This window comes from uncultured Lawsonella sp., from assembly GCF_947252745.1.
Taxonomy (GTDB): Bacteria; Actinomycetota; Actinomycetes; order Mycobacteriales; family Mycobacteriaceae; genus Lawsonella.
Window position 1 is genome coordinate 230,127 of record NZ_CAMXWW010000001.1, and the last position, 115,343, is coordinate 345,469.

94 protein-coding genes, 2 tRNA genes and 2 pseudogenes (2 of these 98 cut by a window edge) are annotated in these 115,343 nt (G+C 60.7%); 38 read left to right on the forward strand and 60 right to left on the reverse strand.

What is annotated here, in order from left to right; translation table 11 throughout:
• Positions 1-954 carry the start of an ATP-dependent Clp protease ATP-binding subunit gene (locus Q0X28_RS01020; protein ID WP_298575560.1) on the reverse strand. It extends 1,737 nt beyond the left edge of the window, so the window shows 954 of its 2,691 coding nt (coding positions 1-954); its start codon is at positions 952-954; its stop codon lies beyond the left edge, outside the window.
• Between the two features lie 247 nt (positions 955-1,201).
• On the opposite strand from Q0X28_RS01020, the gene Q0X28_RS01025 reads away from it, so the two are divergent.
• A complete protein-coding gene (locus tag Q0X28_RS01025) occupies positions 1,202-3,472 on the forward strand; it encodes an FAD-dependent oxidoreductase (RefSeq protein ID WP_298575564.1) in 2,271 nt (756 codons plus the stop codon).
• A 48-nt stretch (positions 3,473-3,520) separates the two neighbouring features.
• Here Q0X28_RS01025 and lysS read toward each other — a convergent pair whose 3' ends face one another.
• Positions 3,521-5,071 carry a lysine--tRNA ligase gene (lysS, locus tag Q0X28_RS01030; RefSeq protein WP_296238646.1) on the reverse strand — a complete coding sequence of 517 codons (1,551 nt, stop codon included), beginning with the start codon at positions 5,069-5,071 and terminating at the stop codon, positions 3,521-3,523.
• Between the two features lie 269 nt (positions 5,072-5,340).
• Between lysS and Q0X28_RS01035 the strand changes: the two genes are divergently transcribed.
• Complete coding sequence (locus Q0X28_RS01035) at positions 5,341-6,810, forward strand: MFS transporter (RefSeq protein ID WP_298575567.1); 1,470 nt, start codon at positions 5,341-5,343, stop codon at positions 6,808-6,810.
• Between the two features lie 100 nt (positions 6,811-6,910).
• On the opposite strand, the gene Q0X28_RS01040 is transcribed toward Q0X28_RS01035, so the two are convergent.
• The 13 genes from Q0X28_RS01040 to dacB (Q0X28_RS01100) all read right to left on the reverse strand — a co-directional run bounded on the left by Q0X28_RS01040 (position 6,911) and on the right by dacB (Q0X28_RS01100) (position 21,084).
• Entirely contained in the window at positions 6,911-7,996 is a 1,086-nt protein-coding gene (locus Q0X28_RS01040; protein ID WP_296238565.1) for an alpha/beta hydrolase family protein, read from the reverse strand.
• A gap of 21 nt (positions 7,997-8,017) precedes the next feature.
• Positions 8,018-8,866 carry a pantoate--beta-alanine ligase gene (locus Q0X28_RS01045; RefSeq protein ID WP_296238563.1) on the reverse strand — a complete coding sequence of 283 codons (849 nt, stop codon included), beginning with the start codon at positions 8,864-8,866 and terminating at the stop codon, positions 8,018-8,020.
• Complete coding sequence (locus Q0X28_RS01050) at positions 8,867-10,807, reverse strand: DUF6779 domain-containing protein (protein ID WP_298575571.1); 1,941 nt, start codon at positions 10,805-10,807, stop codon at positions 8,867-8,869.
• Between the two features lie 95 nt (positions 10,808-10,902).
• Positions 10,903-11,442 (reverse strand): DUF3180 domain-containing protein, encoded by a 540-nt coding sequence (locus Q0X28_RS01055; protein ID WP_296238560.1) that lies wholly within the window; start codon positions 11,440-11,442, stop codon positions 10,903-10,905.
• Positions 11,442-11,987: a 2-amino-4-hydroxy-6-hydroxymethyldihydropteridine diphosphokinase gene (gene folK / locus Q0X28_RS01060; RefSeq protein WP_296238559.1), complete on the reverse strand. Its 546-nt coding sequence runs from the start codon at positions 11,985-11,987 to the stop codon at positions 11,442-11,444. Before folK ends, Q0X28_RS01055 begins: the two co-directional genes overlap by 1 nt.
• Positions 11,984-12,376 carry a dihydroneopterin aldolase gene (gene folB, locus Q0X28_RS01065; protein WP_298575998.1) on the reverse strand — a complete coding sequence of 131 codons (393 nt, stop codon included), beginning with the start codon at positions 12,374-12,376 and terminating at the stop codon, positions 11,984-11,986. The genes folK and folB overlap by 4 nt, the downstream gene beginning before the upstream one ends.
• A gap of 42 nt (positions 12,377-12,418) precedes the next feature.
• Positions 12,419-13,258: a dihydropteroate synthase gene (gene folP, locus Q0X28_RS01070; RefSeq protein ID WP_296238643.1), complete on the reverse strand. Its 840-nt coding sequence runs from the start codon at positions 13,256-13,258 to the stop codon at positions 12,419-12,421.
• Positions 13,259-13,359: 101 nt separating this feature from the next.
• Positions 13,360-13,947: a GTP cyclohydrolase I FolE gene (gene folE / locus Q0X28_RS01075; protein WP_296238554.1), complete on the reverse strand. Its 588-nt coding sequence runs from the start codon at positions 13,945-13,947 to the stop codon at positions 13,360-13,362.
• A 90-nt stretch (positions 13,948-14,037) separates the two neighbouring features.
• Positions 14,038-16,356, reverse strand: coding sequence for an ATP-dependent zinc metalloprotease FtsH (ftsH, locus tag Q0X28_RS01080; protein WP_296238552.1), 2,319 nt, complete (start codon positions 16,354-16,356; stop codon positions 14,038-14,040).
• A 142-nt stretch (positions 16,357-16,498) separates the two neighbouring features.
• Entirely contained in the window at positions 16,499-17,077 is a 579-nt protein-coding gene (gene hpt, locus Q0X28_RS01085) for a hypoxanthine phosphoribosyltransferase (protein WP_296238549.1), read from the reverse strand.
• Positions 17,078-17,171: 94 nt separating this feature from the next.
• A complete protein-coding gene (gene tilS, locus Q0X28_RS01090; protein ID WP_298575576.1) occupies positions 17,172-18,287 on the reverse strand; it encodes a tRNA lysidine(34) synthetase TilS in 1,116 nt (371 codons plus the stop codon).
• A gap of 2 nt (positions 18,288-18,289) precedes the next feature.
• On the reverse strand, positions 18,290-19,678 hold the full coding sequence (gene dacB / locus Q0X28_RS01095; protein ID WP_296238544.1) for a D-alanyl-D-alanine carboxypeptidase/D-alanyl-D-alanine-endopeptidase: 1,389 nt from the start codon (positions 19,676-19,678) through the stop codon (positions 18,290-18,292).
• Positions 19,679-19,695: 17 nt separating this feature from the next.
• On the reverse strand, positions 19,696-21,084 hold the full coding sequence (dacB, locus tag Q0X28_RS01100) for a D-alanyl-D-alanine carboxypeptidase/D-alanyl-D-alanine-endopeptidase (RefSeq protein ID WP_296238542.1): 1,389 nt from the start codon (positions 21,082-21,084) through the stop codon (positions 19,696-19,698).
• A gap of 127 nt (positions 21,085-21,211) precedes the next feature.
• Here dacB (Q0X28_RS01100) and Q0X28_RS01105 point away from each other — a divergent pair, with 127 nt between their 5' ends.
• From Q0X28_RS01105 to Q0X28_RS01120, 4 genes are all read left to right on the forward strand, one after another.
• Positions 21,212-21,688, forward strand: coding sequence for an inorganic diphosphatase (locus Q0X28_RS01105; protein WP_296238540.1), 477 nt, complete (start codon positions 21,212-21,214; stop codon positions 21,686-21,688).
• A 111-nt stretch (positions 21,689-21,799) separates the two neighbouring features.
• The gene (locus Q0X28_RS01110) at positions 21,800-21,925 is read left to right on the forward strand and encodes a hypothetical protein (RefSeq protein ID WP_298575581.1); all 126 of its coding nucleotides are present in this window, start codon (positions 21,800-21,802) and stop codon (positions 21,923-21,925) included.
• Positions 21,926-22,245: 320 nt separating this feature from the next.
• Complete coding sequence (locus Q0X28_RS01115) at positions 22,246-23,652, forward strand: lipase family protein (RefSeq protein ID WP_296238536.1); 1,407 nt, start codon at positions 22,246-22,248, stop codon at positions 23,650-23,652.
• A 151-nt stretch (positions 23,653-23,803) separates the two neighbouring features.
• Positions 23,804-25,162: a lipase family protein gene (locus Q0X28_RS01120; RefSeq protein WP_296238533.1), complete on the forward strand. Its 1,359-nt coding sequence runs from the start codon at positions 23,804-23,806 to the stop codon at positions 25,160-25,162.
• A gap of 250 nt (positions 25,163-25,412) precedes the next feature.
• On the opposite strand, the gene Q0X28_RS01125 is transcribed toward Q0X28_RS01120, so the two are convergent.
• Positions 25,413-25,622: a hypothetical protein gene (locus Q0X28_RS01125; RefSeq protein ID WP_296238532.1), complete on the reverse strand. Its 210-nt coding sequence runs from the start codon at positions 25,620-25,622 to the stop codon at positions 25,413-25,415.
• A gap of 43 nt (positions 25,623-25,665) precedes the next feature.
• Positions 25,666-26,484, reverse strand: a complete 819-nt coding sequence (locus Q0X28_RS01130; protein WP_298576002.1) for an SPFH domain-containing protein — start codon at positions 26,482-26,484, stop codon at positions 25,666-25,668.
• A 434-nt stretch (positions 26,485-26,918) separates the two neighbouring features.
• Between Q0X28_RS01130 and Q0X28_RS01135 the strand changes: the two genes are divergently transcribed.
• Positions 26,919-27,989, forward strand: a complete 1,071-nt coding sequence (locus Q0X28_RS01135) for a triacylglycerol lipase (protein ID WP_298575586.1) — start codon at positions 26,919-26,921, stop codon at positions 27,987-27,989.
• A 16-nt stretch (positions 27,990-28,005) separates the two neighbouring features.
• Positions 28,006-28,983 carry a triacylglycerol lipase gene (locus Q0X28_RS01140; protein ID WP_296238528.1) on the forward strand — a complete coding sequence of 326 codons (978 nt, stop codon included), beginning with the start codon at positions 28,006-28,008 and terminating at the stop codon, positions 28,981-28,983.
• Between the two features lie 104 nt (positions 28,984-29,087).
• Here Q0X28_RS01140 and Q0X28_RS01145 read toward each other — a convergent pair whose 3' ends face one another.
• Entirely contained in the window at positions 29,088-29,351 is a 264-nt protein-coding gene (locus tag Q0X28_RS01145) for a GlsB/YeaQ/YmgE family stress response membrane protein (RefSeq protein WP_296238525.1), read from the reverse strand.
• A gap of 314 nt (positions 29,352-29,665) precedes the next feature.
• Between Q0X28_RS01145 and Q0X28_RS01150 the strand changes: the two genes are divergently transcribed.
• Complete coding sequence (locus Q0X28_RS01150; protein WP_296238522.1) at positions 29,666-30,898, forward strand: S9 family peptidase; 1,233 nt, start codon at positions 29,666-29,668, stop codon at positions 30,896-30,898.
• Between the two features lie 142 nt (positions 30,899-31,040).
• On the opposite strand, the gene Q0X28_RS01155 is transcribed toward Q0X28_RS01150, so the two are convergent.
• Positions 31,041-31,943, reverse strand: coding sequence for a Dyp-type peroxidase (locus Q0X28_RS01155; RefSeq protein WP_298575591.1), 903 nt, complete (start codon positions 31,941-31,943; stop codon positions 31,041-31,043).
• 69 nt (positions 31,944-32,012) lie between these two features.
• Between Q0X28_RS01155 and Q0X28_RS01160 the strand changes: the two genes are divergently transcribed.
• Complete coding sequence (locus tag Q0X28_RS01160; protein ID WP_298575597.1) at positions 32,013-33,179, forward strand: serpin family protein; 1,167 nt, start codon at positions 32,013-32,015, stop codon at positions 33,177-33,179.
• Between the two features lie 190 nt (positions 33,180-33,369).
• Here Q0X28_RS01160 and Q0X28_RS01165 read toward each other — a convergent pair.
• Positions 33,370-33,442 (reverse strand) — tRNA-Thr (locus Q0X28_RS01165).
• An 84-nt stretch (positions 33,443-33,526) separates the two neighbouring features.
• Complete coding sequence (locus Q0X28_RS01170) at positions 33,527-34,786, reverse strand: DNA polymerase III subunit delta' (protein WP_296238516.1); 1,260 nt, start codon at positions 34,784-34,786, stop codon at positions 33,527-33,529.
• 135 nt (positions 34,787-34,921) lie between these two features.
• Here Q0X28_RS01170 and Q0X28_RS01175 point away from each other — a divergent pair, with 135 nt between their 5' ends.
• The gene (locus tag Q0X28_RS01175; protein WP_296238514.1) at positions 34,922-35,734 is read left to right on the forward strand and encodes a hypothetical protein; all 813 of its coding nucleotides are present in this window, start codon (positions 34,922-34,924) and stop codon (positions 35,732-35,734) included.
• Here the strand turns inward: Q0X28_RS01175 and topA are convergent.
• Together topA and Q0X28_RS01185 are read right to left on the reverse strand one after the other, a co-directional pair.
• Positions 35,718-38,588: a type I DNA topoisomerase gene (gene topA / locus Q0X28_RS01180; RefSeq protein WP_296238512.1), complete on the reverse strand. Its 2,871-nt coding sequence runs from the start codon at positions 38,586-38,588 to the stop codon at positions 35,718-35,720. The two genes, Q0X28_RS01175 and topA, sit on opposite strands and share 17 nt — an antisense overlap.
• Before the next feature lie 169 nt (positions 38,589-38,757).
• Entirely contained in the window at positions 38,758-39,372 is a 615-nt protein-coding gene (locus Q0X28_RS01185; RefSeq protein WP_298575604.1) for a hypothetical protein, read from the reverse strand.
• Positions 39,373-39,411: 39 nt separating this feature from the next.
• Between Q0X28_RS01185 and Q0X28_RS01190 the strand changes: the two genes are divergently transcribed.
• The 3 genes from Q0X28_RS01190 to Q0X28_RS01200 all read left to right on the forward strand — a co-directional run bounded on the left by Q0X28_RS01190 (position 39,412) and on the right by Q0X28_RS01200 (position 43,897).
• Complete coding sequence (locus Q0X28_RS01190; RefSeq protein WP_298575607.1) at positions 39,412-40,836, forward strand: dicarboxylate/amino acid:cation symporter; 1,425 nt, start codon at positions 39,412-39,414, stop codon at positions 40,834-40,836.
• Between the two features lie 108 nt (positions 40,837-40,944).
• Positions 40,945-41,262, forward strand: coding sequence for a rhodanese-like domain-containing protein (locus Q0X28_RS01195; RefSeq protein WP_298575610.1), 318 nt, complete (start codon positions 40,945-40,947; stop codon positions 41,260-41,262).
• A gap of 79 nt (positions 41,263-41,341) precedes the next feature.
• Positions 41,342-43,897, forward strand: a complete 2,556-nt coding sequence (locus Q0X28_RS01200) for a DEAD/DEAH box helicase (protein WP_298575614.1) — start codon at positions 41,342-41,344, stop codon at positions 43,895-43,897.
• Between the two features lie 10 nt (positions 43,898-43,907).
• Here Q0X28_RS01200 and Q0X28_RS01205 read toward each other — a convergent pair whose 3' ends face one another.
• The 5 genes from Q0X28_RS01205 to Q0X28_RS01225 all read right to left on the reverse strand — a co-directional run bounded on the left by Q0X28_RS01205 (position 43,908) and on the right by Q0X28_RS01225 (position 47,134).
• Complete coding sequence (locus Q0X28_RS01205; protein WP_296238501.1) at positions 43,908-44,363, reverse strand: hypothetical protein; 456 nt, start codon at positions 44,361-44,363, stop codon at positions 43,908-43,910.
• Positions 44,360-44,755: a TadE family type IV pilus minor pilin gene (locus Q0X28_RS01210; RefSeq protein WP_296238499.1), complete on the reverse strand. Its 396-nt coding sequence runs from the start codon at positions 44,753-44,755 to the stop codon at positions 44,360-44,362. Before Q0X28_RS01210 ends, Q0X28_RS01205 begins: the two co-directional genes overlap by 4 nt.
• A gap of 198 nt (positions 44,756-44,953) precedes the next feature.
• Entirely contained in the window at positions 44,954-45,103 is a 150-nt protein-coding gene (locus tag Q0X28_RS01215) for a DUF4244 domain-containing protein (RefSeq protein WP_296238639.1), read from the reverse strand.
• 239 nt (positions 45,104-45,342) lie between these two features.
• Positions 45,343-46,197, reverse strand: coding sequence for a hypothetical protein (locus Q0X28_RS01220; protein WP_298575618.1), 855 nt, complete (start codon positions 46,195-46,197; stop codon positions 45,343-45,345).
• The gene (locus Q0X28_RS01225; RefSeq protein WP_296238495.1) at positions 46,190-47,134 is read right to left on the reverse strand and encodes a CpaF family protein; all 945 of its coding nucleotides are present in this window, start codon (positions 47,132-47,134) and stop codon (positions 46,190-46,192) included. Before Q0X28_RS01225 ends, Q0X28_RS01220 begins: the two co-directional genes overlap by 8 nt.
• Positions 47,135-48,206: 1,072 nt before the next feature.
• Between Q0X28_RS01225 and Q0X28_RS01230 the strand changes: the two genes are divergently transcribed.
• The 3 genes from Q0X28_RS01230 to Q0X28_RS01240 all read left to right on the forward strand — a co-directional run bounded on the left by Q0X28_RS01230 (position 48,207) and on the right by Q0X28_RS01240 (position 50,818).
• On the forward strand, positions 48,207-49,115 hold the full coding sequence (locus tag Q0X28_RS01230; RefSeq protein WP_320616634.1) for a glycoside hydrolase family 25 protein: 909 nt from the start codon (positions 48,207-48,209) through the stop codon (positions 49,113-49,115).
• A 128-nt stretch (positions 49,116-49,243) separates the two neighbouring features.
• Positions 49,244-49,759 carry a phage holin family protein gene (locus Q0X28_RS01235; RefSeq protein WP_296238492.1) on the forward strand — a complete coding sequence of 172 codons (516 nt, stop codon included), beginning with the start codon at positions 49,244-49,246 and terminating at the stop codon, positions 49,757-49,759.
• Positions 49,760-49,816: 57 nt separating this feature from the next.
• Entirely contained in the window at positions 49,817-50,818 is a 1,002-nt protein-coding gene (locus Q0X28_RS01240; protein ID WP_298575623.1) for an alpha/beta fold hydrolase, read from the forward strand.
• Here the strand turns inward: Q0X28_RS01240 and Q0X28_RS01245 are convergent.
• Positions 50,815-52,050: a MarP family serine protease gene (locus Q0X28_RS01245; RefSeq protein WP_298575626.1), complete on the reverse strand. Its 1,236-nt coding sequence runs from the start codon at positions 52,048-52,050 to the stop codon at positions 50,815-50,817. The genes Q0X28_RS01240 and Q0X28_RS01245 overlap by 4 nt on opposite strands.
• Before the next feature lie 224 nt (positions 52,051-52,274).
• Positions 52,275-52,970 (reverse strand): endonuclease III, encoded by a 696-nt coding sequence (gene nth / locus Q0X28_RS01250; protein ID WP_296238636.1) that lies wholly within the window; start codon positions 52,968-52,970, stop codon positions 52,275-52,277.
• A 161-nt stretch (positions 52,971-53,131) separates the two neighbouring features.
• On the opposite strand from nth, the gene Q0X28_RS01255 reads away from it, so the two are divergent.
• Together Q0X28_RS01255 and Q0X28_RS01260 are read left to right on the forward strand one after the other, a co-directional pair.
• Complete coding sequence (locus Q0X28_RS01255) at positions 53,132-53,398, forward strand: hypothetical protein (protein WP_298575629.1); 267 nt, start codon at positions 53,132-53,134, stop codon at positions 53,396-53,398.
• Between the two features lie 201 nt (positions 53,399-53,599).
• Positions 53,600-54,235: a Crp/Fnr family transcriptional regulator gene (locus tag Q0X28_RS01260; protein ID WP_296238634.1), complete on the forward strand. Its 636-nt coding sequence runs from the start codon at positions 53,600-53,602 to the stop codon at positions 54,233-54,235.
• Between the two features lie 122 nt (positions 54,236-54,357).
• On the opposite strand, the gene Q0X28_RS01265 is transcribed toward Q0X28_RS01260, so the two are convergent.
• From Q0X28_RS01265 to Q0X28_RS01275, 3 genes and pseudogenes are all read right to left on the reverse strand, one after another.
• Positions 54,358-54,816 carry a RidA family protein gene (locus tag Q0X28_RS01265; RefSeq protein WP_296238482.1) on the reverse strand — a complete coding sequence of 153 codons (459 nt, stop codon included), beginning with the start codon at positions 54,814-54,816 and terminating at the stop codon, positions 54,358-54,360.
• Positions 54,817-54,972, reverse strand: a complete 156-nt coding sequence (locus tag Q0X28_RS01270) for a hypothetical protein (protein ID WP_296238481.1) — start codon at positions 54,970-54,972, stop codon at positions 54,817-54,819.
• A gap of 321 nt (positions 54,973-55,293) precedes the next feature.
• A pseudogene (locus Q0X28_RS01275) lies at positions 55,294-55,593 on the reverse strand (WhiB family transcriptional regulator); the annotation flags it as partial.
• Positions 55,594-55,867: 274 nt separating this feature from the next.
• Between Q0X28_RS01275 and Q0X28_RS01280 the strand changes: the two are divergent.
• The 3 genes from Q0X28_RS01280 to Q0X28_RS01290 all read left to right on the forward strand — a co-directional run bounded on the left by Q0X28_RS01280 (position 55,868) and on the right by Q0X28_RS01290 (position 58,370).
• Positions 55,868-56,773: a metallophosphoesterase gene (locus tag Q0X28_RS01280; protein ID WP_296238480.1), complete on the forward strand. Its 906-nt coding sequence runs from the start codon at positions 55,868-55,870 to the stop codon at positions 56,771-56,773.
• Positions 56,774-56,829: 56 nt separating this feature from the next.
• A tRNA-Pro gene (locus Q0X28_RS01285) sits at positions 56,830-56,906 on the forward strand.
• Between the two features lie 144 nt (positions 56,907-57,050).
• On the forward strand, positions 57,051-58,370 hold the full coding sequence (locus Q0X28_RS01290) for a DUF4185 domain-containing protein (RefSeq protein WP_296238478.1): 1,320 nt from the start codon (positions 57,051-57,053) through the stop codon (positions 58,368-58,370).
• 87 nt (positions 58,371-58,457) lie between these two features.
• Here Q0X28_RS01290 and Q0X28_RS01295 read toward each other — a convergent pair whose 3' ends face one another.
• Positions 58,458-60,248, reverse strand: coding sequence for a hypothetical protein (locus Q0X28_RS01295; protein ID WP_296238476.1), 1,791 nt, complete (start codon positions 60,246-60,248; stop codon positions 58,458-58,460).
• A gap of 113 nt (positions 60,249-60,361) precedes the next feature.
• Between Q0X28_RS01295 and Q0X28_RS01300 the strand changes: the two genes are divergently transcribed.
• From Q0X28_RS01300 to Q0X28_RS01325, 6 genes are read left to right on the forward strand one after another with little or no spacing between them, the layout of a single operon-like run.
• Positions 60,362-63,562, forward strand: coding sequence for a DUF4040 family protein (locus Q0X28_RS01300; protein WP_298575634.1), 3,201 nt, complete (start codon positions 60,362-60,364; stop codon positions 63,560-63,562).
• Complete coding sequence (locus Q0X28_RS01305) at positions 63,559-63,894, forward strand: sodium:proton antiporter (protein ID WP_296238471.1); 336 nt, start codon at positions 63,559-63,561, stop codon at positions 63,892-63,894. Before Q0X28_RS01300 ends, Q0X28_RS01305 begins: the two co-directional genes overlap by 4 nt.
• Positions 63,891-65,426, forward strand: coding sequence for a monovalent cation/H+ antiporter subunit D family protein (locus Q0X28_RS01310; protein WP_298575639.1), 1,536 nt, complete (start codon positions 63,891-63,893; stop codon positions 65,424-65,426). Before Q0X28_RS01305 ends, Q0X28_RS01310 begins: the two co-directional genes overlap by 4 nt.
• Positions 65,423-66,070: a Na+/H+ antiporter subunit E gene (locus Q0X28_RS01315; RefSeq protein ID WP_298575642.1), complete on the forward strand. Its 648-nt coding sequence runs from the start codon at positions 65,423-65,425 to the stop codon at positions 66,068-66,070. The genes Q0X28_RS01310 and Q0X28_RS01315 overlap by 4 nt, the downstream gene beginning before the upstream one ends.
• Entirely contained in the window at positions 66,067-66,336 is a 270-nt protein-coding gene (locus Q0X28_RS01320) for a monovalent cation/H+ antiporter complex subunit F (protein WP_298575645.1), read from the forward strand. Before Q0X28_RS01315 ends, Q0X28_RS01320 begins: the two co-directional genes overlap by 4 nt.
• A complete protein-coding gene (locus tag Q0X28_RS01325) occupies positions 66,333-66,845 on the forward strand; it encodes a monovalent cation/H(+) antiporter subunit G (RefSeq protein ID WP_298575648.1) in 513 nt (170 codons plus the stop codon). The genes Q0X28_RS01320 and Q0X28_RS01325 overlap by 4 nt, the downstream gene beginning before the upstream one ends.
• Positions 66,846-67,019: 174 nt before the next feature.
• Here the strand turns inward: Q0X28_RS01325 and Q0X28_RS01330 are convergent, their stop codons facing one another.
• The 4 genes from Q0X28_RS01330 to Q0X28_RS01345 all read right to left on the reverse strand — a co-directional run bounded on the left by Q0X28_RS01330 (position 67,020) and on the right by Q0X28_RS01345 (position 72,407).
• Complete coding sequence (locus Q0X28_RS01330) at positions 67,020-68,519, reverse strand: catalase (RefSeq protein WP_298575651.1); 1,500 nt, start codon at positions 68,517-68,519, stop codon at positions 67,020-67,022.
• 273 nt (positions 68,520-68,792) lie between these two features.
• On the reverse strand, positions 68,793-69,845 hold the full coding sequence (locus tag Q0X28_RS01335; RefSeq protein WP_296238458.1) for an aspartate-semialdehyde dehydrogenase: 1,053 nt from the start codon (positions 69,843-69,845) through the stop codon (positions 68,793-68,795).
• Positions 69,846-69,927: 82 nt separating this feature from the next.
• Positions 69,928-71,193: an aspartate kinase gene (locus Q0X28_RS01340; protein ID WP_298575655.1), complete on the reverse strand. Its 1,266-nt coding sequence runs from the start codon at positions 71,191-71,193 to the stop codon at positions 69,928-69,930.
• A 188-nt stretch (positions 71,194-71,381) separates the two neighbouring features.
• Positions 71,382-72,407: a hypothetical protein gene (locus Q0X28_RS01345; protein ID WP_296238454.1), complete on the reverse strand. Its 1,026-nt coding sequence runs from the start codon at positions 72,405-72,407 to the stop codon at positions 71,382-71,384.
• Between the two features lie 185 nt (positions 72,408-72,592).
• Between Q0X28_RS01345 and Q0X28_RS01350 the strand changes: the two genes are divergently transcribed.
• Complete coding sequence (locus tag Q0X28_RS01350; RefSeq protein ID WP_296238452.1) at positions 72,593-73,459, forward strand: DMT family transporter; 867 nt, start codon at positions 72,593-72,595, stop codon at positions 73,457-73,459.
• Here Q0X28_RS01350 and Q0X28_RS01355 read toward each other — a convergent pair.
• Entirely contained in the window at positions 73,456-74,478 is a 1,023-nt protein-coding gene (locus tag Q0X28_RS01355; protein WP_298576007.1) for a cation diffusion facilitator family transporter, read from the reverse strand. The genes Q0X28_RS01350 and Q0X28_RS01355 overlap by 4 nt on opposite strands.
• A gap of 361 nt (positions 74,479-74,839) precedes the next feature.
• Between Q0X28_RS01355 and leuA the strand changes: the two genes are divergently transcribed.
• The 4 genes from leuA to Q0X28_RS01375 all read left to right on the forward strand — a co-directional run bounded on the left by leuA (position 74,840) and on the right by Q0X28_RS01375 (position 79,251).
• Entirely contained in the window at positions 74,840-76,657 is a 1,818-nt protein-coding gene (leuA, locus tag Q0X28_RS01360) for a 2-isopropylmalate synthase (RefSeq protein ID WP_296238450.1), read from the forward strand.
• A 21-nt stretch (positions 76,658-76,678) separates the two neighbouring features.
• Complete coding sequence (locus Q0X28_RS01365; protein WP_296238447.1) at positions 76,679-77,380, forward strand: trypsin-like serine protease; 702 nt, start codon at positions 76,679-76,681, stop codon at positions 77,378-77,380.
• 9 nt (positions 77,381-77,389) lie between these two features.
• Positions 77,390-77,869 (forward strand): CAP domain-containing protein, encoded by a 480-nt coding sequence (locus Q0X28_RS01370; RefSeq protein ID WP_296238445.1) that lies wholly within the window; start codon positions 77,390-77,392, stop codon positions 77,867-77,869.
• Positions 77,870-78,045: 176 nt separating this feature from the next.
• Positions 78,046-79,251, forward strand: a complete 1,206-nt coding sequence (locus Q0X28_RS01375; protein ID WP_298575661.1) for an alpha/beta hydrolase-fold protein — start codon at positions 78,046-78,048, stop codon at positions 79,249-79,251.
• Here the strand turns inward: Q0X28_RS01375 and Q0X28_RS01380 are convergent.
• Complete coding sequence (locus Q0X28_RS01380; RefSeq protein WP_298575664.1) at positions 79,248-80,999, reverse strand: aspartate:alanine exchanger family transporter; 1,752 nt, start codon at positions 80,997-80,999, stop codon at positions 79,248-79,250. The genes Q0X28_RS01375 and Q0X28_RS01380 overlap by 4 nt on opposite strands.
• Positions 81,000-81,144: 145 nt before the next feature.
• Here Q0X28_RS01380 and Q0X28_RS01385 point away from each other — a divergent pair, with 145 nt between their 5' ends.
• Both Q0X28_RS01385 and Q0X28_RS01390 read left to right on the forward strand, forming a co-directional pair.
• Positions 81,145-82,446, forward strand: a complete 1,302-nt coding sequence (locus Q0X28_RS01385) for a MurT ligase domain-containing protein (protein WP_298575667.1) — start codon at positions 81,145-81,147, stop codon at positions 82,444-82,446.
• Between the two features lie 10 nt (positions 82,447-82,456).
• Positions 82,457-83,251: a type 1 glutamine amidotransferase gene (locus Q0X28_RS01390; RefSeq protein ID WP_298575670.1), complete on the forward strand. Its 795-nt coding sequence runs from the start codon at positions 82,457-82,459 to the stop codon at positions 83,249-83,251.
• 201 nt (positions 83,252-83,452) lie between these two features.
• Here the strand turns inward: Q0X28_RS01390 and Q0X28_RS01395 are convergent, their stop codons facing one another.
• From Q0X28_RS01395 to Q0X28_RS01435, 9 genes are all read right to left on the reverse strand, one after another.
• A complete protein-coding gene (locus tag Q0X28_RS01395) occupies positions 83,453-84,499 on the reverse strand; it encodes a triacylglycerol lipase (RefSeq protein ID WP_298575673.1) in 1,047 nt (348 codons plus the stop codon).
• Positions 84,500-84,860: 361 nt separating this feature from the next.
• A complete protein-coding gene (locus Q0X28_RS01400) occupies positions 84,861-85,904 on the reverse strand; it encodes a triacylglycerol lipase (protein WP_298575676.1) in 1,044 nt (347 codons plus the stop codon).
• Between the two features lie 312 nt (positions 85,905-86,216).
• On the reverse strand, positions 86,217-87,263 hold the full coding sequence (locus Q0X28_RS01405) for a triacylglycerol lipase (RefSeq protein ID WP_298575679.1): 1,047 nt from the start codon (positions 87,261-87,263) through the stop codon (positions 86,217-86,219).
• Between the two features lie 359 nt (positions 87,264-87,622).
• Positions 87,623-89,092, reverse strand: coding sequence for an NAD(P)(+) transhydrogenase (Re/Si-specific) subunit beta (locus tag Q0X28_RS01410; RefSeq protein ID WP_298575682.1), 1,470 nt, complete (start codon positions 89,090-89,092; stop codon positions 87,623-87,625).
• On the reverse strand, positions 89,092-89,430 hold the full coding sequence (locus tag Q0X28_RS01415; protein ID WP_298575685.1) for an NAD(P) transhydrogenase subunit alpha: 339 nt from the start codon (positions 89,428-89,430) through the stop codon (positions 89,092-89,094). The genes Q0X28_RS01410 and Q0X28_RS01415 overlap by 1 nt, the downstream gene beginning before the upstream one ends.
• A gap of 3 nt (positions 89,431-89,433) precedes the next feature.
• On the reverse strand, positions 89,434-90,531 hold the full coding sequence (locus Q0X28_RS01420) for a Re/Si-specific NAD(P)(+) transhydrogenase subunit alpha (protein WP_298575688.1): 1,098 nt from the start codon (positions 90,529-90,531) through the stop codon (positions 89,434-89,436).
• Between the two features lie 321 nt (positions 90,532-90,852).
• Entirely contained in the window at positions 90,853-92,070 is a 1,218-nt protein-coding gene (gene purT, locus Q0X28_RS01425; protein ID WP_296238427.1) for a formate-dependent phosphoribosylglycinamide formyltransferase, read from the reverse strand.
• A gap of 55 nt (positions 92,071-92,125) precedes the next feature.
• Positions 92,126-94,576, reverse strand: coding sequence for a TIM-barrel domain-containing protein (locus tag Q0X28_RS01430; RefSeq protein WP_298575691.1), 2,451 nt, complete (start codon positions 94,574-94,576; stop codon positions 92,126-92,128).
• Positions 94,577-94,777: 201 nt separating this feature from the next.
• Entirely contained in the window at positions 94,778-96,331 is a 1,554-nt protein-coding gene (locus Q0X28_RS01435) for a sodium:alanine symporter family protein (protein WP_298575694.1), read from the reverse strand.
• Here Q0X28_RS01435 and Q0X28_RS01440 point away from each other — a divergent pair.
• Positions 96,300-97,727, forward strand: coding sequence for a sodium:alanine symporter family protein (locus Q0X28_RS01440; protein ID WP_298575698.1), 1,428 nt, complete (start codon positions 96,300-96,302; stop codon positions 97,725-97,727). The two genes, Q0X28_RS01435 and Q0X28_RS01440, sit on opposite strands and share 32 nt — an antisense overlap.
• Positions 97,728-97,837: 110 nt before the next feature.
• On the opposite strand, the gene Q0X28_RS01445 is transcribed toward Q0X28_RS01440, so the two are convergent.
• The 3 genes and pseudogenes from Q0X28_RS01445 to Q0X28_RS01455 all read right to left on the reverse strand — a co-directional run.
• Positions 97,838-99,139, reverse strand: coding sequence for an adenylosuccinate synthase (locus Q0X28_RS01445; protein ID WP_296238629.1), 1,302 nt, complete (start codon positions 99,137-99,139; stop codon positions 97,838-97,840).
• 185 nt (positions 99,140-99,324) lie between these two features.
• Positions 99,325-100,464 (reverse strand): aromatic acid exporter family protein, encoded by a 1,140-nt coding sequence (locus Q0X28_RS01450; protein WP_298575701.1) that lies wholly within the window; start codon positions 100,462-100,464, stop codon positions 99,325-99,327.
• Between the two features lie 244 nt (positions 100,465-100,708).
• Positions 100,709-101,353 (reverse strand): annotated as a pseudogene (locus tag Q0X28_RS01455) (DedA family protein); the annotation flags it as partial.
• 335 nt (positions 101,354-101,688) lie between these two features.
• On the opposite strand from Q0X28_RS01455, the gene fbaA reads away from it, so the two are divergent.
• Positions 101,689-102,723: a class II fructose-bisphosphate aldolase gene (gene fbaA / locus Q0X28_RS01460; protein WP_296239660.1), complete on the forward strand. Its 1,035-nt coding sequence runs from the start codon at positions 101,689-101,691 to the stop codon at positions 102,721-102,723.
• A 162-nt stretch (positions 102,724-102,885) separates the two neighbouring features.
• On the opposite strand, the gene Q0X28_RS01465 is transcribed toward fbaA, so the two are convergent.
• The 7 genes from Q0X28_RS01465 to Q0X28_RS01495 all read right to left on the reverse strand — a co-directional run bounded on the left by Q0X28_RS01465 (position 102,886) and on the right by Q0X28_RS01495 (position 113,219).
• A complete protein-coding gene (locus Q0X28_RS01465) occupies positions 102,886-104,322 on the reverse strand; it encodes a lipase family protein (protein ID WP_296239661.1) in 1,437 nt (478 codons plus the stop codon).
• Between the two features lie 539 nt (positions 104,323-104,861).
• Positions 104,862-106,295, reverse strand: coding sequence for a lipase family protein (locus tag Q0X28_RS01470; RefSeq protein WP_298575705.1), 1,434 nt, complete (start codon positions 106,293-106,295; stop codon positions 104,862-104,864).
• A 186-nt stretch (positions 106,296-106,481) separates the two neighbouring features.
• Positions 106,482-107,726 carry a glycoside hydrolase family 76 protein gene (locus tag Q0X28_RS01475; protein ID WP_298575708.1) on the reverse strand — a complete coding sequence of 415 codons (1,245 nt, stop codon included), beginning with the start codon at positions 107,724-107,726 and terminating at the stop codon, positions 106,482-106,484.
• A gap of 29 nt (positions 107,727-107,755) precedes the next feature.
• On the reverse strand, positions 107,756-108,460 hold the full coding sequence (locus Q0X28_RS01480; protein ID WP_298575711.1) for an RNA methyltransferase: 705 nt from the start codon (positions 108,458-108,460) through the stop codon (positions 107,756-107,758).
• Positions 108,444-109,016 carry an orotate phosphoribosyltransferase gene (gene pyrE / locus Q0X28_RS01485; protein WP_298575714.1) on the reverse strand — a complete coding sequence of 191 codons (573 nt, stop codon included), beginning with the start codon at positions 109,014-109,016 and terminating at the stop codon, positions 108,444-108,446. The genes Q0X28_RS01480 and pyrE overlap by 17 nt, the downstream gene beginning before the upstream one ends.
• Positions 109,017-109,094: 78 nt before the next feature.
• A complete protein-coding gene (locus Q0X28_RS01490) occupies positions 109,095-112,217 on the reverse strand; it encodes a hypothetical protein (RefSeq protein ID WP_298575717.1) in 3,123 nt (1,040 codons plus the stop codon).
• 156 nt (positions 112,218-112,373) lie between these two features.
• Positions 112,374-113,219 (reverse strand): sulfurtransferase, encoded by an 846-nt coding sequence (locus tag Q0X28_RS01495; protein WP_298575720.1) that lies wholly within the window; start codon positions 113,217-113,219, stop codon positions 112,374-112,376.
• 226 nt (positions 113,220-113,445) lie between these two features.
• On the opposite strand from Q0X28_RS01495, the gene Q0X28_RS01500 reads away from it, so the two are divergent.
• Positions 113,446-114,501, forward strand: coding sequence for a hypothetical protein (locus Q0X28_RS01500; protein WP_298575723.1), 1,056 nt, complete (start codon positions 113,446-113,448; stop codon positions 114,499-114,501).
• Between the two features lie 85 nt (positions 114,502-114,586).
• Here Q0X28_RS01500 and clpB read toward each other — a convergent pair whose 3' ends face one another.
• Positions 114,587-115,343: the 3' portion of an ATP-dependent chaperone ClpB gene (gene clpB, locus Q0X28_RS01505; RefSeq protein ID WP_298575725.1), read on the reverse strand. The gene runs 1,820 nt beyond the window's last position; 757 of the gene's 2,577 nt are visible here — the last part of the coding sequence; the start codon falls outside the window, past its right edge; its stop codon occupies positions 114,587-114,589.

Here is a 115,343-nt window from a genome sequence, read left to right on the forward strand (position 1 = left end):
GTTGGCGGCGTCAATGGAACCCTCGGCGGCACCCGCACCCACCAGGGTGTGGATTTCGTCAATGAAGATGATGATGTCACCGCGCTGGGTGATCTCCTTCAGCACCTTCTTCATGCGCTCTTCGAAGTCACCACGGTAGCGGGAGCCCGCCACCATGCTGGAGAGGTCAAGGCTATAGAGCTGCTTGTTGGCGAGGATGTCTGGCACGTCGTCGTGGGCGATAGCCAGTGCGAGACCTTCCACCACGGCAGTCTTACCAACACCCGGCTCGCCAATAAGGCAGGGGTTGTTCTTGGTGCGGCGGCACAGCACCTGCATGATGCGTTCGATTTCCTTCTCACGCCCAATGACGGGGTCAAGCTTGCCTTCGCGGGCAGCCGCCGTGAGGTTACGGCCGAACTGGTCGAGCACCAGGGACGTAGAGGGGGTGCCTCCGCGGCCACGGGACGGGGAGGAGGAGGGTACTGCGGCGGCAGCTGCCGGTTCCGGGGTTCCCTCCGGGGAGCTAGAGCCTCCCTGGTAGCCGTTGAGCAGCTGAATGACTTGCTGGCGCACGCGCGGCAGATCCGCACCGAGGTTGGTGAGCACCTGGGCGGCGACGCCCTCACCCTCGCGGATGAGGCCGAGCAGGATGTGCTCAGTCCCGATGTAATTGTGGCCCAGCTGCAGTGCCTCGCGGAGGGAATACTCCAGAACCTTCTTGGCGCGAGGGGTGAAAGGAATATGGCCGGAAGGGGCTTGCGTGCCCTGCCCGATGATCTCCTCGACCTGCTCGCGCACAGATTCGAGGGAGATGTCCATGGCCTCAAGGGCCTTGGCGGCAACGCCTTCGCCCTCATGGATAAGTCCTAGCAGGATGTGCTCAGTTCCGATGTAATTGTGGTTGAGCATGCGAGCCTCTTCTTGAGCCAGCACAACCACGCGGCGAGCGCGATCCGTAAACCGTTCGAACATTGGTCTCCCTACTTGTCTCTACATTCTCATTCTATAGAACGCGCGAGCAGGCTAAATTGTTGCATCCGCATCAGGGTGCTTTTTAAATGCTCACTCCACAGCCTACGGGGCTGAGAAATGCGTCACAAACCACCTTAGAAATTCCTGATCATACCTAGTTTTTGCGGCATACCACCTCGTCAATTCCACGAATTGAGACGCCTACGCTACTAGCGTAAAAGGCACGTACTGACACAAGGAGCGCGCCATGCCCGCACTGCACAAAGATCCTCTCATCCAAGAACTCGTCGATAGTTTCGCCGACTGGTTCCTGCCCGGAAAATGGCCCTACTCCGGAGAGATGACACGCGACCTGTGGCCCTACACCCACCTCTTCACCCCCATCCAGGTGAACTCCGTTTTTATCAAAAATCGCATCGTCATGGCCCCCATGGGCAACATCACCATGTGCGATGAATCCGGCCGGCCCAACGAACAGATGGTGGACTACCTCGTTGAGCGCGCAAAAGGCGGAGTGGGACTCATCACCACCGGCCTCATCCCCTTCACCTTCGGCGTCGACCCCTCTCTCATCGAACCCGGAGACCTCACCTACTTCCCCCGCATCGACAACTCCCGCACCAACTTCGCCGGGTGGCGCGACCTCGCCCAAGGAGTCCACGCCTACGGCTCCAAAGTGTTCATTCAGCTGACGGCAGGGCTCGGACGCGTCGGCAACCCCCAATGCCTCCTCAATGACCACAAACTGCCCGTCTCCGCCTCCTGGAACCCCAACTTCTACATGGGCACCGTCCCCTGCCGTCGCCTCACCAATCACGAAATAAGAAAGATGGTGAAACTGGGCGGGCAGGCCGCCGCCAACGCGCAAGAGTGTGGACTGGACGGCGTCTACCTCCACGGCCACGAAGGCTATCTGCTGGACCAGCTCACCAGCGGCGCCTGGAACCGCCGCAAACTCGGCCGATACCGCGATCCACAGCGCTTCGGGCTAGATCTCATCAAAGAAATTCGACGCAGAGTGGGGCCCAAGTACCCCATCATGTACCGCATCGACCTCTCCCATGCCCTCAACGAAACCTACGGGCAGACCATGTTCGAGACGGACATGAAAAAGTTTGTCAACGGCCGTACCGTGGAACAAACCCTCGACTACATGAAGAACCTGGTGAAAGCCGGCGTCGACATGTTCGACGTGGACCTGGGCTGCTACGACAACTGGTGGCTCGCCCACATGCCGAACGCCATGCCACCCGCCTGCTTCGCCGCCGTCTCCCGCTACGTTAAAGAGGCCTTCGCCCGCGACGGCGTACTCTCCAACGCGGGGATGCCCGTCCCCATTGTGGAAGTCGGAAAACTGAACTACCCCGACACCGCCGAACAAGTGCTGCGGGACGGCTCCGCCGACATGGTGATGCTCGGCCGCCCGCTGCTGGCCGACGCAGAATGGGCCAACAAAGCCTACCGGGGAGACGTCGACGACATCCGACCCTGCATCGGCTGCCAAGAAGGCTGCGTGCACGAGTTTGTGGCAGGTGGCCACCCGCTCTGTGCCGTCAACGCGCGCACCGCCTTCGAATACGACATGCCAAAGGACCCCATCCCCGCAGAACAGCCCAAGAACGTGTACGTGATTGGGGGTGGCCCCGCCGGCTGTCTCACCGCTATCACCGCTGCGAAACGCGGCCACCACGTCACTCTGGTAGAAAAAACCGACCAGCTGGGTGGCCAAATTGTGCCCGGTTGCCAACCCGCGATTAAGTTCGACATCCAGCTCTACCTGGACTGGCTGCGTCGCAAAGTCGCCGAGGCAGAACGCGACAACAACCTCACCGTAATCATGAACACCACTGCCACCAGCGAGTGGGTACTCGCCCAGCAGCCCGACTCCGTCGTGGTCGCTGTCGGTAGTAACCCCGTAACCCTGCCCATCCCCGGGCAGAACACCAACCGCACCATGCTGGCCACCGATCTTCTCGTCCACCCCGAAGAACTAGCGGGCGTGCAGCGCGTCATCGTGGTGGGTGGCGGCGATGTGGGCTGCGAAGTGGCCTACTGGCTACGCATGGAACATGCGAAAGAGGTGACGGTGATCGAGATGGAGCCGCGTTTTATGGGGCACACCGTCACCTCCAACCGGGGCATGCTCATCCACTATCTGGGCCGGGCAGGTGTACCGCTGCTCAACTGCACCAAGGCTGTGGAGATCACGCCCCGCGGGCTGCGGGTAGAGCGCAATCTGCACCCCTCCGTCCCCAATCCGTATGAGACATGGCATCCCATTCTGCCAGCTAACATCGAGAACCCACTCGCACCAAAAATCAAGGAGCAGAATGAGATTCAGGAACTTCCGGGAGACCTTATCGTCTTCGCCTCCGGCTTGGCAGCAGACCACCAGCTCTTCGCGGATCTCCAGCGCGCCCACCGCATTCCCGAAGTGAATGTCATCGCGGACGCAGTGAAACCCGGCCGCGTCATGGAAGCAGTACAGGCGGCGGAACGCCTGGGACGTGCCCTCTAATACAGCTGCCCGTAAAACGGCTGAGCATGGCTGCGGAAGCTACCGAGTCTACTTGGACTGCTGGGGCTTCACCATCGGATAGAGCACCGTCTCGCGGATACCCAGGCCGGTAAGTGCCATCAGCAGGCGGTCAATACCCATACCGGTACCACAGGCCGGGGGCATACCCTGCTCCATAGCCTCCAGGAAGTCCTCATCGAGCACCATGGCCTCGTCGTCACCGGCGGCGGCCAAACGCGCCTGATCCTCGAAACGCTGCCGCTGAATCACCGGGTCCACCAGCTCGGAGTAGGCGGTGGCCAGCTCGAAGCCGCGCACGTAGAGATCCCACTTCTCCGTCACACCCCGCTTGGAGCGGTGGTCGCGGGTCAGCGGGGAGGTTTCCACCGGGAAGTCCCGCACAAAAATGGGGCCCTCCAGCTGGTCCTCACAAAGGTTCTCCCAAATCTCTTCTACCAGCTTGCCGTGCAGCCAGCCAGCATCCTGGGGTACTTCTAGGCCGATGACGCTGGCAATGTCTTGCAGCTCCTCCACGGACGTATCCACCGTCACCTCCAGCCCGATCGTCTCCGGGAATTTGCGGTGCAGCGCCTCGTTAAGAGACGGGTACATCTCGATGGTCTTCCAGCTGTCGCCGCCAAAGTCGTACTCACTGCCATCTGCCAGGGTGACGGTGGTGGAGCCAAACACCTCCAGGGCAATCTCCTGGATCATTTCTCGCATCATCACAGCGGCATCGTCATAAGTGCCGTAGGCCTGGTAGGTCTCCAGCATGGCGAACTCGGGACTGTGCGAGGAGTCCACGCCCTCATTACGGAAGTTACGGTTGATCTCAAACACCCGGTCCAAACCGCCCACAATACAGCGCTTCAGATACAGTTCCGGAGCAATACGCAGGTAAAGGTCAATGTCCAGTGCATTGGAGTGGGTGACGAACGGGCGGGCGGCAGCACCACCATGCAGCGTCTGCAGCATCGGAGTCTCCACCTCCAGGAAGCCGCGACGCTCCAGTGCGTGCCGCAGCGCACGCACCACCTTAATACGCACGATGGCGTTCTTCCGGGCCTCTTCGCGCATGATGAGGTCGGTATACCGGTGACGAATCCGGGTGTCCTCACTCATCTCCTTGTGCGCCACCGGCAGCGGGCGCAGTGCCTTCGACGCCATCGCCCAATGAGTGGCCATCACAGAAAGCTCGCCACGTTTCGAGCGGCAGACACGACCCGTCACATAGACGAAATCGCCCAAGTCCACATCGGCCTTCCACGCGGCCAGTGCATCCTCCCCCACCTCAGACAGTGACAGCATCACCTGCAACTGGGCAGCCTCTCCCAGCGCAGTGGTGGCGGCGGTGTCGTTCGTGACACCTTCCTGCAGGCGGGCAAAGCACAGCTTGCCAGTATTGCGAACAAAGAGCACTCGACCCGCGATCGTGACGATATCAGTGGACTCGTCACCATTACCGAGGGTGTCATAGTCAGTATTGTCGATGATCTCGCGCAGCGTGTGGGTCCGCGGCACCACTACTGGGTAGGGGTGGCGGTCCTCATGACCCTGGGCGGCCTCTTCCAACAAACGCAGCCGCTTGTCCTTGCGGATGCGGACTTGTTCGGGGGACTTGTCGTCATCGGAAGCGGAGGAGGCTGCAGCAGCGGCGGTTGCGCCCTGCGAGGTTTTCTTGAGATCAGTCACGTTCTCTAGAATAGTGCCTTTTTGCAGCTAGACGAATCTGGAGATGCTGCGGTGGTTACCGCCTGTATAACCTGTACAAAAGCTTAGGCAATTCCTGTTAATAGGGTTATAGAAAGATGGTGCTCATACGGTAGACATAAGGGGTGACTACTTCCGAATGTGATAAGAATGCTGCCGTGGATTCCACCGCAGCCGAAATGAAAGGTGAGCCCAAGTCCCGGCTCCCACGCTGGCTGCGGGCACCCCAGCCCAAGCAGCTGCTACCCAAGGAAGAAATCGATAAACTCTACCCGCGCCTGCGCTTCCAAGTGTTCATCGGTATCTTCATTGGCTACGCCTCCTTCTATCTGATCCGCAACAACGTCAGCCTCGTCTCCAACATTCTGTACGAGAATGGCCTCTCCAAGACCGATATCGGCATTATCGCCAACTGCCTCCTCGTGGCCTACGGTCTTTCCAAGTTCTTCGCCGCCACCATCAGTGACCGCGCGAACGCTCGCTACTTCATGCCGCTCGGCCTCATCCTGTCGGGCCTCACCAACGTTCTCATCAGCCTCTCCGCTGGTGCCACCATCTCGGTGAGTATCTTCGCCATTCTCATGACAGTGAACGGCATCTTCCAGGGCATGGGCTGGCCGCCTTCCGGCCGCGTCATGGTCCACTGGTTCTCCACCTCCGAGCGTGGTGGAAAGATGGCAATTTGGAATGTAGCCCACAACGTTGGTGGCGCCCTCTCCGGTGTGCTTGTAGCCTTCGCCCTCGACCACTTCGGTCATAACAACTGGGCATCCGCCTTCTGGTTCCCCGCCGTCATCTGCTTTGTGCTCGCCATCATCACCTTCTTCCTGGTGCGCGACAACCCGCAGTCAATGGGCCTCCCCTCCATTGAGGAGTACCACAACGACCCCGCCCCGGTGGAGATCGACGAGACTGACCGTTCCGAGTCCACCTGGCAAACGATCCGCCGCCACATCCTTCGCAACCCCACCATGGTGTTCCTGGCGCTAGCGAACGTTTTCGTCTACACACTCCGCTACGGCATCGTCTCCTGGGCGCCGCTCTACCTCGTGCAAGTGCGCGGCGGCTCCGTGGGTGAAGGCATCGCCGGCTTCTCCATCTTCGAGATCGCTGGCATCGTGGGCACCCTGATCTGTGGTTGGGTCTCCGACCGCGTCTTCAAGGGTCACCGCTCCATCACTGGCATTGTCTTCATGGCCGGCGTTATCCTCGCTGTCCTGTTGTACTGGCTGCCCCCCACCGACACCCCAATGTGGGTCTCCTGGACCGCCCTGGCTCTCGCCGGCGGCCTCATCTACGGCCCCGTCATGCTGATTGGTCTGCAGGCACTGGATCTTTCCCCCACTCACATTGCCGGCACCGCCGCAGGCTTCACCGGCCTCTTCGGCTACGTGCTGGGTGCTACCATGGCCTCCACCGGTGTTGGCGCCATCGCCCAGCACCTCGGCTGGCACGCCGCCTTCGTGTTCCTGGTGGTTTGTGCAGTGCTGTCCATTGTCCTGTTGGCGCTGGTGCACCGTAAGGAGAAGGTCATTCTGGCTAACTCCCATGCCAAGCGTGACGCGGCCCGTGCCGCCAAGCTCGAGGCTGCTACCGAAGACCTCGGCACCCCGCCGAGCAACCTGTAACACTACAGAACTGAGCACCTGCTCAGACCGTCAAACACCACACTAAAGGCGGCCTGCCCCACCCTTGCTGATGGCAGGCCGCTTTTAGTGTTAGTGACGACTATCGGAGCAGCCCCAAACTCCGCAGCAGGAACGTAAAACCACCGTGGTGGTACAGGTCATCCTCCCAGAACGCCCAGTTGTGGGCCCCTTTGTTTGCAATACGGAAAGTGAAGTTCTTCCGGTTCGGCGCAAACGCCACCATCTTCTGGAAGTCCTCTGTATCCACGTGCGAGGCTACCTCGGCGACCACTGCGAAAGGTGGTGGCTCCACCCCCGTCAGAGACGTGCCATTACCGCACGACGCACGCACGGGCATGGTGTACCTCGTGATGTTAAGAGACGGGTCGTGCGCCCTCCACTGGCCAGTGGGCCAGGGACCCCACATGCGGCGCGGCTGGTAGCCCACCATCTGGCTGCCAACCGCCAGCACCCCCGCCCGCAAAGGCCGCGACAAGGTATAGAAGCCACTCATGGCATTCACCGCGGTGTAGCGCTGCGGGAACCGCTGGGCAAGGTTCAAAATTCCCACCGACCCCATCGACAGCCCTACCAGTGCCGTCGACTTACGCCGGTTTGGAACCTGGAAGTTCCACTCCAGGTAGGCGGGTAGTTCTCGCACCAGGAAGGTCTCCCAGCGGAGGTTCTTTCCGCTATCCATCGGTGCCACATAATCCGTGTAGTAGGTTCCCGCCGCATAATCCCCCGAGATCGGGGCAACCAAGGTGACGTCGTAGTTCACCAAGCGGGCCTGCATATTGCCGGCGAAAACAAAGCCATTGTGTTTGTTATTGTCATTCAGCCCATCCAACGCCATGATGATGCGCGGGTTACCGGCCGTCTTGGCGGGAAGAATCTCCACCGGGATCGACTGTTTCATCGCCCGCGAATACACCTGGCAGTGCTGCAGGCCACGGCCGAACACATCCCAACGGCAGCCGGGGCGGAGGTAGCTGCGGTGAGCGGTGTACTGGTTCCCCACCAACGGCACCCCCACGGGCACTTTCGGGTAGGGTTCGTTCACTGAGCCATTCGGCTCATGCTCCACTGCAGTAGCAGACGGCACTGCAGAGGGGATAAGGACACCAGAGGCGAGCAACAGTGCTGCTAGTGTGCCGCTCAGCAGCCGGGGAGAAGGCGTCGTCATTGTCGTTACTCCTGTGAGTCGTTACTCCTGTGAAGTGGCGAGTAAGAGACCAATATTGTCATGACAGAAGGTACCATCCGCCAGATAGGCAGACACCAGCAGCCGGGCGTCCCCTTCGGCGGGAGCCGGGCCAAGATCGTAGTCCGTGAGCGCCACCTGCGGATGAGACAACCCAGGTTCGGCCGCCAACACGGCTTCAGCCGCTGCCAGCACGCCGGCTGTCCCCTCCCGCACCGCATGAGCGCCAGCCACTAGTGCGGCAGAGAGGGCCAGGGCCGGGGCCATCCGCGGGTCTTTATTCTCGCGGCTGATCGCCATGCCGTTGCTGTCGCGCAGCGTATTGACACCGGTGACGGCGGTGGGGAGGGAGAGGTCTTTGACAAGATGGCGGAGGGTGACCAGCTGGTAGAAGTCCCGCTCCCCCACAAACATGCGAGCTGGCCGCAGCAAGGAGAGGAGCGCTGCGTGCACAGTGAGGGACTCCGCCAGCCCGGGTGGGGCGGGTACTGTCACCGTCGGATCCTGGGGGGTGACGAGAGTGCGGAGGCCGTGTGGAAAGAGGGCTTCCCAGGCAGGAGCAAAGAAGAGGGGTGCCGGGCAGCCAGGAAGATTCTGCAGCACCTCTCCATCGTGCTCGATCTGGCCCAAGTGGCTGTTGTCCGAGCATACGGAGGTGACGACGAGGATGCTTCCGGGGACGCGGGCAGCCGTATCAATGATGCCGATATGCCCGCGGTGTAGTCCTCCACGGGTGGGGACGAGGATGAGCTGACGGCTGGTGGCGTGGAGCGCCCGGGCCACCTGGGCAATGGTGTCGGGGCTGGTGTGGCGGGTGACGGAGCCTGGGTGGTATCCGGGGTTAGAGCGCATCTACTTGTTCTGCTCCAGTCGTTTCATAATATCTGCCAAGCTGAGGCCCGAGGTGTGCGACCCCTGCTCTTCGGTGGCACGGCGGCCACCGCCAGCAGTGGGGGCGGAATGCCCGGACGTACGCGTCCCCTGCCCGGCGGAGGTGTGCCCGGCAGAACTCTGTGCGCCGGTGTTGCTGGTGGCACTGGTTTGCTTCGCGGCGAAGGGATCCACCGTCAAAGCAGACCAGTCGATATCTGGAGCTTCCGGGGCTTCGAATTGGGTGGAGAAGTCCGGCCACCCATCGCGCTTCCGGCGGGCGGGCTGAGCCGATTCAGTTGCTGGGGCGGCAGCGGCTGGAGTGGCGGCGTCGGCAGCGCGGCGACCAGAGGCAGCCCGGCTGGACGTGAGACCAGTGGAGGCTGCGCCACTCTCCGCCGCATGGCTACTACGCGTTGTGGGAGGCGTATAGGAGGCGTTGCCGGCCAACCGGCGGGGGGTGTGGGAGTCACTGCTGTGGGAGCTGTGGGAGCCGGTGCCCGTAGAGGCAGCAGCGGCAGCTGCGCCACCAGTAGCACCCAGCCCGAAGCTGGGGAAGACAGCATTTGAGGAGGATTCCTCGGCTGCCCGGCGCGCCCGGCGCGGGGTGTATTCGGTAGTGCTGGTATTCGCATCCCGAGAGCTGGCCGCAGCATGGGAGGAAGCGGCAGTATGGGAGGAGCCACCACTGGGGTATGAGGCGGCAGTGCCACTAGCCCGGAAGGCCTGCTCGGCACGCTCCCGGTAGAGGGCCTGACGGCGTTCTTCCTCCGCCTGGCGGGCAGCCAATGCACGCTGCTCTTCCTCCGCCCGGCGGGCAGCCTCGGCAGCTTGGGCACGACGAGCGGCCGCCGCCTTTTCCACGGCGGCACGTTCTGCCGCCTGCTTGGCCTCTTCGGCTTGGCGGGCAGCGGCGAGGCGCTCCTCTTCCTGTCGGCGACGCAGTTCCGCAGCCTGGCGGGCTTCCTCGGCCTTACGGGCCTCTTCCGCCCGACGCTTCTCGGCTGCCAGGCGGGCTTCCTCTGCGCGGCGGGCCTCGGCGGCCTTCTGCTCCTCGGCGGCTTTCCGCTCGGCTTCCCGCCGCCGTTCTTCCGCATCCCGGCGAGCAACCTCGGCCTGTTCCGCCTTACGGGCTTCCTCTGCGCGGCGGGCTTCGGACGCAATGCGGGCTTCTTCCTCCTGGCGGAGTTGCTCAACGCGGCGTTCTTCCGCCGCAGCACGGGCAGCTGCGGCGGCAGCCTGGCTATCCCGCTGCTGCTCGCGGACCATGGCAGAGCTGGCGGCGGGGTCGGTGGCGGCTTCGCGCGTTTCGGACACTACCTGGGCATCGTGAACGACCTCGGCTTCCGTCACCCCATCGTCGCGGTACCCGCGGTCGTTGTAGTCCCCGTATTCAAAGTCGGCGTCATAGCCGTAGTCCGGGTAGTCGTAGTAGCCGTCGAAGTAGTAGCCCTCTTGGCCGTCCCCAATGGCCAGTTGGTCTTCAAAGTCGGGGCCGAAGAGCTGCGCCAGAGAGATGCGGAGTGCCGTGAGTTCCTGACGGAGTTGCTCGAGTTCTTCCCGCGCGGACTCTTCACTTTCTGCGCGACGCTTCTTCTCCAGCTCATCGTGTTTGTCCAGTTCACGCTGTAGCGCCCGCTGATAGTCCTCGGCGAGAAGACCGTTGCGGGAGGTGAACTGGTTAGCGCGACGCTGGTAGTACATGATGAGAAAGGCACCCAACACGGCTGCCCACAGGGCAACGCCGATAGCGACCCGCAGCCACACGCTAGAGTCCGTCACCAGCATGACGATGGTGGCGAAGGCAGCCAAAACGACCAACACGATGAGGGCCACAGTGGGCCACGTGTTGTGAGCTTGCGGGAGGCGGTTCGCACGGCCGCCGTTACGCTCTTCTGGGTCTGCTGATATGGGTGCACTCATACCGTCGAGGATACCGGTTTTTGGAAAGGAACTGGAGCATGGCCGGTACCTAGCCGGCGGATTACCAAAGAAGTTTCTCTCCCCCGGGAGTGTCCTTAGGTGCGCGCTTCCGCCGCATCCTTTTCGATCTTATCTGGTGGGACCTGGCAGGCCCTCTCCAGCGCCAACCCTGCTACCGCCAGCAGGAAACCTGCCACTGTGAACACGATGACACCGGGCGAATCTGCCTGCGCCGCCGCCAAAATATGGACCCGCGGCCACACGTAGATACCGGAACCGACGCCCACGCCGAAAAAGATCGCACCGGCAAATGCAGACGACCGTCCCAATACAAATGCCCGGGCAGCCCGCACCGGGTGGAGTTGGTGGCGGTCCTGGCCCACCCGGTTTCGATCAATGGCCCGGCGAATGTAGATCGCCAGAGCGCCGTCCACAATAGCGAGGAGCATGACGGGGATACTGACCCAAACGGTGAAGTCTGCCAAGTTGGAGTAGAAGGTGGAGACCATCAGCCAGGCGCAGAAGGCGGCCACGGCAGCCCACACGAGGAGGGAACTGACCGCGGTGAGATGCAGTTTGTTGTCCGGCTTCCCCGCTTCCTTCTGGGGGGAATCTGGCTGAGAGTGGTGCTCCATTACAGCGCTCCTTCGGGGGTGAGATGAAGGGTGGCGTCGCGTTGAATGCTAGTCGCCGCCGCCGGATCGCGTGCCAACAATGCGGCGAGAGCCCGCCGGAATTCTCTCGTCAGAGGCAAATCTGGGTGGTGGGCGGAGAGCATTTCTAGCGCTGGCACCAGCACAAAACTGCGTTCGGTGGCGTGCGGATGTGGGAGCAGCAGGTGTGGGTCCGTGGAAACAATGGGGGTGCTGGCGACGTCATCTTGCCAGCAGGCGATGATGTCAACATCGAGAGTGCGAGGACCCCAGTGATGGTCACGGGTACGGCCAGCCGCGTGTTCGGCAGCCTGAGCGCGGGCGAGCCAATCCTCGGCGGTGGCAGTGGGGTCGCGTACCAGCAAAGCAGTGTTGAGAAATTCTGGCTGGTCGGTAACACCCCAGGGGGCGGTGTGGTAGATACTGGCGTGGGCGTAGGCCCACGATGCGAAGCTACGGGCGGCATCCTGTAGTTGCGCGAGGGGGTCGCCAATATTGGCGCCGAGGGAGAGCAGCGCAGTGGTCATCGGCGGGGGCGCTCCTGGTTGAGATCGGCACGAGTACGGCGGATGGTGACGGTGACGTCCTGGAAGGGCACCGGAATGGGCGCCTCCGGCTTATGCACGGTGACCTCCACTTGCTGCATCAGGGGGTAGTCGTGGAGGAGACGGTGGGCGATCTGCTGGGCGAGTGTTTCCACCAGATCGCGGCTGGGACCCGTCACCTCCTGGTGGACGGCCGCAGCGACCTCCGCATAGTTGATGGTGTGGGTGAGATTGTCGGTGGCTCCTGCCTGCCGGGTATTGAGCCAAAACGAGACATCGACGGAAAACAGCTGCCCTGCTTTCTTTTCAAAATCTTCCACACCGTGATAGCCGTGCGCAGAGAGACCCGTCAGACTAATGCGGTCGAGCACCTCAGCGGTTTCTGAAAAAGAGCTACCGATTCCTGCCATCGTCTACTGCTCCCTGCCAAAAGGATTGTGGCCCAACTGCCATGCCCGTTGCACCACGAGTGCCTGCACAGTACTGGGGACGTCATGGACTCGCACACACCACACCCCGTTGTAGCCGCAGATCGCTGAAACGACCGCAGTAGCCAGATCCCGCTCCACGGGTTCCGGTGGGGTGGCGGGGGTATAGCGAGGGTCGGCATGCGCCAACAACTCCCCCAGGAACCGTTTCCTGCTCGCCCCTACCAGCACCGGGAAACCACTGTTGACAAAGTAAGGCAGGCCGCGCAACAGTTCCCAGTCCTGATTGCGGGTTTTGGCGAACCCCAGCCCCGGATCGAGCACAATATTGCGCTCCTCCACCCCCACGGCAAGCGCCCGCTCCACCAGCACCTGCAAATCGCCCACAACCTTGCCAATAATGTCCGAGTCGCTATAGCTGGCGCCGGCCGCATCGCCAAAGGTGTCGGTCTGCCAGTGCATCACACAGTAGGGCAGATGTGCGTCGGCCATCACGCGCCGCATATCCGGGTCAGCCTCCCCACCGGAAACATCGTTAATAAGATCGGCCCCCGCATCCACTGCAGCGGCGGCAACGCTGGCTCGCATGGTGTCGACGGAGACCGTCACTCCCTCCGCATGGAGTGCGGTGACGACGGGGACGACACGGGCTGCCTCTTCTTCGGCGGTAACGCGGGTGGCACCGGGGCGGGTGGATTCGCCACCAATATCAATGATGTGGGCGCCTTGGGCAACCATCTCGCGGGCATGAGCGAGGGCAGTGTCCAGGGTGTTCCAGCGGCCACCGTCGGAGAAGGAATCCGGGGTGATGTTGAGGATACCCATCACCTGGCAGGGGGTACTACCGAAGTCACTGCCCTCCCCCAAGGTGGGGAGGGTAAGGCGAGTGGTGGAGTGGGGCATAGGGGTACTCCTCCTTGAGACGATTAGCGACGCGGGTCACGGATGAGGGCAAGCGCTTCGGCGCGAGAAGTTGCGTTGGTGCGCAGGCTGCCCCGCACCGCGCTGGTGGTAGTGATAGAACCGGGTTTGCGGATCCCCCGCATTGCCATGCACAAGTGCTCGCATTCGATGACAACGACGGCGCCGCGGGCATCCAGGCGCTCCATGATGGCATCGGCGACCTGCCCGGTAAGACGCTCCTGTACTTGGGGGCGTTTCGCGTAGAGGTCGACCAGGCGGGCCAGTTTGGAAAGCCCAGTAATACGGCCAGTTTTCTTATTGGGTAGGTAGCCGATGTGGGCGACGCCGTGGAAGGGCAGCAGGTGGTGCTCGCACATGCTATAGACCGGAATGTCGCGGACGAGGACGAGTTCGTCGTAGCCTTCGGCGAAGGAAGTGGCGAGGACGTCTGCGGGTTCACAGTGGAGGCCGCCGAAGATTTCGGTGTAGGCGCGGGCAACCCGGTTGGGGGTGTCGCGGAGTCCTTCCCGGTCGGGGTCTTCGCCAATGCCGATGAGCAGTTCGCGGATGGCGTGTTCTACCCGCTCGGCGTCGTATTCTCCATAGCTCATGATGGTGTCGATTCTTGTGCTGTGAGGGGTCAGTTGGGCACTGCGTCGAGGCGAGTGCCGCCGTGGAGGTTAACGCACCCCGGGCGGAGGCTAGTGCCGGCGCTGTCCGGGGCGCCAGCCGCCGAAGAGGCCACCCAGGCCGTTACGGCCACTGCTTCCGTCACCCCGCCCGTTGCCGGTGCCATTGTTCTGTCCGGTGCCGCTGGTGGAGCCGCCCGAACTGCCGGCCTGGTTGTCCCCCACACCATCCCCACGCTTGCTGCCGGAGCGGGGGCCGTGTGGGATCGGGCGGAATACCGGCTTGGGGCGGCCCGGCTGGGCGGGCTTATCCGGACTCGGGTAGTGGACGATATCGTCTTCGCTGATTTCCGGAAGGGTGGGTTTTTCCATCTTTGGGGGCCACTCTTCTCCCCGCTCCTTAGCCAGTTCGCCCGGGGTCTTCACCGGTGGCAGGCTGGACGGAGTGCGCTCACCGAAGTCATCGAACTCGGTGATACGCGGGCGGGTATCGATACTCCCCAGGATCTCCTCTAGTTCAGGACGGCGGAGGGTTTCCTTCTCCAGGAGGGCGAAGGCCAGTGTGTCCAGCAGGTGCCGGTACTGCGAGAGGGTAGCCCAGGCCTCAGTGTGGCAGGCATCAATGATGCGGTGCACTTCTTCGTCGATGTCGCGGGCGACTTCGTGCGAGTAGGTGGATTTGGTGCCGAGGGTACGACCCAGGAACGGGTCGCCTTCCTCTTCGCCATATTTGACGGGTCCGAGTTTGGCGCTCATACCCCATTCGCTCACCATGGCACGGGCGATCTTAGTGGCCTGCTCAATGTCGTTGGAGGCTCCGGTGGTGGGTTCTGCGAACACCAGCTCTTCGGCGGTGCGGCCGCCCATAGCGAAAACGATCTGGCTGAGCAGTTGGGTGCGGGTGCGCAGGCCGGAGTCATCCTCGCCAGCCACCATGGAGTAGCCGCCGGTGCGGCCACGCGGCAGGATGGTGACCTTGTAGACGGGGTCCATTTGCGGCATTGCCCAGGCGCAGATGGTGTGGCCTGCCTCGTGGTAAGCCGTCACCTTCTTCTCCTTTTCGGAGATGATGCGGCCGGTACGGCGCGGGCCGCCGATCACCCGGTCGGTGGCCTCTTCGAGGTTATCGGGGGTGATGGCTTTCTGGTTTTGGCGGGCTGTCAGCAGTGCTGCCTCGTTGAGGACGTTGGCCAGGTCTGCGCCGGAGAAACCGACGGTGCGCTTAGCCAATGCGTCGAGGTCGCAGTCCTTGGTGAAGGGCTTGCCTTTGGCGTGCACCTTAAGGATGGCTTGGCGCCCCTTAAGGTCGGGGTTGGTGACGGGGATCTGCCGGTCGAAGCGGCCGGGGCGCAGTAGGGCGGGGTCGAGGACGTCGACGCGGTTGGTGGCGGCGATAAGGATGACGCCTTGGCGGTCGTCAAAGCCGTCCATCTCGACCAGAAGCTGGTTGAGAGTTTGTTCGCGTTCGTCGTGGCCACCGCCAATGCCGGCGCCACGCTGGCGGCCCACTGCGTCGATCTCGTCAATGAAGATGATGCAGGGGTTGTTCTTCTTCGCTTGGTCGAAGAGGTCACGGACGCGGGAGGCTCCCACACCGGCAAACATTTCGACGAAGTCGGAGCCGGAGATGGAGAAGAAGGGCACGCCGGCTTCCCCTGCGACGGCGCGTGCCAGCAGGGTTTTACCGGTGCCAGGCGGGCCGTAGAGAAGCACGCCGCGGGGGATCTTGGCACCGAGTTTCTCGTACCGGTCCGGGTGCTGGAGAAAGTCTTTGATCTCGTTGAGTTCTTCCACAGCTTCGTCTTCGCCAGCCACATCGTTGAACGTGGTGGTGGGGCGGTCTTTGTTGACGCCGCTGGCGGTAGATTTACCGAAGCCCATGGGGCCGTTCTTCTGCATGCGCCCGAAGAACCACACCATGAGGAGGATAAGGAGCAGAGTGGGGCCTAGGTAGATGAGGGCTTGGGTGAACCAGCTGGACTGGTGGACCTCGGTGGTGAAGGCGTCTACCTTGGAGCTTTCCAGGAGGGTGAAGATGTCATCGGCGGAGGCAGCCGGGAACTGCGCGGTGAGGGCTTTTGCCTCGACCTTCTTCGCCTTCTTATCTCCCGTAGGGGTGCCGGGTTGGCTGGGGGGCGCGAAGAGGCTCTGTTTCTGGGGAGCGGCGGGCTCGACCTTCACCTTCTTTTTGAGGGTGAGTTTGAGAACCTGCTCACGGTCTTCCAGCACCGCCTTTTGTACGTTGCCCTCTTTGATTTGCTGGAGGGCAACGGAGGTGTTGACGGACTGGTAGTCGACGGAGTTGTTGGCTCCGAAGAACGACAGGCCGACAAACAGCAGCACGATAAAGGCAATGATGCCGATGTTGCGGAATAGCTTCTTACGATCCATGCACATGCGGGCCGTGGGGAATGGCCCATCCCTTCTCTATTATGTCTACGTACACACTACCGGTTAGACGCTAACGATGCAGGCGAGAGCGCTCTTCGCGAACGTCTGGGGGAGGAAAGCAAGGGGTGCGGGGAGCCAGCTGCTACTGGAATACTTCGGGCTTCAGCTTGGCGACGAAGGGGAGGGAACGGAACTGTTCATTGAAGTCGAGGCCGTAGCCCACCACGAACTCGTCAGCGATGTCGAATCCCACGTCGGCGCACTCCACATTGATGCTTTGGCGTGCTTCCGGCTTGCGTAGGAGGGTGACGACCTCAAGCGAGCGGGGGTTACGGGAGGAAAGATTGCGGATCAACCAGGAGAGGGTGAGACCGGAGTCAAGGATGTCTTCGACGATGACGACGTCGCGGCCAGTGATGTCACGTTCAAGATCCTTGAGGATGCGCACTACGCCGGAGGAGCTGGTGCCAGCTCCGTAGGAGGAGACGGCCATGAATTCCATCTGACTGGGGATGGGGAGGGCGCGGGAGAAGTCGGTGAGGAACATGACGGCGCCTTTAAGGACGCAGATGAGGATGAGGTCTTCGGGGTCGTTGGCATGCCGGGCGGCTGTTGCTTCGGCGAGCTCCTTCACACGCTGGGCGAGAGTTTCTTCGTCAATGAGAATCTCTTCGATCGCATCTGCATAATAGGAGGCTGCTGATTCCGGCACAGTACTCATCGGTGTCCTCTGACGTGGCTGATCCGTTGGTGTGGGCGGGCCGCACGAGGTGCGTCCTTCTCCTTCGAGGATAGTTTCTTGGGGGGCAAATCACCTAAAAATGTGCGATGGGGTGCGGAGCGTGAGGGTGCTCGCAGCAGTGTCCTCCGCTGGTGGGCACTTGCAGGCTCAGCTGCTGGTGGTGGCGTCGCACGGTGGCACCTCCGGGGAGGGTGACGGGCCCTTGGCCATGCCAATCAGTGAGAAGCCGGGCGATGTCGGTGAGGTGCGAATAGCCCACCTGGGTTTGTCCGCTTCGGTGTAGCCAGAGGCGGAGTATCCGCCGGAGGGTGGGGTCGGGCAGGTCACACAGCTCAGTGACGGGCAGACGCGGGAGCTCAGGCATGCGAATGCTGCCGGATTCAGGCAGGGGCTGGCCGGTTGATTCAGGCGTGGGCTGTTCTGCAGCGAGGCGGTCGAGGAAGGTAGCTGCCTGTGCATCCAGCTGTATCGTGTCCTCCCGCACCAGCTGGGCGGTGCGAGCTAGCCCAGGTACCACGTCCCCTCCTCTGATGTCGCGCAGCAGCGGCAGCAGTTCGTGGCGCACTCGCACGCGGGTGAAGGCGGGGTCGCTGTTCTGCGGGTCCTCCCACACGTCTATAGAGTGTTCGGCGCAGGCTGCCTGGGTGTCGGTGCGGCGCAGACTGAGCAGCGGGCGTCCCCACGGTTCGTCCCAGGGCAGCATGCCGGCGATGGCTCGTGGGCCGGAGCCGCGGAGCAGGCCCAAAAGTAGGGTTTCTGCTTGGTCATCCTGGGTATGTCCCAGCAGTACGGGCTGTCCGGCGCGCAGCATGTCGAGGGCGGCGTAGCGGGCTTCACGGGCGGCGGCTTCCATCCCTACGCTTTCTTCATCGGTGACGATGATGGGGATGACGAGGGCGTCGGCGCAGCCGAGTTGGCGGGCTTGGTCGGCTGCGTGGTGGGCCACCTGGGTGGACCCCTTCTGCAGCTGGTGGTCGACGATGAGTGCCGTCACCTGTGCACCTGTGCGGATTGCCCCGGCGGTGAGGGCGAGCGAATCCGCCCCACCGGAAAGTGCGACGCAGATCCGACCGGGTCGTCCGTAGGCATCCCACCATGTGCGGACAGCTGTGGTGACTGCCCACATGTGGGGGTCACCAGTGCCGCCGAAGGTGTCGGCGTGGGGTAGCGGGTGGGTGGAGTTAGACATGGTTAGCAGCCTGTGCGGTAGAGAGCGGCGGCCAGGTTATCGACCAGGCTGGTGGCGGGCCAGTAGGCGGTGTTGTTGACGAGGAAGGCGAAGTAGTAGGGGGTGTTTGTACGGGCGCTGTAGACAATTCCTGCCAAGGTGCTGACGTTGTTGAGGGAGCCAGTTTTGGCGCGGATGTGGCCGCGGGCGGCGGCGTTCTGCCCGCCGAAGCGGTAGCGGAGGGTACCGCTCTGCCCTGCAACTGGCAGGTTGGCCGCGATGATGTCCGTTACCTGTGCTTTGTCCACACGCGTGTGGGGTCGCAGGGTTTCAGCCACAGTACTGGCGGTCAGCCGGTCGTAGGTGGAGAGACCGGAGGTGTCGTGCAGGACTGCACCGGTGGTGGGGATACCGTTGGCTGCCACGGCGGCGAGGACGGCGGAGGCTGCACCCTGGAAGCTGGCGGGTTTCGCTCTCGCTTTTGCCACTTCCCGGCCGATTGACTCTGCCAGCACATTGTCGGAGTACAGCAGCATGTCGTGCACACGGTCGGTGAGGGGGGCGGAATAGACCTTGCCGAGGGGCAAGAGGGCCAGCGGGGTACTGTCCGCTACTTCTACCGTGAGGCCTCTGACGTTGAGGTATTGGGCCAGAGTGGCGCCCAGTTGGAGGGAGGGGGTGGCGGTACGGGAGTTGTACCAGCCGGTGTCGTAGATGCGCGCGCCGTCCAGCATGGCGGGAGCCATGGGGGCGATGCTGCCACCGCCAATATCCCAGCGGTCCCACCCGTAGGCCATGGTGGGGCCAGTGTAGTAGGAGGTGTCGACGATGAGCCGCTTGGGTTTGATGGGCAGCAGCTTTACTTTGTCGGAGACCTGCCGGGCTAGGTCGGAGAGGCGGGCGGCGTTGCGGTAGAGGGTTGGGCCGGTGGCGCGCCGGGAGAGGGTGACGTCGCCAGTTCCACGTACCACCAGGCTGCCATCAATGGCGAGGTAGACGCCGGTTTCTTGACGCCGGTTGGGGCTGAGGGCGTGAAGGGCTGCGGATGCAGTGAGGAGTTTGGTAACGGAGGCGGGGGCGAGGGGGCGGTTGGCGCCGCTCTGCCACAGCTCGATGCTGCTGGAGACCATACCTCCGAAGGAGGTGATGCCACTGGTCTGCAGGGTCGAGGTGAGGGCTTTCCGCATGGTGACGGCGCAGAGGCCGGCCGGAGCAGGTTGTGCGGGGAGGGCGGCTTGTCCGGGTTCCGGGGAGCCCACTGGGAGAGTTGCGGTGGGCGCTAGGCTGTCAGCGGGCGCGAGGGCGGCTTGTGCGTCAGCCGGAAAGGCTACCGCGGTGGCGCACAGCAGCAGGCTTGCCAGGAGGCCTGCGGTGGCGGAACGGTGGCGGAACGGGGAGTGGGGTGTGCGCATACCCTCATGCTACTGGGCTACTTAGGCTGGCACCCACAAGCCTGGAGCGTGGCGGCCAGGGCATCGAGGACCGGGCGGGCGGTCGAGGGACCTTCCCCGTTGATGATGAACGCGAATACCAGTACCCGGCCGTTCTGGGTGACGGCGATGCCGGCCAGGCTGCTGGCGGTACTCAACGTGCCGGTCTTGGCTCGGATCCAGCCGCGTGCGAGGGACCCGTCATAGAACCGATTGGAGAGTGTGCCGGAGCCACCCGAGACGGGCAGATCGTCGAGCAGCGCCCGGCTTTGGCTCTTTTTTGCGGACAGTCGCAGCACGTCAACGAGGGTGTGGGAAGACACTCGGTTGCGCAGCGACAGGCCCGAGGCGTCGAACATTTTGAGGCCGGAGGTGTTGATGTCGTTCTTCTCCAGGATGTGCCGGATAGCGGTGGTGACTCCCTGGAAGGTGGCAGGCTGGCCTTCTTTCACTGCGATTTCCCGGCCGATGGCCTCCGCCAGCACATTGTCGGAGTGGATGAGGACGTCGTGGAGGCGGGTGAGGAGCGGCGCAGACCACACCGTGCCTAACACGGTGGAGGTCTTGGTGCGGGTACTGGTGACGGTAACGGTGTCCACTCCCAGGTAGTGGGCGAGGGCGTTGCCCGCTTGGGTGGCGGGGCTCTCTGCGCGAGGGGAATCTTCCCAGCCTGCGTTGAGTCGGGCACCGTCCACCATCACCGGAGACATGGGGGCAATGAACCCGCCGCCAATGTCAGCGGAATTCCAGCCTTGAGCCATGGCGGATTCCCGGTAGAGGGAGGTATCAACGACCACTTTGGTGGCGGTGATACCACGCTTCTTCAGGGCCGCTTTGGTGCGCTTCGCTAACTCCGAGAGGCGTGCCGCACCATGGTAGAAGCTGTCCTCGCCTTTGCCGGCAGTGGAGAGGGTGACGTCTCCGTATCCGCGCAGCACGACGGTGCCGTTACCGAGCAAGAGGGTTTCCGTTTTGACCCGCTGCTCATCCGGCAGCACCAGGAGGGCCGCCTGGGCGGTGAGCAGCTTCATCACACTGGCCGACTGCAGGGCTTTGTTGGGCTGGTGTTCCCACAGGGTTTTCCCGCTCATGGCGTCGTGGACCGAGCCGGTGAGGTTCGCCATGGTGGGGTCGCCAAGCAGCGTGTTCAGGCGAGCGGAGAGGATATCGGCGTCGGGGATGGGGGCGTCTTGGGATACTGGCTGGAATACGTCGTCGCGTTCTTCCATGGTGGGGGGCAGGGCAACACCTTTCACCCAGGCGGAGGCGTCGGTGGCGTTCACACCCCGCATCCGTGGCACGGCGTAAAAGGCAAGCGCGCCACCGACCGCGAGCAGAATAACCATCAACACGGAGAGGGCGATGGTGAGACGCTTACGGTCTTTCATAGACGGTCCTTTGCCAAGTGAGTGGGCGTCATTGCTGCTTCATTCTTTCATGAATCGCCGGCTCGGTGCGAGCCTGGTCTATCCTTATAAGAAACCGTTAGTTTCCGCTGTAAAGGTAGGTTACTTGATGAGCCTCGACGTCATCATTGAGATCCCCAAGGGTTCCCGCAATAAGTACGAAGTTGACCACGAGACTGGTCGCGTATGCCTGGACCGGTACCTCTTCACCCCCATGGCCTACCCGGCCGACTATGGCTTCGTTGACCACACCCTGGGTGAGGATGGCGACCCACTGGATGTTCTCGTCATTCTGCCCGAACCCGTGTTCCCCGGCTGTGTTGTGCCTGCCCGCGTGGTCGGCGTCTTCAACATGACTGACGAAGCCGGCGGCGACGATAAGCTGATCGCCGTGCTGGACGATGTGCGCTGGAACCACATCCAGGACATCGACGACGTGCCGCAGGATCTCCGTAACGAGATCGAGCACTTCTTCGTCCACTACAAGGACCTGGAGCCCAACAAGGAAGTGTCTGGCACCGGATGGGGCGACAAGGCCGCCGCCGAGAAGATTCTGGAAGAAGCCAAGGAACGGTACCTGGGCTAACCCCTGTCACTGCCGCAAAAAGAGTTCATACACCATACGGTTAGAGGGATAACGGCAACTTCGCACACCTTCTATCCACATCTCCAGACATATGTTGGATAAAATAACCGTATGGAAAAAGAAAAAAAGGAAAAGAAAGAGTTCGATAAGGCCAAGGCCGGCAAGATCGTCCGACGTGTTCTCAAGATTGTTGGCATCATTGTCGTGCTCCCCCTTATCGCCCTCATCCACTCCTAAAAAAGCATTACCAATCGGTAACACAAAAGGCACCCGTAGGTTTCCTATGGGTGTCTTTTCGTTATCAACAAGGTGTCTTCCACGATGTCATCAGTAACCGAGCGTAATACGACATACCCCTACCAGAATCGGCCGTAATGTCATGCTGAATTCTCCAGTTGGACAGGCGACGATACTCCTTCACCACACCTCGTACCACCCTAAAGACACATAAAATTTTTTTTAAAATATAAATATTTTTACTTTGAAAAACCACTGCTAGGGAACTAAAGTTCCTATTAATGCGTTATTCATCCCTCGCGCAATAGAAGCTGACTCCCATGAAAAAATCGCTCCTAGTACTCGGTGGTGCCGCGCTGCTCGGCTTTACAGCAATCACTCCTCCTGCTAGTGCCCAAACACTGCCATCAAACGATGGTCGCTCATCCTCTCCCTCACTGGACAACCCAGGGATTACTGCGACAATCACCGATCCGATCTATCGCACTCCCTACCCGCGGAACACCCCTCCCGGCCGGCTGGTAGCGGTGGAAAAGGCTGACTGGAAGCTCATCTACCCCTTTGTGGCCGAGTACCCCTCCTTCGTGTGGTGGCAAGACACCTACAAAATAGCTTTCACCACCGAAGATTCCCTCGGAAAACCTGTGATCGGCACGGCACTCCTCACCCAGCCGTACCGTGCCAAGGGAGCGAAATACCTGGCTGCAGGAAATAAGATTTGGGTCAACGCACAATACATCAACGGACTCTCGCTGCGCTGTACACCCAGCCAAACATATAAACTCTGGATGGGAGATGGCGCAACGAGCCCACAGGTCATTGAAGGATTACTAGCAGCCGAAGGAGCAAGCAACTTAGCTCCAAAAGCCCGTAGCCTCAGTGTCCTCACCCCGGATTTGCTCGGAGTCAATATGGCGTACGGAGTCAATATTGCCTCCGGAAGGCTCATACTCGACGCTATGCGCGCCCTACAACATGCCCCTTCTATGGGATACGACGACCCCGATTTTGTTGTGCAAGGTTTTTCCGGCGGTGCTATGGCATCAGCGGCAGCAGCAACCCTCATGCCCACCTACGCACCTAGTTTGCTGAAAAGGACTAAGGCCATTTTCATGGGTGGTACCCCTATGGACATGATTAGCATCAGCGCCAAATACCGGAAGAATAAAAATGAAGCGTTCGTTCAGAAGGGTAACGAGCAGATTGGGATGGGTTTGGCGGTCGCAATCGGACTCTCCCGGCAGTACCCTGCTCTCCATGATTACCTGTATAGGCACTTGACACCCCATGGTAGGGAAGTCGTCCACGATTTCAACAGTATGTGCCTCAGTGAAATGGTGGACTATGTTAAAGCCAACCAGTTGGCCATGAACGAGATAGTGGACAGAAACTTACTGGATGATGCTGTCCTGGATAGTTATCTTCGCAAAGAGTCAGTGAAATACATCAGTGGAATGCCTACCGTATTTCCAGGCCAGCACCTCTACTTGTACCACGGTAACGGCGACGTCGATGTCCCCGTGAAAGATGTCTGGGATCAGTACTACAAGTGGCTCCACCACGGTGTAAACGTCTCTATGACGATGGTGCCCTCCAGAGACCATATTTCTGCCCAACCGGTCTCTATTGGCCCACTTATTTCCGAGGCAGTGCTGGAGCTTTACCGTCCTCGCACGGACACGAGCCGTCCATTAGTAAACACGGTTATCAATAACGCGGTTATCTAGGCTGTCATCGCGCATGCGGCTATACCATCGACCGTTCAGTTGCACAGTGGCCTGTCACAGGCGCTCTCCCCTCAACGTAAGGCAGAAGGCTCTCATGAAAACACACAACCCCCTAGGAGTACTCGGCGTTACGCTTGCTGTCACACTGATAATGTCTGGTGTTCCAGCACAGGCACAACAGTTTGACAGTGATCCGCACCCTCTAGACGTACGAGAAAGCGGCCCCACCCTCACCCATGAGGATGCCGCCCACCTCGCCCGACAGCTAGACCCCGTAAGACTCCGTGTTCACGAGAAAGACACCCCCCAGCTCACCCCTGATCCATACTTCGCTACCCACCGCGGTAACGATGAATGGCGCAGTTCCCACTACTCTCGAGCAAAGAACTACCGCCCCGGGGAGATCATCCGCTCACGTAGCTCTGTTGTGGCCCACGTCTTATTTCGCTTTGGCCATGCCACACAGTTCATGGTGAAATCCCTTGACAGCCGAGGTTACCCGGTTGAAGTGACCGCGACGCTTGTCGTTCCTTTGCGCATGAAAGAGAACGCGTCCGTCTTCACGTGGGTCCAGTTCACCAACTCTAGTGGTGCCGATTGCGACCCCACAACAGAGCTGCACGACGGCAAATATGAACGGACATGGCAGTCCAGCACAGGCATGCTTTTCGGCATCGTGGATGCTGGACGCCCCGTTCTCTTGATAGACGTCCTAGGGCCTAACCACGCATATCCCATGAATCGCGGATCCTCCCACTACGTTCTTGACGCTATGCGTGCCGTTCACCACTTTCCTCATCTCCAGCAGTCCCACTTCGTGGTCGCAGGTATCAGCCACGGCGGCCTCGTGACAAGTTACACGGCAGCTGAGCAACCCTACTATGCACCTGACCTCACCAAATACATCGACCAGTTTGTCATTGAGGAAGGTGCACCCGATTTGCTCCGCCTGGCAGCACAGTTTGGTGTGTACGGTAAACTCTCTCAATTGCCCTCCCCCTACGCTGCTCTTGCCATCAACTTCCTTATCGGCGCTATCCGCGAATATCCCGATAAGCTCACCAATATTAAGCATTGGCTCACTCCCGAAGGCATGAAGCTGATGACACTTAATGCTGATGCCTGCCAACCAGCAAGTGCGATAGTAGGCGCTCTATCCCCCATGCCGCTACTGCTGAAGCCAGGTTTCTACAAGTCTGTAACATTCCATAATCTACTGCAGATTGCCAAAGAGCAGTCCAGCTACTACTACCCTGGGAACCCCGCAGTACCTGTGTTTTTGACACATGGTTCCGTTGACGGCATCCTCCCCCAAGCCAGCGATGATCAGCTTCTCTACGAGAAATGGTGTAACGCTGGAACGAACGCTGTCTACGTTCGTGTTCCTTTTACAGGGCACATTCTTACTCCGGCTGTTACAGTCCCCCGCGCGTACTATTACGGACTCGCACCTCTTATCACAGGTTCCTCCGTACAGACATCGCACTGTGGCCACAGAGATTTTTTCTAGCTGAAAAGCATCTCATGCTCAACCAGCACTAGCACCGTCGCACAGGTAGCCCCCATCACCGCCACCCCCCTCCCTGGTGACGGCTTACTCCGTGCTGCCCCGCCGTACCCAGCCTGTGGGAGTGCTCAAATATGCACAGTCGCTCTTGTTCTGTATGACGGCATTTAGAGCGGTGTTCTTATTCCAAATAAGTGGGAGAGTCCAGGTCGTTGATCTGGACTCTCCCATGTGCCATCGTTGTCGGCTCTGCCTAAGCAGCCGAAGTGTCACTCCGGGCGCGGTCTTTTTTTGTGGGGAGTCGACCTGCTTCCTGAAGGCTATCGCGGAGCAGCATTTCTATTTGGGCGTTGATAGAGCGGAGATCATCCGAAGCCCAGCGAGCGATTCCTTCATACACTTCGGGGGTGAGCCGCAGGGAGAGTGTTTTGCGGGCGGTGTCGGAGACGCGTCGGTTTACCATGGCGGTGGTTCTTTCGAGTGGTGGGATGTGGGGGCCAGGACCGTTAGCTGTAGAGAGTTCCGGTGTTGACTACTGGGGATACGTGGTTGTCGGAGCAGAGGACGACGAGCAGGTTGGAGACCATGGCGGCACGGCGTTCGTCGTCAAGTTCCACGATGTCGTGTTCTTCTAGCTGTCGGAGGGCGTCTTGCACCATGGAGACGGCGCCTTCGACGATGCGTTCGCGGGCGGCGACGACAGCGGCAGCTTGCTGGCGTTGCAGCATGGCTTGGGCAATTTCGGGAGCGTAGGCGAGGGAGCTAATGCGGGCTTCGATGATGGTGAGGCCGGCGGAGGCGACGCGTGCAGCGACTTCGTCGGCGAGTTCTTGGCTGACGTCATCGGTGGAGCCGCGCAGGCTGACGACGTTGGTGCGGTTGCCTTCGTCGTAGGGGTGGGTGGAGATGACGTGGCGGAGGGCTGCTTCGGCCTGGGTTTCGATGAAGGCTTCGTAGTCTTTGACGGCGAAGCTGGCGCGGGCGGTGTCGCCGACGGTCCAGACGACGATGGCGGCGGTGGTGACGGGGTTGCCGTCTTCGTCGTTGATCTTCAGTTCGTTGGTTTCGAAGTTGCGGACGCGGACGGAGAGTTTCTTTCGGGTGGTGAGGGGGTAGGTGAAGATGAAGCCGTCGGCACGGATAGTGCCGACGTATTTGCCGAAGAATTGGCTGACGAGTGTGTGTCCGGGCTGGATGATGCTGAATCCGGTGCAGGCAATGATGCTGAGCAGCATGACGATGACGGCGACTACTGTCAGTGCGGGGGAGGCGCTGTCTTCGGTAGCTGCGATCACTGCGATGCTGCCGGCAAAGAGCACGATCATCAGAAGGAATATGAGGGCGGCGGGACCGCCGGTGAGGTGGGGGAGGCGTTTTTCTTCGATGTCGAAGCCTCCGAACTTTCCGGATGCTGACGTGGCTGCGGGGGTGCCGTCGAGGGCGACGTTGGCTTCTGCGTGTGGTGGGGTGGCGGATGCGGGGTTGGTGCCGTCGTTGGGTGATATGGGGGTGAGGGTGCGCTTCATGTCGATCACTTCTCCTGTGGCTGCACGCATATCCTAACATCAAAATGATACCATTTTGGTGCGTTTCGTCAAGGGGCAACGCTATCCTCTCCCTCTAGCAACTGTCGCCCGCGTCACATATTGCCACTCTCGGCAATACTCCTTGACCGATTCACTACGCCCGTCAACGATTACCCATGTATCAATTGGCCCTTCCAGACCGCGCAGCAGGGTCGTGTCACCAGGATCTCCTTATGCATAACACCACAATTCGTGCAGCAGCCAGCCTTCTCGCCAGCTGCGCCATCCTCACCAGCACTATCACCGCCGCTCAGGCAGCCCCCCTCACCGCCACTCCCGGCACCGATGACAGCTTCCTCCGCACCGCCCCCACCGTCCCCGTCCACCAAGGACAGTACGGCCCCGACACCACCCTCACCCAGGCCCGCAAAGCAGCCGGCGTCACCACCGGCAAACCCTGGCCCTACGACACCACCCTCAACCTCGAGATCCCCGATGCCAGCGCCTACCGTGCCATCCCGGAAATCCGCACCCCCGGATGCACACTCACCAAAGAACACCCCAACCCCGTCGTGCTCGTACACGGTACCTGGGCCAACGCCCAAAAGTGGAATGTGCTCGCACCCTACCTGCAGAAGCACGGCTACTGCGTGTTCGCCATGAACTATGGGTTCGACGCCCGCTCCAGCCTTTACAACAACCCCAAGGACGGCAAGTTCGCCACCAACAACATCTATTCTTCCGCCATTGAGCTCAACAACTATGTCAACCAGGTCCTGAAGCTCACCGGCGCTAAGAAAGTTGACCTCGTGGGACACTCCCAAGCCGGCCTGGTCTTCCACCTGTGGATGCATGATTTCCGCGGAAACCTGCGCACCCAGCACTCCATCACCCTCGCAGGCACAAACCACGGCACCACCATGATGGGGTTTTCGACTTTCCCCGTCTGGGACAACCCCGCCCTCGCCACCAGCCTCTCCGCCGTCCTCTCCAGCGCCGCCATGCAGCAACTAGTTGGCTCCCCCATGGTGCGGTACATCAACTCGCTGCCTGACACCATGCCGGGTGTGCGCTACACCGCACTGGCCACCAAGTACGACACCACCTCTACCCCCTACTACGCAACCTTCCTGAAGCCTGTCCGCGGCGCCACCGTCACCAATGTCACTGTGGAAAACGTCTGCAAGCCCGGCGAGATGCTCGACCACAACAAGCTCACCACGAACCAGGCTGTTCAAGTGCTTGTACTGCGAGCACTACAGGATAAGAAGGTGACGTGTTCCGACACCCAGTGGGCACTGTAAATCTAGAATGAGAGCTATGAAGAAGACTGTTGCATGCGTGTCTGCAGCCTTGACTGCAGTGCTCGGTGTTAGCCTCACCACCACGCCGGTGGCCCAGGCGGCTATCCTCCCTGGCCCGGGATACACCGTCCCCGAAATTAGCGACCCCCACTGCACTCTGACCAAAAAAGACCCCTACCCTATCGTTCTTATTCACGGCACGTGGGCCAATGCCCAAAAGTGGAAGTACCTAACCCCCTACCTACGCCAGAACGGCATGTGCGTGTGGGCACTAAACTTCGGCTACAACGAGGACGCCATCTTCGAAAAGTACCGCGAACGCTACGCCGTCCAGGATGTCGACACCTCCCTCAAAGAGATCGACGCCTACGTCAAGATGGTGATGCGTAAGACCGGTGCCAAAAAGGTGAATGTTGCAGCCCACTCCCAGGGCGGTCTGCTCGTCAAACTGTGGATCTACAAGTACAAGGCCAACCGCTACGTCAACAATGCGGTGCTCATCACCCCCACGTTGAAGGGCACCGACATGGACGGCAAAGGAGCATTTGGCCCCCACAAGTACCCGATCCTTCCTGAAGCCATTGGGTTCTTCGCATCTCCGCCGGCGGAATTCCAGTTGTGGGACTCCCCCACCATCGCCTATGCCAAGTCTATTCCCGACACCATGCCCGGCGTTCACTACGCCAGCCTGATGACTAAGGACGACAAGACCGCCACCCCATATACCACCGGCATGATGAAATCCGGACCTGGTGCCACCGTGCAGAATGTCGTCATCCAGGACGTGTGCCGCGTGGACCACGAGATCACGCACTCGGGCATGATCGAGGATCCCATTGCGCGCCCGGTTATTCTGCGTGCACTGCGCAACCAGCCGGCTAACTGCACAAGCACCCCGTGGGAGGTTCCCAACGGGTGGGTCGGTAAGAGCCACAAGGGCGAAAACAACGGATTTGCCGGCGACGCTGGCCAATCCGACTACACCGCCCCCTAGCATTCTGCTCGCACAACGCCCATACAGATACAGTGAATGCCCCCGTAACCGCGGGGGCATTCACTGTATCTGTATGGGTTGCGTCGGGGGACGCAGGGCGTGGATTACTTCCGGCCCTTCACAGCCTTGACGACCCAGATCACCAGGCAGGCGCCGACAAAAGCAGTGACGAAGCTCCAGAAGAAGCCAGCGTGGTCCGCACCGAGGACGAAACCGAGAATGGCACCACCGATAAGACCACCGGCAACGCCAGCACCAATGTTGGCCCAGATACCCATCTGCTCGTCGGTCTTCATGACCTTAGAAGCGAGCCAGCCAGCAATGCCGCCGAAAATAATCCAACCGAGGAAACCGAATGCGAGCTCCATGAGCTATTCCTTTCATCAGTCCCCGGAGGGACTTGTACGTTTGTATACCCTCACAAGGAGGACTTTGCTACGAGCACAAGGCTCGTCCTTACATCATCAAGTCTAAGGAATCCACAGGGGCTTGTCAGTCTTTTCGCTGCCAGCGAGACCGAAGCCTAGCGGGGATTACTCCAATATTTACCAACACAGCAGCCGCTAGCAACCTAAATTCTTTGACACTTGACCAGTTTGTTATCGATCATTTTCCCTATAAAGCTCTGTTCAGAGTGGTTTAAAGTCGGATTTTTTCTGCGCTATGTGATTGTCTAGTAACTATGAAGAAGTCCATTCGCAACCGTATATTTTCCAGTGCAACCGCCCTTGTGACAACCGCCGCCCTCCTCGCTGGTGGTGTGGGCGCCGCTGGAGCTGACCCCATTAAGCCGGGACAGCCCGTCCCCCTCTGGTCTGGTATGGATGTCTCCCACTACCGCGGACCCATCCCCCAGAAGAACGGTACCCTCCTCCGCGAAGTCCCCCTCGACAAGGGAGCCTGGCTCCCCGCCGCCGCGAAGGCCAGCCGTATTCTCTACACCTCGCAGAACTCCCACGGCAAAATGGCCGTCTCCACCGGCGCCATCTTCCTCCCCAAGAAGCCTGCCCCAGCCGGCGGCTACCGCATCGTGGCGTGGGCACACGGCACCGTGGGCCTCGGTGACGCCTGCACCCCCTCCGCCGGTGACCGCTACCTCCGCGACGTCAAGTACCTAGATCACTGGCTGAACCAGGGCTACGCCGTCGTCGCCACCGACTATGTCGGCCTCGGCACTCCCGGCCTGATGGCCTACCTAGACGGCAAGACCTCCGCACATAACGTAGTGGACTCCGTCATCGCCGCCCAGCGCTCCGCCCTCGCCAAGTTCTCCCCGAAGTGGGTTGTGGTGGGCCAGTCCCAGGGTGGCGGCGTGGCCATGAACACCGCCCGCTATGCTACCGAATTCGGTAAAGGCTCCGGCGTGGATTACCGCGGCGGCGTCTCCACCGGCACCCCTGCCCACATCGAAGATGTGCTGCAGTTTGCTGGCCCGCACTTCCCGCCGTTCGACGTGGGCGCGGGCATGACCAGCTACATCCTCTACGTACTGGCCGGGTTCCGGGATGCCCGCCCCGACATGAAGGTGAACCAGGTGCTCAACAAGGAGGGCCTGAAGTGGGTCAAGCAGTCCGAGACCCTCTGCTACGGTTCCCTCCACAAAGCACTCGACGACCAGAAGGTGTCCCTGAGCAGCCTCTTCGCCAAGCCGCTGCTCTCCATCCCCGGCATCCATAAGGCTCTGCAGGAGTACATGGGAACCCCGGCTTCCGGCTACGACCGTCCAATCTTCGTCGGCCAGGGCCTCAAGGACGTTGACGTCCCCGCACCCTTCGCCATCAGCCTCGTGACGGAAATGTACCTGCGTGGGGAACCGGTGGAATTCCACCTCTACCCCAAGTATGACCACAGCCAGACGGTAAACGGATCCCTCAAGGACTCCACCCCGTTCGTGGCACGCGTCATGCAGAGCTAATACTCCGCCCTCGTACGCCCTCGCCATTATTTGCCCACATAACCAACTGCCGCCCACGGATTTCAGTCCGGGGCGGCAGTTGTTTGCAGTCAGGATGGTGACGGCGCCTGCGCAACGCTAGTACGTGCGCGACTACTCCTCGTCATCGTCCTCGGGGAGGAAACTTCAGCAGGCCCTCCACACTGGGGATAACAAACCAGGCGGAACCAGTGACCTTCATAAAGTTCATGATGGAGTCGTGCACACCGTCAACGCCAGCCATACGGTCCAGCATGTCCTCCAGCTTCCACTGCTCATTGGTGAAGCCCACAAACAGTGTGCCGTGGCGGCGCATATCGCCGTAGGCCACATTGCGGCGCCACACCTTCACCTCCACCTCATCGGTATCGATATTGGTGCGAGCGACATGGGCAGACAGCGGCTTCACATCATCATCAAACTCAATATTCTCGAGCTTGGTACGGCCAATAGCTTTTTCCTGCTCCTCAATGCTGGTTTCGTACCAGTTGAACTTGGTGTGCTCGTAGGGCTGGAAGAGAAGAATGGAGGCGCCAGCACCCGGCTTCCCCTCCGGGATAGCCACATGCTGGGGTGCCTCCAGCCGGCCCGGGTTCTCGGTACCATCCACGAACCCCGTCAGATCCTGGTTGCCGTGGTAGCCCCAGCCGCGATGCTCAGAGGTCAGCTCCGCATTCGAACCGAAGGCAATGATGGTCTGCTTAGCCCAGTCCCAGCAAGCATCCATACCGGCAGCGCTAATCCAGATCCAAAAGTCGTGCTGCTCAGCGGGCATGGCGGTAACGCCTTCGCCCTTGGTCTCCGTGTAGTCATGAACATCAGACGGTACATCCGCAGCGTCCGCAACCTCCGCCCACAGGCTCGGGCGTACACCCACCACCACGTTCACCATGTCGGTAGTAGCGGGATTACCCGCCTGGGCGAGAATCTGCAATGCCTCCTGGACATCGGCCCCGGCAGTCAAATCGAAAGTGAGAAAGAGGTGTTCTGTTGCCCCGAAGGCAAACACTCCAGACTGTGTATTCATGCCTTTCATTCTACTCAGCAGCGCAGGCGCCTTCCCTGCAAATTGAGGCGAAGGACGTAGGGTAGAGGAGTGAATCGAAACGCCCTCCCCGCCTGCAATGGTCCGCTGCGCACTGCCCTCGCCCCCAAGGCCTACCGCCTGGGGCTCAGCACCCTGCAGTCCATCGCCCACGAACCCGGTTCAATTGCCGACCGGGTGGCGGAGAGCCGCAATTTCCTCACCTCCCCCACCTGCCTACAGCTGGCACTTGCGACTGCCGCCGCCGGAGCCGCCGGGCAGACCCTCCAGGACCTCCTGGAAGTCCTCGGAATGACGGAAAAGTCACAGCTACGGGAGATCGCCGACACCCTTGCGGTAGGCTCCCGCCTGGTCTCCACCGCCTGCCGCGCAGTCGCCCGCCGTGACCTCACCTTTGAGCGTGGATTCGCCGCCACCATGGCTACCCTGGGTGGCACCATGCATCGGCTGGACTTCACCAACACTGCAAAAGCCCAGGAAAAATTGGATAACTGGGTCTACCGCAACACCAAGGGGCTCATCCCCCGCTCTGGCATCACCGTCACCCCCACCATCGATATGGTGCTACAGTCGGCGCTCGCACTCGTTGCCCCTTGGGCGGAGCCGTTCCGCGTCGAGGATACGGAAGATGACGAGTTCTTCCTCATGAGTGGGGAACGCCAGCCCTGCCGCATGATGTATACCTCCCGAAACCTCCCCTACGGCGAATACGAAGGGTGGCGTGCCACCACCCTCCCCTACGACGGCGGCCTCACCTGCGATATTATCGTTCCCCCCGACGGCACCAGCCCCCTCGATGCCACCCCCGAGCTTCTCCTGGGGTTGCTCCAGGAGATGCTGGAATCTTCCCGCCTGCCACTCGAAGTAAAACTGCCCAAGGTGAGCACCAGTTCCTCCGAGAGTCTCCGCACTGCCCTCACCCGAATGGGCTTGGGAAGCCTCTTTGACAATGCCGACTTCAGCGCCATGTCCCCGGAGGTTAGCGGGATCAGCGACTGTGTCCAGCAGGTGCTGCTGGAAGTGGACGAGCGAGAAACCAAAGCTGCCACCACCGTGGAGATGGTGATGCTGGCCTGTGCACATGGTGGTGCTCGCACGCCACGCCCGCCGCTGGTCTGCGACCACCCATTCCTCTTAGTCGTCCGCGACGAGACAACGGATGTGCCGGTCTACATGGGGGCTATCCACCACCCATCACAACCCTCATCTGCTAGCTGAACAGCCTGCACACTGCTGGCAGCCGCGCACCACCTGCCAGCCTACGTGCTGCCGGCATACCCGGCTCCTGGCCAGGGGCTGGCACCAGACGCACAACCGCCAAGATACAGAAAGTCCCCGCTGCGTTCCGGCGGGGACTGTTATCTGCTCGCGTTTTGCGTACCTGCGATGCGACGAGTTGTGTGTGATGAGCCGCTTAGGAGAATCGAACTCCTGACCTATTCATTACGAGTGAATCGCTCTACCGACTGAGCTAAAGCGGCCTGCACTCACCAAAGAGTGCACGTTAACTTTAGCGGAGAACCCCAGGTAAAGAAAAACCCGACCCCAACAGAAGCTAGCCCAGGCTAACGCAGGCTAGCCGCCAACGCCATGCTAATGCGCGCCACCATACCGCCCACCGCCACTTCCGGCTTCACATTCTGGCCGATCTCCACCCGCGCAGCCATCACCGCATCAATACACCGCAGCAGCGCCTCCGGGGAAAACTTCCGCCCCATCGACGCCGTCACCCGCCGCGCATCCACATGCACCGGCTGCACCCGCGCCCCCGTCGCCTGCACCAACGCATCCCGGTAGAAGGTAGCCAAATCCGTCAGCGACAAATCCACCGAATCCCGCACCATACGGGTTTCACGCCGCTTCTGTGCATCCGCCAACTCCTTCAACGCCCCCGCCGAACCGCGCAGCGCCCCCGCCGCCCCCTTCCCGGTACCACCCGCACCCAAGGCCGTCCGCAGCTCCTCCGTCTCCCCCTCCGACAACACTTTATTGGCGGCAGCAGCTGCTGCCCGCGCATCCTGCACCATCTGCACAGCCAGGTCGTAGCCACGCCCCGGCTGGGCGGTGGCCTGCCCCAACTCCAGCACCCGACGCCGCCGATCGCGCGCATCCTCCGAATTCAGCAACGCCCGTGCCCGCCCAATATGAGCACCCGACACCGCCGCCGACCAGCGAGCCTGCTCCCCACTCGCCCCATCCCGCTCTAACAACTGCGCCACCGCCTCAGTGCTGGGCATACGCACATAAATGTGGCGCGTCCGAGAACGCAGCGTCAGCATAATGTCCTGCGGATCGTCCGAGGGTGCACAGAGAATAAACACCGTATGTGACGGCGGTTCCTCCACCGCTTTCAGCAGGGCGTTACCGGCCTGCTCCGTCAACCGATCCGCATCCTCAATAATGACAACCTGCCATTGGCCAGTCGCAGGGAAAGTACTGGCGCGGGCCACAATGCCGCGAATCTCCTTGACGGAAATCGTCAACCCCTCCGGCCGCACCACCGTCACATCGGGATGACGGTCCTCCATGACCGCCCGGCACACCTCGCACTCCCCACACCCTGGGCCTTGTGCAGACTCACATTGCAACGCTGCAGCAAAACAGCGGGCGGCGATTGAGCGCCCCGATCCCGGTGGGCCAGTGAAGAGCCAGGCGTGCGTCATCTTCGCGCGGGCAACCTCGTCACCATCCCCAGAAGAACCACTTTCTGCAGGTGAAGATGTGTTTTCGACAGTATCGGCCACCATCTGACGGGCTGCTGCGGCGGCTGCCTGCAACTGCGCCACCACATCCTCTTGGCCGGCTAGACGATCGAAAACACTCACGGGTCTAGCCTAGCTGGTTTACTCACGCTGCTGTGAGCTCTCGGAGAAAATGCGCGTAACAGCATTGTTGCTGGTTATGATAAGTCCACTAGCGGAAACTAGCGCTCCCCACCAGTTCCGCTAGTGGAAGGAACGATGATGCAGCCCAGCGACCCGACCTTTAACTCTCCCACTACCCTCACTGTGGCAGAAGCCGAGGGGTATCTGCAGCGTGCCCGTGACACCCAACCACTCTTCTCCAGTGGCGTCGCGCTTCTGTGCAGTGCGGCCATCCCGCAATTCCTCGGAGTCTCACTGGTGCAGGGGCTCGGGGCGAGCGTCCGCATCTCGACGGTGGTAGGCAGCATCCTCACCACCCTCATGATTATTGCGGGTGTAACACTCCTCATGGTGGGCACCCAGCGGCTCTACCGTTTCGACACACTGGCCACCACCCACCGGTTCACCACGGAGGCAGTGTGCGCGGTGGTAGAAGACTGGCGTCGCACCTACCGGCAACGCAAAACTCTGGCGTTGGGGATGAGTTTGGCGCTCTTCGCCCTGTCCCCCATCCCACTCCTCGTCGTTCACCGGACGGTGTCGCCCCATGATGTGGTGTGGGCGCAGCCGCTCCTCATTGCTCTCTTGCTGCTGATAGTAGCGGGCGCGGCCGCACTCCTGGTGTGGAGCCTGTCCACCTACTTCCCCGAGCGAGTGCTCTTGCAGGAGCGGGAATTTGATCCTCGCCTGCAGCGGGAACGGCGCTCCCTCCACATCGGTACCGGCGTCTACTGGACCCTGGCTGTTATTATCGCCATCATCCTTATCGCCACGCGAGTGATGGAATCGTCGCAGGCGATGGGGATCTATGTGTTGGCAGCAATGACACTGTTCCTGGTGATCCGGACAAGTGTCCTCACCTGGATGGTGCGCCGACTACAGCAGGAAGAGGCTACTCCTGCGCAGTAGCCGTCTCCTGTGCAGCCGCTGCTTTCGCGGTGGTTTTCTTGGCCGCGGTGGTTTTCTTGGCCGCAGTGGTCTTTTTGGCGGTGGTTTTCTTTGCCGTCGTTTTCTTCGCTGCGGTCTTGCGGACTGGCTTCTTACCTCCGCCAGCCGCCAACCGCGCACGCCGGTCGGAAAGCAGCTCGCTGGCGCGCTCCGCCGTCATCGTCTCGACACTGTCGGCCTTCCGAAGTGAGGCATTCACTTCGCCATCGGTCACATAGGGACCGAAGCGGCCGGTCTTTACCTCAATCGGTTTACCGGTGGCGGGGTCTTCACCCAGTGTCCGCAGCGGTCCCGCTGCGGCTTTCTGGCCGCGCCGCAACTTCGGTGCCGCCAACAGCTTCTGGGCGTCTTCAAGGGTGACCGTGAAAAGGTCCTCCTCCTTCTCCAGGCTGCGAGATTCCTTACCCTTCTTTACATATGGGCCATAACGGCCATTGAGGGCAACGATCTCCTCGCCATCGGCATCCGTCCCCAGCAGGCGCGGCAAACTCAACAGCTGCACTGCCTGCTCCAAGGTGACGGTCTTCAGATCCATCGATTTAAAAAGCGATGCCGTCTTCGGCTTCCCCGGGTCCTCCTCCGGCAGTACTTCCTGCACGTAGGGACCATAGCGACCGTCCTTGGCGACAATCTCACGGCCTGTCTCCGGGTGGCGGCCCAGCTCGCGCCCATCGGTGGGCACCGCAAACAGTTCCTCCGCCTTTTCGCGGGTCAGCTCATCTGGGGTGACGGCATCGGGGATGTTGGCTCGCTCCACCGTCGGGGCGGCGGTGTCAGAGTCAATGGTCCGTTCCAGGTAGGGTCCGTACCGTCCCACCCGCACGTACACGGGAACTCCATTGGCATCATCAAAAAGGTGCAGCGAGTTGATTTCTCGCGCATCCAGGGATTCCAAATTCTGCTCAATGAGCCCTTTCAAGCCGCCCTTGCCAGGCACTGACTTCTGTAGAGAGGCTTCCCCGTCACCGAAGTAGAAGGCGCTCAGCCAGCGGCTGCGGTTTTCCCGCCCCTCCGCGATGGCATCCAGTTCGTCTTCCATATCGGAGGTGTAGTTGTAGTCCACCAGGCGGTCAAAGCCGCGCTCCATCAGGCCCACCACCGCGAAGGCTACCCAGCTGGGAACAAGGGCGGAGCCACGCTTCACCACATAGCCACGGTCATTAATGGTGCGGATAATGCTGGCGTAGGTGGAAGGGCGGCCAATGCCCAACTCTTCCATCGCCTTCACTAGGCTCGCTTCGGTGAAGCGAGCGGGCGGGTTAGTAGTGTGGCCTTCCGGCGTGGCCGAGTTCACCGTTGCGGTGTCCCCCTCGGCAAGCCGCGGCAGATGGGTGTCCTTCCCGGAGGAAGACTCGCCGTCCTGCTCGTCCCCGTAGCCAGCGCCGTACACCTTGAGGAAACCGGGGAACGTAATGGTGCGTCCCGAGGCGGTCAAGGCCACCGGAGTCACCGGGTGGGTGGGGGCGTCCCCTTCCAAACGCACCGTCATGGTAGTGCCCTTCACATCGGCCATCTGAGATGCCAATGTGCGCTGCCAAATAAGCTGGTAGAGCTTAAATTCTTCCGCATCCAAAACGCCGCGCAGGGAGTCTGGCGAGGCGAAGTGGTCGCCGGCGGGGCGGATAGCCTCGTGGGCTTCCTGCGCGTTCTTCACCTTGCGGTTGTACTGGCGGGGGCTGGGGTAAAGATACTTCTCCCCAAAGAACTCCTGCACCTGTTGGCGGGCCGCATTCAAGCCGGCCACAGACAACGTGGTGGAGTCGGTACGCATGTAGGTGATGTATCCGTTTTCGTAGAGGCGCTGCGCGATACGCATGGTGCGGTCGGAGGAGAAATGCAGCTTATTGGCAGCATCCTGCTGCAGCGTCGACGTCATGAACGGTGGGTAGGGGCGGCGAGTGTAGGGCTTTTCTTCCACACTGGTAACGGCCAGACGCTGGCCAGCCGCGGAGCCGTCACCGCCCGCAGCACCCCCTTGCAGGGCTTCTGCCAGACTATGTGCTCCGGCCTCATCCAACACCATGACATTCTGGGTAGACTTCCCGGACTTCAGCTCGCCCTTGTCAGTAAAATCGCGGCCCTGGGCGATACGCTGCCCTTTCACCTCCACCAGCTTGGCGGGGAAGAGAGTGGGGGCAGTATTGTCGCTAGCACGGTCGGCGACGGACAGCTGGGCGGTGAGATCCCAGTATCCGGCGGAGATGAAGGCCATGCGCTCGCGTTCCCGCTCCACCACCATGCGGGTGGCGACGGACTGGACACGTCCGGCGGAGAGGCGCGGCATTACCTTGCGCCACAGGACAGGGGACACTTCGTAGCCGTAGAGGCGGTCCACGATGCGGCGCGCTTCCTGCGCTTCCACAAGGTCAAAGTCGAGGTCGCGGGTGTTGTCGATCGCTTCGTTGATGGCCTCCGGGGTGATCTCATGGAACACCATGCGTTTGACCGGCACCTTGGGTTTGAGGACTTCCAGTAGGTGCCAGGCGATGGCCTCGCCTTCCCGGTCGGGGTCGGTGGCAAGGATGAGTTCGTCGGCGTCCTTCAGCAGGTCCTTCAATTCCCGAACTTTGGCCTTACGGTCGGGATTAATGACGTAGAGGGGAGTGAAGTCGTCGTCAACATTGACGCCGGTGCGGGCCCACTTTTCTTTCTTGAACTTGGCGGGAACATCGGCGGCGCCGGAAGGGAGGTCGCGGATATGACCGATGGATGCGGTCACAACATAGCCTTTACCCAGATAATTCTGGATCTTCTTGGCCTTCGTTGCCGATTCGACAATCACCAGATGGTGCTTGCCTGCTGCTTGTGCTGCCACTAAATCGCGACCTTTCCTCAAGATGAGTGGGGCGGGAGATCCACCTACCCCTATGTTTCGCTAGCATAGGCGAAAAAATGGGGGTCTGAAACTACACCTCATATATACGCACAAAAAATTGCAACAGGATTGGCACCCGGCCGGCTCAGCATCGGCCAAGTGGGAGCCACTAGGCGTCCCAAGAACCATCCTCGGGCGGCTCGCCCAGAATGGTCATGATGTTCCCCAGACGACGTTGGCCGGTGACCCGTAAGGCCGGCCCACCTGCTCGGGGGCCGACATAGGAGGCCGCTGCACCCAACTGCGCCAGCGCTGCTGCAGCTCGCTCGCGGAGGAGTTCATGGCTGGCAATATGGGGGTCCAACCCGAACCGCATCCCGTTCTCTTCCAGCGTTCCCGCCACTGTCGCCCAAATCTGCAGTGCCCGGTCGGAAAGTGTCCAGCGGGCCGGCACAGTCTTCACGGCACCTTTCGTCCACGCCTGGGCGACGGGCAACAGTACTGGACCCTCCATGCGGACCAGCCAGCTACGCTCAGCTGGGGTGTCCACCGTCACCGCACAGTCCACAAATTGGGCGAGGTCGCGCAGTTGGCGGGCCCTCCATTCACTGTGCAGCAGCACGGACAGACGGGCAGATTGCGGGGTGGGTTTGCGGCGCTTCCCCCGGGTGGTGTCGGCGTCCCCAAAGAGCAGCTGGCATTGTCCCTGAGCAACAAGCACCGCCCCCAGATCAGAGGCGGTAACGGGGACAAGTCCCGTATCGAAGAAAGTCAGCTGGTCCACGGAGTATAGGATACCTGCCCCTAAGGTAGGGTGTGTACCATGCGTATACTCCGGAAGATTCCGTTGCTGGTATGGATCCTTGTCGCTATCCTCCTGGGCATCCTGGTGGGGTGGGCAAGCCAGCGTGCTGGTACCGATGTACCTGTTCGCGTTTTTGCGACCTTCGGCATGGTCTTCAGCCAACTGCTGGGCTTCGCCATCCCCCTCATTATCCTTGGCTTTATTGCCCCTGGTATTGGCTCTATTGGGCGCGGGGCCGGCAAACTGTTGGGCAAGGCGGTAGCCCTGGCCTACACGTCGACTATTCTTGCCGGCACGATGGCGCTGCTGGTGACGTTGGCGCTCTACCCGCACATGCTCAAGGGGGCGACGGTGACGGCTATTTCGGACCCGTCCGCATCCCTGGTGAAGGCCTATGGGGTGACGGTTGACGCTAATGGTGTGGAATCGTTGCCATTTACGTTGCCGCCGCTTATGCCCGTCACCACCGCCCTTATCTTCGCCTTCCTGCTGGGCCTTGGCATGGCGGGTCTTTCCTCCACCCGCATGTATGACCTGGCCGAGGACTTCCGTTCCATCGTCGAAAAGTTCCTCAGCTACATCATCATCCCGCTGCTGCCGATCTACATCCTTTCGGTGTTCGCGAACATGACCTATGCGGGGCAGGTTCAGCACATTCTCAAGGTGTTCGGCAAGGTCTTCCTCATGGTTATCATCCTGCACTGGGTGTTCCTGACGCTGGTGTACTGTTTGGCGGGCGCAACCAGCCGGAAAAACCCCTTTTCGATACTCGGCCACATGATGCCCGCCTACGTCACTGCCTTGGGCACACAGTCTTCGGCGGCGACTATTCCGGTGACGCTGCGCTCTGCGAAGGAAGCTGAGGTGAACCCGCGCATCGCAGACTTTGCGATCCCCCTCAACGCCAACATCCACTTGGCTGGTTCCATGATCACCATCACGTGCTGTTCTTCTGCGGTAGTCACCATGACTCACGGGCGCACTCCCAGCTTTAGTTCCATGATTCCGCTCATCCTGGTATTGGGCGTGATGATGGTGGCCGCACCTGGTGTTCCGGGTGGTGCGGTGATGACGGCGGTGGGCGCGCTGCAGTCTATCCTCGGCTTCAACCCCACCATGATTGCCCTCATGATTGCGCTTTATCTGGCACAGGACTCGTTCGGAACGGCGACCAACGTGACTGGTGACGGCGCGCTTGCCACGATTCTGGAGCGGATGAGCCGCAAGCAGTTGGCGCAGCCAAACGTTGCGGAAGAAATGGCGAATGCGCAGACCGCCGCCGATGCAGCCGCATTGGCGGAGTCTGACGTGGCAGCAGCGGGCGTTGATTCTGCACCGGCGACGTCTGGCCGGAAGAAGGTGCGGACAAGCAGGAACCTGCGGAAGAGCACAAAGGTGCGGCAGGTAGCTCCGTCCGATTCGCCTCAGGAGTCAATGCAATAACCCTTCATACCCCTAGGGGTAATCGCTATACTTGAGGAGCGAGGTTGTGGCCCGCCTGGTGCGAGCCACTTCTCTGGCTGCCGACCATCCCACAGAAATGAGACGACAATGTCCCTCACCGTCAATACCTTCCAAGAGCTCAAAGCACGTCTCGATGACGGCACCACCCCACCCCTCATCCTCGACGTTCGCGAACCCGAAGAATGGACTGAAAGCCACCTCCTCGCCGCTACCAATATCCCCATGGGAGACATTCCGCGCCGCGTCAACGACATCCCCGCCGGCGAAGTGTGGGTCCACTGCCGCCTCGGCGGACGCGCCGGCAAAGTCTGCGACTATCTCAACGAAGCCCGCAGCGACCTCGACATCCACTGGCTGAACGAGCCCTACACCAACGCCGGGCTCAATAACATCCCCGTCAGCTAAAATCCCACCGTTCTCCCAACCGAAGCTGACAACAGCCACACGCCTCCCCCATGTCACACGGTTTCTTTACTATGGACCCATGACGACTGCACCACCGCCCCAAACCTATGGGCGCAGTCTGCTCACCCACCTCCTCCGCACCACCGATCCCGCCCGCAGCCCTATCACCCACGTACGGGATCTCTCCGGCCGCGACCCCCAGTATGCCCCCTGGCCCCGCTGGATCCTCCCCGCCGCCCACCACTGGCTCACCGACCAGGGAATCGGCGAGCTCTACACCCACCAGGCCGCCACCGCGAACCTCGCCTGGGAGGGAACCCACGTCGTCGTCGCCACCGGCACCGCCTCCGGCAAAACCCTCGGCTACCAACTCCCCGTCCTCACCATGCTGGCCGAAGACCCCACCGCCTCCGCCCTCTACCTCTCCCCCACCAAGGCCCTGGGTGCAGACCAGCTGCGCTCCTTCACTGAACTTCTCAACGGGGCCACCAGCAAGGCAGAAGACGCCACCCAACGCCGCCTCCTCCAGGCTGCCTACCCCGCCCAATATGACGGGGACACACCCACCGAGGATCGCAGCTGGATTCGCGACCGCAGCCGCTTCATCCTTACCAACCCTGACATGCTGCACCTGTCCATACTCGGCAAACACGGCAGCTGGCTGCGCCTCCTCCGCACCCTTAAATACCTCATCATCGATGAATGCCACGCCTACCGGGGCGCCTTCGGCAGTAATGTCGCCATCGAAATGCGGCGCCTCCTCCGGCTCGCCCGCCACTACGGCTCCACCCCCACCGTCATCCTCGCCTCCGCCACTACCTCCCACCCCGCCGAGGCCGCCAGCAAACTCATCGGCATGCCCGTCACCGCCATCACCGAGGATGGCTCACCGCAAGGCGAGCGCACCTTCGCCCTGTGGGACCCCCCCGTCATCCCTGGTCTGGAGGGAGAAAACGGGGCGCAAGTCCGGCGGGCCGCCACCAAGGAAGCCGCGAGCATCATGGCCGACCTGGTGACGGAAGGCGCCCGTACCCTCGCCTTCGTTCGCAGCCGGCGAGGCGCAGAGAATACGGCGCTGGACACCCAGCACGCCCTTATCAGCCAGGGAGAACGCGGGGAACTGCCACTCGACCGAGCGACGGCGTTGGCGGAACAGATTGGCGCCTACCGGGCAGGCTACCTGGCAGAGGATCGACGTCGGCTGGAACGCGAACTCAACGATGGCACATTGCTGGGCGCCGCCACCACCAACGCCCTCGAGCTGGGCGTGGACATCGCGGGGTTGGATGCGGTGGTAATCGCTGGGTTCCCCGGCACGGTGGCCAGCTTTTGGCAGCAATCTGGCCGGGCGGGGCGGCGCAACCAGGGGTCGCTAGTGGTGCTTATCGCCCGCTCGGATCCGCTCGATAGTTACCTCATCCACCACCCGGAGACCCTGTTGGATAAGCCGGTAGAGGCAACCATCACCAACCCGGCGAACCCCAATCTGCTGGTTCCACAACTCTGGTGTGCGACAGCCGAAATACCCTTGAGTGACGGCGAAGTAGCCGCCTGGTCTGCACGTGATGGGGTGGATGTGGATGCCCTGCTATACGAGATGCAAGACCACGGGATGGTGAGACACCGCACCATCCCCAGCGTGCGACAGGCTGGCGTCGCAGGGGCTCACAAGGAACCAGCCGGTACCAACGGGACAGGTCGCAGCAGTGGGGCTAGCGGCGCCTGGTATCCGGCTGGCCGCTACGATTCCTCCTGGCAGCAGGTATCGCTACGCGGTGGTGCCGCCGACGAATTCTCCATTGTGTGCATAGACGATGGGCAACTATTGGGCACCGCCGATGCACCCCGCGCCTTCGCCCAACTGCACCCCGGCGCTATCTACCTCCATCAGGGGGACAGCTATCTAGTCACCGACTTGGACCTGGAGAACGGCTTCGCCTGTGTGACCGCCGCCGTCCCCCCGTGGACAACCTACTCACAGGCCGACACCGAGGTCCATGTGGAGCGCGTTCTTGAAGAGCGCCGCTTCGGTTCGGGTGCGACCGCCGTCACTGTGGGGATTGCCGATGTGACGGTGGTACGCCAGGTGAAAGAATACGAGCGTAAGGCCACCACCGGAGAGATTATTGATGTGGTGGAGTTGGAGATGCCGCCCACCGAGCTTGACACCCAGGCCGTGTACTACCATGTCAACCCGCATTTCTTTGCCCACTTTGGGATTGACGATGTGGATGTGCCGGGTGCCCTCCATGCTGCTGAGCATGCCGCCATTGGGATGCTCCCCTTGTTGGCGGGATGCGACCGGGCGGACATCGGCGGTCTGTCCACGCCGCTGCACGACGATACTGGTGAGTCAACAGTATTTGTCTACGACGGCTACCAAGGCGGGGCCGGTTATGCACTCCGTGGATACCGGGAATTCACCACCTGGCTGGGCACTACCCGAGACGCTATCGAGGCTTGTGACTGCGAGGATGGATGCCCCAGTTGTATTCAGTCTCCGAAGTGCGGAAACGGCAATAGGCCACTGTCTAAAGCCGGAGCAGTGCGGCTGCTCGACGCACTTGGCCGAGTGGTCACGGCAGATGACGGCTATCTCCTGGCGTCTCGCTCCCATGGTCTGCCTCCGTTCTAGGAAGCTGTTTCTACGATCCTGCTGTTGAAGTGCCGCCGGGGGGCAGCGGCCCGGCGCAGGCTCGCCCCACAATAGTGAAGCGGCCGAAAGCGCGGCGGAGGATCACCCGGACCGCAGGCATCTGGGTATCTGGATGTGTGAACACTCCACACTGCTCCACAGTTGCCGTCTGCGCCCCACCCGCACGAGCAAGATAAGTGGCTGCGGCCTGGCAGGCAGCCGGTTCCCCCTCTCGCACCTGGGCAGCTGCCGCAAGTGCCGCCCCATCCGCCCACCCGGCAGTCTCATGGCGCGCCTGAACTGCGGAAATTCCCACCAGTAGCAGGCACACCAGCGTGATGATGGCTGCACATGCGCAGGCAGCCCAGACTGTAGCTACCCCACACTCATCCGCGAGCAGCTGTGCTTGTGAGCGCGGAAAACGGGTAGCAGGGCGGTGCTGCAGTGGAGTGGCAGTCGTCATCATTCCGTCACCTGCTCTAACGGCATTGTGGCTTCAGCGTGCAGAGTGAGCGGCAGCATCCCCGCCGGCGCTTCCACCGTCACCTGTGCGGATCCAGCCCGCGTGGCTACGCGCACCTGCGCTTCCGCGGGAATATGTAACGCGGCCGCACTGGGCGGTGTCTGGCCACGAGAAACGCTGCGGGCCACCGTTTGGGCGGCATCCGATAGCCGCAATTGGGTGAGGCCCGCCCCTATGCCGGCGAGGCTAACCACAACCACCACCATTATGGCCACCAGGGCGAGGGCCGCTTCCACCGTCACCATTCCCGCATCAGATGGCCATCTGCGTAAGGAGTGCGAAGCAACCGAAGGGGCTTGAGTGGTGCGGGTCGACAGAATGCGGAAGGGAACCATGCCGCTAGTGTGCCCTTCGCTCTGTGCGGGTGATGCCGGTACCGCAGAGAAAACCCCGGTTACCCACTTTTGGCGGCATTGTGGATAAACGGGGTTTTCCTGTAGAGCGCTGGGAGCACTCGTCTCATGGGGTGCCGGGGGAGCAGTTGTTTTGTGTGGCGCTGTGGCCTGCGGTGCTGTGGTGGTCACCGCCTATCCTCATCGGATGGTGAGCGCCTGCTGGATGATGTCCAGCAGTGCCTGCTGCACACCGTCAGACTTCACCACCGCGATGAGGACCGCACCAAAAGCGGCCGCGCCGATAGTTCCGATGGCGTATTCCACCGTGCTCATACCGGCATCATCCATCCAGAGCGCCCCGGCCTGCCGGTTGAGAAGATCTGCGCGGGTGAGGAGGCGTTGCATAAGGGGTGAGCGTTCGGCGAGGGTGGGACGGGTACGTGTGGGCCAGCTGGAACCTGGGTGGGTGACCGCCACAGATTCGGCACCATCGTGGTGGGAATAGGGGCTACGTGCAGGGTGAGACATTGAATACTCCTTAGAGTTAGTGAATGAACGAGGGGTGGGTGCCGTACCGGTGGGTGCGGTTAGACGATGTGGAAAAACGCACCCCCTAGTTCCAGGACGGTGGGCAGTACGCCCAACAGCATGAAGGCGGGGAGGAAACAGACCCCCAGCGGACGGGCGAGCAGTACTCCCATCTCCTGGGCCGCTTCTTCGCAGGTGGCCAGGGCCTGGCGTTGCCTATCTCGGGCGAGTGCTTCGAGCTGGTCGGCAATGGGTGCGCCCTGCCGGGCTGAGAGCTGTAGGAGGTTGGCACAGCAGGCGGGGGTTGGCGGCAGTTGCGCTCGTGCGTCGTCTACATGCATTCCGGCCCGCAGGAGGGCCGCGAGTAGGGGGAGCTGGGAGACGGATGTGTCGAGGGGCGACGGCAGCCCGTCAACCATGTCGCGGATCCACCATAGTCCTGCGGTTTGCAGGCCTACTCCGGCGAGCAAGGCGAGGCTGCCGCCGCCGTGGGCGAAGAATCGCAGGGGGTGGACGCCCAGCACTATGCCCAGCAGAATCCCGAATATAGGGAGCGCCACCATGATGAGGACGGTGGCGCGTACCCCTGCTAGGGCGTTGCGGCGTTGGGAATCGGCATGAAGTGAAGTACGTAGGGTCTCTTCCGCCGCGGCGAGTGTTCCGTCCAGTGGAGTGCCCTGCCGGATGAGCAGGCAGAGGAGGAGGTGCGGCACGCATTCTGGCGGAATGGTGCGGAGTGTCTCGTGCGCGGTGGTGGTGCCACCGGCGGCGAGCGCAGTACGTGCCTCATGGAGGGTGGTGAGCTGTTCTTCCCAGCGGGTGCGTTGGAGGGTTTGATCGACTGTCCAGCTGTGGGCTTTCCACCCACAGATTCCCCAGATGAGGCAGGCGAGCGGGATGGCGAGTTTACCCATAGTTGGTCTCTTCTTCCCGGCGCCATAGTTGGCTGACGTAGCGGTGTCCGGTGTAGGCGTCGCGGGCAAGGTGCACGATGACGTCGAGGGTGGAGGTGATGCTGACATGGGCGGCTGCTTCGGGCATTCCCGCATTGAGGGCGAGGGCGAGTAGTCGAGATGGCACCTCGGCAGCGCTATTTGCGTGGAGAGAGGCGAGGCTGCCGTGGTGGCCGGTGTTGAGAGCGGTAAGGAGATCAACGACTTCGTCACCGCGTACTTCTCCGACGATGATGCGGTCTGGCCGCATGCGGAGTGCTTGGCGAACCAGAGTGGACATGGGGATTCCGCCGATTCCTTCAGTGTTGTTCTGCCGGGTGACGAGTTGTACGAGTTGGGGGTGTGGGAGGTTGAGTTCGGCTGTGTCTTCGACGCAAATGATGCGTTCGTGCGTGGGTAGGGCGGAGACGAGAGCCCCGAGCAGGGTGGTTTTGCCGACGCCGGTGGCGCCGGAGATGAGAATGGTGCGGTGGTTGTGGAGGTCGCGGAGTAGGCTGGTGCACTGTTCTTCGGTCATCATGCCATTGCTGACGAGTTCTGCGAGGCTGTGTGTGGTGCTGCGGAGGATACGGAGGGACAACGTGGTGCCGTTGTGTGCGAGTGGGGAGAGGATGGCGTGGATTCGCACGAGGGTGTCGTCGTCGAGGGGGAGGATTGCGTCTGCCCAGGGGTGGGCGTCGTCGAGGCGGCCGCTGGAGGCACGGATGAGGTGGACGGCGAGTGCGCGGCAGTCATCTTCGCAGAGTTCTAGCTGATGGTAGCGGTGCATTCCCGAGTGGTTAGCACAGTCGACCCAGACGGCTCCGTGTGGCCCAACAATGAGGTCGGTGAGGGTGGGAGCGATGGAGGGGTCGGTGAGGAGGCCAGTGAGGGGCCCCCAGAGGTCGGCGCGCGGCATTGGTCCTCCTTCCGAGTGCGGCTGCGTGTGGCTGCTACGAGTCTGCTGAATGTTTCACAACGTGGATGACGGGTCCGTTGCTGCGCTCATGATGACACGGAGAGCTCACTCTAATGGGGGCCTCTCACCTCTGACGGGTGGTTTGTGTGGATAACCGGGGCGTTGTGGATAACAAGCCAACTGCCTTATATGGGTGCGTTTGGGGTCCACTCATTCTCAGTTGACGTCAAAGACAGGTACTGGGTTGCGGAGATGGAACTCTGTCATCATTTTTTGAGCGTTTTTATTGTGTTGTGGATCACAGAGTGTGGCAACTTCGACCTTTTCGTTATCGTTTAGCAATTCGTTTTTCGAGCTAGTTCCAGCCCAAACATGTCTGATTTTTTCTTCATTTACCCAGTTTGGCCTGTGTGTTTACCCTTTAGACGCTTTCCAATTAGCTTGCGGGAAAACGTCCATTGTTTTTTTGTCTTGTTTCCATCCGGCCGGTTTGTAGTACCCCCCAATAGCTGCTTTTCCGGGGTCGGCGCATGATGAAAGTACGGAAAGCGAGGACGGCAAAGGCCGAATCGGAAAAAGAAGGTTCGACCCCCTGTCACGGTTTCCTGCACGGTAATCGGATACCCACGTGTCGCCTGTCTCGACGGGCACCTACGAGCGGGAGGTTGCCGGTCCCATGGAGCTGGAGAGTTTTGTGGGAGTGCCGGCTGAATCTCAATAACGACTCCACTATGGCACGATCTGATCATTCGATTACCGTGCGGAGGCGGCGGACGAAGTGTTCGCCGCTGTTCCACATTTTGAACCTCAGTTCAGTCCATGACTGACATCTACAGTGAAAGAGACCCGCCTCGGAGCGCTCGGGGCGGGTTTTTTGATGCCTCCGTCACTCTTCACACCGTCTACACTCCACTCCGACCGGCACGCCACCTTCCGTCGCGGCCCCACTGTTAGGCGTTGTGAAAAATCGCTACCTGGATGGCGTAACCCCACGTCATCTCAGTGAAATTTTTTCCGGCAACGCACCCTCATCATTACAGATCACATTAATAACACTGGTAACATCATTCACATGAGTCACCGGTCAAGCCGTACCAAAATGCTGATCGTCGCAGGAGCAACCGCCGTGAGCCTTGCCATCGCCGGTCCTGCCACCGCACTTCTCGCAGGTTCAGACGTCGCCAGCCACCAACACCCCGGTTCCCTGGCCATCAACTGGGCCCGCGTTAAAGCCGCCGGCCACCACTTCGCCATCGTCAAAGCCACCGAAGGCATCAGCTACGTCAACCCGCACTACCGGGAAGACTCCGACTCCATGCGGGAGGCCGGACTTATTCGCGGCACTTACCATTACGCTCTGCCACAATACTCAGCTGTTCTCCAAGCCCAGCATTACGCGGCAGTCCTCGCCACTAACACCACCGACCTCGATCTCCCACCCGTCCTGGACCTCGAAGAAACCGGCGGGCTCGGCCCCGTCGCCCTACAAGCATGGGTACGTACTTTCCTCGCTACCCTTGACACGCTCACAGGGCGACAAACCATCATCTACGTCTCCCCCGGCTTCTGGCGCTACCAAATGGCCAACACCACAGAGTTTTCCGAACGTCCCCTCTGGATCGCCGACTACAACGGTGGCAACAGTCCCACCCTCCCCCTCCCCGGCGGCTGGACCAACTGGACCTTCTGGCAATACACCGGCAGCGGCTGGGTTGACGGCGTCGCCACCCCCATTGACCTCAACACCTTCAACGGCACAGAGGCACAACTCCTGGCCCTCACCAACCACGGAAAACTCAAGAAACCGAAACTCGGCATAGGTGACAGATCCACCAATCTGCCTCCTCTCCCCACTATCAAACAGGACGACATCCCAGATATTCGCAAGCTCATCCCACCCGAAGTACAACAACAGATCCAACACGACATAGAAAAACGGCTGCAAGAAGCTTTCCCACAGGGAATTCCCACACTGGGCTAACGGGGTAAAATACGGGCCAAAACAGCCCCCATGTACACAACATTGTTTCCGAGACTCTAGGTGTAGACCAACATTTCGTGGCACCATAGAAGCTACGGGCATTTCCCATTCTTAATTTTGGAGGAACAGTGAGCATCAAGGACCGCTTCGGAGGAGACTCGGCTGCAGATTCGGCCGCCTCCGCTCAGATCTCTGGCATCGCGATGTACGACGCCATCCCGCAACCCAAGGATGCCAGCATCGGCCAGCTTGCCAAGACCGCCGCGGAACAGGTCTCTACCCTCGTTCGCTCAGAAATCGAGCTTGCCAAGGCTGAAATCGGCCTCCAGGTGAAGCGTGGCGCCATGGGCAGTATCTTCTTCATCATCGCCGCTGTCTTCGCCCTTATGTCGTTCTTCCCCTTCATCATGATGTGGGCCAAACTCTTCTCCCTCTGGCTCGGCACCGTGACCTGGGATTGGTGCGGTTACCTCATCGTCTTCCTGCTGCTGCTGGTCTTCGCCGGTATCTTCGTCGGCATCGGCATCTGGAAGATGAAGCAGATCGAGAAACCTGAAAAGACCATCGAGTCTGTTGAAAAGCTGAAGGAAGTCGTCCCCAGCAGCACCAAGGCTGCCCCCAGCGGATACACCTACCTGCAGTAATAGCACTCAACCACCACACCGCGGCAGAAACCGCACAGGTGGGCTATTCTCAATGGCATGACCGATAGCCGCAACGCGACCCCCACTACACCGCCCGAGCCGGACAGTGTATGCGTCCCGGGTCCGTGGCGGCATCGCCTTATTTCCACCAACGGCATCCACCTGCATGTCGCCGACGTCCTCCCCGACAACTGGGAACACAACCACCCCCCAAGTGAACTCCCACCCCTCGTCCTCCTCCTCCACGGCTACGGCGAACACTGGTGGACCTGGCACCACCAACTCCAGCCCATCGCCGCAGCCGGTTTCCACGCCGTGGCTGTCGACCTTCGCGGCTACGGAAACTCCGACAAACCCCCACGCGGCTACGACCTCGTGACCGCCGCCAACGACATGGCCGGCCTGGTTCGCGCCACAGGACACCGCACCGTCATTGTCGTCGGACACGGGCTCGGCGGCGCCGTCGGCTGGACCATGGCCCGCATGTTCCGCAAAGGAGTCACCAAACTCATCGTGGTAGGGTCCCCGCACCCCCTCGTCCAGCGCGTTGACCTCCTCAAAAAGGTCTTCACCAGTAACCGCGCCGTCGGCCCCTTCTTCAGCGCCCAAGTTCCCCGCTTCCCCGAATGGCGGATACAGCAACCTGGCTGGATCGAGGACTACCTGGGGCATCGGGCCAACGACGGCTGGACAAAAACCACCGATGGGAAAGAAGCCGTGCAGGTATTCGGTGATGCCCTCCGCATCACCAACGTGGGCTACTGCGCTAACGAATATCTACGTTGGCTGGGCCGCTCCCGCTTCCGCGCCGATGGTTTCCGCTACAGCCAAAAGATGAAGCGCCGCCTTACCCTCCCCGTCATCGCATTCCGCGGAGAACACGACCCCGTCGTTTCCCTCGACGCCCTCAAAGACAGCACCCGCTTCACCGAAAGCTTGCAAGTGGTGACGGTGCCGCACTGCGGTTTCTTCCCCCAGCTTGAGGCGCCTCAGCTTTTCTCCAGCCTGCTCGTGCACTACCTGGGAGAACCCCGCCTAGCCGCGGTTCCGCCGCGCTAGCCCTGCTTCACCGTCGTCTGAGTGACCTCTGTTTCCAACGGCACGCACCGACCCGTGGAAACCTTCTCACGAGTCGTCATGGCCTTCCGCAGCACCGGCTCCACTTCTCGGTAGCTCAGTGCGTAGGCGGTATTGTTCTTATCTGTCGCTACCCCGAACACAATGCCCAGGTACTGGCCTTTGAGGTTCAACAAGGGGCCCCCGGAGTTACCGCTCATCAAACCGCCCAGCAGCGCATACGCCTGCCGCTCCACAATGGTCGTGCCATAGATGCCCGGTCCTTGCAGGATGAAGTGTTCCAGGAGACGGGCCGGTGCCACCCGGTAAGGGCCATTATTGGGGAAGCCGGGAACCACCACAGCCTGACCGGCCTCAACGGTATCCTCGTCAGCGGGTAAAAGGGCCGGGAGTACGAGACGGTTGGACGAGATGTCCGGCACCCACAGCACCGCTACATCTCGCATAGCGTTGAAAACAATGGGGCGCGCCCGGAACACACCCTTCACCGTGTGTACGCGAATAATCCGTGCGCCTGCCACCACATGGGCATTCGTCACCACCAGGCCGGGAGAGTAGATGAAACCGGTGCCTTCCAGCCTGCGATGACAGTCAGTCGCCTCGCCTACAATCTTCACCACGCTGCGTCGGGCCTTCACAATGGCGGGGGTTTCCACAATGTTTTCGTCTGGGATACCAGAGCCGGCGAACCGGGAGGACCGGTCGGTCATCTGCTGGAGGGATGCGGTGCGCGCCGAATCGTCCAGCATCTCGGGAATTTTCTGCGCCGCGTTGGGGGCGAAGGTGTCGATGACGGTCATCACCCGGGATTCGCGCATCACCTTGCCCAGATGTGTGTTGGGCTGGACCGAAAGGGGCGAGAAGAACACCCAGATGAGGACGGCGGCTAGGAAAATCTTGAACACTGAGCCAGCCATGCGCGAAATGCGGGATTTTTGCAGCCCCAGCCGATCCCGAATGTAGAGGCCCGCAATCTCTGCTCCCACTGAACAGAGAGACACCAGCACGAAGCCATAGGTGATGCCCACGATGAAGCGCAGCTGCCCATTGGTGGCGGCGGAAAGGATATAGGGGAGGGTGAAGTACTCGATGATGATGCCGATGACGGCGCCGAAAAATCCGTACAGGCTGGGGGTGAATCCGGTCACCCAACCGTAGGCACCGAAAACAATGAAGGCAAGCAGAGCCAAGATGTCGAATGTCAGTGCAGACACCTCTGCCTCCTTCGTGCGTGCGCCAGGGCTAGGTCCCGCTGGATGGTGGCTGAGCAGCCTACTCCTGCCCCGTCCACGCAGCAGCCCACACTGCTCTCTCCGCTGTTATCTCTCAAAATCCTACCGGAGAAACCAGCAAGGTCACGTTTGGACACTTGCCAAGATAGCTGCTCGCCCGGTGCCCACTTCTGCGCCTGCTCCTGGCAACTGTGGCCTGCTCCTGGCTACTGTGTGTGTTCTTCAATTCCCGCCAGGCGCAGCAACTCCATACGGTTTTCACCCTTCACCAGATCTGCTGCCGTGCCGGGGTCGGTGGGGCCAAGCCCAAAACTCGGGCAGTCTGCAGCCAGGAAACAGGCACCGCAGGCGGGCCGCCGCGAATGGCAGACCCGTCGCCCGTGGAAAATGATGCGATGCGACAGCACCGTCCACTCTGGCCGCGGAATAATCTCCCCCACTTCCTTCTCCACCTGGACCGGGTCCTCGCTCTCGGTCCATTTCCAGCGCCGTGCAAGCCGTCCGAAGTGGGTATCAATGGTCAGGCCGGGGATGTCGAAAGCGTTGCCTAGCACCACATTGGCGGTCTTCCGTCCAACACCGGGCAGCACCACCAGATCCTCCAAACGGGGTGGTACTTCACCGTCCCAATGCTCCACTAGCTGGAGAGAAAGAGCGTGAATATTAGCCGCCTTAGCCCGGAAAAAGCCAGTGGGACGAATGATCTCCTCAATCTCGACGAGGGACGCTCCCGCCATAGCGTGCGCATCGGGAAAACGCCGAAATAGTTCGGGAGTAACCTGGTTCACCCGTACGTCCGTGCACTGGGCGGACAGCACCGTTGCCACCACCAGCTGAAAGGGACTGTGGAAGGTGAGTTCGCAGTAAGCCTCCGGATAAGCGACGGCCAGCGTACGGGCCATACGGCGGGCACGGGTGACAAGTCCACGCCGGGACTCTGCTCCGGTTGCGGCCGGGTGGCGGGGGCCTCGCGGACGCGACTCAGCCGGGGAAGGGGTGAGGGATTGTGGGGCAGCCATAACCACAGGATACTTTTTCCGCCCGGATGGTGTTTACTTAGAGCATGGGATTGTATGCACTAACTCTCGTTTTGATGCCGTTTGTGGTAGGTGCCTTCGCGCTCATTATGGACCGTGTGGAGCGCGCCATCGTCAGCCCTCCGGAGCCTGGAGTTGTGACCACTCCCGCCGTCACCATTATCCCCGCCTCCCCGCAGGGGTCTCCAGCAACTGCGGAGACAGCCATCATTGCGGTGGAAGATGGTGCCCCGTTAGCGACGACTGAGCCGGAGAATCCCCCGGAGGACGACGAACCGACGACAGCGGAGTAGCTCACCCGCCCGTCTAGCCTAAGATTTTCCGCATATATGCTTGTCGAAGCGTAGTTGCCGGGCTGCAGAGACACCCCCTCAGTACCGCCCGATATTCAGGAAAAAACTATGAGATGCGCTACACTTTTCGTATTAGTTCCACTCGAGATGAGGTGACACGTGGACGAGGATATTCTCGCGCGCGCCGGCATTTTCCAGGGCATGGATGCAGCTTCCGTTTCTGCACTGTTGAAGGACCTGGTGCCCGAATCTTTCAGCAAGGGCGACACCATCATTCGCGAAGGTGAACCGGGCGACAAGCTCTACATCATCGTGGACGGCAAGCTGAAGCTGTCCCGCACTGCGCCCGACGGCCGTGAAAACCTCCTCGCCATCCTGGGCCCCTCCGACATGTTCGGTGAACTCTCCATCTTCGACCCGGGCCCGCGTACCTCCTCCGGTATCTGCGTCACCGACGTTCGCACCTACACCATGGACAGGCAGGCGCTGCGCCGCTGGCTCGATGCCCGCCCCCAGATTGCCGAGCAGCTGCTCCGCGTGCTCGCCCGCCGCCTGCGCCGTACCAACAACAGCCTGGCCGACCTCATCTTCACCGATGTGCCAGGCCGCGTCGCCAAGGCGTTGCTGCAGCTGGCCCAGCGCTTTGGTAGCCAGGAAGGCAACACCGTCCGCGTCAACCATGACCTCACTCAGGAGGAGATCGCCCAGCTGGTGGGTGCTTCCCGGGAGACCGTGAACAAAGCCCTGGCAGAGTTCGCCCACCGCGGATGGATCCGCCTGGAAGGCAAAGCCGTAGTGATCTGCGAAAGCGAGCACCTGGCCCGCCGCGCCCGCTAACCGCTCCGCCGACGGCACCACCTGAGAGCTTACGAGGCGCCCCTTCCATCACCGGAAGGGGCGCCTCGTTGTCTCTTTGTGGCCCACGAGATAGCTGAGCCACGGCCTAGCGCAGCATTGTGTTAGTCCTTAACCTCAACGATGAGTTCTACTTCCACTGCCGCATCGAGGGGCAATTCGGCGACACCCACTGCGGAGCGTGCATGCTGACCTGCCTGGCCAAAGATTGCCCCCAGCATCTCGGAAGCACCGTTGATAACGCCGGCTTGGCCAGTGAAGCCTTCCGCTGAGTTGACAAACCCAACTACTTTCACGATGGACTTGATGTTGTTCAGCCCACACACGGAGGCAGCTGCCGCAATGGCATTTAGCACTGCCACCCGGGCTTCTGCGTATGCTTGGTCGGCGGTAACCTTGTCGCCCACTTTGCCGGTGACGCCCAGTTTGCCATCCACGAAGGCCAGCTGGCCAGACGTGTAGACGAAGTTACCGGCACGCTTGGCAGGTACGTAGGCGGCAACAGGGGGCGCTACCGGGGGAAGATCGATATGGAGCTCATTAAGGCGTTGTTCCCAGTTCATTTAGTCCTCCAGTAGGCGCTTCATGTAGGCGATGTGCTGTTCCCCCGTAGGACCGGGCAGCACGGTGACGAGATCCCAACCGTCAGCACCCCATTGATCGAGGATTTGCTTGGTGACGTGGGTAAGCAAAGGCACAGTGGCGTATTCGAATCGCATGACACAAGTCTAGCGACTGTTCCACAAAAGATGGGGAGTCTGCTAGCACCGTTAGTCGGGTTCGGCGCGGCCACCGAAATTGCGAAGCGTCTCGATAGCTTCCAGGGTCTCGATCTCGGAGTCATCGTCATCCTCCGAGGCAGCGTCCAGCCGGTTGGCAATATCGGTGAGGACTCGAGTGAACTGCTGAATCTGGGACGACTTGTGACGCTTGAAGCGGCGCTCCGTATTGACGTTGAGGGTCTTGAGAGCTTCCAGTGCACCTTCCGGATCCCCTTCCCCCTCCGCAATGATGGTGTTGCGGCTGAGTGGGTCGAGAAGATCGCGCCAGGAGGGTACATCTGGGAAGTGACGGAGGATGGAACGGCGTTCGCGTTCCGTCATACCGCCCCAAACACCAAATTCCACGCGAGAATCGAGGGCATCGGCACGACACTGGATGAGGACAGGGCAATCACGGCAACGCAGGGCGGCGGCGCGTTGGGCGGCACCTTTAACGAAAAGGGAATCTCCACCATCTTCGCGGCAGAGGGCGTATGCGACCCATTCCGAGCGCTCCCAAGAGTAGATTCCTTGGCGCTTGGTGGAGACTGACGGGGGGTTTTCTGCCGGGCTATGCATCTGAGCGGCAGAGGTCGAAGAGGCAGACGAGGGTTGCTGATCGGCGTCGATATACTGTCGACGGGAATCGATCGTCGTCATCGGCCGCTCCTCCATGTCGAGATCAGGTCACCAGAAGTCCCCTCTGGGAGATATGAGGCGATAACACTGATCGTACGTTCCCATACAGGAGATGCAATACTCTCATGGCAATTTTTAAGGATAATCTATGTCTCATTCATTCCAATGAGACTGCCTTGTTACAAACCGATTCAAAAGCAGGTACCCTTGGTGCATGTCTCCTAAGCGCCCCTCCCTATATGCCCTAGCCAGCGGTATCGCCGCAGGTGCAGTGTCCAGTGCGGTGACCGCTGCGTACTCAGCCACGTTGGGCCGGACGCGCTTTATGGTCAAGCAGGAAACTCTGCCCCTGTTGCCAGCTGGCTCCGACCCCATCCGTATCCTCCACCTCAGCGATTTCCATATGACCCCCGAGGATAAGGAACTTCAACATTTCCTGAGTTTACTAGGGGATATCCACCCAGATCTCGTCATCGACACTGGCGACAACTTGGCCCATCCCAAAGCAGTACCCTACGTCGTCCAGTCATTGGGAACTCTACTCGACGTGCCGGGATTTTTCGTCTTCGGCTCCAACGACTACTTTGCCCCCGACTTCAAGAACCCGTTGAGCTACCTGCGGGGAGAATCCACCCTCCACGAACGGCCCTCGCTCCCCTGGCAGGGCATGCGAGCCGCTTTCCAAGAGCGTGGCTGGAAAGACGCCACACACCAACGTCATGCCATCAACATTCGCGGAGTGAACATTATGGTGGCGGGTGTAGATGACCCCCACATCGACCGTGACCGCTACGACACTATTGCGGGCGAGCCCCTCCCCGGTACAGACGTGGCCATCGGCCTCACTCATGCCCCGGAGCCGCGGGTATTGCTCCGTTTTTCCGAAGACGGTTATGACCTTGCCCTGGCCGGACACACCCACGGCGGGCAGGTGTGTCTTCCGAATGGACAATCCATCGTCACCAATTGTGGGATCGACCGGAAACGTGCTCATGGACTACACCGCTTCGCACACCTCTGGCTTAATGTCTCGGCAGGCCTGGGAACCTCCCCGTATGCCCCCTTCCGCCTGTTCTGTCCGCCGGAGGTCACACTGCTGGAGTTGACCACACACCCGTAGCCGCCACGATTTTCGTTATTTGCTGTTTGGTGTACTAAAGTTAGTGAAGCATCAACCGGGGTATGGCGCAGCTTGGTAGCGCGCTTCGTTCGGGACGAAGAGGCCGTGGGTTCAAATCCCGCTACCCCGACCAGGCAAGGACCGCTCTCCACAAGGAGGGCGGTCCTTCTTTGTTGACCCGTTGTCCAAAAAGTATTTTCCAGGCATTCATTTCTATGCCATCATGTGTACATACACTTGTCACAGGTCCACCGAAGTTGAATGAAGAGGACGACTTATGACGCTGCACCACCGACTCCTGCGCACAACCGCCCTGAGCCTTGGCGTCATCTCCGCACTCGGTCTCACGCTCCTCTCCCCCACTACTCCCGCCGCCGCTAACCACCTCAACCGAGTTCTGCGCAGCCAGCCAATGCCCATCGGCCAAGCCCGCCCCGTCACCGGCGGCCCCCTCCCACAACGCGACCAACCCCAGGTAACTCAGGCCCCCTCCTGGCTCCCCGAAGGCCGCTCCCGTACCGCCGATGCCCTCCGCACCAACTACCAAGCACCCGTCATCCCCGTCCCCACCCTCCCCCTCGTCCCCGACCCAGTCCCGCTTCGCAACGGCCGCACCGGTCTCGTTAATGTTCCGCCCTACTTGTACGCGGGCACCTTCAAAGTGGGCGTTTTCCCCCTCCTAGGTGTCTCCTGCCTCCCCTGCCGGAAAGCTGACGTTTGGGGTGGTGACGTCGCCGTCAGCTGGGATGACGGGAAAGGCGGCAGCTTTGTCATCTTCGGCGACACCATCGGCCTGAACTATTACGGTCACCGCCGAATGCGCTCCAACACCCTCGCCTTCACCCGCGACCTCTCCTACGCCGACGGCCTACAACTGGAACGCTGGGAAATAGGAAAGGACGGCAACGCCCGCGAAGCCATCCAATCCGCACACGTCAACGGCTTCGAACGCTCCAAAATCCCCACCGGCGCCTTCAGCTACAAAGGCGTGCAATACGTGGGTTGGCAATCCGTCTCCCGGCTCGTCGGTGACAGCCGCAGATGGCTTACCTCCCGCTCTGGCATCTCCGCCTCCTACGATCACGGCAAAACCTGGCAGACCATCCTCGTCCGCCCGCAAGGCACATACGCCAAATTCCAGCAGGTCAGCTTTGCGAAGCGTGACAACTACCTCTACGAGTTCGGCAGCCGGCAAGGCCGCGAAGTTGGTGGCTTGGCCGTCGCCCGCGTCCCCCTCAGCAAAGTGGGCGACCTCTCCGCCCGCGAATACTGGACCGGCCTACGCTGGACCAAGAACGCACCCCAGCGCGCTTTCAACGTGATGGCCCTCATCCATGGTGAGCTGAGCGTGCAGTGGGATCCACTGTTCCGCCGCTTCAACATGCTACGTATGCAAGACGGTGGCGTCATTCTCTCCACCAGTCTGGACGGTGTGTTGTGGAGCCCAGGCCGCGAAATCTACAGCACGGGCTCCTCCATGTACTCTGCTTACGCTCCGCAGCTACTCCCCAACCGGCATGGCTCCAGCCTGTTCTTCCTCCTCTCTATCTGGGAGGACTACAACGTGGTAACCATGTACACGCCGCTCGGCTTCTAGCCGGCGCAGCACTCCGGCACAACAGCCAACACCGATACGGAACATAGCGCCGGCGCAACACTCCGGCGCAACACTCCGAGACAGTAGCTAGCGCCGCTGGTCACGCGGCTGCTCCGACTGCTCATCCAGATGAATGATCTGGGTGGGAAGATCCTCCGTGCCGTCCTCCGGCATCGTCGTCGCCACCTCAAGATCCGCCAACGACCCCGTGTCCATCGGCGCAAACGGAGTAGCCGGAGACACCCGGGTAAACACGCCTGTCTCCACTGCGGAGCTATCCTGCACCACGGATGCCGGTGCCGTCACTGTCGCGGGAACCTTCCGCCCCACCTTCACCGGGTGGATATCCGTCGGAATACCGGCATCCGGACGACGCCGCAGCACCGTCAAGATGACAAAGATCGCAATCGTCGTCAGCGCCAACAAAGCACCATTCGCCAACCAAGCCATAGCGGGATCGCCACCGTTACCAATCGCCGCCAACGCGGAGGTGATATACGACACCGGCATGAGAGAGTCGAAGAATCGACTCATCCGCGACGGCCACTCCGTCAACCACACGAAGCCCGACACCGACGCCTGAACAAACACCAAGAAGATATTGAGAAGCAGACCCCACTTGCGGCCCAACAACAGCACCACGGCGCCCGAACCCAACAGCAACGCCGCCGAGCCCACCGCCAACGTCGACACCATAAAGGTACCGACCATCGCATTTAGGCCCGTCATAGTCGTGAGGATCGCCGTCGCGGAAATGACCGTCATGAGTAGCCACACCGCCGCAATTTCCTTCCGGCCCAACCGCAGTCGCGACCACCAGGCCACCGCTGCCGCCAACGCCAGCAACGCTGACACCAAGTAGGCCTGGCCCAACGGCAGGCTCGGCTTCTCGCCCTGCGACTGCAGCGCCAACTGCTCCTCCGCCATCTGCGCAACCTTCTGGTCGTTCGACAGCTTCATCAGCTCCAACATAGCCGTATGGGCCTTCTTCGTGTTGCGCTCATTGGTCGTCGCCACCCCCTGCAGCTTGGACACACCGGACACCAATTCGCCCATCCCGTTATCCAACTGCACCAGACCCGACGCCAACTGCTTCGACCCAGACTGTGCCTTCATCACGCCGCTGTAGTACGCCCCACCCGGATTCAACTGGCGAGAAATCTCATTAGCCCCACTCTGCAGACGATGCAGATCCTTAATAGCCTGGTCCGTCTGCCGCGAGTCGTGCAGTGTCTTCGACAGCTCCTGTAAAGCAGTACGGGTACGCACCGTATCGGGATCATTACCCACCAACGTAGGGATGGTGGCATCCACCACGGCAGCCGCGGCCGCCTGGTAACGACGCAACGCAATCACCCCATTGACGGCCTCCGACACACCCCCAGCCACCTGCTTGGCGCCCGAACCGAGCTGGCGGGTACCATCCGCCACCTGATCCATACCATTCGACAACTCAGCCGAACCAGCACGAGCCTGGGCAGAACCGTCCTTCAGCTTGCCGGCGCCGTCATCCAGCTGGTCCACGCCACTCTTCAACAGTCCCGCAGAAGTATTCGCCGCCGACATCGCATCGTTGGCACGCGACAGATGAGACTGCGCCTTCTCCCCCGCCAGCAACTCCTGGCGGGCTTCCTCATTGGCGGACTGTCCCGACGCGGCACCCACCTGCCACGAATCCGACAGGTGGATACCTAACCCGGCCACAATCGCCGCGATAATCAGCGACGGCACCAGCATGGCAAAGAGCCGGCCAAAGACCGACAGACCCCGCAGGGCGGCCGATGAACCTTCGGCAGAACTCTCTGCAGATTTACTACCGAAAGCCTTTTTTGTCGTTCCAGCTGCGGAACTCTTTTTCAGGGAGGGGCGTCGACTCATGTCTCTAGCCTAAGCAATCGACCCCGAGTTATCACCTTTAGAGTGCACCGTAAAGCCTGTATTCTTGTAGGAAAGTTAGGAAAAACGTCAACTTCATTGAGGAGGCCAAGTCGGTGCTTGTGCTGTACAGTTTGGCCGTCCTAGTGCTGACCATTGCAGCAACCCCACTACTGACTCGCTTCCTGGGCCGCAATGCCGGCTGGGTTATCGCCCTCATCGATCTCTCCCTCGCCTGCGGAATCTACGCTCCCCTGGGTCCACGCCTGCTGCGCGGCGACACTATCACTGCCTCCATCCCCTGGATCGCCTACTGGAATATTCACGTAGGCCTTCGCCTCGACGCGCTGAGCTGGTTCTTCGCCATGCTCGCCCTTGTCATTGGGGCCGTCGTCATGGCCTACTCCACCCGCTACTTCGACAGCCACGACCAGCACGGCATGCCCCTCCACCACACCAGCTTCTTCCTCCTCATGGTCGTCTTCACGTTCTCCATGATGCTGCTGGTCACCGCCGATGACCTCATCCTCCTCTTCATCGGCTGGGAACTCACCAGCCTCATGTCCTTCATGCTCATCGGACGTTCCGGACACGCCGGCGAAGCAGGCTCCCTCCGCACCCTCTTCCTCACCTTCATCGGTGGACTCTTCTTCCTCACCGCCACCGTCGTCATCATCGCCGTCACCCACACTACTAACCTCACCGAGGCACTCTCCTCCAGCGTGTGGGTAACGAACCCCGGCATCACCACCACCGTAGCGGTACTGATCGCCATTGGCGCCTTCACCAAAGCCGCCCAATTCCCCTTCCACCTCTGGCTCCCCGAAGCCATGGCGGCAGAATCTCCCGTCTCCGCCTACTTGCACGCCGCCGCTGTCGTAAAAGCCGGCATCTACGTGCTGCTGCGCTTCTCGGCCGTCTTCCGACTCAATCTCACCTGGCAGATCCTGCTGGTCGTCGTCGGCATGTTCACCGCCGTCATGGGAGCCCTCTTCGCCCTGCAAAAGACGGACCTCAAGAAGCTGCTCGCCTACTCCACCGTCTCCCAGCTCGGGTGGATCGTCACCACGATCGGCATCGGCACCCACGCCGCCCTCACCGCCGCGGTCCTCCACACCCTCGCCCACGCCCTCTTCAAGTCCGGGCTCTTCATGTCCATCGGTGCCCTCCAGCACGCCACCGGCACCCGCGACATTCGCCGCCTTCCCCCCATGTGGAAGTACACTCCCGGCCTCATGGTGGTGACGGTGATCGGCGCCATCGGCATGGCCGGAATCCCCCCCACCCTGGGTTTCGTCTCCAAAGAATCCATGCTGACAAACTTCCTCAGCGCCTGGGGTAGCAACGCCGGCTCTATCGTCCTCACCACCGTCGCTGTTATCGGTGCTGCCCTCACCGTGGCCTACAGCTTCCGCATCATCCTCGGCGGCTTCTTCGACGGTGAACGCACCGTGGTGGAGGATAAAACCGACGCAGACCTTGACCGCGACAGCTACGAACTCGTCCTCCACAAAGTGCCCTGGGTCCTCACCGTCTTCGCGGCACTCCCCGCCGTCGCCGGTCTCCCCCTCTACTTTGCGGTGACGGCCCTCGGGCACCCGCTGTCTCAGATTGCCGTCAGCGCCATCAACACCCACACCGCCAGCTACCGCGCTGCCGTCATCCACAACGGTCCCCAGCTGCACGCCACCCACCTGCACCTTATCGCCGTCAACGAAGTGCTACTGCTGTCGCTGCTGGCCATCGTCATCGGCCTGCTCCTGGCATGGCAGCGCAAGCGCGTGGATGCCCTCCTCGACCGTGAACTACTCCCCCGCGACGGCGCCACCAACCTGGCCACCGTGTGGGAGAGCATGCGTTGGGCCGGTAACCTGGCCGGCACCGTCACCCGCTCCGACAGCCCCACCCGCCACGTGGGTGCCTTCGTTATCGTGCTCGGCGCCCTCGCCGGCACAGTGGCAGTGGGTTCTTTCTCCGGACAACTCGACTTCCCGGACCGCGTCCCCGGCATCGACCGCCCCATCGACCTCGTGGTGCTCCTTATCGTGCTGGTGGCAGCCATCGCCGCCATCACCACTCACTCCCGGCTGGCCGCAGTGGTGCTCCTCGGTGCAGTTGGAGTCGCCATCACCCTGCAGATTTTCGCCCTCGGCGCCCCAGACGTGGGTCTCACCCAACTACTGGTCGAAATCATCACCACCGTCATGTACATGCTGGTCCTCCGGCGCCTCCCTCGCACCTTCCAGAAAGCCTCGCGGCGGCGGCGAGTCTCCGCCGGCATCATCGCCGTCTTTTCGGGACTCGCCGCTTTCGGTGCCGTTTGGGTATTCACGGGGCGCCGAGACCGCTGCGCCCTCAGCCAGTACTTTCTTGACCACGGGCCTACCATCACTACCGGCAATAACGTCACCAACACCATCATCAACGAGTTCCGTGCCTTCGATACGTTTGGCGAAATGGCGGTGCTCGGGGTGACAGGTTTGGCTATTGCCGCCGTGCTGCTCTCCGTTCACCCCGCATACCGCCGCACTGGTAGCGCCAGCTTCCACCTCATCCGCCAAGAACTCCGGGAACGGGTGGGGAAAAACGGCCGTATCGTGCTACCCACCTCCTACGCGTACCGCGACAGCATCACCAACTCCTACCCCATCCGCGTATTCGTGTTGATGCTCTCTCCGCTCCTACTTATCACCGCCCTCGTCGTGTTCTGGCGCGGCCATCAAGAGCCGGGTGGCGGCTTCATCGCCGGCCTGATCCTGGCAGTCACGCTGGTACTGGCCTGGCTATCCACCCCGGTAGACCGCCCCCTCACCCGGCGCCGAACCCCCGCCATACTGGTCGCCAGCGGCGTCACCACCGCCACCATCACAGGGCTTATCGGCTATTTCACCACCCACGACCACAGCCTGGATGGGAGCGTGTCACCACACTCCTTCCTCTCCCCCCAACACTGGGATATTCCGGTGCTGGGCGCGGTGCCCTCCGCCACGTTCTTCGACTTTGGCGTCACCCTCTGCGTACTCGGCATGGTCTTGACAGCCCTCAACCTGCTCGGGTCGGGCCAATCCCCGCTGGGTGTCCCCAGCGTGGAAGTGTGGCCACCCTACGACCCGCTGCACATGGATGCGAAGGAGGAAGGTCCCCTCACCGAGGCAGCCAGCCAGGTGAACTCCTACCGTGACCCCATCCGGCAGAAGGAGATCCCCCACTATCGGGAGGCTCTGCGCGCTCTCTCCGCGGCAGAAGAGAAAGCTGTAGAAGAACGCCATGCCCCTCGCTCTCATTCCCGCTCGCAGACTGGAGGTGACGAGAAATGATCCTCGCCCTAACCATTGGCGTCCTCATCGCCGCAGGTGTGTACCTCATTCTGCAGCGCGATATGATGCGCATTGTCCTCGGCTTCGGCCTCATCAGCCACGGCATCAACCTCACCGTACTGGCTTCTGGCGTCCTTGACCGCCGTGAAGCGCCCCTCCTGCAGGAAACTAGTGTCGCCGCAGCCGCCGACCCTCTTCCCCAGGCTTTCGTCCTCACCGCCATCGTCATCTCCATGGCTGTCACCGTGTTCATGCTGGTCCTCGCCATCATCGGGACCACCGACGATGTGAAGGTCACCCCCGACTCGGGAACGGAGAGTGACGAAGTATGACCCTCGCCCCCCTCCTCCCACTATGGGTGACTGTCCCGCTGGTCACCGCTGTCCTCATGGTGTTTGCCCAACCACTGGCCCTGCGGCGCGTCATCTACCTGGCAGTCCCCAGCCTTTCTGTAATTGGCGCATTTATCCTGCTCTACCAGCACCACAGCCATGCTGTCATCGCCGAACACGTAGGTGGCTTCGCCCGCGGCATCGGTATATCGTTCGCCTCCGACGCCTTCAGCGCCCTCATGCTGGCAGCCACCGGCATCATCATTATTGCCTCCGCCTGGTTCGCCATCTCCATCGGTGAAGATGAACGCAACCGTTTCTTCCCCACCCTCACCCTGGTATTGATGGCGGGTGTGAACGGTGCCCTCCTCACCGCCGACCTCTTCAACCTTTTCGTGTGGATTGAAGTCATGCTCATGCCCTCCTATGCGCTCCTCGCCATTACCGGTACGTGGCGGCGCATCGGGGTGGACCGCATGTTCGTGGTCGTGAACCTCCTCACCTCCTCCGTCTTCCTGCTCGGCGTCATCTACATCTACGGCGCCGTTGGTGAGGTCAACATTGCGGTACTGGCCGGCGCCGCCGCCAACGAACCCCAGGTGGGCATCGCCATCACCGTCTGCCTTATCGCCCTCTGCGTGAAGGCGGGTGTGGTGCCGGTGCACGGTTGGCTCCCTCGCGCCTACCCGGCCACCTCTGCTGCGGTGATGGGTCTGTTCTCTGGTTTGCACACCAAAGTTGCTATCTACGCCATCTACCGCATCGTCTCTACCATCTTCATCTTCGATACCCCGGGACAGTGGATCATTGTGGTGGTGCTATGCCTCACCATGTTGGTGGGTGGTTTTGGTTCGTTGGGTGAACAGCGTATCCGCGGCTCATTGGCGTTCCAGATGGTGTGCGGTGTGGGCTATATTCTCATTGCCCTCATGCTGGCCGCCAACACCAGCGATATTGAGGCGCGAGCAGTGGCCCTCGGTGCTGGCATCTTCTACCTCATCCACCACATGCTCACCATGGGGTCCCTTATCCTCACCTCCGGGGCAATCGAAGAAACCTACGGCTCAGGCCGTTTCGACCGCCTCGATGGCTTGCAGCGCCGCGAACCCCTCGCCGCTGGCATCATGGCGGGCGGCATGTTGAGCCTGGTGGGCTTCCCACCCTTCTCCGGTGTGCTCGCCAAAGTGGGTATTGCACAGTCTGCTGCAACCGCCGGCGGAGCACTGGGCTGGACCGTTATCGCCGTCATCATCATCTCCTCCCTCGGGGCCCTCCTCTCCATGATGTATGTGTGGAGGGGTGTCTTCTGGGGGCCGCAGATGGCCATGTATCGGCCTATCGGAGCGGAGAAGTTCCAGCCGGTGGAGGACGACCTCATCATCAATAAGAAGCAACTCCTGCCCGGCGCATTCCTTCTCCTACTAAGCCTGGCAGCTTTCTTCGGGGCGGGCTGGCTGGTGGACCAAACCACCCGCGCCGGCTTCTCCCTCCTGGACATTTCGGACTACCTGCGGGCGGTGCTAAACGTATGAGTGATAAGCCCCGGAACACCACGCCCCCTCGCGAACTCACCGACGACGAACTGTGTGAGCAGTGGGAGCAACAAGAACGCGCCGAGGACTTGGCCGACCGCAAGTCGGAGGAAACTCACCTGCGGGAAGAGAGAAGTTCCTCCTTCAGCTCTGCCGCAATGACGCTTGTGCGCGCCGTCTGGCACCTCATCAGACGGCCCCGCACAGCCGGCCGTCGCTTCGTGGACTTCTTTGCGTCGGCGGGGCGTTGGCTGGCCTATGGTGCGTGGCTGTTGGCGGAAGTCGCCATCAATGCTGATGGTATGGCTCTCGATATGTTCCGCCCGAATACCAAGATTTCGCCCGCTATCCTACGTGTTCCCCTGGAACGTATGAATAGCTTGGAGGTGACGGTGTTCGCCACCTCCATCACGTTGACTCCTGGCACGCTGGTGCTAGCTATCGACCGCGGCTCCGCCCGACTAACCATGACATTGGATGGTGTGGCAGTCTCCGGCGATGACGGGTTTTTGCTAGTGCATTCGGTGTACGCCGAAGATCTGGATGCAGTGCGGGATGAATTGGAAATCATGATGAATAAGGTGCTGCGGGCCAGCCGCGGCAAAGCCTATGAACCTCATCGGTTGGAGGTGACCGCCGCATGATGGTCCTTACGGTAATGATCGTGATCGCTTCCGCGATCATCATCGCTGGGATGCTGCTTGGCCTCTACCGCGGTATTAAGGGCCCGGATGGGGCGAGCCGCGTCGCCATCAACGATCTGCTCTTCTACGGCATGCTGTGCATTGTCGGTTTCATTGGTCTGCTCAATGGCTCCAAGGTCGTGTTCGACGTGCTGCTCATTGGTGGGCTTTTCGGGGCCGTCTCCACTATCGCTCTGTCGCGCGTCATTAACAGGGGGCACCGATGAACATTATCGTGCAGGTTCTGGTGGGCCTTATCGCTATCTTTGGAGCGCTCTTCTTCCTGGATACCGGTATCGCTATGATCCGCGCCAAGGACGCCGTCACCCGTGCGAATATGAACAGCCCCGCCATCTATGTGGGTTTCCCGCTGGTGGCGTTTGCATTGTTCATTGGAGATACGGCCATGAACGGCTTCTCCTGGGCGCACCTTATTGAGTTTCTCCTCATCACCTTTATTGTGCCGGTGGGCTCGGCGTTGGGGTCCATGTATTTGGGCCGCGCCATGATGCTTGCGCAAGTTCGCTTGGACCCTCGCACAGTGCGGGAAGACCTGCGCGATGTTTCCCTGGCGGCGCGGGATGAAGCGTCCGAGGCGCACAGTGGGGAGCCGGAGAAGCACTATCACCATCTGGAGAAATACTCCGAGTCTGAGGAGTACGAGGAATACAACGAAGAGTTCGACGAGGAGTCGGGCGTCGCAGTGGAGAATACTGCCGACGAGAAAAACAGTTAGCCCATGTTGGCACAGCAGCTGTCCGCCCGGTCTACACAGTTTGTGTAGACCGGGCGGACAGCTGCTGTTATGGAGGTGGGGTGCGGTTGATGGGACGCGATAATCGCACCCACAGCTAGCTAGTCTGGCCTTCAGCGGTCGATCCGGCGAGCCAGCAAGCCAGCGAGCAGGTTGTTAGTGGTTGTCCTTATAGGACTTCTCGATGGCAGCGCCAACCTCTTCGTCGATGTTCTTCCAATACTCGAACACACGGGAGAGGACAGGTTCCTGCACCTCATCGAGGGTACCGACGACATTAGAGACGAGGCGCTCACGCTGGGCGTCATCCATGACGTCGCGGACCAGAGTATGCGGCTGGCTCCAGAAGTCGTCATCCTCGTGCTCGACCGGGTAGCCGCGGTAGGGTTCGGTGCCGTGGGGCTCCCAGCGGCCGAGGTCGGCCGGGGATTTCTCGGGCTGTGCGGTGGGGCCATTGCCACTGTTCGGCACGTAGGTGGGAACGGAAGGGTCGTTGAACTCCATGGCTGCCGGGCCCTGGTGGCTGTAGTTGTGCACCGCGACCACGGGACGGTTGGGGGGCAACTGTTCGAAGTTGGCGCCGAGGCGGTGGCGCTGGGTGTCCGGGTAGGAGAAGACACGGCCCAGCAGCATCTTATCGGGGCTGAGGCCGATGCCGCGCACCAGGTTGGAGGGGCTGAAGGCAGCTTGCTCGATCTGTACGTGGAAGTTCTTCGGGATCTGGTTGAGGGTGAGCTTGCCGACCGGGATCAGCGGGTAGTCCTTTTGGCTCCAGGTCTTGGTGAGGTCGAAGGGGTTGACCTTGTAGTTCTCAGCCTCAGCCTCCGGCATGATCTGCATCTTGAGGGTCCAAGACGGGTAGTCGCCATCCTGAATGTGCTGGTAGAGGTCGCGGCGGTGGAATTCGGGGTCAGTGCCAGCCAGCTTGTCTGCTTCTTCCTGAGGCAGGTAGCCAATGCCCTGGTCGGTCTTGAAGTGGTACTTCACCCAGAAACGCTCACCCTTGGCGTTGATCCACTGATAGGTGTGGGAGGAGAAACCATCCATTTCGCGGAAAGAGGAGGGCAGGCCGCGGTCGCCGAAAAGCCAGGTTACCTGGTGGGCGGATTCGGGCGACAGGGTCCAGAAGTCCCAGCGCATCTGGAAGGACTGCAGGTCGGTATCCGGGGTGCGCTTCTGGGAGTGGATGAAGTCGGGGAACTTGATGGCGTCACGGATGAAGAACACCGGGGTGTTGTTACCAACCATGTCGTAGTTGCCCTCTTGGGTGTAGAACTTGAGGGCGAAACCGCGGGGGTCACGCTGGGTGTCAGCGGCACCCTTTTCACCGGCGACGGTGGAGAAGCGAGCCAGGACGGGGGTCTTCTTTCCGGGTTGCAGGAAGTCTGCGGCGGTGTAGGCAGAGACGTCTTCGGTGACTTCGAAAACACCGAAGGCGCCGGAACCCTTGGCGTGGACGACACGCTCGGGGGTGCGTTCACGGTCGAAGTGAGCGAGCTTGTCGATGAGGCCGACATCGTGGAGGCCGATGTAGCCCTGCTTACCCTGTTGGAGAGAGTAGTCGTCGGAGGCGACGGGAGCACCAGCTGCGGTGGTGGTGGCGGAGTTGTGAGGGGCGGGGCGGAGGCCGCGCTCGATCGGGTTCTCGTTCGTCATGTTGAGGGTTTGCCTTCCTGGAATCGGATTGCGGTGTGAGAGACGGGGCGCGTATCCCACGAGGGAGCTGAAAAGCTCTGTACCTACAGTGTTCCTTATTAATTAATGAATGTCAATAGTTTTTCTAGATATATAGATTCTTTTGATGAGGGTGAATGGGTTCCTTCACAAATGCACTGCGGTTGTACCCCAAAAATGTCAAAAGAGCCGGAAACCTGCAGAACACTGCAGAGTTTCCGACTCTTCGTAAAACGCTACGAGCAGCGCGCGAAATTAGGCGCCGAGACGCTTCGCGACCAGCTCAGCAATCTGGATGGTGTTGAGGGCAGCACCCTTACGGAGGTTGTCACCGGACACGACCAGGTTAAGGCCACGGTTGCCTTCCACAGAGGGATCCTGACGGATACGACCCACCAGGGAAGGATCGATGCCAGCAGCAGCCAACGGAGTGGGGACGTCCACCAGCTCAACGCCGGGGGCGTCAGCCAGCACAGCCTTGGCCTCTTCGGGGGTGATGGCCTTGGAGAACTGAGCATTGATCACCATGGTGTGAGCGGTGAGCACCGGCACGCGCACGCAAGTACCAGAGACCTGCAGATCCGGGATGCGGAGGATGCGGCGGGACTCGTTGCGGAGCTTCTGCTCCTCGTCGGTCTCGTAGGAACCATCATCGACAATATTGCCAGCCAGCGGCACCACGTCGAAGGCGATGGGGGCGACGTAGGGACCCAGGTCCTCAGCCTTCATGGCGGAACCATCGTGGGTGAACTTCTCCATGTCGTCAACATTGTCACGCACCTGCTGGGCGAGAGTACGGACACCAGCCAAACCGGAGCCGGACACTGCCTGGTAGGAGGCGACGAACATGCGCTCCAGGCCAGCAACGTTGTGGAGGGCCTGCATGACGGGCATGCATGCCATGGTGGTGCAGTTCGGGTTGGCGATGATGCCCTTCTTGAGGTCATCGGCTTCATCCGGGTTGCACTCGGTCACGATCAGTGGCACGTCGAAGTCCTTACGCCATGCGGAAGAGTTGTCGACGACCACGGCGCCGGCCGCGGCGAAGCGGGGAGCCTGTGCCTTGGAAGTGGTGGCACCGGCGGAGAAGACGGCGATGTCGATGCCCTTGAGGTCCTCATCAGAAACGGCGTTGACGTCTTCCACGACGACATCTTCACCGCGGAACTGCAGCACCTGGCCGGCAGAACGCTCGGAGGCGAAGAAACGGACCTTGGTGCAGGGGAAGTTGCGCTCTTCGAGGATGGAGCGCATAACGCGGCCAACCTGGCCGGTGGCGCCGACGACGGCGACAGTGAGATCAGTCATTGTGAGTCCTTTGCGGAGTTATAGGGAAGCCACTCCCCGGTGGTCGTGATTCTCGCAACCGAGGAGTGGCTGAAAGAAGATTTTAGCGACCGGTACCGGCATAGACGGTGGCCTCTTCATCAGTGCCCAGGTTGAAGGCATCGTGGAGGGCGCGCACAGCAGTCTGAACATCCTCGGAGTCGATGAGGACGGAAATGCGGATCTCGGAGGTGGAGATGAGGTCAATGTTGACTCCCGCCTCGGCGAGAGCCTCACAGAAGGTGGCGGTGACGCCCGGGTGAGACTTCATACCGGCACCAACGAGGGACACCTTGCCTACGTGATCATCGAAGAGGACCTGATCGAAGCCGATCTCGTCCTTTTTGTCGTTGAGGATGGCGACAGCCTTGGGAGCGTTGGCGCCAGAGCAGGTGAAGGTGATGTCGGTCTTGCCGTTGTCCACGTCAGAGAGGTTCTGGAGAACCATGTCGATGTCGATTTCGGCATCGGCGATGGTGCGGAACACGGAAGCAGCGAAACCGGGCTTATCCGGGATGCCGACGACGGTGATCTTGGACTCGGACACGTCATGGGCGACGCCGGTGAGAATTGCTTCTTCCACGGGAATATCCTCCATTGATCCGGAAACGATGGTTCCGGGCTTGTTGCTGTACGACGAACGCACGTGAATAGGAAGGTTGCCGCTGCGTGCGTATTCCACACAACGCAGCATCAGGATCTTGGAGCCGACTGCGGCCATCTCCAGCATTTCTTCGAAGGAGATCTGGTCCAGCTTGCGGGCGTTAGGAACGATGCGCGGGTCGGCAGTGTAGACGCCGTCCACGTCGGAATAGATTTCGCAGACATCTGCGTTAAGAGCGACGGCAAGGGCGACGGCGGTGGTGTCAGAGCCACCGCGACCCAAAGTGGTGACGTCCTTGGTGTCCTGGGACACACCCTGGAAACCAGCGACGAGGACGATCTTGCCTTCCGCGAGGGCAGCTTCAACGCGCCCCGGGGTGACGTTAATGATGCGTGCGTTTCCATGCTTAGCAGTGGTGATAACACCAGCCTGCGAACCGGTCATAGAAACGGCCTCCGCACCCAGCGAGGCAATAGCCATAGCCACCAGCGCGTTGGACATGCGTTCACCAGCGGTGAGGAGCATATCCATTTCGCGCTCCGGGGGAGCTGGGTTGACAGACGTTGCTAGGTCCACCAGTTCATCAGTGGTGTCACCCATTGCAGAGCACACAACGACAACGTCGTTTCCGGCCTTCTTGGTGGCCACGATCCGTTCTGCGACGCGACGGATACGCTCTGCCGATTCCAAAGAAGAACCGCCATACTTCTGTACGACGAGTGCCACGGGTAAATACCTCCATGTGCTGTGAACAATTTCACGCGTAATCCTACCTGTAGACCTGCGGTATTGCCTAGTAGCACCCTCAAATACGCTACGAGAGGACACCCTCGCGTGAGGGTGCCCTCTCATAGCCCTGAAACCGGCTAATGCCTGTTAGCTGGGATTCTTTACTCAGATTGTAGGATTTCGAACTACTTCAGTGCAGCAGCCTTGTCGTTGCGCTCCACCTTCATGAAGGCGGCATCCTTGGCCAGGAAGTAGTTCGGGCCAAAGAAGATCTGGCGAGCGTTCTCGGTGTTGTTGAGGTAGAGATCAGCAAAGGCGAGCACGGAAGCCGCGAAAGCGGAGTTCCTCCAGTCGTCCATTTCCTGACCGTGGGGAGCGCCCTTCACCATAGCGATCCAGGCGGGCACATTCTTGTTCATCTTGTAGCGGGGACGAATGCTCCAGTCGAAGCAGACGGTGTCCTTCTCGCCGGTGAGGTAGAAGGTCGGCACCTTGCTCAGAAGAGGCTGGAAACCGACGCTGGGGCCCGGCTGCAGCGGCACAGCAGCAACAACCTTGAGGCCGGGGTACTTCTTCTCAACCTGCGGAAGCAACCAGCTGGAGCCAGACTCGGTGGAGCCGCCGCCAGCGGAGTGACCGGTCAGGATGGTCTTAGTGGCATCAACGTGTCCGAAGAGCGGAGACTTGGAATTCTGGGACTCAGCGAACAGGCTTGCAGCACCCTGAACGTCGGTGTAACCGGTCCAGTTGAGGAAGGTGTAGGTGACGACCACGATGTAGCCGTGGGAAGCCCACATGTGGTAGAGATGCTCGGTCAGACCAGCTTCGGCACCAATGCCGGGGGTGTAAATAATGACCGGGAGTTTACCCAGCTCAGCAATATTTTCGGGGTAAACGAACTGCACATCAGCGGGCTTCTTCGTGCCATCGGGGAAAGTTCCCCAGCACGTGTGCTTCATCTTATTGTTGTGGTCTTTTTCGAGGATCTTAGCGTAGATCTTGTAGACCAGACCGCAATCCTGTGCCTTCATGGTAGACACAGTCTTGTACTTGCCCATGTGCGAATACAGATTCTGGATGTGGCTACCAGTAACAACACCCTGGCTGTCCACCTTGATAGGCTGCTGCGGTTCTGCCTGCGCGACTCCCGCGGTAAGCCCGAAAGCAAGAGCAGATGCCGCCAGCGTGGCGGTAAACTTCTTAAGTCGCATAACCGATCCCTTTCGTATGCGAGCACGTGTAATGAAAGAAACGTCCCACAACGGACAATTGTGTGGAAGAAGGGCATTCTCGGGAGGATCTCAATAGTATTGAGGGGAGAAAACTCTTATCGTCTCCGAGTCTAAGAGGTTCATCCACAATTCTCGCTCGCCCATGGCAACAAGAACGGGGCCCCATGACCTATCAGCTTATCGCCGCTGTGCTGGCTCTTTTGTCAGCACTAGTGGTCGCCACTGGTACCGTCATCCGCCACCTCGTTGCCGATGAGCAACCCCTCCCCGAAGAAGGAGGCGGCAGCGCCAAAGCCACCCTCACCTCCGCCAAATGGTGGGCCGGTGCCGGCGTCAGCGTTATCGGCTACCTACTCCAAGCAGCTGCACTCCGCTTCGCCTCCATCCTACTGGTGCAGCCCATCACCATCCTTTCCCTCTTCTTCGCACTCCCCCTCTCGGCACGATTTACCGGCCGGCGCGTGCGCGTCCAGGACTGGGTGTGGGCGGTCGTCCTCACCCTCGGCGTGGGCGTACTGCTCGTCGTGGGGCGCCCCACCAACACCCACGCGAAGGCACACCCGGCGCTGTGGGTAGGATCGCTCGCCGTGGGCGTCGTTATTGTGGTGCTGCTCCTGCGCCTCGCGAAGAAAGGACTACGGAAAGAGCGCGCCCTCCTCGTTGGTCTCGCCTCCGGCATCACCTACGGGTACATGTCGTTCCTCACCAAAGGCGTGGTCATGGACCTCTCGGCCGGCCGTATCCTCACTGTCCTCACGCACCCGGCGCTCTACCTGGTCATCGTCGCTGCCATTGTGGGTACCTGGCTCCAACAAGCCGCGTTTAATGCGGGTGCTATCCAGCAGTCGCTCCCCGCCATGACCGTCGCTAGCCCGCTGACGTCATCAGTGTTGGGCGTCATCGTTTTTCAGGAACGCTTCACCACCTCTGCATCCCTTTACTGGCTGATCATCGTGGCAGCTATCGCCACTGTGGTGGCCGTGGTACAACTCTCCCGCGCCGAAGCGCAGGACGACATCGAGCAGGATTAGTCCGTCTTTGTCGTATCCTCTGCCCTATTCTCTGTCGCACTAGGTTGTGCATCGAAAGCTTCTGGATCGAACGGCTCATCAAGCGGGCCCAAATCGTCATAACTCAACGGGTCTTCCCGCGGCTCCACATGCGTCTGCACGTGCAGATCCGGAATGACGAGCATCAGCTGCTCCTCAATATCGTGCACTAGGTCATGGCCCTGCTTGACAGTCCAGTCCCCCGGCACCAGCACATCAAACTCAATGAAGTTCGAGGAGCCGCTCGCCCGGTTCCGCAAGGCATGGAAATCCACATCGAGGCAGCGGTACGTGTCCAACACCTTCTTCAAGGCCGCCTGGTGCTCCTCACTCATCGCCCCGTCCATCAGGCCGTCGAGGGACTCGCGCATCACTTTCCAGCCCGTCCACAAAATATTGATACCCACCGCAATAGCAATAACCGGGTCCATCCAATACCAGTGAGTGAGCGCAACAACCCCCACCGCCGCCAACACACCCACCGTAGTGTAGACATCTGTCATCAGATGCTTGCCGTCCGCCTTCAGGGTGATCGACCGATGCTTCTTCGCCCCCCGCAGCAGGATTAACGACACCCCACCGTTCACCAGCGTCGCCACCACGGAAATGAGCAACGCAATACCTACATCCTCCAGTGGCTGCGGGTGAAAGAGACGCCGCGCAGCAGAGACGATGATGACACCGGCGGCCACGAAAATCATGGCGCCTTCCATCACCGCCGAAAAATACTCGGCCTTAGAATGGCCAAACTGGTGGTCCTTATCTGCCGGACGAGCCGCCACGATCAGCACAATGAGAGCCACCACCGCGGCTACCAAGTTGACGAGAGATTCTGCCGCATCCGAGAACAGACCTACCGAGCCAGTAATCCGCCAAGCCGCCATCTTCAAAACAATGGTGATGATGGCAGCGGCAATCGACAGCCACGCATATTTGGTGAGAGTACGGCGGCTGGACTGCTGATCCATCTCCCCGGAATGGGAGGCAACGAGCGAAGACATCATGCCCAAACTGTACTCGTCACCAGCACAAACGACCACGGTAGTGGGTGCCGGAAACTCGCCTCAAGTTGTTCGCGAGGCGCTAAAACACGCCAATAAGCTGCACGAATCACCATAAATAGCACAAGCGAGGTCGCCGAAACTGGGTCAAACGGTATAAACTGGCTGCATGCGTTGGGCATCCCTGCTACTTGGTTGCCGCGACGGGGCCCGTTTGTAGAACTGGCTCCCCGCCGCGGGGTTATGCGCGCCGGTTCACCCCCACCTTTCTCAAGACGTAGCAGTCTCCAGACCACACCGTCTGTGACACAACAGCGTCCCTTCCCCTCATATACGAGTTTTGACACGAGGTTTATTCACCATGGCCCCCTCTGACACTTTCGTCGCCGCCGCATCCACCATCGTTCCCCCCTCCAAGCCGGCCCCCGCCGACCAACCCAGCTGGAACAAACAGAAAAACTCCTCCATGCCCGCCTACCGCTACCGCTCCTACGCCGAAGAAGTAGAAGCCGTCGAGCTGCCCGACCGCACCTGGCCCAACAAGGTCATCGACCGCGCGCCCCTCTGGTGCGCCGTCGACCTGCGCGACGGAAACCAGGCACTGGTTGACCCCATGAGCCCCGCCCGCAAACGCCGCATGTTCGACTTGCTCGTCCGCATGGGCTACAAGGAAATCGAAGTAGGCTTCCCCTCCGCCTCCCAAACCGACTACGACTTCCTCCGCGAAATCATTGAGGACGGCGCCATCCCCGACGACGTCACCATCCAAGTACTGGTACAGTGCCGCGAAGACTTGATCCGCCGCACCTTCGAAGCGTGCGCCGGTGCCCCCAACGTCATCGTCCACTTCTACAACTCCACCAGCATCCTGCAACGCCGCGTCGTCTTCCGTAAAGACAAGCCCGCCATCAAGAAACTTGCCACCGACGCCGCCGAACTCGTCAGCACCATCGCCAAAGACTACCCAGACACGCACTGGCGCTGGGAATATAGCCCCGAATCCTTCACCGGCACAGAACTCGCCTTCGCCAAGGAAGTGTGCGACGCCGTCACCGAAACCGTCGGCGCCACCCCGGACGACCCCATCATCATCAACCTGCCCGCCACCGTCGAAATGACCACCCCCAACGTCTACGCCGACCAAGTGGAATGGATGAGCCGCAACCTCGCCCACCGCGACGCCACCATCCTCTCCCTGCACCCCCACAACGACCGCGGAACCAGCATCGCCACCGCCGAACTGGGCTTCATGGCCGGCGCCGACCGCATCGAAGGCTGCCTCTTCGGCAACGGTGAACGCACCGGCAACGTCGACCTCGTCACCCTGGGCCTCAACATGCTGACCCGCGGCGTCGACCCTCAAATCAACTTCAGCGACATCCGCGAAGTCCGCTCCACCGTCGAATACTGCAACCAGATGCCGGTCACCCCACGCCAGCCCTACGGCGGCGACCTCGTCTTCACTGCCTTCTCCGGCTCCCACCAGGACGCCATTAACAAGGGCTTCGATGACCTCAATGCTGTCGCTGCCCGCGAGGACAAAGACGTCGCCGACGTCACCTGGGAAGTTCCCTACCTGCCCATCGACCCCAAGGACATCGGCCGCAACTACGAGGCCGTCATCCGCGTCAACTCGCAGTCCGGCAAGGGCGGTGTCGCCTACATCATGAAGACCGACCACGGCATGCGCCTGCCTCGCCGTATGCAGATCGAGTTCTCCAAGACCGTTCAGCGTGTCACCGACTCTGAAGGTGGCGAGATGAACTCCAAGCAGCTCTGGGACCTCTTCTCCGAGGAATACCTGGACCGCATCGAGCCGCTGGAACGGATGAGCCAAGCCCTGGAGGCCGCCAGCACCGACGACGGCGACGACCGCATTACCGTCAACGTGCTGTGGCACGGCGACGAACGCGAAATCTCCGGCGTCGGCAACGGCCCACTGGCCGCCTTCGTGGACGCCCTGCAGCAGCTCGACATTGACGTCAGCATCGTCGACTACCAAGAGCACGCCATCACCGCCGGTTTCGACGCCGATGCCGCCGCCTACGTGGAATGCGAAGTCAACGGGACCCCCGTCCACGGTGCCGGCATCGCCTCCTCGATCAGCGTGGCCTCCCTCCGCGCCGTGGTGAGTGCCGTCAACCGCGCTCTCACCGGGCACTCCCCCGACGCGAGTTAATTTCTTCTCTCCCAAGAATTTATGAAATCAACCGCTCTTCCTGCAGTTGCCTCTGCGGCACTCCTCACCGTGAGCGCCGCAGTGGGCACTGCCCCTACCGCCGCTGCCATCAACACCAGCACCGTCGCCCCCAACCTGCCCTACGTCACCAAAGTGATCTCCCACGGGGCGCTCTGCACCGGCACTCTCATCTCCCCCTCCTGGGTACTCACTGCCGCCCACTGCGTTCGCAACGGCACTACCGTCACCGGCAGCGTTAGCTTCGGTAACGAAGCCACCAACACCGTCGGCTTCACCGGCGCCTACCACTACGGCAGCTGGGACACAGCCCTCGTGTACCTCAATAAGCCGCAGATCGGGCGCCCCTTTGCCCTCCTCTCCCCCTCCCCCGCCATCGAGAAAACCTTCGGCCACACCTACGGGTGGGGCAAAGACCGCTTCCCGCTGCGCGCCGGCAAGGCCCAGGTAGTAGGACACTTCGCGGGGACACACGGAAAGATGTTCGTCACCTACACCGAATGGGGCAAACAAGAACCCGGCGACTCCGGCGGCCCCTTCCTGCAAGGCCCGTTCCTGGTAGGCGTCCTATCCTCCATCGACGGAGCCACCGCCACAACAGTCAACGCGAACTACGTTGAGGTTGTGCACCTTTGGCCGTGGATTGCCGACACTATCGCCGCTCACAGCTTCTCTCCCCTCCGTACCTCATCGTCTACACACTGAGGAGCCCTCATGACACTCCCTCGCACTGCCCTCAGCCGTCGCCTCGCCGCCGGCACCCTCGCCCTCGGTCTGCTGGCCGCACCCCTCAGCACTGCTGCTCCGGCAGCTGTCGCCGCCGACAACTTCGCCGCTGGCGCCGCCCACAGCGGCGACGCCACGTACGTGAAAACCATCTTCGACGACAGCAACCAGGCTCGCCTCCGTAATGGACGCACGCCACTTTCCTGGTCCTCGCAGCTCGGCAGTGACAGCCTACAGTGGTCCCAACACCTGGCCCGCACCGGCACGTTCGAGCACACCACTAAGAATGTGCGGGAAAACCTCTACACGTGCAGCGGTTGCACAACCCCCACAGGCGCTGTGGAGGCCTGGTTGAAGTCCCCCGGACATCGCCGTAACCTGTTGAACACCAGGGCCACCAGCATGGGCATTGGCATTGCCCAGAACACCAAGGGCGAGTGGATCGTTACTCAACGCTTTAACGCCTAAAAAGCGGAATACACAGCGTAGCCTAGACAGTAAGAAAGCAATGACCTCCACACCCGACGCAGGGTGTCCCCCTCCCCCCTCTGGAGCCCTTGTTTGCGAACCCCTTTTCTTCTGCGGGTGACGAGCACTGGTGACGGAGCCTGCGGCGTCACCAGCGTCAGATAAAGGACTGCGCTATGCCCCCACGACAGGTCCGCCCCGCACTCGCTGCGACACTTGCACTTACCCTCACCGGGGTATCCTTCGTTGGCCTACCCACCCAGGCAACCGGTGCACCACGCAGCTACCAACCACAAGCCATCGGCCGCTCCTGCACCCGTTGGGTGACGGAACCACGCACCCAAAGCTGCCGCATCTACAGTCCCAGCATGCGCACCACCATCACCGTCGATCTACAGCTGCCTCTCCACGCCACCTCGCCACTCCTGCATGTGTTCGGTGGCATGTGGCAGCATGAACACCAAGGCATGCTGATGCACGAGGTGGGTGGCCTCGCCCGCGCACTTAGCCGCACCGACGTGGGCTTCGTGGCTCCCGTCGCCCCCACCAATGGTTCCATGTGGACAGACTGGCGCCAGCCCACTCTCATCTCCGATAAGAAACCCATCAAATGGGAAACGTTCTTCACCCAGGAACTTCCCACCTACCTGTGGCATACCTTCGGTATTCCCCTGCGCCCCCGCAATGCCATCGCACTGGGTGTCAGCATGGGTGGGGCAGGCGGGGCCAGCGTAATGTACCGGCACCCCGAGGTGTACCGCGCCGGCTACTTCCTGAGTGGCTTTTACAATTTCACCTCCCCACTGGGACGTGCTGCCCTGGGGGTGATTAGCGGGCTCAGCGGCAATACCGGCCAGGACATGTGGGCCTATGACGACTACGCTGCCCATTCTCCCACCGAGCTCGCTGACCGCACTCCACTCTTCCACACCCGCTTCGTTGCGGGTACCGGAATGCTTGATCTGAAAAATAAGGAAATCAATTACAAGGTTGGGGATACCCTGCTACGTCTCTACGGAGGTACCTGGCTGGAAGCCGGCATGAGTGCCTCCCTCGTGAAGTTCCGTACGGTGGTGCGGAAGCAAGCTCCGCAGGCGCTGCGCGACGGGAAAGCCGTGATCGTTATTTACCCCAGCGGAGTGCACTTCTGGAACCTGTGGCGACGGGACATGTACGACGAGGGTGGTCTGCAGGACATTCTGCATCGCAGCGGGGTGCGGTATGTGCCAGTGGCCAACCCGGCACAGCTGAAAGACCCCTTCGCCAAACGGGCCAAGCCGGCAGAGAAGCCAAAGCCAGCAGACCAGCCAAAGCCGGCAAAGCCCACGTCGTCAACGCCAGTAGACAAGCCAGCGCCGGCGAACAAGCCGACAGTAGGCTAGACACCCAACCCCATTTTCACCATGAGAATAATAAGCACCTGCGCCACCACAATCTTGGCGATCATCGCCATCGGGTAGACCGTCGAGTAGCCCGTGTTCGGTAGGTCATTATTTGTCTGATCGTTGGCATACCCCAACGTTGCCGGCTGGGTAAAGAGGCCTGCCGCCACACCCATCGCCGTACCATAGGGCAGCTTGAAGCCCTTGTAGACAATCACCAGCGTCAACGATGTCAGCAAGAAGGTAATAACACCACCCACGGCAATCACCGTCAGGGATGCAGGGTTCGTCACCGCCTTGAGGAAGTCTCCACCGGCATTAGCGCCAATACCTGCCAGGAAAAGGGTAATACCAAACTGCCGAATGGTGAGGTTAGAAGAATAGGGAATACGCCACACAATGGGACCGGTTCTGCCCAGGGCACCCAGGATGAGGCCGACGATAAGCGGGCCACCAGCCGACCCCAGCTCCAGGACACCACCACCGGGGATGGGGACCGGAATCTTTCCTACCAGCAGACCGAGGGTAATACCCACCGCAAAGGTGAGGACGTCGATCTCGGAGAGGCTCTTGTAGGAATCGCCGAGGATACGGGCGGCCTGGGTGAGATTTTCTTTGCTGGTGACGACGCGTACACGGTCCCCCAGCTCCAGGCGGGAATCATCCGTCGCCACCATGTCAATGTCGCCACGGCGAATGCGGGTAATAAGAATGCCGTGCTTGCGCTGCAGCCCCAGCTTGCCCAGCTTCACACCCACCACGTTGGGGTTGGAGACGAAGATGCGGCGCAGACCGGAGGTGACATCATAGTAGGCCAAGTCCACGTGGGAGTCCTCACCTAGGAATTCGGTGGCCGCATCGAGGGCGTCCTGGGTGCCGGTGACGCACACGATCATGCCCTTCTCGATAACATCGCGCACCGAAGCGATACGCATCTTGCCTGCGTCGATGGTGACTTCCTCCGGGTAGCCTTTCTCGTCCAAGAGGTGTGGGTCGATCTCGTAGGCGTCCGGGGTGAGCATGCGAGAGACGATGATGTTATGGCCGATGCGGGAGTTGAGGTCCGCTACGAGGGTGGCATCATTGCGGGTCACCAAAATATTGCGGGTGAAAATGGGGACGTCTGCCACCCCGGCGCGTACCGCTTCCTCCTGGTGGTTAATGTGGAAGATCTTTTGGAAGAGGACAAAGGCGGCGATAGAGGCCAACACGCCCAGAGGGTAGGCCAGGGCGTAACCGACGGTGGGGAGACTTTGCGCGGCATCCAAACTGCCTGTGGCCTTGACTGCCGCGGAGTTCGCCAAGCTGGGGAGGGCGTTGGAGACGGCGGCCAGAGCGGGGGTGTTGGTGAGGGCACCCGTGTACATGCCGGCGGAGATGATGGGCTCCATTTTGAAGAGCGCCACCATCCCAATGGTGAAGGCGGCGCTGCCTAGCACGAGGGCGATAATGAGCAGGTTAAGGCCGAGGCCTTTGGTGCGAAGGGCCCGGAAGAAAGCTGAGCCGGAGGCCAGGCCGATGGTGTAGACGAAGAGCGTGAGGCCCATCACCCAAATGATGTGAAGCTGCTGGATGGGGTGCCCGTAGTTGGTAAAAATAGCGGAGATGATGAGGCCGACGAAGAGCACTGCGGCGACGCCGAGGGAGAAGGAACCGATGCGAATGCGGCCAACAAAAAAACCCAGGGCCATGATGATCATGAGCACGAGTAAGGGCTGTTCCGCGAACCACCCAATGACAGCGGACACGTCTCGCTCCTAGAGAATTCCTGGGGTAAACACCCTAACTCCTGTCATCCTACCGACGGCTCTCTGAAACGCACGTCCAGTTTCTGTAAAGCGGCCGTCTCGCGAAGAGTTCTCCCGCCCTTCCCTCGCCCTTTAGAATAAGTGCATGACGAACGCCTCTCTTGGTTTCCGCGGAACCCTCGCCCGTTGGTCGTGCTTTGCAGCGCGCTGGGCGTCACGCACATTGGGACGCGGGAATGGCGGCATGATTGGCGGCCTGGTGGCCCTCAAAGTTGACCCCAACATCATGGCTAAACTTGCAGGTGAACGCATGTCTGTGGTGGTGACGGGGACGAACGGAAAGTCCACCACTACCCGCATGGTGGCCACCGCGCTGCGCACCCGGTACACAGTGGCCACCAACGATGGTGGAGACAATATGGATGCCGGTATCGTGAGCGCCCTCAACCGGCATCTGGATGCCCACACCATCTGCCTAGAAGTGGACGAAATGCACGTCCCCCATGTGATGGATGCCATATCCCCCACGGTGCTCGTGTTGCTGAATCTTTCCCGCGACCAACTGGACCGGGTAGGCGAAATTAACACTATTGAACGCCGTCTAAGGGCTGCCGTTACCGCCCATCCCGACACCATCGTCGTCGCCAACTGTGACGACATGATGATGGCCTCTGTCGCCTACGACGCCACAAACGTTGTGTGGGTAAGCACTGGGGGCGGCTGGTCGAACGACGCCACCACCAGCCCCCGCAACAATTCCGCCATTCTGCATGCAGATGGCGACTGGTGGGCGGCCGAACCCCTGGAGGACGGCCGGGAATTCCGTCGCCCTACCCCCGACTGGTGGGTCGACGACGAGGGCCTGCACGGCCCCGACGGACTCACTCTGCCCATGCATCTGCGGGTACCCGGCCGCGCCAACCGCGGAAATGCCGCCCAGGCGGTCGCGGCTGCCGTCAACATGCTGGTGAGTGCTGAGGATGCGGTGCGTGCCGCAGAGTCCGTGGACGATGTGGCTGGCCGCTACACCACAATCCAGCTGGAGGACCACGACATTCACCTGTTGCTGGCGAAGAATCCGGCGGGCTGGCAAGAGGCTCTCAATATGGTGGACCGGACTGCTGACTCGCTGGTGATTGCCGTCAATGGGCAAGAGGCTGACGGGATTGACCTCAGCTGGCTGTGGGATGTGCGCTTCGAGAACTTCTCTGACACGGCCGTCTTCTGCTCCGGTGAGCGCGGCACGGACCTGTCGGTGCGCCTCACCTACGCAGGGGTGGAGCATGAATTGATCCATGATCCGCTGGCAGCTATTCGCGCCTGCCCACCTGGGCGGGTGGAGGTGCTGGCGAACTACACGTCGTTCCGCGATCTGTTCCGCGAACTCCGTCACCTGACGGGCGCCGGGGCAGGCACCGCCGATGACCCCACCTCACGGAACCAGTAGGAGGACTGCAGTGAGTACACTCTCCAACCCCACACCCGGGCGGGATTCCGTTATTCACATCGGGGCACTGCTGCCCGACATTATGAGTACCTACGGGGATGACGGCAACGCGCTGGTCCTGCGGGAACGGCTGCGCCGGCGCGGCTACCAGGCGGAGATTGTGCGCATTACTCTGCACGATGAAGTGCCGTCCAGCTGCGATATTTACACGATGGGGGGCGGTGAGGACATCGCCCAGATCCTCGCGTCGAAGCACCTGCGGGAACACCGTGGGTTGTTTACGGCGGTGGAGGCGGGGCGGCCGTTGCTTGCCATTTGCGCGGGATTGCAGATGTTGGGTGAGTGGTTCCAGGTGGCTGACGGTTCCCATGCGCAAGGCGTGGGGCTACTGGATGCGACCACGGTCCCCCAGGCCACCCGTTCCATTGGCGAGTTGGTGGCAACACCTCTGGTGGAGGGGTTGACGGAACCGCTCACCGGGTTTGAGAACCATATGGGTGCAACGGTATTGGGCCCCGATGCGCGCCCGCTCTCCCGTGTGAAGTACGGGGTGGGTAATAGCGTGCCGGCGGGGGCAGATGTGCCTGCTGCTGGGCTGGTTGACGGCGTGGTGCAGGGCAGCATTGTGGCCACCTATATGCATGGTCCGTGTTTGGCCCGAAACCCGCAGTTGGCCGACTTTTTGGTGGCACAGGTGCTGGGTGTGCCGGTGGCTGACCTGGAACCGCTGGATATTCCGGCGATTCCGTTGCTCCGTAAAGAGCGGCTGGAGGCGGCTAAGCACCCCTTCAAGCGCACTGCCTAGGTGCGTCCCAGCGTCTCTCGTACCGGAGAGGACTGCATCATGGGGTCGCCTTGGCGCATACCTGGCGTAGCAGCCGGCAGTGAGTGCTCTGTTGTAGGGGTGCTTAGCGCGCCACACTGGTGATAGTGGTGGCTGTCGGATGCCGTGGTGACGGCGGGGCCAGCACTACTGTGTTAACCACCGTGGCTGGTGGTGCCAGTGCTAGTTAGCGTCGATGGACCGCAGGGCCGGGATGGCGACCAGGCACGGAACCTCCATGACCTTCTCCCCTGCCAGCGCATTGAGCACCATGGCCCACACGCGCTTGTTGTAGGGCAGGGTGAGGTGATCCGAGTAGTCCTTGCTGCAGCCATCTTGGATGGTGATGTTGGTGACGGTGGCTCCCGGCACAGCCTCCTGGAAGTTGGGGTTGTGGGTGGAGATGGTGGTGAACTCGTCGTACTTGGTGGACAGGTTCGTGTAGGTGATGCCGGCGATGGTCTGCGGGTCGGTGATGGCATTGATAATAGGTGAGCCGGTCATCATCTGGGCGGCGGCGATGGTGCCAAATTCGAGAATGTCTCCCACCAGGGCAGGTTCTGCATTCTTGGTGTAGACGGCTTCCAGATCCTGCAGGCCGAAGGGGTTGATGCCAACGTTAATACCGCCCAGGGTCACGATGTTGTCGATAAAGCTGGGGCCGTAGGTGTGAGCGATGAGGTTGGCAACGGTGCCGCCTTCGGAGTAGCCGATGATGTCGACTTTCTTGGCGCCGGTAGTCTTCATGACGTCGTTAATGAAGGCGGCGGTGAAGGTGGCGGAGGCTTCGATATCGGCGAGGCCGCCGAAGTCAAGGTCACCGATAGCTCGGACGACCTTGGACATGGCACCATCCCGGTCCTTGGCCATGTTGACGGCGTAGACGCAGTAACCCTGGTCCTTCAGTACGGGTCCGAAGCCCGCCCAGGCGGTGTTGGCCGTCATGGACATGCCGTGGATGAGGATGACGGGGTTGGGCTTGGTGGGGCTGGGTGTGCAGGACCAGTCGTTGACTCCTTGGGGGGCGACGGAGTCGGTGCCGTCTTTCAGGATGGCGTCGGCAATGCTGGTCGCAACCTCACCGTGGCCGTGGGTAGTGGCGCGGACGGTGGTGGAGGGAAGCTCTGGGAGTGCCGCGTAGGAGGGGGCGGCTACCGCGGTGGTGGCGGTACCGGCGAGGATGGCAAGGGATGCTGCGAGGGCTGCGAAGGTTTTCGTGGTCTGGAGCATGGCCAGATCCTTTCTCGGATATGTCCCGATGCATGCTGCGGGGAGGATCACTCCGTGGTACAGCACGGCGCACATTGGGAGGACAAGACAAAAAGACGGTAAACAGAGGGAGTCTGCTGCGACTTATTGTCTGGGGTTACTCCTTCACCAGCAAGCTATCTACCTGCAAGTTTCCATTTCTTTTCCACGACTGCTTCATTTCTGAGCGTTTTTTATCCGGATTACGTGTTGTTCATTTATCCAAAAAACTACACTCACCCTGCAGTTTTAGGACATTTGCCCAGGTGTGTTTTCTGAAGAAAATTAAGAGAAGCGGGGGAAGGTACCCATGACCTTCCCCCGCTTGACGAGGTAGCGCTAGTTACTTGGAGTCAAAGCTGCGCACTGAAGGAAGTGCGACGAGGCACGGAACCTCCACAACAGCCTTGCCGGCGAGTGCGTTAAACACCATGGCCCACACGCGCTTGTTGTAGGGGATGGTGGTGTGGTTGGAAAGATCCTTGTCACAACCATCTTGCAGCACGATATTGGAGACGGTTGCCCCGGGTACTGCTTTCTGGAAGTTCGGGTTGTGCTTGGAGATCACCACGAACTCGTCATACTTGGAGGAGATGTTCGTGTAGTCAATGCCAGCGACAGTATCGGGATGGGTGAGTTTCTCGCTGACGGCAGATCCGGACATCATTTGTGCCGTCGAGTCCGACAGGACCGTCATAATGCTGCCCAAGAGCGCCGGCTGCGTAGGGGACGTAAAGATGAGGTTGTGGTCTTGCACGGAGAAGGGGTTAATGCCCACATTGATACCGGCAATGGTCACGATCTTACGGAAATGCGCCGAGCCATAGTTATGGGCCATCAGGTTGGCGACGGTGCCTCCTTCCGAGTAGCCGACGATGTCTACCTTGCGGGCGCCGGTGCTCTTCAGTACTTCATTGACGAAGGCGCCGGTGTAGGCGGCGGACAGCTCAATGTCGGTGAGACCGCCAAAATCGTATCCGACGAGGCGGGTGACCTTTCCCATCAGGCTTTGGCGATCCTTGGGAAGGTTGACGGCATAGACGCAGTAGCCTTGGTCTTTCAGGGCGGGCCCGAAGGCTGCCCAGGAGCTATTGGCCGTCATGGTTTGGCCGTGAATGAGAATGACGGGGAAGGGTTTGTCCGCGCTGGGCTTGCAGTCCCAGAGGTTGACGCCCTGTGGTGCGACGGGGGCGGTGCCATTCTTCTGCAGTGCATCGTTGATGGTGGTGGCGGGCTTACCTACTCCTTGGGTGGTACCGCGCATGGAACCGGAGGGGAGGTCCGGGAGCGGCTGATAGGGAGTTGCGGCTCCGGCGAGGGCGGGGACGCTGGCCGTCACGGCGAGAGAGGTTACAACAGCTGCAAGTAGTGTTCTGGTGTGTTTCACCAGTCAGATCCTTTCTGAAGCGGCGATGCCGTCTGATGTCCTCATGTGGGAGACGTCAAGGGCAATCACTTGAAGCATTAAGATTGTTTACCCTAAAGTTTGGCAAAATTGATCTGAATACACAAATAGTTTTATTGACACCTATATCTATTAAATATAAATAAATACGGACAAGAGAAGCGGGGAAGGCCACTCATGCGACCCTCCCCGCTTCTGCTACTCCCTGATACCGTCACGCTTTCGCATGTCGGAGTGTGTGATCCCAGAAGGGGATTGGATGACGCGGGAACATGCCCACGCCGTTATTCATTTTTACTTGGCGTCAACCGTACGCAGCATGGGGACGGCGACCAGGCACGGCACCTGCTGAACCTGCGTACCGGCCAGTGCGTTAATGGTGAGAGCCCACACGCGCTTGTTGAACGGCACGGTCAGGTGGTCAGAGTAGTCCTTGTCGCAGCCGTCCTGGAGGGTGATGTTGGTGACGACGGCACCGGGCACAGCCTTCTGGAAGTTGGGGTTGTGCTTGGACATCAGCACGAACTCATCGAAGTTGGAGGAGATGTTCGTGTAGTTGATGCCGGAGATGGTGTCGGGGTTGGTGAGGCGCTCGCTGATGGAGGAGCCGGTCATCATCTGGCCAGCAGCCACAGAGGCTTCGTTCATGATCTTGCCCAGCGCGGCCGGAGTATCCGGCTTCACCCAGATAGCCTTGTTGTCCTGCAGGCCGAAGGGGTTGATGCCCACGTTAATGCCGGCCATGGTGACGATCTTGTTGATGAAGCTCGGGCCGTAGGTGTGAGCGATGAGGTTGGAGATGGTGCCACCCTCCGAGTAACCGACCAGGTCAACCTTCTTGGCATGGGTGGTCTTCAGAACTTCGTTCACGAAGGCAGCAGTGGCGACGGTGGCTGCGTCAATATCGGAGAGGCCACCGAAGTCGAGGCCCACCAGGTTGGCAGCCTTGGACATGAGGCCGTCGGGGTCCTTCGGGAGGTTGACGGCGTAGACGCAGTAGCCCTGGTTCTTCAGTTCGGGGCCGAGACCAGCCCATGCGGTGTTGGCGGTCATGAACATGCCGTGAATGAGCACGACGGGATTGGGCTTTTCAGCAGAAGGCTTACAGGTCCAGTCATTAACGCCTTGAGGGGCAACCGGATCACTGCCGTCCTTCATGATGGCGTCGGCAATGCTGGTAGCCGACTGGCCAGCGCCCTGGGTGGTAGCACGCACGGTGCTGGAGGGCAGTTCGGGCAGCGGCTGGTAGTTATTAGGGGCTGCTACGGCAAGGGAGGTGGAGCTCGCCACGATGGCGGCAGAGGCTACGAGGGCAGCGAGCGTTTTGCTGGTCTGGAACACTGCCAGATCCTTTCTTCGTTAAATTCCCGAACGCGCCACAAGCGCTGGGAGAGTGGGCGAAATAACGGTAAACAGAGGGAGTCTGCTAGGATTTATTGTTGAGTTTCTGAAAACTGTCTGCAACGCTCTAAACTGGCTGTTTCCAAAAAATCCGATAGTTGTTGCCAATAAACACAATTTTTTAACTGATCGAATGAGTTAAATCTGAATCAAAAAAGCCGTCACCCCCTGTGTGTTTATAACCACAGGGGGTGACGGTATGTCATGTAGGAGATTTACATATTCTTCAAATATGTAATTTTCTCTTGTGTTGCAAAGTGGCAACAAAACGGTGCCTAGTTCGCAACACCTGCAGGGTGTTACATGCCCTTCAGTTCTTCCACGATGGCGTCAACCGAGTCCTTCGCATCGCCGAACAGCATGGAGGTCTGCGGCAGGTAGAAGAGCGGGTTGTCGATGCCAGCGTAGCCCGAGTTCATGGAACGCTTGGACACAATGACGGAGTGCGAGTCTGCCACGTTAAGAACCGGCATACCGTAAATCGGGGAGCCCGGATCGTCCTTAGCGGCAGGGTTGGTGACGTCGTTAGCGCCGATCACCAGAGCCACATCGCAACGGCTGAACTCGCCGTTGATCTCGTCCATTTCCTTCATGGCGTCGTAGTCGATACCGGCTTCAGCCAGGAGCACGTTCATGTGGCCGGGCATACGGCCAGCCACCGGGTGGATGGCGTACTTCACCGGGACACCCTTTTCGGCCAGCAGGGCAGCCATTTCTTTGACGGCGTGCTGAGCCTGGGCAACGGCCATGCCGTAGCCGGGGACGACGATAACTTCGTTGGCGTACGCCATCTGGATGGCGACGTCGGCAGCGGAGGTGGACTTCACCGGGCCGCGGTCAGCAGCAGCGCCGGATGCAGCAGCACCGTCACCACCGAAACCACCGGCCACAATGTTGAGGACGGAGCGGTTCATGGCCTTGGCCATGAGGTTGGTGAGGATGGTACCGGACGCACCGACGATCATGCCGGCGACGATCATGGCGGTGTTGTTAATGGCCAGGCCGGCAGCTGCGGCGGAGAGACCCGTCATAGCGTTCAGCAGGGAGATAACAACCGGCATGTCGGCGCCACCAATGGGCAGCACCAGCATGAGGCCGAGGATGGCGGACACGATGATGATGCCGAGCATCCACCAGATGTTGCCGAATTCGCCCACGTTAACGCCGATAACAATGGCGAAGGCCACTGCGGCGATGAAGAGGACGGCATTCACAATCTGCTGTGCCTTGCCGAGGCCGATCGGGCGACCGGGGATGATGCCCTGCAGCTTGGCGAAGGCAACAATGGAGCCCCAGAACGAGATCGAACCAATGATGGCGGCGAGGATGGAGCCGACAATAACGGTGGTGGTGAGAACAGCAGAGGAGCCGGCGACGCCAGCTTCATCCGCAATACGGACGCCGTCGAAGCCGCGGTATTCCATAGCTTCGCACAGGGCGATGAGGCCCACAGTGCCGCCGCCGAGACCGTTGAACATAGCAACGAGCTGCGGCATTTCAGTCATCTTGGTCTTGCGGGCAACCGGCACGGCAATAGCGGTACCGATGGCGAGGCCAACCACGATGAGGATCCAGTTGACGGTGTAGTTGCCGTCACCGTCAATTTCTTTGTCAATGAGCTTGAGGATGGTGCCGACGAAGGCGATGACCATACCGACGGCCGCGATCTTGTTACCACGGACTGCGGTGGAGGGGCCGGTGAGGCCGGAGAGGCCGTAGATGAAGAGAACGAAGGCAATAATGTAGAGCAGGTTAGCTGCGATAGTCATTAGTCTTGAGCCTCCTCAATCGGCTTGCGATCCTTGGGCTTGAACATTTCGAGCATGCGGTCGGTGACGACGAAGCCGCCGACGACGTTCAAGGTACCGAAGATAACGGCAATGAAAAGGATGATGCCGAGAGCGACGTTCATGCCGGTGCTGCCAGAGGTGAGGTCAACGGAACCGAGGACCCACATGGCACCCAGCACGACGATGCCGTGGATGGCGTTCGTGCCGGACATGAGGGGGGTGTGTAGGGAATTGGGGACCTTGGAGATCACCGCGAAGCCGACGAAGCCGGCGAGCACGATGAGCGCTATAAGGAGCAGCAGGTCATTAGCAGCCATGGGCTAGGCCTCCTTGTCACGAGTGACGCAGGCACCAGCAAGGATCTCGTCCTCGAAGTCGGGGGCGATGACGCCCTCGTCGTTGAGCATGAGTTCCAGGAGAGCCTGGATGTTCTTGGCGTAGAGCTCCGAGGAGTGCTCCGGCATGGTGGCCGGGAGGTTCAGCGGGGAGCAGATGGTGACGCTGTTCTTGACAACGGTCTCACCGGGTTCGGTGAGTTCACAGTTGCCACCAGTCTCACCAGCAAGGTCGACGATGACGGAGCCGGGCTTCATGCGGGAAGCGGCGTCCGCGGTGACCAGGATAGGAGCACGACGGCCTGGGACGAGAGCGGTGGTGATAACCGCGTCTGCCTCGCCGATGGCGGCTGCCAGGCGCTCCTGCTGGAGGGCCTTCTCTTCGTCGGTGAGCTCACGGGCGTAACCACCTTCACCGGCGGCTTCGATGCCGAGATCAAGCCACTTGGCACCAACGGACTTCACCTGTTCGGCGACCTCCGGGCGGACGTCGTAGCCGATGGTGCGGGCACCGAGGCGGCGGGCGGTGGCGAGGGCCTGCAGGCCGGACACGCCCACACCGAGCACCATGACGGTGGCCGGCTTGACGGTGCCGGCGGCGGTGGTGAGCATGGGGAAGAAGCGGGTGAGCTGGTCAGCGGCAACGAGCACGGCCTTGTAGCCGGCGACGTTGTTCTGAGAGCTCAGTGCGTCCATAACCTGGGCGCGGGAGATACGCGGAATGGCTTCCATGGCGTAGGCTTCGACGCCTTTGGCCTTAAGTTCGCCAATTTGGTTCTCCTGGGAACGGGGGTTCAGGAAGCCGATGAGCCGGGTGCCGGCAGCAAGCTTCGCGATTTCCTCGCTGCTGGGTTCTGCTACCTTGACGACAACGTCGCAGTCCCAGGGGTTTCCGATAACAGCGCCGGCAGCTTCGAATGCACTATCCGGGAGAAGTGCAGCTTCACCTGCGCCGGACTCGACGACGACGTCCAGTCCCTTTCCAATAAGTTGAGTGATGACCTTGGGGACGAGCGCCACACGACGCTCTCCCGGTACGGTCTCACGAACCACACCGATGCGTGGCCGTTGTGCCGATACCATTCAATCCTCGCTTCCTGTTGTGATTTAGTAGCTAAGGCGTTGTGACAACTATATGGAATTTTGCCTTGCTCGCGGCAATAAAGAAACTGGGATGTCCTGTGAATTTCCAGCGAATTCTTGTGGTCTGCTCAGCAGGATTGAGAGCTATTTCACACCTCTCCACAAAAGACCTGCGAGACGAGTGTCACATTGCTGTTTTTGGGGAGGGTTAGACCACACAGACTACTTCACAGATGACACAAAAATGGAAACCGAGCCACTCCACAGGAGGGCTCGGCTGCCAGAAAAACTGTGTGAAGTTAGCAGGAGAACACCCGGTTATTAGCGGACAACGCGAATTTTCTGGGCAGCAGATTGTGACTTATTGAGGGCGTCTTCCACATCCACGCCCGTCGCCACCACAACGCCCAAACGCCGGCCCACATGCGCCTCCGGTTTACCGAACAACCGCACATCCGTCCCCGGCGTCGCCAATGCCGCATCCACACCCCAGAAGCCCAAACCTTCACCATCATAGGGCGACTTAATGACGCTACTGGCCGCCGGATACAACAATGTAGTATCAATAGGCAGACCCAACACTGCCCGCGCATGCAGCTCAAACTCACTCAACCGCTGCGACCCAAGGGTGACAAGCCCCGTATCATGCGGACGCGGCGACACCTCCGAGAACAACACATCGTCGCCCTTCACAAAGAGCTCCACACCAAAAATGCCGCGGCCGCCCAAGGCACTGGTCACCTTCGCGGCAATCTTTCGCGCCGTCGCCAACGCCGCCTCCGTCATCGGCTGCGGCTGCCACGAAGCCACATAGTCGCCATTCTCCTGATGGTGCCCAATGGGCGCACAGAAACGGGTGACCGTCTCCCCCGTCTCCGGGTCGATCCCACGCACCGTCAACAGCGTGATCTCATAGTCAAAATCCACGAACCCCTCGACAATGACCCGCCCCTGGTCCACCCGAGAATCCTCGCGCGCCCGCTCCCAGGCCGCATCCATATCCTCCGCCCGGCGCACCACCGTTTGGCCATGGCCGGAGGAGGACATGATGGGCTTCACCACGCAGGGGAGCCCCAGGCGCACAATGGCATCCTTCATCTCTTCCCGCGAGGACGCGAACTGGTACGGGGAGGTCGGCAGGCCCAAGCGCTCCGCCGCCAACCGGCGGATGCCCTCCCGGTTCATCGTGAGCTGCACTGCGAGAGGAGTGGGGATCACCGTCGCAGTACCCTCATCCTGGATGAGAGCCAGCGCATCAGTGGCCAGCGCCTCAATTTCCGGGATGACAAAATCCGGCCGCTCCACCCGAATAAGGCGCAGCAGCTGGTCCGGGTCCGCCATATCGATGGTGTAGCTGCGATGCGCCACCTGCTGAGCGGGCGCCCCATAATACCGGTCGACGGCAATCACTTCGACACCAAACCGTTGGAAAGCAATAGCGACTTCCTTACCAAGCTCGCCAGAGCCCAGCAGCATCACCCGTGTTGCACCAGGAGTGTGTGCAGTACCGATGCGTCGCAGGACGCGTGGTGTCGTCATGGGGAGTCCCCTTCTCAACTCGTTCCTTGCTCTCATGATAGAGCAGGATGACCTGTTATCCCCACAGCACCAGCTGAGATTCAGTGGGGTTGGCCACTCCAGCAGCACAGACAAACACCGCGCGCTGGAGCGGATCATAGTAGTAGTAGCGGCCGGGCTGGCGCCGCGCCTGCTCATACGTCCCCGCCTGAAGCGTGCGCCCCTTGAGCGCCACCTTCCGCGGATGATCGAAATACACCTGGAAGGCATAGTCGCGGGTCGCGGACTGTCCACGGAACGAACCGGTCGTCCGGCCCACCGTCACCGTCGCCACCTTGTCACGCCCCTGCCGCACTGTCCGCACGGACACCGAAGTGCGCGCCACCTTACCCTGCCAGTAATCCAGCGACTGGCCGTCATCCTGGTAGATGGTGGTGCTATTACGGGCACCCACCACGTTCGCGTTCACCTGCAGGCCAACGAGGTTCTTGCGGGACTGCTTCCAGTTCTTGCCTTCTCGCGTCGACTGCTCCGCCAGAGTGGTGACGATGCCACCCTCCCGCACAAACACCGGCATCGTCATCCAATCCGTGGTGATCGAATGAGTGGCGGGGCCACGGTACACCTTGCCGGTAAAGTAGTCGCGCCAGGTACCTGCCGGGAAGTACACCTCCGTCGTAGCGGTACGGCCCGATTTCGCAACCGGTGCCACGAGCATATCGTCACCTAACAGGTACTGGGTGTTGTGGAGGTAGGCCTGCGGGTCCTCTGGGTAGTTGAGGTAGAGGGCCCGTGCCATCGGCACACCCGTCAGATGCGCCTCCCATGCCAGGTTGTAGAGGTAGGGCACCAGCTCGTCACGCAGCTTCAGGAAGTGTACACCAGCTTTTTCTGCAGCCGGGCTGTACTCCCAAGGCAGCCGCTTCGCTTGCAGACCATGCGGCCGGTTGATGGGTTGGAATACACCCAACTGCGCCCACCGCACATACATGTCATTGGTGAGGACATTGCCCAGCTTGAAGCCGCCAATATCGTGGGACACATAGGGCAGGCCCATGGACGCGCCCTCGGCAGCGGTGAACTCCGCCTCGAACGCCATCGTCCCCCACGTGGTGAGGGTATCACCGGTGAAGTGGATGTTATTGCGCCGCTCCCCCAGCTGGCCGCGATGACGGGACAGCGAGAAACCCCGCTTACCTTGCTTCCGCAGACGGTCCGCATACAAATAGGTTTGCCACTGCTCAGCATTGAGACCCGGCATAGTGACGCCGTTGACGCCGGTGGAGGGTAGCGGATTCACCAGACCTTTCTCCAAGGGGTAGCCCTCCTCACGAGTTTTCGCAGAACCGTAGTCGAACCAGAAGAAGTCGGTGCCGGCCTTCTCAAAGTCCTCATGCAGCCAGAAGTACCACTTGGCGTGGTCCGGCCGGCTCATGTCGAAGCCGTAGGAGAGGGAGAAGGGATCCCAGTACTTGGGGCCATTAGGGGCGAGGGTATTGTGGACGGCCTTCTGCACAATGGCGTACTTGGGGTCGTTGCTGTTCATACCGTCATGGGTGTTGAAGGAGAGGGTGAGGCCCATGCTCTTCAGCCAGCGGATTTCGCCCTGCGGGTCAGGCCACAGTTTCTTGTTCCAGTTCCACCCGTTCCACTGGTTGGGGGCCTTATAGTCGGTGTCCACCACCAGCACATCCAGTGGCACCTTTCGGGTGTGGAAGTTCCGCATCAGTGCGGCGTAGTCGTCGCGGGTGAAGGCGTGATAGTTGGAGTACCAGTTGCCGAAAGCCCACTCAGGCAGCACCGGGCTGGGGCCAGTGATGGTGGCCAGGTCGCGCAGTCCCTGCTTGTAATTGTGGCCGTAGCCAAAGAAGTAGCCATCCTGGTAGAACGTGGAGTCCTTGCGGATCCGGGGGGCACGCGGTATCGGCCAACTGTCGGGCTTCCACAGGGCGGTGCGGGTATCGTTGACCAGCTGCCAGCCGTCGCGGGACAGAATGCCGGGGTTGAGTTTCACTGTGCCGCCCACGTCGCGGAGGTCACGGCGCCAGCCGCCCAACTGATTGTGGGGGACCACCAGATTGTCCCCTTGTACGTCCCAGCGGGGGTGCGCAGTGGTCGTCTGCCCCGCTACGCGCAGCGTCACGCTCACGTTCTGCGGAGTAAAGTGTCCCGACCCCTGCTTGTAGCGGAGGGTGAGTTTGCTGGTCTTAATGTAGCGGTAGCCGTCCTTCGCCCATGTCTGGTAGGGGGTTTTCAGCGGACGGTACTGCACGTTGGTGGTAGTGCGATTTTCGAACTTCCGGTCCTGCGCATACTCCATACGCACCAGCGTGGGGCTGATGACCTGGAAGCGCGCACTCCCGTCGATCACGGGGCGGAGAGTCGCTGCCTGGGCGGGGCTGCTATTCGCCATGCCGAAGGCAAGGGCGGTGACGGTAGCCAGAGAGAGAATACGGAGCGCAGGCGCAATGGAGCGGGGAGTGCGGAAGCGCGCTTCTGGGTGGGGTGACGGTGCCAATGCGACCATGGGGCGTCCTCTCAGCTCAACCGACTGGCAGGCTGTGGGTACCTAGCGGCGAGGCGAGGTGGGCAGGGCAAAGAAGTCGCGGCGGGGGCCACTGTCGAGGGGCGGCTGACCCTCCGCACGGGGTCGCTGCGTACCTCGTAACGGGCTAGACGGGAACGGCAGCTAGCCAGGTAGAGGCCGGGTTTGACCTCTACTCTGACCCTAACTGTCTGTAGCCGCTGGTTTGTCGGTTTCCGCCGGCGAATTTTTCACAGGAACCCACACAGAATCCGGGACCGGCTTCGGGAAGAATCCGGGCGTCTCCACAAACACCGGCTCCGCAATACCCGCCTTACGCTGTGCGTCGTAGTCGCGTAGGCAGCGCACTCCGTAGCGCATAAGGAGCGCCACCGCCACCATGTTGATAATGGTCATGAGTGCCAGCGCCAAGTCCGCCAGGGACCACGCCAACGGCAGAGCCGCAATGGACCCCAGCCCGGTGGCGGCAATCATGAGGACGTGGAGGATGGTGCTGCCGTGCTTCTTCCACCCCAAGTAGTTGACGTTAATCTCCGCAAACACCGAATACCCCAGCGTGCTGGAGTAGGCGAAGAGGAAGATGACGATGGACATGAACCAGACGGTCCAGCCGGTGCCATAGTCCAGGTGGTGAGTGAGGGCAGCCTGCGCCAGAATGCCATCCTCCAGTTTCTGGCCGGGCACATACACGCTGGGGCCAGCCAGCAGAATCATGAAACCCGTCAGGGAGCAGACGATGATAGTGTCCACAAACGTTCCCAGCGCCTGGATGAGACCCTGCACCACCGGATGTGGCACGTCGGCAGTCGCCGCCCCGTTGGGCATGGAGCCCTGACCGGCCTCATTGGAGAAGAGGCCGCGCTTCGCCCCGTTAAACATAGTGGCCCATATCCCGCCACCGATACCGGCGAGGCCAGGACGCAACCCAAAGGCGCCGGCAAAAATATCGGAGAAGACGCGCGGCAGATCCGTGATATTCATGACGATGATGACAAGCGCCACTACCAGGTAGATGATGGCCAGAACCGGGACCACGCTCTCTGTCACCTTCGCGACACGCCGCAACCCACCCAGCATGATGGGGATGCTGATCGCGACGAGGATGAGCGCCGTCACCCACACCGGCACCCCCGCGGTGGACTTGAACTGCTGGGCGATGGTGTTCGACTGCACCATCGGGAAAATGAGGCCGTAGGAAAACACCAGCAGGGCGGCAAAAATGCACCCCCACACGCGGGAACCCAAACCACGCTCAATGTAGTATGCGGGGCCACCGCGGGACAGCCCATCCTCCCCCTTGATCTTGAAGATCTGCGCCAGCGTACTCTCCATAAAACTGGTGGCCATGCCCAACAGCGCCACCACCCACATCCAGAAGAGAGCGCCAGGGCCGCCAATAATAAGCGCCAGGGAGACGCCGGCAATGTTGCCGGTGCCCACTCGAGAGGCGAGCCCCACCGTGAACGCCTGGAAACTGGAGAGCGATGTCCCCTTCTGTTTGCGGGAGTCCAACATGAGATGCCACATATGTCCGAAGAGGCGGAGTTGGACGGCTTTGGTGGCGATGGTAAACACCACACCGAGTCCGACGAGCACAAAAATGAGGATGTGCGAGGAAATAAAGCCCTCAACTTGGGCGACGAGGTCTGTGAGCACGGAAAAGACACTACCATTGGGAGCCTGCTCGCCCGCTAAACTATTGCCCATGACGAATACCACCGAGCTGCTGAGCAGCATCAACAACACCTACGGCTATGTGCTGATGGCGCTGCTGACTATAGCCGGTCTCTACTTCTCCATTCGCACCATGGTGGTGCAGATCCGCCACCTCCCCGAGATGATGCGCACACTAGTGGAACAGCCGGAAACGTCGTCGGACGGGAAGAAAGGCATCAGTGCCTTCCGCGCCTTCACAGTCTCCGCGGCGAGCCGCGTGGGCACCGGCAATATTGTGGGGGTGGCGGTGGCCATCGCGTTGGGTGGGCCCGGTGCAATCTTCTGGATGTGGCTGCTGGCCATTATTGGTGGGGCGACAGCGTTTGTGGAATCGACTCTCGGCCAGCTGTATAAGGTGAAAGATAAAGCGACAGGGGCCTTTCGGGGTGGTCCAGCCTACTACCTTGAGCGCGGTTTGGGGCGGCGATGGCTGGCGCTGCTTTTCGTCGTCGCCATCACCTTCACCTATGGCTTCGTCTTTAATATGGTGCAGGCCAACTCGATTACTGAAACCACCTCGCAGGCCATCGCTCCGCTGGTGGACAACCCTGCCACCATGAAGTGGGTCAACCTGGAGCTGGCACTGGTGGTGGCGGCTCTCACCGCCGCCGTCATCTTTGGTGGCATCTGGCGCATTAGCGCGGTATCCCAAGTGCTGGTTCCCATTATGGCCCTGGTGTACCTTGGACTGGGCATCTTCGTGTGCGTGGTGAACTACGACAAGATCCCCGGCGTTATCTCCCTCATCTTCCAGTGCGCATTCGGCGCGCAGCAGGTTGCCGGCGCCGGCATTGGTACCGCCATGATGATCGGCATTCGCCGCGGGCTCTTCTCCAACGAAGCCGGTATGGGTTCCGTCCCCAACGCCTCAGCGACAGCTGCGGTCTCCCACCCGGTGAAGCAGGGTTTCGTCCAGACACTGGGCGTCTACTTCGACACGCTCATAATTTGTTCGATGACGGCGTTCATCATCCTTCTCAGTAACCCCGAGTATGGGCTGCGGGACGGGGCGGTGGCTACCCAGCATGCCCTCGCCCACCAGTTGGGGGATTGGGCTATACCGGTACTGGCGGTAGTGCTGTTCTTCCTGGCCTACAGCTCCATTATTGGCAACTACTACTACGGGGAGTGCAACATCCAGTTCGTCACCGAGTCCAAGAAGGTGCTGATGGCGTTCCGTATGCTGGTAGTACTCTGCGTGTTCGCGGGGTCGCTGGCAGCCCTGGAGCTGGTGTGGGGACTGGCGGACATCTTTATGAGCATTATGGCGACCATTAACCTGGTGGCGATTATTCCGCTCGGCGGCTTGGCTATTGAGTTGCTACGGGACTACAACCGGCAGAAAGATGCTGGGGTGGATCCTGTCTTCCACCGCGATTCTCTCCCCCAGGCCCGCAATGTGGAGTGCTGGGATTAGCTTTACCCGCATCGTCGCCCTGCCGATGCAGAACGGCCGGCTGGTTCGTACCAGCCGGCCGTTCTGTCACGTGAGCGGGGGACGTGTTGTGTAGTGTCGGATGCTAGGACTTAGCAGCCCTTAATTTCGGCGACGAGGTCGTTGATGACGACGTTCTCGTCACGACCCGGGCCGACACCAATGTAGGAGACGCGGGTGCCGCAGAGCTCTTCCAGACGCTTCATGTACTTCTGGGCGTTCTCGGGCAGCTCGTCGAAGGTGCGGGCGCCGGTGATGTCTTCAGTCCAGCCGGGCAGCATCTCGTAAATGGGCTTGGCATGGTGGAAGTCACTCTGGCTCTCCGGCATGTGGTCGAAACGCTTGCCGTCCACCTCGTAGGCGACACACACCGGGATTTCCTTGATACCGGTGAGGACGTCCAGCTTGGTGACGAACATGTCGGTGAAGCCGTTAATGCGGGTGGCGTATTCGGCAACCACACCGTCGAACCAGCCGCAGCGGCGCGGACGCTTGGTAACGACGCCGTATTCGTGGCCGGTTTCCCGCAGGTATTCGCCGGACTCGTCGAAGAGTTCGGTGGGGAACGGGCCGGCACCTACGCGGGTGGTGTAGGCCTTAATGATGCCGACAGCGTGGGTGATGCGGGTGGGGCCGATGCCGGAGCCGACGCAGGCGCCACCGGCGGAGGGGTTGGAGGAGGTGACGAAGGGGTAGGTGCCGTGGTCGACGTCCAGCATGGTGGCCTGGCCGCCTTCCATGAGGACGGACTTGCCTTCGTCAAGAGCCTGGTTGAGGAGGAGGCTGGTGTCACAGACCATGGGGGCGATGCGATCGCGGTACCGCAGGAAGTAGTCCACCATTTCGTCCACCTCGAAGGCGGGACGGTTGTAGAGCTTCACCAGCAGTTCGTTCTTGGAACGCAGGGTGCCTTCCACCTTCTGGCGGAGGATGGATTCGTCAAAGAGATCCTGGACGCGGATGCCGATGCGGTTGACTTTGTCGGCGTAGCAGGGGCCGATACCGCGGCCGGTGGTGCCGATGGCGCGCTTGCCGAGGAAACGTTCGGTGACTTTGTCGATGGTCTGGTGGTAGGGGCCAACGAGGTGGGCGTTGGAGCTGATGCGGAGACGGGAGCAGTCTGCGCCACGCGACTCGAGGCCATCAATTTCCTGGAAGAGGGCTTCCAGGTTGACGACGACACCGTTGCCGATCACCGGAGTGACGTTGGGGGTGAGGATACCGGCGGGGAGCAGTTTCAGCTCGTATTTTTCACCGTTGACGACGACGGTGTGACCGGCGTTATTACCTCCATTGGGCTTGCAGACGAAGTCGACGTGGCCGCCCAGAATGTCGGTGGCCTTACCTTTGCCTTCGTCGCCCCACTGGGCTCCGTTGATGACGATCGCTGCCATATTCTCGTTCTTTCTTTCACCGAGCCGGCAGGGGTGGTGCATCGCGCGGCCTATGCTGTCGGCCTTTCCGGACAGTGGTGGCATAGGGGCAATGTGGGCACAAAATGAAAAACCCGGGCCTACCCTGCAGACCCGTTACCTAATTCTACCGCTTAACTGGGCGAGAGAGAAAATATTTTTTACAGTTAGGCCGGGTGGTAGCCGGGGCTGCCAATAGCGGGGACAGAATTCACGGCTTCTTCCCGGCTCATGCCGCACACCTGCAGCAAATCGATGAGGGTGGAGCGGATTTGTGCATGGATGACGGGTCCGTGCATGCCGGAGCGGTCGTTGGGATCCAGTTGGAAGGTGGTGCGCACTGCCACGGAGATGATGGCGCGGGCTGCTTCCTGTTCGGTGGCGTGCCGGTTGTCGCTTTCGGAGAGCATGGAGTGGACGACGCCAGTGGCTTCACTCATGAGGGAAATAGAGTCGGGAATGCGGACGTCGAGGGGTACGTCATCGTCCAGAATGACGACGGCGCGACGGGCCAGCACGCGAGTGTTGCGGATGGCGTTGTCGAGTGGGTCAAGGAGTTTTTCCCACTTTTTTAGGTCTTTGCGGGCGTACCACAGTAGCGGGGAGACCCGGACCACTTCGGCTCCGTTGTAGAGGGTGTCGCGGATGTCGTTGAGGGCGGGCTGGGTGGAGCGGATACGGACCAGTGCCTTGGTGACGAGTTCGGGGTTGCGGGTGCGGAGGCCGGAGGCGATGTCGCCGAGGATTTCCCGTTCGATCTGCACGATGGAGGCGAGGCGACGGCGAATATCCCGGACGGGGTTGGCGGGGATGAGTGCCATGATGACAATACCGATGACGGTACCGATGATGGCGTGCCAGACGCGTTGGAGGCCCCCTGGCCCGTGGACGGGGATGAGGGTGGCGATGAGGATGGCGGAGGAGGCGGCTTGGACGGAGACGAGCATGCCGGAACCTAGGAAGAGGGCGATGACCATCGCGAGGAAGACGACAAAGCCAATTTGCCAGACGCCGGAGCCGATGCGGGCGATGATGAGTTCGCCGATGAGGACGCCGGCGATGGTGCCGGCACCGATCTCGAAGGAGCGTTTGACGCGGCGCCCTGGGACGGGGGCGAGGGCAATGATGGCGGAGATGGGGGCGAAGAAGGGTTTCGTGCCGGGGAAGATAAGGGTGGCAGCCCACCATGCGAGGGAGGCGGCGATGGCAGCCTGCGTGATGGGGATGATGCTGTGGTAGACGCGGCGCAGCCTCCGGTTAATGCTGTCCGTGAACGTGCGGGCTCGGGCCTTGACCCAATTACGCATACGCCTTTGCGTCCTCCTTACGAGAGAAGTCCAGGATCTCGGAGCAGACCTGTTCCTTAATGGCGGCGGCTTCGCGACCTTCGTGGTTTTGTTCAGTCTGGAAGGCGGCGACGAGACGCTTGCGGACGTCAGCGTTCTTTTCGTCGGGGGTTCCGGCGAGGATGTGGTCGGCGGCATCTTCTGGATCGATGGATTCGGGGAGGTCGCTCTTGCGGGCGTCAACAACTCCCTTGATGGCAGTAAAGATGGCGGGCAGGAGGGACAGGAAGATGACGAGGAGGAAGAGCAGTTCGATATTGTTCTGGACGAAGCTGAAGTTGCCGAGGGCAGCACCGAGGAGAGTGACGCCACAGCCCCAGAGTAGGCCGCCGAGAATGTCGAAGGGGAGGAAGACACGGTAGCGGAAACCGGACATGCCGGCGACGACCGGTGCGTAGGTGCGCACGATGGGGACGAAGCGGCAGATGATGACGGTGACGGCGCCGTATTTTTCAAAGAAGAGGTGTGCCTGGACGAGGTGTTCTTTCTTGAAGACGGCGTTGTCCTTGCGCTGGCGGAGTACTGACCCACCTTTGCGGCCGATCCAGTAGGCGCATTGGTCGCCCAGAACTGCCACGATCCAGGCGGAGAGGCAGACCAGCCAGATGGGGGCGAAACCATTGGGCTGGATGGAGAGGAAGCCGGCGGTGAAGAGGAGGGAGTCGCCGGGGAGCAGCGGGAAGAGCAGACCGGTTTCGATGAAAATGATGAGCAACATTCCTGGCAGCACAAAGGCTCCGAAGGGCCCGTCGCTACCCAAGAGGTAGGTGGGGTCGAGCCATTGCGGGCCGAGGGCGAGGGTGGTAGACACGGTCGCGTGGGCTGCTGCCAGGGATGTAATAGTGATCACTTGGCCAGTATATGTGAGAAATGTCTATTTCCGCTTGTTGAAGGGGTGGTGAAGGCGGCGTGTTACCCCTAATGGTGGCTTTTTCTATGGATATCCTAAATTCTGCCTTTATCGCAGCATGAATCGGTTCAGAGCAGCACTTTTTCACCTTCCCTTCGCCGCATAAAGGTGCATAATAGTAAGTGAACCCGTATTAGGTGACGGCTGACACATCTCCAATAGGAGGCCTCCAGTACGTTCCGGTACGCCAGGTGATGTGAAGAAATGGCGCGACTCGCAGACAGTTTTCGCGCCTACGCACTTCGAAAACCCCTATTTCTGCGAAGGAAACCTATATGGCTATTGCAAATCCCGAGTCTTATGCCGAGATGCTGAAGAAGGCAAAGGAAGGCGGCTACGCTTTTCCGGCCATCAACTGCACCTCCACAGAGACCATCAACGCCACCCTGAAGGGCTTTGCGGATGCTGAGTCCGACGGCATCATCCAGTTCACTACCGGCGGTGCCAAGTTCGGCTCCGGTGTGAACGTTCAGAATATGGAAGCTGGCGCTGTGGCTCTGGCGGAGTACGTCACCCGCATGGCCAAGTACTACGGCGTTACCGTCGCCCTCCACACCGACCACTGCCCCAAGAACGCTCTCGATGAGTTCGTTCGTCCGCTGCTGGCTGTCTCTGCAGAGCGCGTTAAGCGTGGCGAGGATCCGCTGTTCCAGTCCCACATGTGGGACGGTTCCGCCGTCCCTATGCCCGAGAATATGGAGATCGCCAAGGAACTCTACGCCCAGACCACCGCTAACCACCAGCTTCTCGAGATCGAGATCGGTGTTGTGGGCGGCGAAGAGGACGGCGTGAAGGCTGCTCACGGTGCCAAGCTGTACACCGACGAAGACGACTTCGCCATGGTCATCGACACCCTCGGTGACGGTTCCGAGGCTCCCTACCTGCTGGCTGCCACCTTCGGCAACGTCCACGGCGTATACAAGCCAGGCAACGTTGTGCTGAAGCCCGAGGTACTGAATGCCGGCCAGAAGGTCGCTGCAGAGAAGCTCGGTCTTCCCGCCGACAGCAAGTTCTTCAACTTTGTTTTCCACGGTGGCTCGGGCTCCGAGAAGGAAAAGATCGAAGAGGCCCTCGGCTACGGCGTCGTGAAGATGAACGTCGACACCGACACCCAGTACGCCTACACCCGCTGCATTGCAGGGCACATGTTCTCCAACTATGACGGCGTTCTCAAGGTTGATGGTGAGGTCGGAAGCAAGGCTGTGTACGACCCCCGCTCCTATCTCAAGAAAGCTGAAATTGCCATGTCCGAGCGCGTTGTGGAAGCCTGCCAGGACCTCCACTCCGTCGGCAAGAGCATCCTCAAGTAGCACCTGACGGTAACGGTCACGGCAGCAGTTCTGCGCCGTGGCCGTTTTTCTACCCCCGCGCTATTACCGCACATAAACGAGTGAGTGCCCCGTCCCAAACACTCGGACGGAGCACTCACTCGTTGTGTCTTGCGCACTGCACGCTAGCAGTGTGGTGATCTGCTAAAGGATCATCGGCATCTCGCAAGACGGGACCTGCCGAATACCATTGAGCGACAGCAGGGTTTGGACGACCATGCGCGGGGCTGAGACGACCGGAGTGGTGAAGTGCGTCCCCAGCGGTACCTGCTGATAGACGGTGTTGGTCCCGGCCTTACAGTAACGTTGCCACAGGGCTTTGTCCTGGTCCGCTTGGAAGAGGATTTCGTCTGTGGTGCCGTGAATGATGAGGGTTGGTGCCTTCGGGACGCCCGGGTAGTAGAAGGAGGACGAGTCCTTCGCGATCTGCATCATGGATTTGAAGGTCTGGGACTTGAAGAAGCCATCCTTCACCATGTACTTCAGCAGTCCGCCGCCGCCGGCTACCGTAGAGAACGGCATGCACAGGTTTCGGCTGGTCTGAATCAGGGTCTTGCCGTAGGGAGTGAGCCACTGCTCCACGTTCGGGATCATATCGCCGTATTCGCGGATCGCACCGATAAGGAAGCTCACCAGGAACCCACCCCACATACTGGGCACCTTCGAGAGGTCTCCGTAGAGGCCAAAGCTGTGAGCCAGTTTGATGAAGTCTGGAGCACCTTCGCTGATGATGAATTGCTCGATGTAGGGGTTCAAGTCGGGGGCATAGTAGGGCTGTTCGGCTGCCGCATAGCCGGTCTGGAGACCACCGTGGGAGACACCCATGGAGACAAAGTGGGATTTGCGCAGCGGGAAGTCTTTTTGCTTGTGGACCATCCGCATGGAGTCCAGCAGCACATGGGAGGCTAGGCGGTTGATGGCGTAGGAGTTCCGCGGCCCTTCGGCATCTGTGAAGAGCACTGGGTGCCCCATAATGAGAAGGGCGGCCATGATCTGGATTGGGCTGTTAACGACACCCCAGGAGTCCGGCTGGTTGAGCTGCGTGGTGACTTTGCACTTCGGTCCAGAGGAGTTGATGAACTGGTTCCACTGCACGATGCCGGCGTTCTCCTTGGCATGCGGTGGCACCACCAGGGTGGCGGTGGCCGTCATCGGATAGCCGCGGGAATCGTACGAGACGAACGCGTATTGGATCGCGCGTGAGCCCGGGAAGTAGGCCTTGGACCATACGGACTCCCGCTTACGGATAACCTGGCCCTGCTTGTAACCCTCGCGGACGTAGCGCCAGGCGTCGTCCTTCATAAAGGGATCATCATCTAGAGTGCTGGCAATCCACTTCGGCATTGCCGGGCGGGGCCCTTTCTTAAGTTTCAGCTTGAGCGGTACTGGACGAAGCTGATGGGCGATGGATTGGGATCGTTCAATGGTCATCCCAATTTCGGGGTTTCCGAGGTCAAGTGGTTTTTTGGCAACGTCAAAGTTGCTCGCCCCGGCTACCCCGTAGCCAAGTCCGGCGACCATGGTAGCGGTGAGGGTCAGCGAGAGGACGGTCTTACTGATACGCCTACGCGGCTGGGACATGTCATCACCCTTCTGTGAAAAATTCCATCGCTGCGTGCGGGAACAACATTAGTCACATAAGTAATACACGTAACACTAGTAAAAGATCACTGCTCTGGGGTGCGAACATGCGGAAAAATTCCACATCTCAGTAAAAACCTGGACCTCTTCCCAGAGGCAGGCTCGACAGCCAGTCTGAATGCACTGCCGAGAATCCGAATGAACACCGCATACACACCACAAGAGCGGCCGCCTCTGCCGTCCCCCCCTCCCCCCCGACTACAGCCCCACGAACGCCCCCGGTAAGTCCGTTCACCCACTACTGACTGTCTCCACTGAGCGCATCACGCGTGGCATGAACGCTGCCAGAACCTCCACTTTGTCGAACCGACCATCCTGAAGTGAGTCGTACTCTACAGCAGTCCGCACTTTCACATGACTGAGAAAGGGGAATGCCCCACCCGGCTTAACCGGGTGGGGCATTCCCCTTTTAGCAGAACGTGTTATCCCTGCCACTGAGACGCGATACCCAACGAAGGCGTACACATCAGCGTTCTCTTTTAGAGGAGAACCGGTATATCACAGTTGGGGTGCTGCTCCGCACCGTGGAATGGAGCCATTCCTTGGATGAGCATACGTGGCATGGACAGCGCTGGCGTTCCAAAATGCCCAACCGGAGTGAGCTGGAAGAGCATATTGCTGCCGGCGTCGCAGTAGCGATGCCAGAGCACCGCATCCTGTTCCGCCTGGAAGAGAATCTCATCCAACGCACCATGGATCAGTAGAGTAGGAACCTTGGGGTGGCCAGGGTAGTAGATGGAGGAAGATTCCTTCGCAACCTGCATTGCTTGTCGGAAGGTCTCAGATTCGAAGAAGCCATCCTTCATGACCTTGCTCGAGATCATTCCTGTTCCCATCGGAAAAGTGAATGGCATGCACAGATTGCGATTGACGGTAATGATGGACTTTCCATAGTCGGTGAGCCATTTTTCGGCATTCGGAACCACATCAGAGTATTCACGCATCGCTCCGATGACGAAACTCATCATGAAGCTGCCGTACAGGGCAGGAATGTTCTGTCGCGATCCGAAGAAGCCGAAATTGTGAGCGACCTTGATGAGGTCCGGGGCGCCCTCGTTCACGATGAACTGCTTGATGTATTTGGTGAGGTCAGGAGCGTAATAAGGCTGCTCAGCTGCTGCATACCCCGTCTGCATGCCACCATGAGAAATTCCGATAGCGGTGAAGGGGGAAGACTTCAGCGGGAAGTCCTTCTGCCGATGCACCATACGCATGGAATCTAGCAGCACGTGCGAGGCAAGGCGGTTGATTGCGTAGGAGTTACGTGGACCTTCAGCATCAGGGAAAAGCACTGGATGGCCGGCAGCCAGAACTATATTGAGCCCCTGAATGACATTATTGAAGTCTCCGCCAGCAAGAGGGGAGTTTAGGGAATTGGTCACCTTGCAGCGTGGACCAGAGGAGTTAATGAACTGGTTATATTGAACAACGCCAGCATTCTCCTTGGCATGGAGGGGGACGACCAACGTTGCCGTAGCGGTCATAGGATAGCCACGGGAATCGTAAGACACGAAAGCGTACTGGACCGACCGCGAACCCGGGAAGAAAAGCTGCGACCACAAGGATTTCCGCTTACGGATAATCTGACCTTGCTTGTAGCCCTTGCGTACGTACTTCCACGCATCATCCTTCATAAAGGGGTCGTCGGGGAAGAGAGGTTGTACCCATTCCGCTACTGCCGGGTGCGGTGATTTTTTGAGCTTCAATCGGAGAGAAATCGGCTCCAACTGCGAAGCAATGTGCTGCGATTCTTCCACCGTCATAAAGAACGAGGGAGTATCAACATTCAGCGGTTTTTCCGCTTTATCAAAGTCACTAGCCTGAGCAACCCCGAAACCAAGTCCGGCGACCATGGTAGCGGTGAGAGCCAGCGAGAGAGCGATTGTGCCGACACGCCTACGCGGCAGGGACATGTTTGTAACCCTTCTTCCAAAAAGTTCCACCACTCCGTGGGAAGAACACCATTAGTCACATAAGTAACACACGTAGCAGTAAAGACAATACACTGTTTTGAGGTGAAAAAGTGCAGCGGACTACCAAATCTCAGTAAAACTCTTCATCTCTCCCCAGAGGCAGGCACATCGGTCTTATCGGACCGCCTAGTATCCGAATGAACACCCCATACGCACCAAACGAGCAGCCGCCTCCACCGCCATCCACCCGGACAACTGCGTTGACAGATCCTGCTCAGCAATAGCCGAGCTCCCAACTGCCCCATCGACTTTAGTTGCACGTCCCGACTTCTTATCGAGCTGCGCAACGCGCAACGGCAACTGGGCGAGATCATTCCACTTCGCAGAGAACAACATCCCCTCCGGCAACCACGCCGCCGTCTCCCACGCCGCCTTCGCATTCCGCATCACCATCCGCGCCGCAGCCTGCTGAACCTGCTGCAACCGGCCATCCCACAAAGGCACCCCCGGCGCAGCGTCTACCTCCGGCATCCGCCGAGCCACATCCGCTAAGTAACGCATCAAAATTCCCTTGAAGAGGCCGCCGTCACCGCCCCCACCTGCCAGCACAACCCCTGTGGGAGACAGCAGTGACCGCTCGCACGCCTCCACGATTTCGCACACCCGCCGCAAATGCTCCTGCTGCGTCGGCCCCTCCGAATGTAATGCCAACTCCATCTCTGCTCCCATCGCCACCCCCTGGCAATAGGTGTAGATCTTGTCGACGCGCTGCTCCTTACCGTCCACCAGACGCAGACCATCCGCATACAACCCCTGGTAGGGGCCATCTTTCAGTTGTAGAGAGTGGTACATCCAGTCACAGATCTGCTCCGCCAGATCCTGCCCCTGCTTATCGCCGCAGCGAGCAAAGAATATTGCCGCCGGACCATTTGCCGGCGTATTCCAGAAGTCCTCCCCCACCCGCCACGGGATGCCGTACTGCGGGTTGTAGGCCTTCTCAAACTTTTCCCGCACCTCCTGCAGAGCCTTCTCGTAGCCCTGCACGTAGCCTCGTCGTTCTGCGCGCTGCACCGCCACGGCCACCCAGGCAAGGTCATCAAAGTACGGGTTGTGGCGCCAGCCGCGGCCATTCAGCCGGTAGTGAGTACGCGCCAACCGCCGCAGCAGCCGCCGGCTCCGGGGCGTCTCCTCTCTGTCTACCGCATCCACCATGCAGCCAATCAGGTGAGCCTGCCACCAGAAATTCCAGCTGCCAGAAAAACGCTCCCGGAAGAGGTACGGCCAGGCACTCATACCTGTAGCGGTAAACGGTAAGAAGAAGGACCGTACCACGTGGCGGCCCAGTACGCTTCGTTCTGCAATGGCAGCACGTTTCTGCCAATCCGTGGTACGTGCCCAGGAAGGGGCTGTGTGAAGTTCGGAGGTGGCCATCTCGGCGCATCCTTTCAACAGCGATAGTGTTACCAGGCGGCAGCAAGATCTGCATGCTGTGCTATCCAAGCATGCATCACAATACCTGCTGCGACGCCAACATTGATACTGCGGGTGGATCCGAATTGGGCGATAGAGACGAGCATGTCAGCCTGCTGCCCCGAGGCATCGGAAATACCGGGGCCTTCCTGGCCAAACAAGAGGAGAGCACGCTCCGGGAGGAGGGTAGATTCTAGGGGGGTGGAGCCGGGCACATTGTCCACAGCCACTACGGTGAGTCCAGCAGCGTGGGCCCACTGAATGAGCTCCTCCACCGTGTCATGGTGCCGAAGATGCTGGTAACGATCCGTCACCATGGCTCCCCGCCGATTCCACCGGCGCTTTCCCACAATGTGTACCGTCTCTGCCAAGAAAGCGTTAGCGGTGCGCACGACGGTACCAATGTTCGCGTCATGCTCGAAGTTTTCGATGGCGACGTGGAACGGGTGACGGTGGGTATCGAGATCCATAACGATGGCCTCACGCCGCCAATAACGGTAGGCGTCCACCACATTACGGCGATCCCCTTCTGCCAACAGGGTGGGATCGTAGCGGGGGTCAGTGGGAAGGGGTTCCCCGGGGTGTTCCAGAGTCCAGGGACCGACACCGTGGCGTCCTTCACCCCACTCGGTGGGGCCAGGGGCGGAGTCGGTACTCGAGGTGAGAGGTACGCTGGGGCTAGGCGAGTCCGACATCTTCCAGGCTCAGCAGGTAGCGATACTCCAGGCCTTCAGCGTTAATGACGTCCTCTGCGCCAGTCGCACGGTCCACAATGGTGGCGACGCCCACTACCTCGGCACCCAGGTCGCGCAGGACGCGGACGGCCGTGAGCGGCGAGCTACCGGTGGTGGTGGTGTCTTCGACGACCAGCACCTTCTTGCCCACCACATCAGGGCCTTCGACCTGGCGCTGCATGCCGTGCTTCTTCTTTTCCTTGCGGACGGTGAAGGCGTTAATGTCGCGCCCGTCAGCGTGCATGATGGCGGTGCCCACTGGGTCGGCACCTAGGGTGAGGCCACCAGCGGCAACGTAGTCCCAATCTGCGGTGAGTTCGCGGAGGAGGGCGCCGATAAGGCGGGAGGCGCGGCTGTGCATGGTGACGCGACGCAGGTCGACGTAGTAGTCGGCTTCTTTCCCGGAAGAGAGGGTGACTTTCCCGTGGACCACAGCGAGGTCTTTAACGAGTTCGGCGAGTTCGGCTTTCGCCTCAGCGTTAACGGGGTGATCAGCAGGGTTGAACGCTGCAACCATGAAAGGCGCCTTTCTGGGGTGTGGGAACTCCCGCGGGTGGGACCGGCGGGAGTTGTGTCCTAAGGCTAAGCCTAGTGGCTAGTTGTCGTCGTCAGAAACTTCTGGCTGGGCGTGGTCGTCCTCGGCGGAGGGATCTGCGTCGGCGGCGGAGCGACCGTTCTCCGCTTGCTCATCATCTTCATCACGGCGGCGAGAGCGGCTGCTGGTCTTCCCGGGCACGAACCAAGATGGGCGAACCGCAGTGTCGGCGTCCTCATTGTGTCTGCGGGCGTGCCGGCCGGGCTCACGTGCCCCATTGAGTTTAATGATGGGGAACTGGCCAGTCTGCATGGTGGAGGGTTCTCCGTCGCGGACAGCGTGGGAGCCGGTGGAGACAGATTCTTGCGGCTGCGGGATGGTGACAGCCGGGGAGGGGGACGTCTGCGCAGCGGGCTCCTGTTCGTCCCGCTCTGGGTAGTACGGTTGGGTCGGGTTCACGATGGGCAGCGGGCCGGTTTCAGCCGGGGAGGCGACTGGCTTGACGAAGGAGATCCGTGGGCGGGTGTCCTCCGGGGTGGCGGCGACCGGCGGGACGGCGGAGCGACCACCTAGTCCGCCAGCGGCAGCTGCAGTTCCTGCTGCGTCGGCATCGACTCCAACTTCCCAACTGGGGAATCCCTCGGTGAGCGGTGTGGCGGCGAAGTCAGCGGGGCGTTCCGGCGCATCGATCGCGTCGTCTGCCTCAGCTGCTCCAGCGCCTTCAGTAGCCTCAGCGTCGTCAGCGACCTGGTCTGCGTCCTCGACCGGCTCTGCGGCTCCCGATGCGGCTGGCTCGTCCAGCTCATCGTCGGTGGCGGCAGCCTCGAAGGGGCCTTGCTCGATAGCGTCCTCACCGAAGTCCTCGTCGGTGTAGTTGGCGTCATCGGGTCCCTCGTAGGTGTCCTCGTCTACCTCGTATTCTTCTTCGTCGTCTTCGTAGGGGCTCAGTACCTCTACAGCCTCGGCCTCGCTGACGGCAAACTCTTCTGCTTCGTCGGCAGAGGCGGCGTCAGCCAGAGCGACGTCGTTGATGATGTCGAAGGGGCCGGTGTGCTCAGGGGCGCCGAGGGCATCAATGTCGAGTTCGGCGTCTTGCCCTTCAAAGTGTGGTGGCTCCGAAATCTCGTGGTGGTCCTCGCCCATGTCGGGCCCGTCGAGGGGTTCGTCGAGAAGGGCGTCGTCTTCGGTGTCGTCGATGAGGTCTTCTTCGGTGAGCCCTTCTTCGGCGAGGTCTTCACTGGTGAAGTCCTCGGTGGCGACGTCCTCGTCGGCTTCCTCCGGTTCATCGTCGTCGACGGCGGCCAGCGTGGCGGCTTCTTCGCCGGCTTCGGGCACAATGTCGAACTCGGCGGTGGTGGGGGTGATCCACTCGTCAGCGGCCGGCACATCCTCTACCTGGGTTTCGCCCGGGAATTCGTCGACGGCGTCAACGGCTTCTGCCTCTGCGTAGGCGGCGAGAGCGTCCGCTTCGGCTTCGACGTCTTCAATGTCATTGGCGTCGTCTGTGCCCACATCACTGCCGTCCAGGTCCTCGCCCATGAGGCGGTCTGCTTCGGCAAAGTCTGCTTCGGTGACGAAGGTGGCGTCGGCGTTGCGCTCGTCGTCTGCGGAGAGGTCGGCGAAGTCGATGTGTTCCCGCGGTTCCCAAGAGCTGGCAAGCAGGGCGCTTTCATCCACATGGTTAACGGCGAGTTCACCAGTGGGTTCCTCGTCGGGTGCCCAGCTGGGGGCCGGAGTATCGTCGGCGGCGGGAAGGGTAACGAAGTCGTCTTCGGCCAGCCCGGCGGAGGTGCCAGCATCCGGCTCATCGGCGTCGTCACCGGACAGTTCCGTGTTCTCGCCGAGGGGCAGATCAGGAACGATCGTCAATCCGGCCAGGCCACCAGTCACTGCAGCTCCAGTGGTAGTACCACCGGCTGGAGTGAAGGGAATGACATTATTCGGAAGCTCATTGCTCGGACGCTCATTGTTCGGGAACTCGCTGCCCGACAGATCATCATCCGGCAGATTGAGCAGGTCATCATCGCCGTCAATGCCATCATCTACCAGGTCATTACCAGCCAGCAGGTCGTCATCGGCAGCGTCGATGGCGACAGATTCATCAGCAGCTACTGCTGCAGCCAGCTCTTCCTCAGTGATGGGTTCATCGATGTCGGCAGCGTCGGCAGGTACGGGAGAGTCGCCCTCGTCTGCAGGCATGCTCTCGGCTTCGGACTCGTCCTCCTCCCAGATGGGGGCAACCGGCTGATCGCCCACCACGGTGAGGGCGGGGATACCGGACGCCGCGCCATCCTCGGCCGGCTCGTCGCCCACACCACGGCCGACGAAAGTACCGGCACCAGCGGCACCAACCCCACCGGACACCAAACCGGCCAGGGAACCGTCGGAGACGGGTACATCACTGGGGAAACCGGTGTCGGCGGGCAACAAGCCAGCTTCTTCCGGCTCGAAGGAATCTGCGTCGACGGGAAGAGAGTCAGCGTCAGTGCGGTCGGCGAGCGGGCGGGTGGGGCCCACACCCTGCAGGCTGAGAGACTCTTCCTCGCCTTCCTTGGGGGGCAGTACACGCAGCGCATCGTTGAGGTTGGCCAACCAGTTGAGGACAAAGGGGAGTTCCTCGTTGATCTTGTTGTCCGGGTCGATCTCCACATCCACACCGTCATCGTCCAGCGGCAGCAGCGCCGCCGACCAGTAGCCTTCAGACCATGCCATGGCCAAGTCGCCGGGGTGGTTGTCGAGAATCTCCACCAGACGGTCATCGGTGGCGCGGATCATGGCATCCACATCGGAGGAGTACACCTGCAGATCGGTGGCTTTCCCAGACTCGTCCGCCTCCTCGTTAGTCTGCGGGTGGATCTCCACCACCACAGAGGAAGCGGTATCGCGTTGTACTGCCACAATCCAGCCGTCGTCCTGTGTAAAGATCAATGCGGGATGGCCGGCGAACTCTCCGGTGGCGGGGTCTTTCGGCTCACTCAGCCCACCGTCGGCGGCGGGGCCATGTTCCCATTGGGAGATGGCGGCGTGCACGCCCTCTGCGTCGGGCCGGAATCCCAGCTCATCGCCCCAGCGGGACTGCTCGGGCGCATCGGTTGAGGGCTGCTGGTGGGAGCGGACGGCACCCACAATGGCAAAGACAATGCCAATTGCGCCTACCACGGCGGCCACGATCAATAAGATCACGGGAACTGATAACATACGTTTCCCCTATCTGCGGGCAGTACTCAGTACTAACGGTACTGTGTTTCTGCCCTGTTTCGGAGCTTTTTCACGTGTTCGGCAGCGATTTTAACCGATAGTGAAACGTGCCCACTGTGGGAAAAGTAGGCACGCGAAAAGCTACGGACGGAAGCCTCGAGAGGCTGGACGCTCGGGATCCAAACACCATTGCGACCAACCGCCCTCATACAGGGAAGCACCAGGTAGACCAGCGACTTCCAGGGCGGCAATGGTGTGGGTGGCCAAGTTACCGGAACCACAGTAAACCGCAACTTCTGAGCCACTGGTAATACCCAAGCCCTCGAAACGGTCAAGCAGGCTTTCGAAGTCCAGGAACTTCTGGTCGGGGCCAAAGTTTCCGTAGGTCGGCAGGTTATGGGCACCCGGGATGTGGCCCAGGCGAGCATCGTTATATTCAAAATGACCCTGGTAGCGGCGTTCCGAGCGGGCATCCAGCAGAATGCCATGCTCCGGCCACGTCTTGACCTCATCTACGGTGATGGTGGGCATACAGGGCGTGTCAGATACCTCGAAGTTACCGCGCAGCGGAATAATGCCGGGACCCGTCACCGTGGGCATACCGGCATGCTCCCAGCGTTGCAGGCCACCATCCAGGAAGAAGACGTTCTCGACACCAGCGTCGCGGAGGACCCACCACGCACGGGCTGCCGAAGTACCGGACACAGAGTCGTAGACCACCACATAGGAGTTCTTGTCGATACCCCATTTACGGGTGAGCTCCTGCACCTTTTCCTTCGAGGGGAAGGGACGACGGCCGTTTTCCGGGTTGTGCACACCCGTGAGGTCCTGGTCGAGGTCCACATAGATGGCGTTAGGGATGTGGTGCTCCAGGTAATGGTCGTAGCCACCCACCCGATCGCGATACCACCGCACGTCCAGAATTACCGGTGCGCGGTTCGAACCGATACGCGACTTCAGCCACTGCGGGTTAACGAGGATACTCATGTGCCCTATTCTACTGGTCGAGGAGTCTTTATTCATCTCTCTACAAGTGAGCACGCCGAGCGAGCCCAACTTTGTAGGTTTCGGTTCTATTTCAGATTCACTCTTGGAACATCCGTAACAGCATGTATTGTTGTAAATAACCATTCCCCAGGTGAATGGTTATTTTGTATCCCTGCACGAGGGAACCTTAATCGTCCAGAGATACGAGAACGGAACGGAGAGCCCATTGAAATTCTCGTCAGCCCTGAAAGCAGTCGCTGGAGCCGTAGCCGCCTCTCTCATTATGGTCACCGCTAATCCCGTTCAGGCAGACCCCGTTTCAACTCCCTACACGGAGAGTATTGAAGCGATCGCCGAACAGTCCGGCCCCTACGTGGACGCCCACCACCTGCTCCCCACTGATGCAGCCCGCACCAAGCAGGCTGCCCGCGCCGATGCCACCATCGCTGGCGTCACCGACAGCGGCAATACCCTCGTCCTGGGTAAAGGCCATTTCGTCAAGCGCGGCGATACACTCGCCATCGTCGGCGAATCCGGTAACACCGTCGTCACCGCCCCTCTCCAGGCCATCTTTGGCGACCAGGTCATGGACCTCAACGTCATCCTTAAGGAGGGCGGCCGCAGCGCCACCTTCCTCCCCGCAGCGGACTCCTTCCGCCCCGCCCCCATCACCGTCATGCACGCGCGGGAAGGCTGGATCGGCTACGACACTCGCCTGCGCGAGTTCTACGACGCCTGGGGCAAATACCTGAACCGCGCTGAAGTAGAGAACTTTCCCGGCGTTATTGCCGGCGGCGTATTCGGCGGGCTTGCCGGCACTGCCGCCGGATGGGCGATCGGATTCCTGGCGGGCGCGCTAGTGGCCAACGGCATGCTGCTCTTCACCCTGGTCCCAGTGGTCGGCACGCTTGCCGCCCCCTTGGTCTGGCTTGCGGTCATCCCCGTCTTCCTAGCAGTGTTCTTCGCAGTGGGTTCCTCCGCTGCGGCCGCCGGTACTCCCATCGGTTCCCACCTCGGCACCATGGTGGTGGGGCTCTTCTCCCCCAATGCCACCACCCGCGAGCTGGCCTTGAAAGCCATCGGTGCCGGCCTCGCGCTCATCTTCCTCTGGTGGCTGCCGCCTTCGGCCGGGCACAAAGTCTCCGCTGCCGCGGGCTCGGGTGTCGGTTCCACCGGCTCCTCCTCCGACGATAAAGACGATGGATCACAGGACGACAACACTGCCGCCCCGGCACTGTCACAGTCCCTCAATTCCGCCGACGCTGTTCTCCGCGTCGCCTAGCCCCCTGCTCTCCATACGCAGAACCTCCCCTGCATTCTGCAGGGGAGGTTCTGTTCTCTGTACACCCTTAGCCTTCAGTACACTCTTAGCTTTCGGTGCGCTGGCCAGTAATCTGCAAGCTCTCCCCGTCGGCAGCCACCGTCACATGGACAATGTCGCCGTCGAAGATCTCGCCCGCCAACAGCTCCTTCGCCAGGGCGTCTCCAATGGCCTGTTGGATCAGCCGGCGCAGCGGGCGTGCACCGTAAGCGGGGTCGTAGCCGCGCTCGGCCAGCCATGTACGGGCGACATCGTCCACATCCAGGGTGAGCCGGCGGACGGACAGACGCTGGGACAGTTCACGCAGCTGGATGTCCACAATGCCCTTCAACTGTTCGGGTTGCAGAGCCGAGAACACAATAATGTCGTCCAACCGGTTGACGAACTCGGGCTTGAAGTTGTGCTTCACCGCCTGCATGATCTGCTCCTGCGTACCACCCGCACCCAGGTTAGACGTGAGGATGAGGATGGTGTTGCGGAAGTCCACCGTGCGGCCTTGCCCGTCCGTCAGCCGGCCTTCGTCCAGCACCTGCAGCAGCACGTCGAAAACATCCGGGTGTGCCTTCTCTACCTCATCAAAGAGGATGACGGAGTAGGGACGGCGGCGGATCGCTTCGGTGAGTTGACCGCCGGATTCGTAGCCGACGTATCCCGGAGGGGCACCGATGAGGCGGGCGACGGAGTGCTTCTCCCCATACTCGGACATGTCGATGCGAACGATCGCGTGTTTGTCATCGAAGAGAAACTGGGCCAGCGACTTCGCTAGTTCCGTCTTGCCCACGCCGGTGGGGCCGAGGAAGAGG

What these genes read in the sequence shown, in the direction of transcription:
- Q0X28_RS01435 (WP_298575694.1), bottom strand. Translation starts at nt 96,331, where the DNA reads ATGCTGCTCAGCAGCTCGGTGGTATTCGTCATGGGCAATAGTTTAGCG.
- Q0X28_RS01325 (WP_298575648.1), top strand. Translation starts at nt 66,333, where the DNA reads ATGAACATTATCGTGCAGGTTCTGGTGGGCCTTATCGCTATCTTTGGA.
- Q0X28_RS01495 (WP_298575720.1), bottom strand. Translation starts at nt 113,219, where the DNA reads ATGAGTATCCTCGTTAACCCGCAGTGGCTGAAGTCGCGTATCGGTTCG.
- purT (WP_296238427.1), bottom strand. Translation starts at nt 92,070, where the DNA reads ATGACGACACCACGCGTCCTGCGACGCATCGGTACTGCACACACTCCT.
- folE (WP_296238554.1), bottom strand. Translation starts at nt 13,947, where the DNA reads ATGAGCTATGGAGAATACGACGCCGAGCGGGTAGAACACGCCATCCGC.
- Q0X28_RS01050 (WP_298575571.1), bottom strand. Translation starts at nt 10,807, where the DNA reads ATGAGTGCACCCATATCAGCAGACCCAGAAGAGCGTAACGGCGGCCGT.
- Q0X28_RS01105 (WP_296238540.1), top strand. Translation starts at nt 21,212, where the DNA reads ATGAGCCTCGACGTCATCATTGAGATCCCCAAGGGTTCCCGCAATAAG.
- Q0X28_RS01200 (WP_298575614.1), top strand. Translation starts at nt 41,342, where the DNA reads ATGACGACTGCACCACCGCCCCAAACCTATGGGCGCAGTCTGCTCACC.
- Q0X28_RS01345 (WP_296238454.1), bottom strand. Translation starts at nt 72,407, where the DNA reads ATGCGACTTAAGAAGTTTACCGCCACGCTGGCGGCATCTGCTCTTGCT.
- Q0X28_RS01445 (WP_296238629.1), bottom strand. Translation starts at nt 99,139, where the DNA reads ATGGCAGCGATCGTCATCAACGGAGCCCAGTGGGGCGACGAAGGCAAA.
- Q0X28_RS01140 (WP_296238528.1), top strand. Translation starts at nt 28,006, where the DNA reads ATGAAGAAGACTGTTGCATGCGTGTCTGCAGCCTTGACTGCAGTGCTC.
- fbaA (WP_296239660.1), top strand. Translation starts at nt 101,689, where the DNA reads ATGGCTATTGCAAATCCCGAGTCTTATGCCGAGATGCTGAAGAAGGCA.
- Q0X28_RS01440 (WP_298575698.1), top strand. Translation starts at nt 96,300, where the DNA reads ATGACGAATACCACCGAGCTGCTGAGCAGCATCAACAACACCTACGGC.
- Q0X28_RS01220 (WP_298575618.1), bottom strand. Translation starts at nt 46,197, where the DNA reads ATGGGTAAACTCGCCATCCCGCTCGCCTGCCTCATCTGGGGAATCTGT.
- Q0X28_RS01355 (WP_298576007.1), bottom strand. Translation starts at nt 74,478, where the DNA reads ATGTCTTCGCTCGTTGCCTCCCATTCCGGGGAGATGGATCAGCAGTCC.
- Q0X28_RS01210 (WP_296238499.1), bottom strand. Translation starts at nt 44,755, where the DNA reads ATGGTTCCCTTCCGCATTCTGTCGACCCGCACCACTCAAGCCCCTTCG.
- nth (WP_296238636.1), bottom strand. Translation starts at nt 52,970, where the DNA reads ATGGCCCGTACGCTGGCCGTCGCTTATCCGGAGGCTTACTGCGAACTC.
- Q0X28_RS01110 (WP_298575581.1), top strand. Translation starts at nt 21,800, where the DNA reads ATGGAAAAAGAAAAAAAGGAAAAGAAAGAGTTCGATAAGGCCAAGGCC.
- Q0X28_RS01470 (WP_298575705.1), bottom strand. Translation starts at nt 106,295, where the DNA reads ATGTCCCTGCCGCGTAGGCGTGTCGGCACAATCGCTCTCTCGCTGGCT.
- pyrE (WP_298575714.1), bottom strand. Translation starts at nt 109,016, where the DNA reads ATGGTTGCAGCGTTCAACCCTGCTGATCACCCCGTTAACGCTGAGGCG.
- Q0X28_RS01320 (WP_298575645.1), top strand. Translation starts at nt 66,067, where the DNA reads ATGATGGTCCTTACGGTAATGATCGTGATCGCTTCCGCGATCATCATC.
- Q0X28_RS01330 (WP_298575651.1), bottom strand. Translation starts at nt 68,519, where the DNA reads ATGACGAACGAGAACCCGATCGAGCGCGGCCTCCGCCCCGCCCCTCAC.
- Q0X28_RS01115 (WP_296238536.1), top strand. Translation starts at nt 22,246, where the DNA reads ATGAAAAAATCGCTCCTAGTACTCGGTGGTGCCGCGCTGCTCGGCTTT.
- Q0X28_RS01255 (WP_298575629.1), top strand. Translation starts at nt 53,132, where the DNA reads ATGGGATTGTATGCACTAACTCTCGTTTTGATGCCGTTTGTGGTAGGT.
- Q0X28_RS01195 (WP_298575610.1), top strand. Translation starts at nt 40,945, where the DNA reads ATGTCCCTCACCGTCAATACCTTCCAAGAGCTCAAAGCACGTCTCGAT.
- Q0X28_RS01040 (WP_296238565.1), bottom strand. Translation starts at nt 7,996, where the DNA reads ATGACGACGCCTTCTCCCCGGCTGCTGAGCGGCACACTAGCAGCACTG.
- Q0X28_RS01395 (WP_298575673.1), bottom strand. Translation starts at nt 84,499, where the DNA reads ATGCTCCAGACCACGAAAACCTTCGCAGCCCTCGCAGCATCCCTTGCC.
- Q0X28_RS01260 (WP_296238634.1), top strand. Translation starts at nt 53,600, where the DNA reads ATGGATGCAGCTTCCGTTTCTGCACTGTTGAAGGACCTGGTGCCCGAA.
- Q0X28_RS01205 (WP_296238501.1), bottom strand. Translation starts at nt 44,363, where the DNA reads ATGATGACGACTGCCACTCCACTGCAGCACCGCCCTGCTACCCGTTTT.
- Q0X28_RS01335 (WP_296238458.1), bottom strand. Translation starts at nt 69,845, where the DNA reads ATGACTGATCTCACTGTCGCCGTCGTCGGCGCCACCGGCCAGGTTGGC.
- Q0X28_RS01215 (WP_296238639.1), bottom strand. Translation starts at nt 45,103, where the DNA reads ATGGATGATGCCGGTATGAGCACGGTGGAATACGCCATCGGAACTATC.
- Q0X28_RS01225 (WP_296238495.1), bottom strand. Translation starts at nt 47,134, where the DNA reads ATGCCGCGCGCCGACCTCTGGGGGCCCCTCACTGGCCTCCTCACCGAC.
- Q0X28_RS01310 (WP_298575639.1), top strand. Translation starts at nt 63,891, where the DNA reads ATGACCCTCGCCCCCCTCCTCCCACTATGGGTGACTGTCCCGCTGGTC.
- Q0X28_RS01125 (WP_296238532.1), bottom strand. Translation starts at nt 25,622, where the DNA reads ATGGTAAACCGACGCGTCTCCGACACCGCCCGCAAAACACTCTCCCTG.
- Q0X28_RS01280 (WP_296238480.1), top strand. Translation starts at nt 55,868, where the DNA reads ATGTCTCCTAAGCGCCCCTCCCTATATGCCCTAGCCAGCGGTATCGCC.
- Q0X28_RS01295 (WP_296238476.1), bottom strand. Translation starts at nt 60,248, where the DNA reads ATGAGTCGACGCCCCTCCCTGAAAAAGAGTTCCGCAGCTGGAACGACA.
- dacB (WP_296238542.1), bottom strand. Translation starts at nt 21,084, where the DNA reads ATGAAAGACCGTAAGCGTCTCACCATCGCCCTCTCCGTGTTGATGGTT.
- folK (WP_296238559.1), bottom strand. Translation starts at nt 11,987, where the DNA reads ATGACCACTGCGCTGCTCTCCCTCGGCGCCAATATTGGCGACCCCCTC.
- Q0X28_RS01305 (WP_296238471.1), top strand. Translation starts at nt 63,559, where the DNA reads ATGATCCTCGCCCTAACCATTGGCGTCCTCATCGCCGCAGGTGTGTAC.
- Q0X28_RS01375 (WP_298575661.1), top strand. Translation starts at nt 78,046, where the DNA reads ATGCCCCCACGACAGGTCCGCCCCGCACTCGCTGCGACACTTGCACTT.
- Q0X28_RS01145 (WP_296238525.1), bottom strand. Translation starts at nt 29,351, where the DNA reads ATGGAGCTCGCATTCGGTTTCCTCGGTTGGATTATTTTCGGCGGCATT.
- leuA (WP_296238450.1), top strand. Translation starts at nt 74,840, where the DNA reads ATGGCCCCCTCTGACACTTTCGTCGCCGCCGCATCCACCATCGTTCCC.
- Q0X28_RS01450 (WP_298575701.1), bottom strand. Translation starts at nt 100,464, where the DNA reads ATGCGTAATTGGGTCAAGGCCCGAGCCCGCACGTTCACGGACAGCATT.
- Q0X28_RS01130 (WP_298576002.1), bottom strand. Translation starts at nt 26,484, where the DNA reads ATGATCGTGCTCTTTGCCGGCAGCATCGCAGTGATCGCAGCTACCGAA.
- Q0X28_RS01420 (WP_298575688.1), bottom strand. Translation starts at nt 90,531, where the DNA reads ATGGTATCGGCACAACGGCCACGCATCGGTGTGGTTCGTGAGACCGTA.
- Q0X28_RS01240 (WP_298575623.1), top strand. Translation starts at nt 49,817, where the DNA reads ATGACCGATAGCCGCAACGCGACCCCCACTACACCGCCCGAGCCGGAC.
- Q0X28_RS01365 (WP_296238447.1), top strand. Translation starts at nt 76,679, where the DNA reads ATGAAATCAACCGCTCTTCCTGCAGTTGCCTCTGCGGCACTCCTCACC.
- Q0X28_RS01465 (WP_296239661.1), bottom strand. Translation starts at nt 104,322, where the DNA reads ATGTCCCAGCCGCGTAGGCGTATCAGTAAGACCGTCCTCTCGCTGACC.
- Q0X28_RS01175 (WP_296238514.1), top strand. Translation starts at nt 34,922, where the DNA reads ATGATGCAGCCCAGCGACCCGACCTTTAACTCTCCCACTACCCTCACT.
- Q0X28_RS01045 (WP_296238563.1), bottom strand. Translation starts at nt 8,866, where the DNA reads ATGCGCTCTAACCCCGGATACCACCCAGGCTCCGTCACCCGCCACACC.
- Q0X28_RS01350 (WP_296238452.1), top strand. Translation starts at nt 72,593, where the DNA reads ATGACCTATCAGCTTATCGCCGCTGTGCTGGCTCTTTTGTCAGCACTA.
- Q0X28_RS01410 (WP_298575682.1), bottom strand. Translation starts at nt 89,092, where the DNA reads ATGACTATCGCAGCTAACCTGCTCTACATTATTGCCTTCGTTCTCTTC.
- folP (WP_296238643.1), bottom strand. Translation starts at nt 13,258, where the DNA reads ATGGGTATCCTCAACATCACCCCGGATTCCTTCTCCGACGGTGGCCGC.
- Q0X28_RS01385 (WP_298575667.1), top strand. Translation starts at nt 81,145, where the DNA reads ATGACGAACGCCTCTCTTGGTTTCCGCGGAACCCTCGCCCGTTGGTCG.
- dacB (WP_296238544.1), bottom strand. Translation starts at nt 19,678, where the DNA reads ATGCGCACACCCCACTCCCCGTTCCGCCACCGTTCCGCCACCGCAGGC.
- Q0X28_RS01120 (WP_296238533.1), top strand. Translation starts at nt 23,804, where the DNA reads ATGTCTGGTGTTCCAGCACAGGCACAACAGTTTGACAGTGATCCGCAC.
- Q0X28_RS01150 (WP_296238522.1), top strand. Translation starts at nt 29,666, where the DNA reads ATGAAGAAGTCCATTCGCAACCGTATATTTTCCAGTGCAACCGCCCTT.
- Q0X28_RS01270 (WP_296238481.1), bottom strand. Translation starts at nt 54,972, where the DNA reads ATGCGATTCGAATACGCCACTGTGCCTTTGCTTACCCACGTCACCAAG.
- Q0X28_RS01230 (WP_320616634.1), top strand. Translation starts at nt 48,207, where the DNA reads ATGAGTCACCGGTCAAGCCGTACCAAAATGCTGATCGTCGCAGGAGCA.
- Q0X28_RS01025 (WP_298575564.1), top strand. Translation starts at nt 1,202, where the DNA reads ATGCCCGCACTGCACAAAGATCCTCTCATCCAAGAACTCGTCGATAGT.
- Q0X28_RS01055 (WP_296238560.1), bottom strand. Translation starts at nt 11,442, where the DNA reads ATGGAGCACCACTCTCAGCCAGATTCCCCCCAGAAGGAAGCGGGGAAG.
- Q0X28_RS01475 (WP_298575708.1), bottom strand. Translation starts at nt 107,726, where the DNA reads ATGGCCACCTCCGAACTTCACACAGCCCCTTCCTGGGCACGTACCACG.
- Q0X28_RS01370 (WP_296238445.1), top strand. Translation starts at nt 77,390, where the DNA reads ATGACACTCCCTCGCACTGCCCTCAGCCGTCGCCTCGCCGCCGGCACC.
- tilS (WP_298575576.1), bottom strand. Translation starts at nt 18,287, where the DNA reads ATGTCTAACTCCACCCACCCGCTACCCCACGCCGACACCTTCGGCGGC.
- ftsH (WP_296238552.1), bottom strand. Translation starts at nt 16,356, where the DNA reads ATGGATCGTAAGAAGCTATTCCGCAACATCGGCATCATTGCCTTTATC.
- Q0X28_RS01480 (WP_298575711.1), bottom strand. Translation starts at nt 108,460, where the DNA reads ATGTCGGACTCGCCTAGCCCCAGCGTACCTCTCACCTCGAGTACCGAC.
- Q0X28_RS01155 (WP_298575591.1), bottom strand. Translation starts at nt 31,943, where the DNA reads ATGAATACACAGTCTGGAGTGTTTGCCTTCGGGGCAACAGAACACCTC.
- Q0X28_RS01430 (WP_298575691.1), bottom strand. Translation starts at nt 94,576, where the DNA reads ATGGTCGCATTGGCACCGTCACCCCACCCAGAAGCGCGCTTCCGCACT.
- Q0X28_RS01135 (WP_298575586.1), top strand. Translation starts at nt 26,919, where the DNA reads ATGCATAACACCACAATTCGTGCAGCAGCCAGCCTTCTCGCCAGCTGC.
- Q0X28_RS01190 (WP_298575607.1), top strand. Translation starts at nt 39,412, where the DNA reads ATGCGTATACTCCGGAAGATTCCGTTGCTGGTATGGATCCTTGTCGCT.
- Q0X28_RS01265 (WP_296238482.1), bottom strand. Translation starts at nt 54,816, where the DNA reads ATGAACTGGGAACAACGCCTTAATGAGCTCCATATCGATCTTCCCCCG.
- hpt (WP_296238549.1), bottom strand. Translation starts at nt 17,077, where the DNA reads ATGAGTACTGTGCCGGAATCAGCAGCCTCCTATTATGCAGATGCGATC.
- Q0X28_RS01315 (WP_298575642.1), top strand. Translation starts at nt 65,423, where the DNA reads ATGAGTGATAAGCCCCGGAACACCACGCCCCCTCGCGAACTCACCGAC.
- Q0X28_RS01415 (WP_298575685.1), bottom strand. Translation starts at nt 89,430, where the DNA reads ATGGCTGCTAATGACCTGCTGCTCCTTATAGCGCTCATCGTGCTCGCC.
- Q0X28_RS01290 (WP_296238478.1), top strand. Translation starts at nt 57,051, where the DNA reads ATGACGCTGCACCACCGACTCCTGCGCACAACCGCCCTGAGCCTTGGC.